The sequence below is a fragment of the Lelliottia jeotgali genome (genome assembly GCF_016771845.1).
In the GTDB taxonomy this organism is placed as follows: domain Bacteria; phylum Pseudomonadota; class Gammaproteobacteria; order Enterobacterales; family Enterobacteriaceae; genus Enterobacter; species Enterobacter jeotgali.
Genome location: NZ_JAENMQ010000002.1, coordinates 230,687 through 345,741, shown reverse-complemented (window position 1 = coordinate 345,741; position 115,055 = coordinate 230,687). Strand labels below are relative to the sequence as shown.

Sequence of the window (115,055 nt, the reverse complement as noted above, 5' to 3'; positions counted from 1 at the left end):
GCAGAATTAAGTAACGACTGTTATGTGGTTGGGCTATCACACCATCAAGCAAGCGACATAATCGAGTGTAACGGGTGGCATCCTGATCGGCTGAACGCATGACCGCCGCAGTCCAGCTTGACATGGACGTTTTCCAGCTAGAGACGGCAACCCCATATTTTCCAGCAGATTGACCGTCAGGAATTTGCAATACGCCTTGTTTATCGATACAAGGTGTTTTATTACCGAGGACAAAACCGCGAACAGCGAGAACAACAGCTCGCATTTCTTGCCGAGCTGAGGCTGAATAAGCCTCATTGTTTAGAATAAAGAGTTCAGGCAGGCTGAAAGGCCGGGTGGCAAATAAAAGTCCATGTGGAATGATTTTAAATTTGCACCATTCTGCTAAAACCTGATTACCTAAAACGACAATATCAGGCAGTAATTCTGATGCTTCCGCACAATGGCCTACTGTTTTCGGAGCGGGTATGCCCCGTTGAGCAATCATCTCTTTTGGTAGACCAATAAAGCGGAATGGCATGTGTGCTAAGTCTAAAGAGAATAATCTCGACTGCTGTTCTTGGTAGCCCTTTAATGAAAAATCACGACCCAAATATTCTATGTCTAGTCCACACCGGGTGTGCCAGTTTTTTAAATTGTCATTCCAGGTTTGCTTACCTACCTTGGAAATACGCGGAGGAAATGCTGCAACGATAGCTTCAAGCACACTGCTAAAAAGCTGAGCCCTCCATTTACCAATAATCTCTTCTTCAGAAGGGAGGTGATCATCAGGACATGCCTTGATCGCAAGGAGGCAATTTTCTCGTACTTCATTGCAAATATGCTCGAGCGCGAAGATAAGTTTGCGCAGTTCGACAAAGTCCTCACAGGCCGTGGCCAGTCGGATCACTCGGGGTAGGTAGACCGATAAATCAAAAAATTGTGGCAGAACCATTACATGATCAATAAATGCCCGGAAAAAAGCCTGGCGATGGCCTTTCCATGTGCCCGGTTGCAGGTCACGCTCATAGGCTTCAAAGTCGCGTAATTTGATGGCAAACCCCGCTCTACGCATAGTCAGTGCATCTGCTTTACGCAAATTATCAGCGACTTCGCCATTACTTTGAGTTGCTGCAAGCAAGTCAGTACCGACATTGCTGGAGGAGTGAGGTAACCGAGGCATAGCACGCCATTCGCTGGCTCGTTCATAAATCTGATGAGCAATAGCATCAACTAAGGTTTTGCCGGGGTCACCCGCCAAGATAAACACTTTATTCTTCGCATTTGCAAAACGAATCTGGCTGTCATGCAGATAGTTTGGTTGAAAACTGATCTGTTTGTTTTCCTCGCCCTTCACCCAGTCCAATTTGCCGGAAGAACGGGCGAACAACCATTGCCACAGCTCTGCCATGGAACGGAAATTTGCACCATTTTCCATGACCAGCATGATGTCATCTACATACCGTCCGTAATAGATAGGTGCGACTTGCTGCTCAATAACTCGATCCAGCTCGATCAGAGCTACGTTGGCGACAACAGCTGAAGCAGGAAGACCTACAGGTAATCCTTTCTTCAACGGGGTCTCAATTGCCCATGCTTTTAACGCATTAATAAATAATCGATTAAGCTTGCTTTGTTCTGCAGTGAGTTCCAACTCCAAAATATCTTTGACGAAGGTTGGATCAAGCATAAACCCGGGATTCAGCTCGTGATAGAAAGAACTAACATCAGCAGTGAGTGCCACGATTCTTTTGCTGTCACTTAGCGCGCTTCGCATGGCGTTAATGCCATTGTCACGCCAATCACGAAAAGGTCTGAGATAAGGTTGAAAAGAACCAATTGAAAGTGCATTGATGTCCTTTCCATCGAGAGTACGGCGCAGGCGGTTACCATAAGCACAAGTTGATAATTTGGCATCAAAAAGATGCCCGACTTTCAACATCCAAAGAGTCGAGAGAACATGAAAATCCAGGCTGCATTGAGCCATTACTCGAAACTCGGCTTTGATTTTTTTTTGTTCGCTTTTCTCTGCCATTGAGTTACAAGCATACGTCCACTTTTCCGCAGGTGAAGAAAATATGAGACCGTTAGCTTGCGGGTCGCGCTGCTGTTCCCAGCAAGTCATGTCAACAGATTTGGAGGCCAGAAACCAGTTACCGGTAAACTCATTCTCTTCCACCCATGATTCGTCGTCACCTTGTATTTTTCCCTGCAGAACCGTCAGATTCGCGTATAGGGACTCTTCGTATTCCGCAATTGCTTCTAGCGAAACATGGGACGAATAGTACAGATCGACTTTCGCTTTGCGATAGGCAAGGCCAAGGTCTTCAAGGCTAATAATCATGCCAATTCCTCTTTAAAAAATAACTACATTCTCGGCTTATGAATTGCTGTCAGCCGGACGTAAGCCACCGCTTAATTGGCGAGAATGCAGCTGTTCCAATAAAACGAATCATCCATTTTAGATGCCTTCAGAAATAATAGTTTCTAGTATATTTGGAAAGCGAAACTCCTTTGAAAATTACAATTCGGCGTTCCAGTTTCCGAAATATCGCTTAAGTTTTTCAATAGTGTGCCGCCATTTTGGAGTTGTTGGTTTGCAGACCGTGTTTTGATTGCCGAAGAATCCGACCTCGTTCACCGCCTCTTGTTCACTGCGGGTTTCCAGCCATTTCACGGGGACAAAATACTCGGACTTATCGGGGTCATCTGCGTTCCGGTGATAGAGAACGCTATACTTAAGCACATCCATCGCCCGCTTTTCGCCGTCGTCAGTATTGATGGTGAAGCTACTGGCAGGCTCAACGGCGCTCTGTACAATACCGACGCCAACGTAACCCGTTGCAGGTATTTTCACCCAGACGCGATTGCCAGGCTGAAGCTGTTTTAACGTCTGACTATACCAGCTCCCGCCCCCCGCGCTGATAAACCCGTAGCGGCGCGCCTCTTCCCAGACGCGGCTGTTTGAATCGCCAAACGAGACGTAAAACTCACCGTTCCAGGGTTCCTTCGCATTGGCACTTGTAGCAGTGGCCTGTGCGGCATTGGTTTGCGTTTCGCTCGGATCAATAAGCCAGGCACGGCTTAAGAACTGTTCATCACCATGCTGGAATACTTTAAAGAACAGAACGTTAATCGAGATGCCATTCTTACTCAGATAGTCTACGATGCGTTCGGTGGAGGGATCCAGCTCCGCTGCGACAATAATGATTTGATGTGATTTGTTGATGGCATCATCTTCCAGCTCGGCATTGAAGCGTTGTCTGAATGCGTCACCCAAGTTTCCACCACCGGAAAATCTATCGTAAATCTGCGACAGACGTTCGGCACTTAAATCATCCACCCAAGAGGCGTAATCCAGCGCCTGAGCAACCACTTCACGCGGCGTGCGGTCGCGTTTGAGTTCAATCAGGATCAGCGACGCATCCGGTGCAATCGCCAGCAGGTCGATACGCCCTTTATCGAGCGTATTTTCCTGATGGCCGATGATCATCCACTGATCGGAGAGGATAGTCGGGTCGTTTAAAATCATCTTCTCCAGCAGTTGCTCGCTGGCGAGTTTGCTGATGGTTAGTGGCTGTGGATTCTCCCCCACTCGCCAGATAGCATGATGAACCGGCAACGTCTGTTCCTTAGTTTAATGCTGCGTCGGTAAGTGCATCCGCCAGGTGGAGCTGGGTTTGTTGGGCGGATTGCAGGCGGGATTTTAAGGTGTCGCATAACAACATCAATTCTGCGATTCTACTATTAATTCGGCCCTGTTCACTTAACGGTGGCAAAGGAATTTGTAAACCAAATAATTTTTCAGATACAAGTTTACAAGTACCATGTGATGAACGATCGACAAGACCTAATATTTGATGAGACATGCCTTTCATTAAATATAATAAAAAATCCATATTAAACAGGCGACTTGAAATACTTTTCATATCTTGATTTATGGTCACTTCCCTTTGATTTATAGCCACAGGGAATGTATGGGCAAGAATCATGCCTCTTACAACAAACAAAATACTATTATTTGGTATAATACGCACTGAACTATTAGTAACTGCCAGTTCAGAAATATTTAGCTCAGCTGTTGAAATATAATCAATTTTCATATCCTTCGGAGATACCCATGGAATATCGCCTGACCAATACTTTTCATTATTTTTACTTGGTGTTCCCCCACCACTAATTGTACCGATATCACCTAAACGCACCCATTCCCATCCCTTTGGCAACTCAAAAGATTTTTCCTCATCGCTCACTGGCGGCAACGGCTTTTGTTTTTTAATTTTCCCTTCTTTCGCCAGTTGCTCTTTTTCCTGTTCAATGCGTTTAAGCAGTTCAGAAGCGGGTTCATCGTTTGGATCCTGCGGTACCAGCTTACCCATCACAGCCAATTGCAGAATAGTTTGCTTAAGCGTGTCGATACTCGCTTCGGTGGTAAATAGCGTGTCAAAATGCTGGCTGATTCGCGCCCAATTTTCGGTGAGTTCTTCGGCATTCTGGCTATCGGTCAGCGTTGCCAACAGTGTTTCCACCAGTTGCTGATGGGCATCCAGACTGATTAGCGATTGCTGTTCCAGTTGGTCGCAGAGGGACATAAGCTCTGCTGCTTTGTCGTTTATCCTTTCCTGTTCCTTTTGCGGAGGGAATGGAACTAAGAAAGAAGTTACAACTGAAGTATTTAATTCCGCTTGATTTGTTGTGCCAGATAATAATGTATTCGAGTGTTTTGGATCGAAGCGCTGCTGTATCCCATAAGTGGATATATAGTTACTAATAAACTGTCCGTTATCTCTAACTGTTCGAATTAACGTGATATGACTATCGACAACAAGTTTTTCTTTAACTACTGGAAGATAAATAACCCTACCAGCCGTACCACCAGCACCAGTTGAGTTCCAAAGGACATCCCCATCTATTAAAAATCGCTCTTCAGTGTATGAATGAATAGATTCATCCGTTATCCAACGAGATTGTTCTAATTTAAAACCACTCCATTGCACACATTTCTGAGATACAACTTTTACAGAACCATGTTCAGCATACTTTGGACCTTTTCCTCGTTGTATGTACGCACTGATATCACTTAACCGTGTCCATCCCCACCCCTCCGGCAACTCAAACGGCTTCTCATCCTCGCTGATCTCAGGCAAAGACTTCTGCTTTTTAATTTTACCCTGCTTTACAAGTTCTGCTTTCTCGGCAGCGATTCGCTTCAGCAACTCAGACGCCGGTTCATCGTTCGGATCCTGCGGCACCAGTTTACCGCGCACCGCCAGTTCCAGAATCAGCTCGCGCAGTTTCTTGATGCCGTAGAGGTCGATTTTGCCGTTACTGCCCCGCCCGGCGGTGGAGCGGGTTTGTAGGGTAGAGGACCAGATATCGATATGGTCGGTGATCAGCTTCTCAACGGTCATCAGTTGGCCCCCTTGTTACCCGCCAGCGCAGCACCGAGGATATCGCGCAACTGGTTACGCAGCTCGCTGATTTCCGCCTGCTGCGTCTGGTACTGCGCAAGCAGCTCATCCGGATCGTGGCTGATGGTTTCGCCCTGATACGGGTTCTTGATATCAAGGTTGAAGTTACGAGCGATGATGTCGTCGATGCTGACTTTCCACGCCTGATTATTCTCTTCGCGGCTGGCAAAACCATCAGCTTCACAGCCCCACCAGTCGATTTCCGTCTGGAACTCTTCAAACTTCATCGGCTTGGTTTTACTGTAGTTCTTAACGCCGTCCGGGTACGGATGCTCGTAGAACCATACATCTTTGGTTGGCTGACCTTTGGTGAAGAACAGGATATTGGTTTTGATGCCGGTGTACGGGTTAAACACGCCGTTCGGTAACCGCACGATGGTGTGCAGGTTGCACTCTTCGGTGAGCAGTTTTTTGATTTTGGTTTTTACGCCTTCACCAAACAGCGTGCCGTCTGGTAACACCACCGCCGCGCGGCCTTTGTCTGCCAGCACTTCGATAATCAGTTGCAGGAACAGATCGGCGGTTTCACGGGTCTGCATCTCTGCCGGGAAGTTTTTCTCAATGCCGTCTTCTTCTGTGCCGCCAAACGGTGGGTTGGTAACAATTACATCGATCTGCTCATCCCAGGAAGAGAGCGGTTTATTCAGCGTGTTGTCGTGACGGATTTGCACCGGCACTTCAATGCCGTGTAAAAGCATATTGGTCGTACACAGTAGGTGCGGAAGTTGCTTCTTCTCTACGCCATATATCTGCTGTTGTAGGGTTTTATGATCTTCAGTCGTTTTGACGTAATTGTCTTTCACATGGTCGAAGGCGCAAGCGAGGAAGCCGCCGGTGCCGCACGCCGGGTCCATAATCGACTCACCCAGCTTCGGGTCAATGCGGTTGACCATAAAACGTGTCACCGCACGCGGGGTATAGAACTCACCCGCATTACCGGCACTTTGCAGGTCGCGCAGGATCTGTTCGTAGATATCGCCAAACAGATGGCGTTCCTGGCTGCTGCTGAAGTCGATTTCATTGAGCTTGTTGATCACCTGGCGCAGCAGCGTACCGTTCTTCATGTAGTTGTAGGCATCACTGAACGCCTGTTTAACCACAAAACCGCGCGGGTTGGTGTCGATCGGCGCGGTCATGTTTTTTAGTTTTGGAAACAGATCGTCGTTGACGAATTCCAGCAGCGCATCGCCGGTGATGCCTTCGCTGTCGGCCGCCCAGGTGCGCCACAGGTAGCGTTCCGGGATCGGCAGGCGGTAGTCATCCTGCTCCAGTTCCAGCTCTTCTTCTTGGGTATCAAATATCTTCAGGAACAACAGCCATGAAAGCTGCCCCAAACGCTGAGCATCGCCGTCCACACCTGCGTCTTTGCGCATGATGTCCTGCAGGGATTTAATAACTGAGCTAATCGACATGTTTTCTTTCCATTCTTAAAAAAGGATGCCACCGGGGGCCGTCAGCTCCAGGTGGCAGAATAGGGGTTGGGTAATCAGGCAGTGCGTGGTGGCAACTGGTAGATTTCACTTTCCAGTTCGTTCACCGCATCTTCGTAAGCCTGTTTGCTACCAAAGCTGCTTTTGATAATTTCCAGCGGGCGACCGAGCGAATCGAACGGTTTCAGCTTCAACACCTGGATGTCCTCGATCTCCTGCACGCCTTCATCGGCGTACTTATCCAGCAGCGTATTCAATACGTTCTGCGCAGGCCCGGTGTATTTGGTGAAGTAGTTCCGTTTGCGCACATTGTCGGCGCGCTCTTTGCGCGTCAACGGTGGCTGGCCGTAAACTACGTGGCACAGTAGATCGAACGGGTCGAGATCTTTCCCCACCTCTTCGGCCAGCACATCCCAAAGCACACCGAGCTGCTCAAGCTCATTAATGATGAGCTGTTTGCGGTCCGCAGAGTGCCACTTACGGATGAAGTCATCAAGCGATGCGTAGTCTTTATCTTTGAGCAGCGTTTTGCGGGTGTAGTCCTGGAAGGATTCGGTCACCAGTTTGCCATCCGCGTCGTAATATTGTACGCGTTTCGCCAGAACTTTTACGCTGACGCCATTGACGTGGAACTTACGGATTTTGTTTTCGTCGTCTTCTTCAAAAACCCCACTGACGTTACCTGATGTTGGGTCATAGATGGCAGGTGTTTCAGCGACGCCATTTATCAAATCAGGTAATTCATGCTCTGGCGCTTCGTCTTCAAGCTGGTCGTCGAAATCAGATTCAGGATCGGTAATATCCTGCGGCGTGGTGCGGATCACTTTCTCTGGTACGCCATCGAAGCGTTCGTCCGCAAATAGCTCGGTCGCTTTTTTGAAGTCGAGAATGGTGAACCACAGCTTACCGTATTTTTCGTTTATACGCGTCCCGCGCCCGATGATCTGCTTAAATTTGGTCATCGACTGAATGTTCTGGTCCAGCACCACCAGTTTGCAGGTCTGCGCATCCACACCGGTACTCATCAATTCTGAGGTGGTGGCGATAACCGGGTAGGCTTTCTTCGGGTTGATGAAGTTATCCAGTTGCCCTTTGCCGATATCGTCATCGCCAGTGATTTTCATCACGTATTTTTCGTTCTTTGCCACCTGCTCCGGGTTCAGGTTTACCAGCGCCCGGCGCATACGATCGGCGTGATCGATGTCGTTACAGAAAACGATGGTTTTATCCATCGGGTTGGTGCGTTTCAGATAGTCAGTGATGGTTTGTGCCACCAGCCAGGTGCGCTCATCAATGACCATCGTGCGATCAAAATCTTTCTGGTTATAAATACGGTCTTCAATCAGTTCACCGTGTTTATCAACCTGTCCTTTGGTTGGCCGCCAGCCCTGTAAGTCAACATCGATATCCACCCGCACCACTTTGTACGGTGCGAGAAAACCATCTTCGATGCCTTCTTTGAGTGAGTAAGTGTAAACCGGTTCGCCAAAGTAGTTGGTGCTGGAGACTTCTTCGGTTTCTTTCGGCGTGGCTGTCAGACCAATTTGCGTGGCACTGCTGAAGTATTCGAGGATTTCGCGCCAGGCGCTGTCTTCTGACGCGCTGCCGCGATGGCATTCGTCGATAACAATCAGGTCGAAGAAATCAGGGGCAACCTGTTTAAACGCTTTTTGATGTTCTTCCGGACCGGTAATGGCTTGGTAGAGGGCCAGGTGGATTTCATAGGCCGGATCAATCGTTCTGTCAGCCACTTTAGCCATTGCGCTGCCAAAGGGCACGAAGTCATTAGTTTTGGTTTGATCAACAAGGATATTACGGTCAGCAAGGAACAGGATGCGTTTCTTACTTTTTGCTTTCCATAAGCGCCAGATTATCTGGAAAGCGGTATAGGTTTTCCCGGTTCCGGTTGCCATCACCAGCAATACTCGGTTTTGCCCGGCAGAAACGGCTTCAACGGTTTTATTTATCGCCTGAAGTTGGTAATAACGCGGGGATTTACCTAAGCCATCATCGTAATAATCCTGGCTTATGACGGGCATCTGTTCGGCGGTAAACCCTTTCCAGATACAGTATCTATTCCACAGGTGCTCAGGAGTTGGGAAATCTTCCAGCTTGATTTCAGATTCAAGCTGAAGAGCGTTGCTGGTTTTATCGTGAAAGACAAAGCCATCGCCGTTGGAGGCAAACACAAAAGGCACGTCGAGCAGGCGAGCGTAATTCAGACCCTGCTGCATACCCTTGCCTACCTCATGCTTATTGGCTTTAGCCTCTATGACTGCAAGCGGTAATCCCGGTTTGTGGTAAAGCACAATGTCCGCTGATTTCACTGTCAGGCGTGCAGCCAGCTTGCCGCGTACAACCACTTTACCATCGCGGAGTTTCACTTCCTGGCGAATCTGCGACATCACATCCCAGCCTGCGTCTTTAACCGCTGGCAAGATGTATTTGGTGATGATATCCGTTTCAGTCAGATGAGTTTTGTTTACGCCAGCCATAGCAGAACACTCCACGATATTGGGTTAGCTCTGATTTTACACAAAATAGTGCATCAGGTAATGACCTGAAACGACGTTTTGGGAGGCTATTGGTAAAATCATTGTTCGGCAGGAAAAACTCCGCGGTTTCAATTCATTTCTTGGATAGCATGATCTGATCCTATGATTAACATATTGTAATGTTGACAGTATCAGACCTGCTTCCAACCGTTGCTATGGTGAAAAGTTTGCAATGTCCTTTGTTAGCTCGAACTAGCCAGGCTTACGGTCCCTAAGAGAGGCCATGAGAGAACTGCGTGAGTTCATAATGTTCTGTAAGTGTATGGAAGAATTACTGATGTTGTCGTATTTTAGTCAACATGATGCAGATGGCTAATGGCTTTAAGTAGATATCATTGAAACAAGTAATTTAATGACATATGTAAGCTAAGGGGTTAGATGAAAAAGGTTTCGATTACTCAGGAAGAAATTAATCAAGGCGAGGGTAATTTTCACGATTACATGAGCTACGTGAGAGATCGCTTGTCCGCCAAGTTTGTTGAACCAAGTTATTCACTTTTTGCTGCAGCAGACCTTATTTCTGCAGATGGATACAAAATAGTTTTAGGGTCTAATCCGGATGATGCTGGGCTATCAGTGACAAATTGGTTGGCAAATTTTTATGGAGATAGGCAGCATATTTCCTATTGTTTTCCTCCTATTGCCTATCAAATCAATGGGGTTTTATATTGTGTCAGAATGCCTATTGAAAGAATAAAAGAAATTCCTTTACTGGAGGCGGTGGTCGGTCTGACTGAAGAAGCTGTAATGAGAATTACCAGTAGTAAGCTAGAAAAACTTCAGGCTGACTATAACGAATTTTATACGATGTTCTATGACATTAGCCGTTTTGATGTCACTACTATAATTCATTTAGAATCAGCTGCAGATCGGCTACTCGCAGGAGCTGCCCATTATGCGCTTTCTCGATGGGAAAGCCTTCACTTCATCGAACGTGCAATGAAAGAGGTTTTGGAACAGAAAGGTGTAAGATTGTCGGGTAGTGACGGTCATGACATTAGTGGCGCACTTCACCGTGAGTGGATCAAGGCTGGATTTCCTGCTCTCCCAATTGAATTACTTCAGAAGGTGATGTGCACTCCCGCTATTCGCTATCAGAGAACTCCGTATCCCTTTATTGCTTCTGTTACTGCTCACCATGCTTCGATTCGCTTGGCCGCGATTATAGCAAGGGAAATACCTCAAGAGCCTAAATTAAAAGATAAAATGATTATTAACAGCTCAGTCTTGTTTCGTGAGGGGGCATTGGCTATCGCTCGCTTATATAAATCTATGGATCCTACATCAGAAACATGGGAGCCCGTAAAACTAATATCTCCCTCTTGATTAAATCAACACAAATCATCATGTTCACTGGAGGATTAAGCTTAGGAACTGTGTTTTGTTTGCTGAGAGGATATCGATTTTGAAAAATGACTTCGGGAGATTCCTCCATAATTAGTGAAAATGAAACGATCACATACCGTTCCATTGTCGGGTCAAATTGAGCTTCTTAAGCCCATTACAGGACTGTATCAACTGATATTCAATGGGTTAAATGGTCGTAATAAGCTGCTCTCAAGGAGAGTGTGAGTCAGGTAATTTAATTGTTAGGATATAAAGGATGGCTGATGTGATACGGTTCTCGGCAAACGATGGGTGCAATTATGCGCGAACAGGGAGTTAACTCGGCTTAGATTTAGCTGGAGCTTGAGCATGTGGATAAGAACGCAATACGTGAGACATATAACCATACGCAGTATCTGGAGGGATGTAGGGAGATGGTTCTGTTGTATACGGGTTACATTACAGTGTTGATAAAAGTTAGTATAACTCCACATTATATCCCTCTGGATATAGGCATCTAGAGGGATAATAAAATTAATTTTGTTAATGAGCTATTTCTTTTCATTGGATGAAATTAATTCTAAATTCAGCTGCTTACAGTACAGATGGGAATTAACTTTTAAACCACCTTTGCCTGACCAACTGGCAAGATCTTGGCGGAGCTTGGATAGCCTTGTGCTAGTAATGTAACTTGTCCTAAAACGTTCAAGCTCATCACTAACTAATGTCTGATTTGAATAAAAATTCAGCGATGATGCCAAAAAATGGCATAGACGCTCACCTAGCATGAGTACTTCTTTACCATAGATAGTGCGCAATATTCTGATTAAAGCACTGTTTACATCTGGGGTATGTTCTAGTACCAAATCGAGGCGACCAGTATGTAGATCAGTAAGCCATGAGTCATTTGTAATGATCCTATCATTTTGAATATCGTAAAGAACTGAATCCCATGACATTAGGGTAGTATTCAGCAAGCTCTCCACATCTTTTTGAATGATAAAATGATTTTTAAAAGCCCAAGTCTCCTCAAGACTCCAGATATCAATGTCAACACTGAAGTCTCTAACCCTGAAGCCACCAAATTTATTTTCAGTTATCTGCTGCAAACCATAATCAGAAAGAGCTCTATGAAGATGTCTCTTGGAACCAGCAAAAACCAAGTCAATATCAGAACGAAACTGGTGAGCCGTAAAAAGGCCAATATCACGGATAAGCCCACCAAAAACATACAGATGTGCCTGCTGCGACAGCGCCTTGATTAGCGCCGTCTCGCTTTGCCTACCCCCCCGACCAGATTTGATGTAATACTTTATCCGGCGCTTAAGGAGATTCTCATCTCTGACGACATTCGTACTGGTGGAGTTTTGCGAGTTCATCATGTAATGCTATCAGATAACTGTCAGTCATGCCCGAAATCGCATCAGCGAGCAACTGAGCTTCTTTGTAATGGGCTGGTAAGTCGTTTATTTGTTCAAAAATACGCCGATAGTTTTCCGAAATGCGACCGTAAACGTAACGACCAAATGGTGTATCCCATTGGGTGCCACCTGTTGCACGACCTTTAATTCCGAGCCAAAGCATATCCATTAGGCCCTTGATATAGTTAGAGCCTTTTAGCTCAAGCTTAAGGACACTACTGTGCTTGTAGCCCCTGGAACTGTCAAATTTCTTCAATACCTTACACAAGTTTCTACCATTGCTTTCTGACACCAAGTCTTTGATTTGGCAATTGTCATTCAAAAATTTGTCGATATTATCTTTAAATGCGATAACAACCGCATCAACAAGCTCTGCGATGGCGTAGACACGAAACTTTTGCATGCTCATATCATTAAGCTCAGCAGGGGAAAGGTCTTGTTGCGCGTAGGTCGTATGATCTTCTTTGCAATTATCCACAACGCGTTTCGCAACAACATCCTCTTTACAAAGCTGATGACACTGAATGAAATCCATAAGGTCGTGAAATGAGGCAAGCCCTTTTTTCACAATATCTTCAGCATCAAGTACTGAGTAGGCGATGTCATCACAAGCTTCCATTAGGTAGGTAAATGGATGACGAACACCTTCGCACAAGCCAGTTTTTTCCCAGACATCATGCACAACATCTTTCTCTGAAAGGAAGAAACCGTGTTTACTCCATAGCTCGGAATTTGCATCCGACGATATGGGGTACTTGATCATTGATGCTAGGGTGGCATAGGTAAGATTTAGCCCATAATTATCATTTAAAATTTGAAGCTTAGTCACCAAACGAAAGGTCTGAGAATTCCCATCAAAACGGCGAAAATCGTCATAAATTTTTTCTTTATACTCTTTAGTCTCTTCAGGCAGGTTTTTTGTAAACCATTCACTCATAGCTTTCTCACCTTGATGCCCAAAAGGTGGATTGCCCATATCATGCACCAAACCAATTGTCGCTAGCAGTGCGGGTACATCGCGCTCTAGGCAGATGTCTTTGCAAACATCCTTGAATACCTCATCTTGAAGCTCAAAAGCCAGTCGCATGCCGATTCCTCTCGACAAATTAGACACTTCATGTGAATGAGTAAGGCGTGTTCTAACACTATCATTTTTATCCAAAGGAAAAACTTGTGTTTTATCTGCTAACCGACGAGTAGGTGCAGCGAAGAGGATACGGTCAAAATCACGTTCTATCTGCTGCCTACCTTTGGAAGTATCTTGGGATGAATCCTTATTTTCTTTTTTGGGTTTACGACGATTGCTGTTTAAGAGGTCATTCCAATGCATGAGAGTTCCTGATGAAGATGTGGTTCACTAAAGTTTCATACATATTAACAATGGAATATTGTAAAAATCATGATTAACTGCACAAAAAAACGAACATAAGCACATGATATTATTAGTTCTGCAATTATTTTTTAGTCTGAATGCCGTGAAATAAAAATCACAATCATTCCGAATTGTGAAACATTTTTTACCATTCTTTTTGACTACCAAAATCCAGCGTTTGAAGAACAATTAAAATTGACATCATCGTCAAAAATGACGATGATTACCTCATGAGATATCCAGGCGGAAAAGGCAAGTGCTACCAACGGCTCATCAACTTGATGCCCGAGCACCAAACGTACATTGAGACGCACTTAGGCGGAGGCGCAGTTATGCGCAACAAACTACCCGCTAAAAAAAGTATTGGTGTAGATCTAGATAGCAAAGTCATTGAACAGTGGCGTAAAACAGAGCCATGCATGTGTGAACTCATTAACGATGATGCACTGTCGTTTCTTAGCTCATTTCCATTTAAGGGAAATGAGTTAGTTTATGTTGATCCACCATACGTTCACAGCACCCGGAAACGCAGCCGAATCTATCGACATGAATACAGTGATGATAACCACCGACAACTGCTTGAAAAGATATTATCACTAACATGTAACGTTATGATTTCTGGATATGAAAACTCTCTTTACAACGAAATGTTAACAAGTTGGCGCTGCGTCAAATTTAACGCAAAAACCCACTCAGGTATTCGAGAAGAAAGCGTGTGGATGAACTATGCTCCACCAGCAAAGCTTCATGATTCACGTTATCTAGGTAACAACTACAGGGAAAGACAAACCGTTGCTCGTCGTCGTGCCCGCTTGTATGACCGGATCGAGCAGATGGAGCAAACAGAGCGTAGTGAATTAATTCAATGGCTGAATACCAAATATGGTCTGGAGACAGTATGACTCAGCGCGGAGCTGTAATTATAGGGCCAACTATAATCAACCTCGATTTTCCTGCAGCTGATCAAGCCATACTACCAGGAGTAATGTGGGGAAAGATTGAAGCATTTCCCTCCCCTGCATACTGGGCTTACCAAGTCTTTGCTCGCCGGTTGGAAGTTAATACAGTTAATTACAAACTGGGGCGGACCTTAAAAGAGGAAGTAGGAGCCTGCTTACTTGGTGGACATGGAATACCTGCAGCAATAGGCATTGCCGCATTTAACCTGTTAAAAGCATATGGAGCATTTGAAGCACCATCTCCTTCAGAAGAGCTTCTTTACGAATGGCTTTCTCAGCCGATTGATACAGGTAGTAAATCCGTGCGTTACCGTTTTGCAAAGCAGAAATCCCGTTATCTAGCCGCAGCCTTGAACAAATTAGATGTCGAAACACCACCACTTGAATCAGGCCGACTGCTCCGCGACTGGCTAACTACTATTCCGGGTATTGGCTATAAGACAGCATCATGGGTAGCACGAAATTGGCTTGGTGCAGATGATATTGCAATATTAGATATTCACATTCTGCGAGCTGGTCTATTGGCTGGTTTTTTCCCTCAAGACCTAACTGTAGAACGCGATTATCTGAAGCTTGAACAACTGTTCATCCAGTTTAGTGAATCAATGGGAGTGAAAGCCTCAGAGCTGGATGCTCTCATTTGGTACGAAATGCAGGCATCATCAACTACAGTTTTTGCTTTGCTTGAATCCTCGAGAGGTCAACCACTTACAAAACTTAAACCACGTTTAACGCGAGCCAAGAACCGCCAAACCGACACCAGCCAAACAGTCCTCCAGTTTTAAACTGGCGCACCATTCATTGCCTGTAATTCCTAGTGGACAAAAATTACATGCAAACGCTTCTGCTACAAGTGCCATCTGTCCTGTTAAAACACCTGCGTCACGCCATACAAGGCTGTCCGCATTTTCGTATTTAGCTGCGGTCATCCCTGGTTCCGCAATAAGCCTAATAACGATGCCAGATTGAATATCAAGTACTTGCAATAATTCATTGCGTACAACGTCCCTTGTCTGATTTGGCTGTGAAAGTAACGCCAGCGCGTGCTTGTCCGGTAAGTAGAGTTGCCACCCATCCATTTCTGGCAAGGAAAGAACAATATGTATAGGGTGAATTGCTCCAGCGGAAGGTGCTGGCCGTTGGGTTAGTGCGAAGCCTAAGCGAGAATGCCCTGCAACCATTTCTCTCGCAACTAACCAGAGCCATTCAGAAAGTAAATAATGATCCAATGATCCAAACTCACGTCGTGTTCTACGTGAATCTATCACTGAACGCATCGGCGGCAATAAATTACCTTCCAATGGAGGTGGTAGAAAAAAAACCTCCTCTATCGGCCATTCAATAGGTCGGTACGTGAGAGGTTGTATGCGCGGAAAAGGGTTACCTAAGTCTGTCCAGTTCATATCCCACTTCATCCAGAACCTGAAAATACTTATTGCACCCACGGCAATTACCGCATGGGATATTAGCTTTGTGACAACTATGCGCCCACGCAAGACCACCCGGAGTGACACCAGAAATTCTAACCAACTCAGTTGTGGAAAGTTCTATTGCTGGGGCTTCAACGATCATGTTGCCTTCCTGAAAAGACATCAACTCACTGATTTTATACACAAAAGCTAGAGTACCATCTAAATGAGAGCTATCAGACTTCACTGTCCCTATCCAGAGGTGCGTGACACCAAGCGTAATAGCTTTCATTGCAGCAAGTGAAATCAGCATTTGATTACGATAAGGCCACCAATCACTGGACGGTGCGTTAGAATCGGCCTCTGCACCCGCCATATCCCCAGACCCTAAAGAGCTACAATCTACTTTAATGACATGATGATCAATTTTCAGGGCGCTACAGGTCGCACTAGCTGCCTTTATTTCAGCCTCCGCAGCACGTTGACCATAATCTAAAGTAATGGCTATATCTGGTCGTTTCCACCATGCAATTGCGATAGAGTCCATGCCGCCAGAGAGCAATAGAGCTGTCTTCATTTCTGCACCACTGCCCAAAGTGTTTTATAGATTGCAGTAACATAATCCTTGCACAAGATGCATCCTGAGCCAGACATCATTTTTTTGTCTTCATCAGCTTCATTTTCCGCATAGAAGACAACGGGTATATTACATGCTCGAGCGTACCCGACCTCATAGATTGTTCCAGCATCTAAACCGTCACCAATAGCAAAAATGATATCAGCATTTTTTATCCCCTCAAGGTCTCTTTCCACAACATCTTCTGCTTTACCATGCCCAACGTCATGATAAGGAGAAAAGACTTTAAACCCTAGATCGCTCAAATTGCGGCGAGCTTGTTCAATCAACCACATCTGTGCCAAAGTAAAGAAAGGGCCTGCGAGATAGACCGAATATGTTTCACCACGTAGAAATTCAGGAGTGGGTAAAATTGCCTTGGGATTAAAATCAGCGAGCCCTTGAGTTGATGGAAATAAACTGTTCTCACAATAATACGCTGTTGCATGAGAAGCTGCATTAGCTGCATCATGAGCAGATTTTTTATTAATCATCCACTGGTATGCAAAATAAGCAACGAACGCATCTCCTGAACCTATTTTGAATACATTACTGGTCTCATAAGCTGGAACCGTGGATATTTTTCCATTATCACATACCAATGCTCCAGCAGGTCCTTGCTTAATTATAATTACTTGCGCATGGCCTTGTTCAAACAAATGGATAGCTTGCTCTTCAACAGATAATTTAGGTTGACCGCTCAACGTTGTGGCTTCATAGCGATTGAGAATAAGTGCCAGATTCTTCGCTGTTGAGCCGTTTTGCTTGAACAATTCAGGTTTCGACACATTTTGAGGGTCATAAACGGCGTATTCAGCATCAACTACAGCAGTCCCTTCCAGCATCCCATAACGTAGAACGTTAGTCGCTTGCAATCTAATGTCTGGCATCGATACGGGAGGAACATTATAAATTTTAGGTTCTGACAGGCCATGCTCGTAGTGAAACAAAATAGAACGAGCTAGAGGTTGGATGTCGACATTAAAGCCCTCAAAATAAGCTCTCTCACGAAGTACTTGAGCAACGCTGTTATCCGCGTAAGTGTGAAAATTTACTGGTACTTTGAGATGGGCAAGCGCTGATGCGGCTCGACCGGCAGATCCGAATATATCGTGGTAGCCAGGGTGCAAACAGACTTCATGGTAAGAGCCTCCAACTAATGTCAGAACTCCACTATCTGGTGTATTTATATTCATTGTGCATAAACCTTAACCATAACCTGCCCACCATTGATTGAGATTACCCGGGCAACATATGTAGTACCAAGCTCAATGCATTCACGCATGCGCTGAATTTGAGGGGAGGCAATACCACCTGCAACTTGGTTAGCGCCATATATGGCTTCAGTTAAAGATAATCCGTTTTGGTTGCGTTGCTGGATGACCAGTATGTCTCCAGCTTTTAGTAATGGCACAACAGCTGGATTTGGCGAGCTAAGCTGAGTAGTTATCGTTAATTTTTCACATGTAAGTTCAAAAGTGTCTTGACCAAACTGACCACCAAAGCTTCCACCACCTGAACCGGACATAATGGCCTCGAGATTATAGTTAGAGATACGTCGTTAAAATGTATTATGAAAAAAGATTCATTTGTACAAAAATTGACGATTTTCTGATCATCATCAAACATTGCTTTTGTACCTGGTATCGCCGCCATACCGGCCCATCGGGTGATATCTTCACTAGTTGGGAGTATGCCTACCATCTGTCTCTTGAGCATTTAACACATAAATCCAGTCGCAACATTTCGGACATACCTTGTCACCATGCCAGCTGGTATCACACCAGCAACATATCCATTGCCGTATAGTCGTGTTAGCAGGTAGAAGGCGCTTTTCTGGAGGCGGTATGGTTTGTGATGAGATTTGCTCCCGTACTATCTGGTGCTTGTTGAATCGACATTTTTTAAGTCGAGCGACATTGTTCATATGCTGCGGCAGGTGCACAAACGTTTTGGTTGCTGTCAGAGGGTCAAACTGAACACCGATCTGCAGTTTGCAGTAAATGCACAGCAATGAATCAAAATCAACCTGTTGAACAGAGTCTGGTGTAACCCATTCACCATCTACAGTGACGGCGTGAGTAGCTAAAACGAAGTAATTCATCATGAACTCCGGAACAAATAAAATAAAAGCCAGCATGGTTAGCTGGCTTCGTGGATAGATGGGGGAAGGAAGTATTAGCGTCTGGTACAGCGGGTTAGATTTCCCGGCTGCTTTTTGTTCTCTTCCTGTTTTTCAATGAACTTACTTCTCCGCGCCCAAAGGTCCTGACATTTCCAGGGAGAACCAGACGTGCGCAGGCATCGATTTTGGTGATGTAACTTAGCGCCTTAAGCAATCCCTTATCCTTACTGTTGTCCCCACGCTCCAGTTTGCCGAGGCAGCAGTTCGTATAACGATCTTTGTGCGCATTGCAGTTGTAGTAAGTGCCTTTGCCTTTGGTGATGGTGTTTTTCCAGAATTCCCCGAAAGCATGAGCAATCACGCCATCCTGTTGTGCTTTGTTGCCATTTAAGATAAACAGCATGTGGTAATGAAATTTACGTTGTGGGCCATATTCCAGTTTCCACACTGTCCCGAGCACATGACGGAACAATGGATTCTTTTGCATGTGACGAAACAGCTGCTGACGATGCCTACGGGCATCATCAGCAGTGATGGCAGCTTTATGCTCATTTGCCCATGATAAATCAACCCGCAACACCAGCAGTCGGGAATGACACTCCTGCAGGTGCCTGATGTAATTCATCACTCCCTTCAGGTTCTTCACTGCAACCCGATGGTACTTTCTGCATGTCTGTTTAAACCCCGCCTGACTGACTGCATGTCGGTAGTCCTGCACCAGTTTGTTCAGCATCTCTGCCGTGTTAACGGTATCTGCTCCCACTATTTTCCCGTTATGGTTACGGGCATATAAATCAGTGTTATTAAATAAACACTGGAATGTCGAAATGCGTGGATTAGCTATTCGTTCTTTCATTGCGTCTTCCGGCAACATATTGAGATAACGGATGGCATCAAGAATGATGACTGACTCCGCGCTCTCTTTATAGCCAGACCTGTTAAACAGAATAGTGAAGGGTAATTTACGTCCTCTGCTGATAGCTTTAAGGCAGCTATCCAGCTGTTCTAATTTGAATCTGAATTCATTATCATCAGAGATGATGATGTGGGGAGTGTTATTCTCAATATGATACTCAGCATGAGATAACAGGAATGATTCGGGTAAGTGCATAATGTACATCCTGAAGCCAGTCAGTAATGGCTGACTGGCAATCTATCAGTGTGGTTATTGGATGAGTGTCTATATCTGATATTCAGTATGAATAGTAATGTCAGAAATAGTGTCTGTGTGATAACAACGTCCAAGTGTATGACGCTATTAATGAGTGTGATATATCGTGTTGTATGGAATGATATTGATTGATGATTGAATGTGTTAATTAATGATTGGTAATGCATTAAATACAATAATAAATAAACCGACTTTGCAAATCACATTAAGGCCATGTGCCATAAGGCACGAGAGCATAAAATCATGGTGTGAAGTTAGTGACCTTTTCATCACTATCTCTGGAGTCTTTTATGCTCTTGACTCATTAACACGGGCTTCTAACCATTCTTTTATCTCACGTTCAATCCAGCGGGAACTGCGGCCAAATTTCACCGGTTTTGGGAACTTACCGTCCTGCGCCATTTTATAAAACCACTTATCGGACAAGCCGGTTAGTTCAGTAATAAACTGCATGCTGACAAATTTATCTTCGTGAATATTAATTGTGCTCATGACATGTCTCCAAAATGCATCAGGAGGACACCGGATGGCATCCTTTCATGTCATAGGTCTCATATGTACAGATTTACTTTTCCCTGACGTTATTTCTTAAGAAAAGGATTACCGGCCGAGGCGGGGATAACTATCAACCACACATCAAAAATCTGGCGCAGATACACTTTCACACAGTCAATTCATGGTGTTCTCAGAGGTGGTTTTTCACTAAAAAAGTGCCTAATTACAGGGGTTGCATTAGACTTCTACCCTACGATTTACACTATGATTATTGCTATGAATTATTCTATGAATTACTATACATGCATTGCAGTTTACATAATAAAAAGAGGTAATTTCTTTTGAGTGATAAGTTATGGATCGACATTAAAAGCTCGCGTGACATCAGGTTATTTCTGTGGCTAAACGGGGATGATGTCGCTATTTACAATTATCGTTTGAAAGATAGCAGCAAGAAATACAGTGCAGATCTGATTTATGGAGAAGATTATAGATTAGCAGCAGAGGCAATAAACGACGCGTTTCGTCTGTTTTATAAAGACCCAGATATACTTCGTGCATATGTATCTAATTTTAAAAAAGCCAAAGATGCAATGTTGCCTTTAAAAGAATTCAGCTGGTTTAAACGCTGCAATGATGCCTGTTACTTTACCTGGGTGTATATAAGGCTTCTCAGTAATAAAAATAAAGCACTTGGTAGTTTTGATATAAATGAATCGTGCACTGTTTATACCCGGACGTATTATCACCGGCTGATTAAAATTCAGTATCCTGTAAACCATAGTGAACGCCTTGAGTGCATAGAAGATTTTTTTGACAGGTCATCGATGGATCTTTCATCAAAACTATTGATAATGTCGAAGATAAGATACGAGTGGGACAGGCACTTTCCTTTAGTAAATAGCCTCCCTCTAAAGAAAACAGAGAAAGTAAAAATACAATGGGCGTGGGACTATATTTCTAAGGACAAAGTTAACGTTATCATTGGTTCAATAAAAAGAGCGCAAGCTAAGATAGCTAAAGGAACCCAACCTCATCAGGCAAATATACCTTCGGAGTATATTTTTAATGAGGCGTACAATACTGCTTTACAGGGGTACGTTCACAACCCTCATTTCGTCAGCCTTTTCAGGCCATCAACGACAACCGAGAAGCATCTTGCACTACGTTGTATTTACATTTACATGTATTGTTACGATAATAAGTTTTTATCCAGATTTAAGAAATCGTGGGAATCATCGGTCTACAGGAAGACAAAGAAGAAAGTCACGGTTCGCGAAAAATCAACGTCAGGACCAGAAGGGCGGGAATTCAGTAATGTAACTAATGCAGAGAAAGTCTTCGCAAAAATACCTTCAGAAGCTGAAAAGCATCATGATAAATTACTCTTACAAACATCCAATGAAAAGCTAAATGAAATTACACCTACTCCTGAAATTGATGCTGAAGAAAACAAAGAAGTTAAAGATGACTCGGTAAATAACTGGTATGGTATTCCTTTTTAGAGTTTTCTATTTATAAATAACAAAGGCCACGATGAAAGTGGCCAATAATAGTCAACATCATTCACTCCAGATTATTTCAAACCTATATCACCCGACTGAGAACTCCGGCATATCTTTGTCTGGATGAATATCTCATTGATCATCAATACCGATCGATACTAAATCAATTCATAGCTTTCATCTATCAATAAATTATAATTGATCGTTTTTATTATAGGTAATAACGATCAATTACGAAAAACCGATCTGTATTAACGATTATCCCATTCCCTCCCAAATGCATACGATCAGGCGGCCTTTTGTACAGCAGAAAGCCATTTTTAGCATATAAAACACACAGTAAGGGATCTCTATGTTGAAGATAACCTCCGCACTCTTTTTCATCACGACACTGTTCACCGCGACGGTGCATGCCATGGGCCAGGAGCAGCAATGGGGCAACTGGTTTGGCACTGTTAATGCGATGGAATTTGAACTGAATGCCGACAATAGCGCCGGAGAACGCGTGACGTTCACCTGCCGGGACAGTCATCTGATGTTGAGCTACAGCGGGTCTGATAGGAAATCATTGGATATACCAGATGAAGGACAAGATGCCATGGGGATTAACATCAACGCAATTCATTACCCACTAGGTAAGGCCGCTTTCATGGTGCTCAAAAACACAGACAGCCATGGGCAGATTGAAATCACCCGAATGAAGAAACCCTTATCTCACCCATTCAGTACCGCAGGGCTCAAAGATGCACTGGAGGACCTTAACTGGGAAGACTGCATCAGCCATTAATCACCCAACCCGGTAGCTCATGCTCCCACATTGTTAATCATCAGTAAGGATATCTTTATATGGCGACATTCATTTCACGCCTGATTTTGATTTGTACCCTTTCAATCCCGGCCTTCAGTTTTGCCATCACCATTCCCGGTAATATTCACCCAGAGCGATACACGTTCTTTCTGACAGATAACGGCGGTGAAATGCTTCGCGAAATGAACGATGCAGCGGTCAGCGTAAAACTCAACAACAAAGTTGGTTTTAGTGCTGAGGCACAAAGCAAGGCTGCTGCTGCGAACATATCTCCTTTGCTTTATGCAGCATCCCCGCTTGAACAGAACTTTATCCGCTACGACGGTAAACCGGTTAAGGCTCTGACTTGCCTCATCACAACCCAAACCATGCCGGGTCAGAATAAAAATTACACCTGGGAGGAAACTTACTGCCTTGATGAAACTGGTGCTGCCTACATCGGCACAAAAGGCTGGCCGTCACGCGCGATCGTCGAAAAGAGCTGTGAGGTGGGTGCCTCTGGTTGTCCTGTATATCTTGGCCTGAATAATGATCCACCAACCATGCGGAACGATGCTGCGCAATATATTCCTTACAGCAGTAAACGCGTAAGTGGGCAGAAAGAAAGTAACTCTCAGCCAAAAGCAGCGACTGGAGAAATCGTCGCAGAGCAGGATGGTTATGTGGTGAATTACGTCAAAGCCAGCAGTTGTGCTGACGACAAACTGATTGTCAAAAACACAAGCTCCGGGAAAACTGCCGCAATTGCAGGATTAAATGGTTGCTCTTTCGACCCGAAGAAAAATGCAGTAATTATCTTTCCTCTAAATGAATACGTCGGTGTTTACAGTGGCCCCACAAACGCTTCTGAGGAAATAGCCTCCGTCGATCTCCCCTGATTACTCACCTGGTCCGGTATGCGCTTCCTGCGGTACCGGACGTTTTATGGACAGACCTATGAAAAGCCACAAACTCCCGGACGATACAGCGCCAGATACAGCACTTCTGGATCTGACCTGGCCCGTTGTTTTCAGCGTCGCGGGGCTCACTCTACTAAAAAGTAACTCGGTCGTATGCCAGACAATGGGAGCCAGCCTGATGACCTTTAGTCTGATAAGACTCATAAAAAAACTCGCCACTCTTGCCTGAAAGCTGATTCTCGACAAAAGCTGAAGTGTTGCGTTATCAAAGGACTGGCTTCAATAGCAGAGGGCAGGATTAATGATGATGCCTTTGTTTTTTCAGTATGCGGCAAAGCGTATGAACACCTGCCTCCCGTCATAAGGCGAGTTGTGAAGTACGAATGGTGCATTCGATGCTTCCAGTACGGTAAACCTTTCATTCTGCGTCGATTACAACATCAGCAGATCGACGAGCTAATCCCGACGACATTACCTGACAGTGAACTGTCGCCACAGCAAGAGCAGCCACACGCTACTCCCTGAATACCCTCCATAGCCACTTCACGGAAGTGGCTTTTATGCCCATTTATAAAGGAATTAACTATGACTCGTTTAGCCAGTCGATTCGGGCGAATTAATCAGATACGTCGTGACCGCCCACTCACACACAGTGAGTTAATGGCCCATGTGCCCAGCGTGTTCGGGAGTGACAAGCATGAATCACGTTCAGAGCGTTATACCTATATCCCGACCATCAGTATTCTCGAAAGCCTGCAACGCGAAGGCTTCGAACCGTTCTTCGCCTGTCAGACTCGTGTGCGTGACCAGAGCAAGCGAGAACACACTAAACATATGCTACGCCTGCGGCGTGTCGGGCAACTGAACGGTCATCAGGTACCGGAAATCATCCTGCTTAATAGCCATGACGGGTCCTCCAGCTATCAGATGCTACCGGGGCTGTTCCGTGGTGTCTGTACCAACGGTCTGGTCTGCGGTCAGTCGTTTGGTGAAGTGCGAGTGCCACATAAAGGCAATGTGGTGGAGAAAGTGATTGAAGGGGCTTACGAAGTGCTGGGTGTGTTTGACCGGGTGGAAGAAAAGCGTGATGCGATGCAGTCTCTGGTTCTGCCACCATTGGCCCGTCATGCCCTGGCGAATGCGGCACTGGAGTATCGCTTCGGTGAGGAACATCAGCCGGTTACGGTCTCGCAGTTGCTGACCCCGCGTCGGCGGGAAGACTGTGACGATGACCTGTGGACGGTATATCAGCGGGTGCAGGAAAACCTGATAAAGGGTGGCCTTCAGGCGAGAACAGCCACCGGCAGGCTCACCCGTAGCCGGGCGGTCACTGGTATTGATGGAGACGTGAAACTCAATCGCGCCCTGTGGGTAATGGCGGAGAACATGCTTGGCCTGTTCAGCCAGTTTCAATGACAGGCAAAAAATACCCCGGTCGGACTTCGGGAGTGCGCCGGGGAGCTTGAGGCAAGATTCAGTACCGGTTCTTGAGGCCGGATAATCTGACTTTACGCCTCCCACCTTTTTTTAATCCATCTCCCGACCACGAGAAATCTCTCATATCCTGCAGTTTGTGAGCCCTGACAGACAACCAATCAGTAGCCTGGCTGCATCTGAAATAACCGAAAGGACTATCACCATGCATAACGACACCGCCTCAGTACAGAATACTCATCATATCCACGACCATGAAGAGCTCACCGGAGACAATTCACTTCATGCTATAGCCGTTCCTGATGAAGAGCGCCTCGACTTCTGGCCGCAACACTTCGGCACTATCCCACAATGGATAACTCTGGAACCGCGCATCTTTGGCTGGATGGACCGCCTGTGTGATGATTACTACGGGGGAATATGGCGTTACCACACGCTCAGCAACGGCGGTGCCTTTATGGTGCCGGAAGCGTATGACGACAGTGATGGTACGTGGACATTGTTTAACAGCATGAACGGTAACGGTGCCGAACTCAGCAGTGAAGCGGCTGGAATAGTGGCCTGCCTAATGGCATACAGTCACCATTCCATGCGAACTGAATGTGATGCGATGATTGAACATTATTATAGCTTACGGGACTACGGCCTGAATCATGCAGAGTGTAATGGCATCATGCACCTGATTGACTGAGGCCACCGCTCACTTTTCTGTTCACCTGAATCAGATACACCGCAACACATCACCAGTCAGACATCAAAGAGAAACCATCATGCAAACCTTAGTATCACACCCGATAAGGGCGGCTAAGTCCTGCCCGTCACCCGTTGAGATATGGCAGCTACTGCTGACTTATCTTCTGGACCAGCATTACGGTCTGACACTCAACGACACGCCATTCAATAACGAGACAACCATCCGCGAACACATTGATGCAGGAATATCACTCAGCGATGCGGTGAACTTCCTTGTCGAAAAATACGAGCTGGTACGCACTGACCGCTGTGGTTACACCATCATGGAGCAGTCACCGTTTATCACCAGCATCGACATTCTCCGCGCCCGCAAAGCCACCGGTCTGTTAAGGCGTGGTAGCTACAAGGTGGTGAGTGATATCACCCGTGGCTCACATAAGGCTGTGGGCCGACACTGATGAGCGAAAAAAATTCACTGGGCAGTGAGATAGGAAGTATCAATGAGAGTGTGATTGCTTGTACTATCACTAACGACTTTGAGCGAATCTTTACATACCAAACGCATTGAGTATACATGTGAGTATATAAGGCTGATTTGTTGTTTTAATTATTGTTTATTTTCAGTTGGTTATCTTTGTTTGGCGAGTCCGGCCTTCGCCCTCACCCCCTAAACACCTCCTTCCGATGCCACTCCACAAACCCTTCCCGCGGGTAATTCCCCTTCACCATCGGCAGCGCAATCTGCTTCCCGGCAAAATCCCAGAACAACCGTCCCACAATCCCGCTTCCATTCACCGCCTCAGACACCAGTACCTGCATATTCTCATCCAGCCCAATCGATCCCTTATCAAATGCCTTATGGTGAATCGCGCACAGCGCTAATCCGTTCGGGATTTCACACGGTCCGCCATGTTGTTTCCATTTGATATGTGCGGCTTCGAGGCCGACGGAGGCATTGTCATGGCGCATATTGAATCCGCAGATCGCGCATTCGTAGTTGTAGGCGCGGAGCACCTGCTGGCGGAAGAGGGGATCGCGAACCTTGCGAATCTGCTGGATATCAAAGCCCATCTCGTCGGCAATTTCTTCCTGGATGCTTTCGGGGAAGTGGGCTTCAAGGATCTGCTGCGCCAGAGAGCCGATAAGATTTTTGTTTTTCGTCAGGCGTGAATAGTGCTCTTCATCGAAACCGCCAGCGACGTTGTACTTGACCAGTTCCCCGGCGGGTGGCTGTTTGCTGCCGGTTGTCGAGCAATGTTCATCATTTTGCAGCTCCCAAAAGCCATCGCCTTTGAGACGCCAGAACGGCATGTCGGGGCGGTACTGCGCGCGTTGTGGTCCAAAACGTTCCAGAAGACTGTGGAGCTGTTCGCGCACTTCCGAACCATAGTCGAACATTCGAGCGTGGCCGCGCTGATAGTTTGCCAGCACATATAAGAGCAATAGCGGTTTATGCGGCGCACGTTCACCACCTTTGCGCCAGATATTAATGTCGGCAATTGCCTGTTCGAGGGTTTTACTGGAAGTCATCGCGTTATGAAATAAGCTAAATAATTGCGATGATGCTCGCAAAACCCCTCCCAATCAACCACCCACATCTCACAACCAACAAAAAAGGCGCCCATCGGCGCCTTCCCACTTAATTGATTTTTCAGCCTTTCGATCCCTTCGCCGATATCACCCCGACAAACTCCGCCACCTGCTTCTGCTTACGCGCTGAAAGCTTACTCACCTCGCGCACCAGCTTCTCCATCTCCGTCTCTTCCGGTTCTGGCTCTCGTGCGGTCAGGACCATGCAGCCTTTCATCACCTTCACGTCCACTTTGGTGCCGGTGCTGAATCCGGCTTCGTCCAGCCAGTAGCCCTTCATGATAAAGGCTGGCATACGGGCGTGATCGTGAAAACGGCTCGCATAACTCACGGTGAATGTGCGGTTATCGGCGGGGAACACTTCTGGTTCAATTGAATCTGCAATACAATCGACGTTAGTCATAGTTACTATTCTCTCTAAATAGTGATAGCAATTGTGATTAGCGGTGCGGACGTGTTGGCGCATGTCCGCATCGCGTTAAATACACCTGTAAATTTAATCAGTAATTAGAATAAAGTCCACATGAATATAAAACATAATAAGCGTGTTTTGGACTTTTTAGAATATATATACATGGTGAATGTTTGATTTTGTATATTGCTATTTAACTTATGCTTTTTCTCTTGATAACCGTTCGCAACGTGTTTTATAAATTATGGGGTAGCTCTCAGAATGCATTTGAGAACCGTTTTATGATTGTTTGATATTAAATAAAAAATGGACTTGCAATGGATACAGTTGAAGAACTAAATGGAACTTATTTTTATGCAGGGAGATCCAATCTAACGGCAAGTGAACTTTTTTTATGATTTTTTGTGAGACTACCGCTGATCATTTTGGTATTGAAGATGTTGGCGCGATAGTCGCTTTCTATACTGGATTTAATAATCAGAAAACCAGACAAAAACCAAAGGGAGCGAAAGAAGGTACGTCAAGAGCTTCTAAAGCAATGAGACGATTTTTTAAAACGGCTAAGTTTCCTTTAGGTATAAAATTACCTACATGGGTAGGTGGGTATACGCCCTGGACGGCAGAGCGCAGAATGGTAGCGAAAATAGGCACTTTTGTCGGTCGAACCATTCCTCTTGTCGGCTATGTGATCTTAGCAAGTGATGTCGTACAAATCACATATTGTTCCGTACGGGACTATAATCGGATCGCGAGAGGTAATGATAAATTATGGTGAATGACATTGAACAGCGCATTTATGCATTAGTCAGACGCTATAATGGTGTATGGCTTTTTAATAATGAAAAAAAACAGCAACTGTTAAATGCAGACACGGACCTTGATACTGATATGCATCTTGATGTTGGAGAGGTAGAAGATCTTATGGATGAGTTTTTTAGAGATTTTCAGGTGGATAAAGGTAATTTCAATATTAAAACATACTACCCAGATGAATCTTTCTCCTGGAATCCTTTTAAAAAATTTCCCCCAATACCCGTCCCAGATTTCACAATTGGAATGCTGATTGAATCAGCAAAAGCTGGCAAATGGTTATATGACTAATCTCACGCAAGGAGCATAAAATAGCTGTACCTGTTCACTTATTTTTAACCGATGACGGCGGTGCGGTAATTAGAGGTTCTTCCGATGTCAGGGACCGGGAGGGCAGTATAGAACTAAGAGGATTACATCATAATTTAAGTATTCCAACCGATTCATCAACGGGAAAGGTAACGGGAACTCGCCAACACTCACCCTTTCAGTTCACTAAAGAGCTCGATAGTGCTTCTCCGTATCTCTTCAAAGCAGCGGCAACCGGCCAGACGCTCAAATCGGCTGAATTCAGGTTCTACCACATCAACGATGCGGGCCAGGAGGTGGAGTACTACCGGATTACCCTGGAGGGTGTGAAAGTGATCTCTGTCAGCCCTATCATGCATGATACGCGAGGCTGTCCAGGTACGGGTCATATGGAAGATGTTGCGTTGAATTACGAGAAAATTACGCATCTGTATAAGGACGGTAATCTGTTAGCGCATGATGCATGGAATGAACGGCAGACAGCATGATGTGATTTGAGGGGGAAGATGCATTTACACCTCAATATCCCCCATCATTCCCTCTCGCTCGATCTCCTCACCCTCAACCGCCCCGCCAGCGTCACATGCGTCGCCGCATCTTCCTGATTGCACAGATACTCCACGGCTAACCGCCCCAGCTCGCTATAAGGCAGTTGAATACTGGTCAGCGCCGGAGTCAGCTGTTCGGAAATCTTCTGATCGTCGTAGCCCGCCAGCAGCATGTCCTGCGGGATCTGCACGTTGTTCACCGCCAGCGCCTGATAGCAGCCAATCGCCAGCCAGTCGCTGGCGCAGAAGATCGCGTCCGGGCGTTCCGGCAAAGCCAGCAGGGCCTCGGTCGCGGTGAAGGACTCGCTGAACTGCCAGTTGGTCGGGCGCACCAGGATCTCGTCGAACGACAGCCCGGCCTGTTCGAGCGCGGCCTGATAGCCCGCCTTACGCTGGCGGGTGGCTTCCATCCAGCTCTCGCCGGTGATGTGCGCGATGCGCGTGGCGCCCTGGACAATCAGATGGCGCGTCACCTGAAAGGCGTTGGCGAAGTCGTCGGGAATGAATGATGGCAGCAGCGGCGAGCCGGGGTCGCGCTGGTTGAGCAACACCAGCGGGAGCTGCGTGCAGTCCTGGAAATCGGTCATGTCCACCAGGGTGGTGACGGGGGAGGCGAGGATAATCCCCACGCAGTTGCGCTTCTCGAGCTGGCGGATGATGTTCAGGGCCAGCTCCACGTCGTCGCCGTAGTCGTAAACGGTCAGCAGCGTCTCGTTGCGCCAGGCCGCATCCCGCGCCTGGCTGATGGCGTCGATAAAGGGGTCGTAACTTTGCAGGGAGCTGACCAGCAGCGCCACCTCTTCCTGGTTGCGCGGCGCGTGGATGGCGGGCAGGCGATTGTAGCCGAGTTCGGCGGCCACGCCGATCACCCGCTGGCGCGTCTCGTCGCTGAGCTTGATGTTGCGGGACTGGTTGAGCACCAGCGATACCGTCGCCTGCGACACCCCCGCCGCACGCGCAATATCGTTCATCGTGATTTTGTTTTTCCGCTTCATCCGCTCGCTCCCCCTTGAGAAACAGCATCATACCTTAACCGTCTTCCAAAGCGCGGTCGATCACGTTTCTTATGCGCTCAAGCCTGAACTTTGTGATTGCTGTCGCTTTTCTGAACGCGCCAGTTTGCTCATTTATAGTTCAACTAATATTTATTAGCTAAATATTATCAGCAAGTGAGGCGACGATGAAACAGCAGTGGAGCAAAGAACAGGCGCAGGCGTGGTATCAGCAGAAAGGGTGGCTGTGCGGGTTTAACTATCTGCCGTCGACGGCGGTGAACTGGACAGATATCTGGCAGCAAGAGACCTTCGATCCCGAAACCATCGACCGCGAACTGGGCTGGGCGGCAGACGCGGGTTACAACACCCTGCGCATCAATCTGCCGTTTATCGTCTGGGAGCACGATCGCGACGGATTACTGGCGCGTATTGATCACTTTCTGACGCTGGCCGACCGCCACGGGTTCAGCACCATGCTGACGCTGATGGACGACTGCGGGTTCTCGGGCGACGAGCCGTATCTCGGCCCGCAAAAACCGCCGATCCCAGGTAAACACAACAGCCAGGCGGCGGCGAGCCCAGGGCGCGACAAAGTGTGCGATCGCGACTGCTGGCCGCAGATTGAGCGCTACATCCGCGACGTTATCCGCCAGTTCCGGGACGACAAGCGCGTCCTGGTGTGGGATCTCTATAACGAGCCGGGCAACCGCGGGATTTTTGCGACGGGCACAGTGGAAGTGCAGTACGACGAAAAACTGGAAAGCTACGCGCATGAGCTGATGAAACGGGCATTCGAGTGGGCGCGGGAAGAAGATCCAGTGCAGCCGCTGACGGTCTGCGCGTGGCGCGTGTCGCCAGATGTGGAAGTGGAAGGGGAGATGTTCTTCCAGCATCCGCTCGATCAAACCGCGCTGGAGCTGTCGGACGTGGTGAGCTACCACGCTTACCTCAACACCGGGCGCATGACCGCGATTATCCAGCAGTTACAGCAGCTTGGCCGCCCGATGTTCTGTACCGAATGGCTGGCACGCCACGTCGGGAGCACCATTGAAGAGCAACTCCCGCTGATGTACACCGCGAAGGTCGCGCCCTATCAGTGGGGCCTGGTGCGCGGAAAAACCCAGACCTGGCTGCCATGGCCGGTGATCATGACCGGCTCGACCGACTACTGCCGTCTGTGGTTCCACGACGTTTTCGAAGAGAACGGCATCCCGTTCTCGCGCAGCGAAATTGCCCTGATGCGCAAGCTGCGCAAAATCGCCCCGCAGCCGCAGGCATAACAATAACGATCCGGCGGTACGCCGCCGGACAGCAAGGTACGCACTATGGCAACGACAATGAAAATACCGTCTCGCGAGTTGTGGTCCTATTTTGGCTATGGTTTAGGTCAGTGTTTTAGTTTTGGTTTAGTGGGTTCGTTTATTAACTATTTTTACACCGACGTGCTGGGGATCTCGGCCCTGGCGGCGAGCTCGATCTTCCTGATTGCCCGCGTCTGGGATGCGGTTCACGATCCGCTGTTCGCCAGCATTATGGACACCATTAACAGCCGATTCGGCAAGTTCCGGCATTTTTTACTTATCGCTCCGCTGCTGATCACCGGCGTCACGCTGCTGTCGTTCTATAAAATCGAAGCGGACATGACCACCAAAATCCTCTACGCCGGGGTGACCTACATTCTTTGGGGGACGCTGTACGCGATCTCCGATATCCCGTTCTGGTCGATGTCGTCGGTGATGACCAACGACTCCGGTCAGCGCACCCGCGCGGTGACGGCGGCGATGCTCGGCGTTAACGCCGGGATCGCCTGCGCGAACATCTTCTTCCCGAAACTGGCGGCGTTTTTTGCCCAGTACAGCACCGACAAAGGCTATTTCATGGCGGCGCTGGTGATGATGCTCTTCGGCCTGCCGCTGATGTTAAACGGCTTTATGCAGATTAAAGAGCGCGTTCCGCCGAGCGCGGAGAAGGTGACGATGCGAGACACCTTCCACAATCTGCGTCAGAACAAACCCCTGTTCGTCATCCTGCTGTCGTTCTTTTTCTGCGTGTTCCACAACGTCGCCAACGGGATTTACATCTACTTCTTCATCTACAACCTCGGCGACGGCAGCCTGCAGATGGCGATTGGGATTATGGGGATCGTGGCGGCGGTGGTGTGCCTGATAGCACCAATGCTGACGCGCAGGATGCAGAAGCGAAAACTGTTTATGATCCTCTGCGGGCTGGATATCGCGGTGCGCGCGGTGATGTGGTTCGCGGGGTATCAGCACACGGCGCTGCTGTTCCTGCTGCTTGGCCTCAGCACCTTGTTCGTGATGATGAGCAATATCCTCACCTCGTCGATGATCGCCGACACCATCGAATACGCCGAGTACCACACCCATAAACGCTGCGCGGCGATCACTTTCTCCGGACAGACCTTCACCGGCAAGATGTCGGTGGCGGTAGGCGGGGGCTTGATCGGCGTGTTCCTGACGATGATCGGCTACGTGCCGCAGGCGCAAACCCAGAGCGACGGCGTGCTGACCGGGCTGTTCTTCGGCATCTGTCTGCTTCCGGCGATTGGCTCGCTGATCCGCCTTGGCTGCATGTCGCGCTTCACCTTTACCGAAGAGAAACATGCGGAGATTTGCCGTCTGCTGGCGGAGCGGCGTCATGCTTCCACGCAGGATGTGGAAGGCGACGAGCGGCTGGATCGTCCGGTCTCGGTAAATTAACTTTTGTGGACGCCTGCCCGGCAGGCGTCCACCAGTCCCTCAGAACACCGGCACGCCCAGCCCCTGTTTCACCTCTTTGAGCGTCGCCTGCGTAATTTCGTGCGCCCGTTCGCTGCCGTTTTTCAGCATCGTCATCAGCTGACTTTTGTCCTGAATGTAGGTCGCCCGCCGCTCGCGCATCGGCGCGATCAGCTCCTGCAGGCACACTTCCAGTTCGTTTTTACAGGTTCTGTCGCCCAGTCCGCCCTGCTGATAATGGGCTTTCATCGCCGCGACTTTCGCTTTATCGGCGTGGAACGCATCCAGATACGTAAACACCACGTTGCCCTCGACCTTCCCCGGATCGCTTACTTTCAGGTGATTCGGGTCGGTATACATGGCGCTCACGGCGCGGTGGATGGTCTCTTCGCTTGCCGACAGGTGCAGCGTGTTGCCGAGGGATTTCGACATCTTGGCGTTGCCGTCGACGCCCGGCAGTCGGCTGGTGTCGCTCAGCATCGCCTTGCAGTGGCGCAGCACCGGGGCGGGCAGCAGGCTATTCATCTTGTGGACGATTTCGTTGGTCTGCTCGATCATCGGCAGCTGGTCATCGCCGACGGGCACCACTTCCGCTTTAAAGGCGGTGATATCCGCCGCCTGGCTGATGGGGTACACGAGGAAACCGGCGGGCAGCGAGCGGGCAAAACCTTTCTGCGCGATTTCGTTTTTTACCGTCGGATTGCGCTCCACGCGCGCTACGGTGACGATGTTCATATACAGCATCGTCAGCTCGGCGAGCGCGGGCAGGGCGGATTGCAGGCAGATGGTCGTGAGATCGGGGTCGATGCCCGCGGCGAGGTAATCGGCCAGCACTTCGGGGATGTTATCGCGGATTTTTTGCGGATTGCTGCCGTTATCGGTCAGACCTTGCAGGTCAGCGACCAGTACAAACTGCTGATAATCTTGCTGGAGCGCGACGCGCTGGCGCAGCGATCCCACATAGTGGCCAAGATGCAGAGGGCCAGTCGGACGATCGCCAGTCAGGATAGTGGTTTTGGTGTTCATGTAAGACTCCTTAAGCTTTAAAAGCCGAAAGACGTCTTAGAAATGCAATAGCCGCCTTTCGGCGGCTATCTGAAAAGAGGGAAAACAATTCCGGGCCGCCTTTAAGAAGGCAGCCACCACTGGGTGTGATGGAAAGCGGGGAGGTGTTTTCTGTTCATCGAATTACCGTATCATGTTCTGAGCGAAACACAACAGGGGATCACATGCTGCAATCACTGAATCACCTCACGTTGGCCGTCAGCAACCTGCAAACCAGCGTGAATTTCTGGCGCGATCTACTGGGATTGTCGCTTCATGCGCAGTGGGACACGGGCGCATATCTTACCTGCGGCGATCTCTGGCTGTGTCTGTCGTTCGACGAAACCCGCGACTACGTTCCGCCTGATGTGAGCGACTATACCCACTACGCGTTCAGCGTCGCACCCGCCGATTTCGACACCTTCTCGCACAAGCTGGAGCAGGCGGGTGTCACCGTCTGGAAAAACAATAAAAGCGAAGGGGCGTCGTTCTATTTTCTCGACCCGGACGGACATAAGCTGGAGCTGCACGTGGGTGATATCGCCGCGCGACTGGCGGCGTGTCGGGAAAAACCCTATGCGGGGATGCGGTTTTATTCGCAGGATTAGTCGCTAATCATCTCGCGCTGCGTAATCTCCATCTGTGCGTAACCTGCCGCCAAAAACAGCGGTGTCAACCGCTCCGGCACCGAGACCGGGGTGCTGATGCCAGGATACTGCTCGCACAGGATCTGCAACATTCGCTGAGCCTCTCCCTTGCCGCGCGACGCCGGTTCCATAAACAGATAGCGCAGCTGCGGCGCCGGGCCGTGAGTGGTGATGGCCGCCCATGATCCCTGATCTGTGTTTAGCACCGTGCAAGGCAAGGATCGCAGCGCCAGCGGGTCCAGCTGCCAGGGAGTGGCCTGCGATGGTGCAGAATAAACGGCGCGGTTGAGAGCATCTGGCGAGGCAGTGTGCAGTTTCGCGCCCAGGGCGTTTTCCGGCGAGGAGCCTTTAAACCCGTGCAGCGCCTGCGAATCGCGAAAACCCAGCGATGTGTACAGCGCAATCCCGGCGTGGTTTTCGGCGATCACCTCCAGGTAAAAACGTGTCACCCCTTTGGTTTTCAGAGCTGCGAACAACGGCGCAAGCATCGCGCGCGCCAGCCCTTTCCCGCGAAGGTCGGGAATAATGGCAAACGCCGCCAGACGAGCAAGAGAATCGCGTCGGGCGATAATGGCGATGGCCACCGGCTCACCGTTCTGCAGCCAGACGCAGGAGTCCTCCACGCTCATCCCTTCGGAGCCGAAACGCAGGGCAAAAGCTTCTGGCGTGAGCGAGAAAGGAACGAAATAGTTCTGAAAGCAGCGCCCCAGAATGTCAGTAAGTTCCGTAAAGCTGAAGTGAAGGGCGCTGACTGCGGTCAGTTTCATGGTGGACTCAATGTAAGGGTTCCAGGCCACCAGTGTAGCGGATTACTCGCCCACCAGCTCAATCCGGTTTCCGTCTGGATCGGCGATCACCGCTTCGTAAAATCCATCTCCCGTCATGCGCGGTGCGCTGAGCAGCGTGCCGTTCTGCTGTGCTTGTTCCGCCATGCGATCCACATTGGCTTTGCTGCCAACGTTGAGAGCGATATGCGCCCAGCCAACAAATTCTGGATGCGCGGGCGCGTCGGCCAGTTCCGGTACCGTCATCAGCTCAATCGTTGGTCCATCGGTGAGCGTAATAAAATGCGACTCAAATCCAGGGCGATTTTTGCTGATGTATTTCTGGTTGCTGCGGCCTCCGAAAACCGTTTCCCAAAACTCAACCTGCGCTGGCAGGTTACGGGTCCAGAGTGCGACGTGTGCAATGTTCATAGTAAGCCTCGTTGTTTGCTGGGTGTTATTGAATGATATTCCTGAAACCGGGCGGGAAGTTCCTCCCGCGGTACTTTTTGCTGCGAGCGTTCCGCGTGAATGACGGGTTGAAACCAGAATCCATCATACGGGTGACTGGCAGCCAACGGGGTCGACGGCTTGTTGCGATTCATCATCACGCTCCTTCACAGCGTACAGATTGACAGGTTGAGCGTCATGCAACATTATGCGCATTGATGCTCGATTTGGATTTTAACAGGACTATTTATGCTCGATTATGCTGCTTTTCCGGAACAACGACAAGACCTGATCCGTAAGATCCTTCAGGAGAGCGGGAGAGTGGTTTGCACAGAATTAGCCACCCAGATGAAAGTCTCAGAGCACACAATTCGCCGTGATTTACATGAGCTTAGCAAAGAAGGGCTGTGCAAAAAGGTGTACGGTGGCGCGGTGCTCCAGCTGCCTGACGCAGGGAACTTCCTCAGTCGCGAGCCAAAAAACCACGCAAAAAAAGACATGATCGCGCAGAAAGCAGCAACCTTTATTAAACCGGGCGGCTGCATCTTTATTGATACGGGCACCACCAATCTGGCGCTGGCGAAGGCGCTACCTGCGGATTTGAAAGTGACCATTGTGACCAACTCCCCGGCGATCGCGGCGGAGCTGCTTCGCCACCCTCTGTGCGAAGTGATCATGACTGGCGGGCAGATCCAGCGCGCCTCCGGCGGTGCGGTCGGGGCGACGGCAGCCCGTCAGATCCAGGGGATTATCTTTGATCAAGCCTTTATCGGCGGCTGCGCGATGGACCCAGAGATGGGGCTGACCGGCTTTGATTTTGCAGACTGCGAGTTCAAGAAAACGGTGATCGCCCAGAGCAACCAGACGATCGTGGCGCTGACCACCGATAAGATCCCCGGCGTAGCGCGCTTCGTGGTCGCAAAAACCGGTGATATTGACCTGCTGGTGGTTGAAGCGAGCATGAACAAAGAGGTTCTTGATGCATTTGCCACTCAGGATGTTCGCATTGTGTGCGCCTGACGACTTTGCCTGGCAAAACAGGCTACACTCTGACTTTGAGCGCTAAAAGCCGAGGATAACAACAATGCACTTCACACAGAAAGATCGCGATAACACAGAAAAATCAGAAGGGAAAAACGGCGCGGGCGCACTGCAGCAGAAATTACTCGAGTCCCGCTCGATTATTATTTCCGGCGAAATCGACCAGGCGCTGGCGGAAAAAGTGATCACTCAATTGATCCTGCTGCAAAGCGTGAGCAACGATCCGATCAAGCTGTACATCAACAGCCAGGGCGGTCACGTGGAAGCGGGTGATACCATCCATGACTTTATCAAGTTCATCCGCCCGGACGTGCACGTGATCGGCACCGGTTGGGTGGCGAGCGCCGGGATCACGATTTTCCTGGCGGCGAAAAAAGAGCACCGTTACGCGCTGCCAAACACCCGCTTCATGATCCATCAGCCGCTGGGCGGCGTGCGTGGTCAGGCCACGGATATCGAGATCGAAGCGCGCGAGATCATCCGCATGCTGGATCGCGTGAACAAACTGATTGCTGATGCGACCGGTCAGCCGCTCGAAAAAGTGAAAAAAGACACCGACCGTAACTTCTGGATGTCTCCTGCCGAAGCGCTGGATTACGGCATTGTCGGCAAGATCATCACCCAGTATGACGAGCTGAAACTGGATTAAGTGTTCCTGTTAGCGCCCGATTTCGGGCGCTAACGTTCATGTAAGATAATCGCAATCCAGTTGGGTCTGATCATTTCCGGAAATTCCGGATACGGCTCCAGCCGCGTACAGGCTCCCGCCCAAATATACGTATCCTCTCCTACCCGATACCAGTGCGCATTACCTTCCACCGCATCACCCACTACCGCACCGTGAATGGTCACGCGGCTCCCGGCTGGCAACTCATGTGCGACGGGCGAGAATACTGACGGATTATCCTTGCGCGTGAACACTCCCATCGTAGTTTTAACGTTTCCAGTAACGGCGAGTTCGGTGAAATTGCTCATATCAGGCCTCATGACAGCGCGCTATTACGTTAACAATATAAGTCGCTAACGATCGGGCGATAACCATAAAGGCTGAAACTGTCACGGTGTGTCATGCGAACGGCTGAAGGGCGAGGGATTTGGCAGGCAATTGACCCACGACAAAGCAGCCGCCCGGCCCGTCTCTCATAATCGCACCTGTTTCCCTTCTCACTGGTGCTTTCCCATGGCGTATCAACTGAATCTCAACTGGCCAGAATTTCTCGAAAAATACTGGCAAAAACAACCCGTTGTGCTGAAAAATGCCTTCCCGAATTTTGTCGATCCGATCACGCCTGATGAGCTGGCGGGCCTGGCGATGGAGCCGGAAGTCGACAGCCGTCTGGTCAGCCATTTCAACGGTGAGTGGCAGGCGAGCAACGGTCCATTCGAACATTTTGACGGTCTGGGCGAAAACGGCTGGTCGCTGCTGGCGCAGGCAGTGAATCACTGGCACATGCCGTCCGCTGAGCTGGTGCGTCCGTTCCGTGTGCTGCCGGACTGGCGTCTGGACGATCTGATGATCTCCTATTCCGTTCCGGGTGGCGGCGTTGGCCCGCATATCGATCAGTACGATGTCTTTATTATTCAGGGCATGGGGAGCCGCCGCTGGCGCGTGGGCGATAAACTGCCGATGCGTCAGTTCTGTCCGCATCCGGCGCTGCTGCACGTCGATCCGTTTACGCCAATTATCGACGAAGATCTGGAACCGGGCGATATCCTCTATATTCCGCCAGGATTCCCGCACGATGGCTTTACCCATGAAACCGCGCTGAACTACTCCGTCGGTTTTCGTGGGCCAAACGGTCGTGACCTCATCAGCAGTTTTGCCGATTACGCGCTGGAAAACGATCTGGGCGGCGAGCACTACAGCGATCCGGATCTGACCTGTCGCGAACACCCTGGCCGCGTGGAGCAGTACGAGCTCGATCGCCTGCGCAGCATGATGATCGAGATGATCAGCCAGCCGGAAGATTTCAAAAAATGGTTCGGCAGCTTTGTCAGCACTCCGCGTCATGAACTGGATATCGCAGCAGCAGAACCGGCCTATGAACCGGAAGAAGTGCTGGATGCGCTGCTGGGCGGTGAAACGCTGTCTCGTCTGAGCGGCCTGCGCGTATTGAACGTGAGCGGCAGCTTCTTTATCAACAGCGAACAGCTGGAAACGGTGGATACGAAAGCCGCTGACGTGCTGTGCCGTTACACCGAATTTGGCCAGGACGAACTGGGCGACGCGTTGCAAAATCCGGCTTTTGTCGCGGAGCTGACGGATCTGATTAACCAGGGTTACTGGTTCTTCGAAGAGTAAATACCTTCCCCTCTGACGGTCTTTGTTTTCAGCAAAGGCCGTCATCTTAATGCCTACAATTATTTTTATTGCAGTTTTCGGCAGCGATGCCGTTAATAACTATTGATAACTCGCTTAAAACAAATTTCGTTATCAGGGCTAGAAATAACATTTAGACGGTAAGAGATTATGGGCAAATTTAGAGCAGATAAAGATCTTGAACTACTTCGCTATTCAGATAATGAGATGCTGGAAGTCCTCGTTAAATACCTCACCACAGATAAAGACGGCTCCACACGTTACACCGAATCATTAACCGGTGAAAAAGCATTCCAGGCTGTCGGCAAAGATTATAAACAGGCCTGGCAACTTATTGGGGCTGAACTTCAGCACTTTGGCGGCGACACCTTTGTCAATCTTTTCCGGGGTAATGGAGTGATGTACAAAGAGATATTGACCGATGTCTGTAAGAAGTTATCGGTAAAAACAGATTTCTCAGCCGAAGTGGTGGATATTGAACAGGCATTACTGGCGAAGTTGTTTAGCGATTCCTGGGAAAAGATGAGCGAAGAAGAGCGGAAAAAGATTCGCAGTGAGCTGAAGATTGACGGTAATCTCGCCAGCAGCGCAGCGCTCACTTCTATTATCACCGCCATTCGCATGGGCGGGTTTATGTCGTATCAGGTCGCAATGATTGTGGCGAATGCGGTTGCCAGAGCGGTTCTTGGCAGAGGACTGACCTTGGCGGCGAATGCGGGGCTTGCTCGTATGATCGGTGTCTTTGCTGGCCCAATAGGTATCGCGATTACTGCGTTGCTGACCATCCCTGCTATCAGCGGCCCAGCCTTTCGCGTAACGCTTCCCGCAGTGGTGCAAATAGCCGCGATGCGCCAGCAAATGCTGAACCAAAAAGAGGATTTCTTTTGAAAGAGACCTTGCTGACCATTGACTGGATCAATGTCTACAAAGAAGTGAAAAGCGCTATCGAAACAGGCCATGCTGTCATACGTGATGGCGTAGCTTACTGGCATTCAGCGTCAGGAAAATCAGGCATTGCTCAGCATTTGCCTCTGAAAGAAGTGGTGCTTGATACCGCGTCCATCGGCGAAGTAAAGCAGCTGATGCAAATGGCCCAGACAATGCAACTGGCCGCCGTGGGATTATCAACGGGCGTCATTGTGGGTGCAATGGTGATGCAGACAATGTACCTGGCACAGAAAATTGATAAGTTACAACAAAGCCTCGACGTCATTTCCGGCGATGTTCATGCCCAGAACGTTATTTTCTACATGGAAAAACTGTCACGCTATTTTGGGGTGGTTGAATCGGCTCGTGTCTTGCTGCTGGATAAGTCTCTGGTCGAAGAGACGCACGATGTTGCCGCGAATTTGATTGCCCAAATGAGCAGTGAAAGAAATGAAGTCCTGTCGTTTATTGATAATTTGCTTTCATACGCCGATAAGCTCAGTGACAGGCATTTAGAACAAGTGCTCGATTTTATTACCATCATGCTTGATACCATGCCTAAAGCTATTTATGTCGAAAGCCAGCTTTGCGATCGCTATGGTAAATTCCGGCTGGCTGAGCATCTGATGCGTCAAAATGCACGTCGTTATGCGTTGACACTTGAGCATTATCGTCAGTGGTGCAATGACAAAGTGAAAGAAAGCATCAGCGGGCGTTCCGACCCTCAGTCTCTTGCGTTCAACCGTAAGCAGGATGATTTACGACTGTTATTTAAATCTGAAGATAACGCTATGCTTTTACGTGAACTTCAATCATTTACTGCGGTTCCTCTGAAAGCCTGACTCTCTTATTCCACTGCTCGCCAGGTACGAGGGTATAGCCCTCTCACTGGTGGGCAGATCATGTATGAATAACGCCACTGCTTCGGCAATACTCTGATCTCTGTTTTCTTTCCCCCGCCGAATATTCCCTGACACTATTTGTCAGCCATCCGATCTAATTTATTTATGCCACCCAATATTGGTAGGTCGACTTAATACTTCATGAAATTTAATGGAGTTTTGCGCAGCGCTGCCGTTAACCACTATTACAAAAAAACTTAATCCAAATTTGTGACCGTCTGGGGCGAGGTAAAGCATGTCTTTGGGACGTATTCGACCGCAGTTTACGCAGGGGCTGGAGAAATCCGTTATCGAGGATAAAAAGGCTTTTGCGTCAGCAGTAACGCCGCGATTTACGCTGGAAAGTGATGTGGCGCTACCGGCGCAGGTTATTGCACAGCTTGATGAAGCAAAAGCCAAAATAGAGTATTTCCATAAGATCTATGTCGAGTGGGGGTTTTCATCAGTTGACCCTCTTGGCAACGGTATTGTGCTGAATTTTTTTGGACCACCAGGAACCGGTAAAACACTCACGGCTGAGGCGCTGGCGGGATCGTTGCAGCACACCATTATGACCGTGAGCATTGCCGATCTGGAAAGCAAGTTCATGGGCGAAACGGCGAAGAATATTGCGGCGCTCTTTCGTCAGGCGAGCGATGAAAAGGCGGTTTTGTTTTTCGACGAGGCGGATACGCTTCTCGGCAAGCGTCTTTCCTCCGTTACGCAGGGGATTGATAACGAAGTTAATGCCATGCGTTCCACGCTGCTCATTGAGCTGGAAAAGCATACCGGCATTGTTATTTTCGCCACCAACTTTGTCAAAAACTACGATAGTGCCTTCCTGAGTCGCATTACGCATCACATCGGTTTCACCTTACCCGGTGCCGACGAGCGTTACCGGATCTGGGCCAAACTGTTAGTGGAAGCCATCCCTCTTGCCGATGCGCGAGAGCTTATGCTGGAGCAAGCCACTTCACTTTCTGAAGGTCTATCTGGCCGCGATATTCGTAATGCGATGCGTTTGGCCTTACCAAAAGCCGTTCTGGAATCAGAACAAAAACTCACGCTGGGTCACCTTGAAAGCGCGCTGTCGCAAATTCGGGATGCCTACGGCGCGATTTCAGCCACGGTTGTAACCGTTCCTCCTCACATTGACACAGCTAAAAAAATGCTCGGTTTGAGCTAAGGGTTTAATTATGGGTATCTGGAGTCGTGTTTGCTCTTGTGTTTCCTCTGTCGCCTCGTTTGCCGTAAATGTGGTTTCGAGTGCCGTCAGTAAAGCCAAAGAAGTCGTCGGCAAAGCGATTGGTTTTATGGCGGAAAAAGCAGAAGGGTTTGTCGGGAAAGTGAGTCAGATGTGGGAACGCATCAAGCCGCATATTTCCACAGGACGTAAAATTCTGCAGGTACTGAGCGGCATGATTACCCTGCCGTGGATTAAAGCAGCACTGGTGGGGCTTGATCGTGCGCTGGCTTGGCTGGAAAAAGCGGATAAACACCCATTAGTCAAAAAACTCCAAAAGGCTTTTGAATGGGTCATTGCCTGGTGTAAAGACGCTCACCAGAAACAGCTTGATAAAGAGGCTCTGGAAGAGGCACGCCGTCATGCAAAGGCGATGCAGGAGGCGAGTGGAGAGCTTCACGGAACTGAAAAAGCGGCGGTTGAAGCCATCGCGTTGATTAATGAATACATGATCGCCAAAGCCGAAGTAGATATTGCCGTGAAGGGCGATACGCTGAAGGACTTTGAGTATTTCCTGCGTCTGCGTGCCGTGCAGAAGTTGCTCGCGTTCTATGAAACTCGTATGCAAGCCGTCCAGACGGTCAGCGATGTCGATGAAGATATGCATTTTATGGTGTATGCCGCCAACGCATTGATTCAGCAGAACGCTGAGTTTAGCGATGCAGACACAATGCGTCTGGATGAAATGACCCATCGCCTGTTCGGCAAACCGATTATTCCGTTCGTCTTTGAAGAGATGATTGTGGCCTGGGAAAAAAGCCGTCAGGTGCTCGAAGAGGAATGGGAAAAGAAAAACAGTACCCTCGCCAAAGAGCGTTTACTGCATAACCGCCTGGTTCGCGCTCAAAAATATGAAGAGCTGGAGCCCGCAGAGATCAGTGTTCTTAATGATCTTGCCATTACGCTGCCACGGGATACGGTCGCGCTGGAGCAGTTGGGTGATGATTTACTGGCTCGCCGTAATTACGTTAATGCGGCTGAAGGATTCCTGCAAATGCTGGAAAAAGATGAGCAGCAGCTGATTGCGGAAGGAAAAGAATATTTGCTTGAACAAGGATCAATGGTGGGAACATTACTGATCGATTGTTCGCAAAACGATCGCGCGTGGGCTTCGCTTTCTGCGGAAGAGCAAAGTCTGATCAACGATTTTGCCAATATTTTTGGTGCAGATTGCCAGAAACGTACTGAAACCGGTCTGCTGGTTGAGGTGATGGCATGAGCCTGTTAGTCGAGATCGGGCATTTTCTGATGCCGGGAATGGATGTACTGCAGCTGGGCTTTTTCGCCGTTATGCTGCTGGCTGTCGTCTATACCGGGTTAAACGTTAAGCGTAACGCGAATGAAACCTGCTGGCAGCAAGCCTGGGAGCGGAACGGATTACATACGACACAGCCGGGGATTTGCGCAGAAATCGGTTCCGCCGCTGAGCTCAGCCAGTCGGTGGCGACGAAAGCTGAAAAAATGGCCTCGGTGATGCCGGGTATGCTGCTGATCCTCGGTCTGTTGGGGACATTCCTGGGCCTGGGGCTGGCCCTTGATAAAGCCTCCGGCATTTTGCATAACTCAGGTAATAGCATCGGGGCGATGGACTCCTCCATGCGTGACCTGATGGACATGATGCAGGGCTTAGGCACCAAGTTTAAAACTTCTACCTGGGGGATTATCGCTTTCATTGCGCTGAAGCTCTGGGAGTCGAAAAATGGTTATGAAGAACGCCGCCTGAACTGGTGCATGTCGAAGCTTCAGCACACGCTACATGAAGAACATGCGTTAGAAATTAAAGAAAAGACTGAGCAGCGCCAGCAGGATGAAACTGGGCGAAATGTCGCCACCGATCGTCTGGTGGAAGCAATGGCCCAGCAAACGGCAGCCCTGCGTGAAGAGTTTATCCAGCAGGCTAAACGCAGTGAAGAATATGAAGCGCAGCGCCATCAACACCATCTCAATGCGCTGAAAGATATTGCCGATATCAACGTTCAATCCCGTAATTTGCTGGAAACCTACACCCGCAACAGCGAAGAAAACTTAGCTGCCTTGCAGCAGGCTGCGACCACGATGAGTGATGCCTCGCAAAAAGTATCAGGATCTGCGGCCAGCCTCGAAAGCGTGGTCTCGACGCTGGGAACCGATCTGGGTGTGGTGATGACGGAAATTAAACGTGAGCTGTCGCACGTGGTGAACGAAATGAACGCTGACTTTACCCGCAACGTCCAGCAGATGAGCGACAAACTGGCGGACTCAACCAGCCAGTTGAGCGCTACCATGAGCCAGATTGAAACCTCGCTGAATGATGCCATCACCCGTATGAATGACGCATTCAGCGGGAACATGACCAAAATGGCGGATCAACTTGAGTCTGCAACGTCGCAGATCAGCCTGTCGGTGAACAATATGTCCTCACAGATTGACTCCACCATGACGACGGTGAAGGAGAGAACTGAAGCCGCCGCCAAAATCCAGCGTCAGGCGATGGATGAGTTCTCTGAAACGAGTATGACGCTGAATGCAAAAGTCACCTCGATGACCACCTACATTGAACGCGTGACGAAAGAGATCGCCAGCGGGCTGGCGGCTGTCTCCGAAGGCAACCGTAAAATGGAGTTCTACATCAAGCGCTTCAATGACGCATTCGATGTGCTGGGAACTTTGCCGGAAACGGTGAATGGCATGACGACAGAGCTGTCCGCGCTTTGCAAACTGATGGATGCGCAGGTGTCAGCACAGCAAACGCCAGATGAGCGCAAAACGGTGATGAAAGCGATGATGGATATTCAACGCAATATGACCACGCTGGTGACTGACGCTCAGCACTACAGAAGGCTCCTTGAGTCTGAACGCGTTGAGGCCTGATTTTGTCTATGAAAGATAAACCAAACGAATGGGTGTCGATCTCGGACCTGATGGCAGGCGTGATGGCTGTGGTGATGCTGATGCTGGTATTGTCGGTTCTGCAGAACAAAGTGGCCGAGGTGAAGCGCGAGCAGGAAAAAAACAGCGGTCAGGCAGCAGCTCAGCAGAAGCTGAATTCATTGATGCACAGTATGCAACAAGAGATGGTTGAGCAGGGCGACGCCGCGCTGGTGGGATTTGATATGGCCAGCGGTAAAATTACGCTCCGGGATAAAATCTTTGCTCGCGGAAGCGCCTGTATCACCGATCAGGCGAAGGATGCACTTGCGCGTCTGGCCCCGCGTATTCAGGAGTTCGTTAGCGGTTCAACCAACACCCAAGTTTTTGTTGAAGGGCACACGGATAATTTGGGAGTCAATAATCCGGTTGTTGATTATGCGCGGTTTTGCACCGTGTACGACGACAACTACACGCTATCAGCGGCAAGGGCTCGTGAGGCCCGCAAGCTGCTGATTGCGAATCTCAATGACCGTCAATCTCATCGCGTGATTGTCGCGGGGTTTGGCGACTCTCAACCGTTGCGCGGGATCTCGCCTGGTGATGAGCGAAACCGCCGCGTGGAGGTACAATTTCTGACGCACGCTGCCGCACGGCAGGATCAGAATTCGGACTTGTAATCTTCCGCCAGCCCTCAGTGTCAATTTGAGGGCTGGCGTAGCCTTTGCGCCGCCGCAATGTTATGGTTCCTGCGCCACCCGCTCACATAAACGCCACCATGAACTCTGCCGCACAGCCTTATTCGTCAACCAAACGCCTGTTCTGCGTTGAGGATTTCATCGGCTTTGGCGAGCGCTACGGCATTGATTACCGCTTCCCGCATCTGGCCGATAACGCCAGCCGCAACAGTCCCGTTCTCCACGGCGATGTCGAAGAGATGACGCTCTCCTCCGGCATTTCGCTCACGCATTCCGACGTGCGCGTGCTTCAGCCCTACGAAACCACCTCTCGCCACAGTAGCCCGCTATATATGCTGGTGGTGCTGGAAGGGTGTGTCACGCTGACGCTCAATGGCCAGGAATATCAGGTGCTGCCGGGCATGGCGTTTAGTTCACAGCTGAGCGAACAGCAGGCGATGAGTGCCCGTCACGATGCGAACAGTACCCTGAAAACCCTCTCTTTTGGCGTTTACCCAAACAATGCCGATCGCGAGAGTTTACTGGAAACACTGCTCCAGGAATGGCAGCGCCTGCAAGCGCCCACGTTTATCTGGCAAGTGCCTGGATTTGTATTGATCGGCATTCAGCATGCTCAGCAGAAGGGCCTGAGTGCTGTGTCACGCAAGCTGCTGCTGGAAGGGCTGATGTATCAGTTGCTCGGCCACGGTCTGAATCAGTGCCAGCCCCAGACGACTCGCGGTGCGTTGCCGCAGTGTGGTGAACATGCGCGTCTGGAACATATCCGCCGTATGCTTGAACAGTCGCCGGAACAGGAATATACGCTGGCACAGCTGGCGACACAGGCGGCGATGAGTTCCGGCAGCCTGCGAACTAAATTCCGTCAGGCCTACGGAAAAACGGTGTTCGATTACCTGCGCGACTGCCGCCTTGAACTGGCGCGCTGCTATTTACTGGAAGGACATAGCGTGCAGCAGGCCGCGTGGATGTCCGGCTATCAGCACGCGACCAACTTTTCCACTGCGTTTCGCCGTCGCTACGGCATCTCTCCGAGCGACGTACGCCGACACGGCTAACCTACTTTTCCCCATCGCGCGAATATCTCGCATACGGTTTGTCATTGCGCATACGTAACCTGGCGTCACGGATAGCTGTTTGCATTCTCAAAAAGGTAATAATTCTTATTAACAATTAGAAATACCTTTGGAGAATTTCATGTTCGCTCAATCACGGCTGGCACTGCTGGTGGGATGCGTTACCGGCAGCGTTGCATTCCCTTTGCTGGCGCAGGATACGCCGAAAACCGAAACCGTTGTGGTCACCTCGCAAATGCAAAGTGGCGCGACCAAACTCGAAACGCCGGATATCGAAACCCCGCAGTCGGTGTCGATCGTGACCCGCGAGCAGTTTGAAGAGCAGGGTGCGACCAGCGTGCGTCAGGCCGTGAGTTATACGCCGGGCGTATACAGCAACCAGATCGGTGCATCGAACCGCTTTGATTACATTGTGATGCGTGGTTTCTCCGACGGTAGCCTGGATAACATCTACCTCGACGGCCTGAAGATGATGGGGGATACCAACTCCCACAGTTCGCTGGTGGTCGATCCGTGGTTCCTGGAAAATATTGAAGTCGTTCGTGGTCCGGCATCCGTGCTGTACGGGCGTTCATCTCCGGGCGGGATTGTGGCACTCACTTCGCGCAAACCGTCATTTGATGCGGGCGGTGAAATCAAACTCTTCGCCGGGAATAACGATCAGCGCGGGGCAATGTTCGATGTCACCGGCCCGCTGGACGACAACGACCGTGTAGCGGCGCGTCTGAGCGGGATGACCCGCTACGCCGATTCGCAGTTCGGCCCGCTGAAAGAAGAACGCTACGCGCTGATGCCGAGCCTGACCTGGCGCATCACCGACAACACGCGTCTCGATCTGATGGCCTATCTGCACCGCGATCCGGAAGGCGGTAGCCACTCTGGCCTGCCATACGAGGGAACCGTGGTTCCGCACGATGGCAAGAAAATTTCCAATACCTTCTTTGAAGGCGAGGACGATTACGACAAATATGACCGCCGCGAGAACATGGTCGGCTACAACATCGAGCACATGTTTGATAGCGGCTGGTCGGTGCGCCAGAAACTGCGCTACCTGCACACCAAAGTCGAGCTGAATCAGGTGTATGCCGCAGGCTGGCTGAACGAAACCGATCTGAATCGCGGTTATTCTGGTTCCGACGAGAAGATGAACGCTATCACCCTGGACAACCAGGTCGACGGCAGCTTCGATACTTGGGCGGTGAACCATCGCGTGCTGATTGGCCTGGATTATCAGGATCGCAGCAACAATACCACCGGCTACTATGGCGGCTTCCCGCCGATTAACGCTTTCCATCCGGTGTACGGCGCCAAGCCGGATTACATCACCATGTACAGCAAAGAGAAGCACAAGCTGCGCCAGACCGGCTATTACTTACAGGATCAGATGTCGATCGACCGCTGGCGTCTGACGCTGGGCGGGCGGTACGATCAAGTGAGCGTTTCCAATATCGACAAGCTCAACAACAGCCGTAGCGATCTGGACAAAAATAACTTCAGTAGCCGTGCGGCGTTACTGTATCTGTTCGACAACGGTATCGCGCCGTACATCAGCTACTCCACCGCGTTCACGCCGACCAGTTTTGCCGATGAAAATGGCCAGATTCTCGATCCAATGAAAGGCAAGCAGTGGGAAGCGGGCGTGAAGGTTGAGCCAGAAGGCATGAACAGCCAGTTCAGCGCGTCGGTGTTCCGTATTAACCAGAAAAACATCGCCACCAAAGAGGAGCCGACCGATCCGTACCGTTCCATCGGTGAGATCGAATCTGAAGGCGTCGAGCTGGAAGCGATCGGCCAGTTGACCGACAGCCTGCGCGTGCAGGCGGCGTATACCTATACCGATATTCGCTATAAGAAGAGCAGTCCGGAAGAAGAGGGCAAACGTGCGGTTTACGCCCCGCGTAATATGGCCAGCACCTGGCTGAGTTACGATGTTAAAACCGGTCCGCTGGACGGCCTGACGCTCGGTTCCGGCGTGCGTTACGTGAACGGCGTGACCAGCGATCGTCAGAACACGCGCACGCTGCCGTCTTACACGCTGGTGGATTTGGCGGTGGGATACGACCTTTCGAAACTGGGTGTGAAGGGGCTGAGCGCGCAGCTTAACGTCAATAACCTGACCGATGAAAGCTACGTAGCGGCCTGTAACTCGCTGTCATATTGCTACTTTGGTGCCGAGCGCAGCATTGTGGGCAGCGTTTCCTGGAAGTTCTGATGTAAGTCGGTGCGGCCTGGTGCCCTCACCCCGGCCCTCTCCCACAGGGAGAAGGAGCAAAAACCAAAAACGGCAACCTGTGGTCGCCGTTTTGCATTGACCTTGTAGGCCGGGTAAGGCGCAGCCGCCACCCGGCAAAACTACTCTTCCATCGCGATATAAATCGCCTCACCCATTTTCTTTAACGCCTCGCGATTTTTCTCGGTAGGCGGCAGGGCGACGTTAATCCGCAGGCAGTTGCGATACTTCCCGGAGGCCGAAAACAGCGATCCCGGCGCAGCCTGAATTTTCAGCGCACACAGCTGCTTACTGACGCACACCATGTCCACCTGTTCCGGTAACTCGACCCACAGCAAAAAACTTCCTTTTGGTCGCGTGACACAAATCTCACACGGAAAATATTGCCGCACCCAGCAAGTATAACGTTCCATATTGTGCTGATAAATCTGACGCATACGGCGCACGTGGCGGTGATAATGTCCGTCACGAATAAATGCCGCGACCGCCATCTGCGTGGCCGGGACGTTGAACCCGCCCGCCGCATATTTCATGTGCATCACCCGGTCGTAATAGCGGCCAGGGACAATCCAGCCCACGCGCAGTCCGGGCGCGACGGTTTTAGTAAACGAACTGCACAGCAGCACGCGACCGTCGATATCGAAAGAGTGAATGGTGCGCGGGCGCGGGTATTCTGCCGCCAGCTCGCCATAGATATCATCTTCGACGATCACAATATCGTGCCGCTGCGCCAGAGCCAGAACCTGCCGTTTGCGCGCTTCCGGCATGATAAACCCGAGCGGATTATTGCAGTTGGGCACCAGGATCACGGCTTTGATCGGCCACTGTTCCAGCGCCAGTTCCAGAGCCTCAATGCTGATCCCGGTTTCAGGATCGGTTGGGATCTCGATCGCTTTGATATCAAACCCGCGCAACATCTGCATGGTGCCGTGAAACGACGGCGACTCCACCGCCACAATATCCCCCGGTTTGCACACCGACAGCAAAGCCAGAGACAGTGCGCCGTGACAGCCGTTGGTGATCACAATCTCTTCTGCCGCGACGGTCGAACCGCCGTCGAGCATCAGGCGCGCGATTTGCTCGCGCAGCTCTTTGCGACCTTCCAGCACATCGTAGCTCAGCATCTCCGCCGGATTGTGCTGTGCAATGCGGCTCATTTCGCGCCACAGGGGTTTCAGGCTCGGCTGGGTCAGACACGGCGAACCGCCGCCAAAGGAGATCATCTCGCGATCGCCGCGTGCATCAAGCAGCATCATCACGTCATCCCACTGAGTCACGTCAACCGGGCGCTGTACCGGGCGCGTCATCGCCGGGACGGGCGGCAGGGCTTTCTTCTGGGAAACAAAATAGCCGGAGCGCGGCTGGGGGGTGATCAGCTGTAGATTTTCGAGGATCTGATAGGCCTGCTGAATGGTACTGATGCTGACGCCATGCTCCTGGCTCAGTGTGCGCACCGACGGCAAGCGCTCGCCGCTACGATACAGCCCTTGTTCAATGCGCTGCGCCAGCAGATTGGCCAGATGTTGGTAACGGGTCATGCTGTATCCTCGATTATCCCCATACAGATTCGGAAACCAGTACAGATAGCGGCGAAAATCGCCATGCAGATTCATTTTTAGCGGATCTGTATGTTAAAGAAAAGTTGTTTTTGAATCTGTATTGTAAAGTGCCTTTCCGACGATGATAGAGCCTCAAACAGAGTGAGGAGAAGATCATGGAATTCAACGAAAACCGCCCGTTCCGCCCTTTTATCGGCTTCGTTTTAGTCTGGCAGGCGTTTGTGAAATGGCGTCGTCGCGAGCAGACTCGGCGGCTTTTGCAGGGCATGAGCGATGAACAGCTGCGGGATGTCGGGTTAACGCGCAATGATGCAGGCAATATCTGAAGGGCAGGGCATTTATCTGCAAGGGGGCGCAGATAAATGCCTGAGGTTTACTCTGCGGTTGTTTTGCTGGTGTTTTCCGCAATGCGGCGCAGATATTCGTTATTTTTAAACGCCACCATGATCAGCTCGAACATCACGCGACAGCCGATCAGGCTGAAGATCATGCCGATAAAGCCGGTAAAAAGATGCTCGGTGAACATGGAGTACACGCCACCGATCAGAATAAGTAGCATGGCGATCCAGTAGAAAAAGACCAGCACGCGCGGCGTTAACAGATAATCAAATCCTAAAATTGACTTCATTTTCTTGTCCTTAGAAAAATGTCGGAACCCGACGAAATAAGCTCGCGGAGTATAACCAGAGTTATTCTGTCCCGTACACCTACGAAATTTATCGGGTCCGAATCGGGTTATTCCAGCAGGCGTAGCGTCTCGGCCAGCGGGCGTCGCAGCAGTTCCAGCGCCTCTTCGAAGCTGCGCACGTTGTTGTAGCCCATCACCAGCCCGTAGCGTTTGCCGGACCCGCGATACCACTCAGAAAGCGCATTGACCTGCAATTGCTGCGCCTGCCAGCAGCGGGCGATTTCGCGGTCGCAACTGCCTTTGGTCAGAAACGCGACAATGTGCATCCCGCCGTCGTTTTGCTCGGTGAAAAAGCGCTCGCCGTAGACTTCCTGAAGCGCGGCAATCATCCAGTCTCGGCGCTGCTGATACAGCGTGCGCATCTTCTTGAGATGGCGGAAAAAATGGCCTTCATTAAGAAAGGCGGTGAGGATTTTTTGCGTCAGCACCGGCTGGCCGCTGGCGACAATATCCGCGCAGTCGGTAAAGGCCTCGACGGTGCTGGCGGGCATCACCAGATAGCCCATGCGCAGGGACGGCATTACGGTTTTGCTGAAGGTGCCCATAAAAATCACCCGATCGTGACGATCGAGGCTTTTCAGCGACGGCAGCACTTTGCGGGTGTAGTGAAATTCGCCGTCATAGTCGTCCTCGATAATCCACGTGTCGTTTTGTGTTGCCCAGTCGAGCAACTGCTGTTTGCGCGGCAGCGACAGCGTCACTGCCAGCGGGCTTTGATGTGACGGGGTGACGATAGTAAAGCGGGCGTCGCGGTGATGGCGCAGAAGATAGTCCGTATCCATACCGGAACGATCCACGGGGACGGTGTGCAGGCGCGGCACGATCCGTTTCAACAGCTGCTGGCCCATAAAATAGCCCGGATCTTCAAAAACCACTTTGTCACTGCGACTCGCCAGCGTATCGAGGATCAAACGCAGGCTGCCGCTGTAGCCGCTGGTGATCAGCACCTGCTCCGCCGTGCAGGACAGCCCGCGCGAAATGTTCAGATAGCGGGCAATCGCCTGGCGCAGGGGAGCCCAACCCATCACCGGCGGGTTCAGCATCTCGTCCTGACGCATCGAGCGCGTCGCCTGGCCTGCTAATAGCAGCCACTTTTTATAGGGAAAACTGTCCAGCGCCGGAATACCCGCACGTAAAAAACCGGCGCGTTCACGTTGGGTGATCAGCGATTCTGGCAGTGTGCCGGTGGCTTGTTCTAAGGGCGCGGATTGTTTTACCGGGAGATTCAAATCAGGATTTACCCGCGTCCCGCGCGCGCCCTGACTGACCAGATAACCTTCACCGATCAGAATCGCATAGGCGGTTTCGACGGTTTTGCGCGCCACCTTCAGCTCTTCGGCCAGCACGCGAATGGCAGGCACTTTGTCGCCGGGCTTCAGCACGCCGCGCGTAATGTTGTCGCGATAGCGGGTGTAAATGTCGTGATAGCCCGATTTCATGTCCTACCTCGTTTCACAGGTTTTGTATCTTTTTACTATGTCATGATCGGCGTAGATTTGCCCCATCGCATTTGATATGCCGCATAAAAAAGAGGAAAGACAATGAGCACTCGCGTTAACCACCACAAAGCCACACCTGCACTGGCCAAAGCCCTGTCCGACCTGAGCATGGCTGTCGGTAAAACTTCCATTGAACCGGCCCTTAAGCACCTGATCGATATCCGCGTTTCCCAGCTGAATGGCTGTACCTTCTGTCTGGATATGCACTCGAAAGAGGCGAAAATTGCCGGGGAGCGCGAGCTGCGCCTGTATCACCTGACGGTCTGGCGCGAATCGCCGCTGTTCAGCGCCCGCGAAAAAGCGGCGCTGGCCTTCACCGAAGCCCTGACCCAAATCAGCGTGGAAGGGATTAGCGACGAGCTGTACCGCAGCGTGTCAGAGCACTTCTCCGACACCGAAATTTCCGAGCTGAACTTCGCCATCGTGGCAATCAACGCCTGGAACCGTCTGGGGATCACCTCACGCATGGAGCCTGGTGCGATGGACGTGGCTTATGGTTTGAATAAAGCTAACCTGGAATAATCCCGCGTTCGCGAACCAGTGCCACCAGCGCCCGCAACCCCGGCGGAACGTGCCGGTGGCCGGGATAATAGAGACGCAGCCCGGCAAAGGGCTGCGTCCAGTCATTAAGTACGCTCACCAGTTCACCCGATGCCAGCTCTTGCTGGATATAAAGTTCCGGTAAAAACCCTATCCCCAGACCCGCTTTGACCGCCCGTATTGAGGCAAACAGATCCGACGTCGCAAAGCGCGGCGGAACCGCCAGCTCGTAACGTTCGCCGCGTCGTTCCAGTTCCCAGCGATAAATCCCCCCGTACGCCATTCGCGTACCAATTCCCTGATGATGCAGCAGATCGTCTGGCGTTTGTGGGATGCCGTGGCGAGCCAAATAATCCGGCGTGGCGGTGACGAGCTGGCGGATATCGGCGGTAAGTGGGATGGCGATCATGTCTTGCGGGACGGACTCTTCCAGACGGATCCCCGCATCAAAACCCTCGGCGACAATGTCGATCAGACGCGCTTCGCTCGCCGTTTCCACGCGCATTTTCGGGTAGCGGATCATGTAGTCGATCAGCAGTTCATCGAGAAACAGTGGGCCGATATTGTTCGGTACATTCAGGCGCAGGGTTCCGGCAGGTTCGTTTGTATCGCTATGGATCTCTTCGCTGGCCTGGCGGATCTCCTGCAAAGCGGGGCCGATCCGCGCCACGTACCGCTGCCCGGCATCCGTCAGCGCGACGCTACGCGTAGTGCGGTTAAACAGACGCGTTTGCAGGCGGCTTTCCAGCCCGGCGATGGCGTTGCTCACCGCAGTCGCGGACATGCTCAGCTCCTGCGCCGCACCGCGAAAACTGCCGCGACGCACTACCGCCATCACCACTTCCAGCTCTGTGAGTCCTGAACGATGCATAGATTATCCTGAAAATCGAAATAACCTTTGCAGGATAGCGTGGATTATCGAAACGTTAAAGGCGTGCCAGACTGAGGTCATTCAGCCTGAGGAGGTGTTATGCGTCATATCGAACAGATTTTTATTAACGGCGAATTTGTCACGCCGCACGGCACAGAGCGTTTTGATCTCTACAATCCAGCCACCGCGCAGGTCTTCGGTCAGGTCCGTCTTGCGGATGAGCACGATGCCGAACGCGCGATTGCGGCGGCAAAAGCAGCGTTTCCGGGATGGGCCAAAACCACCCGTGAGGAGCGGATTGCCGCCCTGAAGCGGATGCATGCGGCGGTCACGGCGCGTCATGATGAATTACTGGAAGCCATAATCGAAGAGTACGGTGCGCCCGCGTCGCGCTCGGCGTGGATGGCGAGCTATCCGGCAGACGTGATTGCCCAGTCCATCGAAGCATTAGACGCTTTTGAATTGACGACCCAGGTCGGAGCCGCCACCGTGCAGATGACGCCGCTCGGCGTGGCGGGTCTGATAACACCGTGGAACAGCGATGCCGGGTTTATCTGCGGCAAACTGGCGGCGGCGCTGGCTGCCGGCTGTACGGCGGTGATCAAACCGAGCGAAATGAGCGCGTGGCAAACACAGATTATCACCGAAGCCCTGAACGAAGCCGGGCTGCCCGCAGGCGTGTTTAACATCGTCACCGGGCGCGGTGAAACGGTCGGGGAGACGATCAGTCGTCATCCGGACGTGGCAAAAATCTCGTTCACCGGTTCAACGAACACGGGCAAAGCGATCCTGCGTAATGCGGCGGAGAGTTTTAAGCGCGTCACGCTGGAGTTAGGCGGAAAATCGCCGACGATCGTTCTGGAAGACGCCGATTTAGCCGAGGCGGTTCCGCTGGTGATTCAGGCCGGGCTAATGAACAGCGGGCAGGCGTGCGTCGCCGGAACGCGTATTCTGGTGCCGCAATCGCGTAAAGCCGAATGCGAAACGGCGCTCGCCGAGGCGATGGCGGCGGTGAAATCGGGCGACCCGCGCGACCCGGCAACGGAAGTGGGGCCGATGGTCAGCGAAAAGCAGTGGCTTCGCGTGCAGGGCTATATCCGCAAAGGCACTCAAGAGGGCGCACGGCTGCTGGCGGGTGGCGAAGGCCGACCGGACGGAACACAGGCTGGCTGGTTTGTTCGCCCGACGCTGTTTACCGACGTGAATAACCAAATGACTATCGCCCGCGACGAGATTTTTGGCCCGGTTCTGTCGATCATCACCTATCGTGATGAGGACGAAGCGATCGCCATTGCCAACGACACGGATTACGGCCTGAGTGCGCTGGTCCTTGGCGGTGAGCGTGCGTCTGTCGTCGCGCAGCAAATCGAATCTGGCCGTGTGCTGGTGAACACCCTCGCCCACGAACCGAAAGCGCCATTCGGCGGATTCAAACACTCCGGCGTAGGCCGCGAAATGGGCGCGTGGGGGATCAGCGCGTTTATGGAGCCCAGGACGATTATTGGCTAACACCCTGCCCGGTGGCGCTGCGCTTACCGGGCCTACAAAACCCGAAAGGTAGGCCGGATAAGCATTGCGCCATCCGGCAATACCGATATTTCGCTCCTCACCGAAGCATCCCTCCTGATTCCCCTGCATGCTCTTCGCAATATCACAGCGGAGAGACACTTATGATCGCAGTCCTTTTTGAAGCACAGTCCGCACCGGCGCATCAGGCGCGCTATCTGGAACTGGCGGCGGAGCTAAAACCGCTGCTGGCGGATATCGACGGATTTATCGATATCGAGCGTTTTCAGAGCCTGACCACCGAAGGCAAAATTCTGTCACTTTCGTGGTGGCGGGATGAAGAGGCTATCCGCGCCTGGAAGCAGAACGTTTTCCACAAGGCGGCGCAAGCCGAGGGGCGGGAGTCGATTTTCGCGTATTATCGCATTCGCGTAGTCCAGCTGGTCAGAGAATATGGTTCGGGTGATAAGCCGGAGCAGGGCTCATGCTAAGCTGGTGGCAACGGTCAATCATACGTGGGCAGCCTGTGCAGAAGAAAAGTTTACCGACTGAGAATAGCGACGCGCTGGAGTGTGCCGTTGCGGCGATTGCGGCGGCGATGGCCGATCTGTCACGGGTTAAAATGCTCTCTGCTCTGATGGATGGTCGCGCCTGGACCGCAACAGAACTGAGCGCGGCGGCGGATGTGGCACCGTCCACGGCCAGCGGGCATCTGGCGCGGCTGGTGGAGGGTAAACTGATCGTCTGTCTGTCTCAGGGGCGTCATCGTTATTACCGGCTTGCCGGGCATGATGTCGCCGAGCTGGTGGAGCAGATCATGGGGCTTTCGTGGAGCCGCATCATGCCGCCGGAAACCACGGCACCGAAATCCATGCGCGAGGCGCGCACCTGCTACGACCATCTGGCGGGCACGATCGCGGTGCAGATTTACGATTTTATGCAGACGGAAAACTGGCTGGAGCCGGACGGTTCGGCGCTGACCGTTCACGGGCGCGCGCAGTTCCTGAAACTCGGTATTCCAGTGAATACTCACTCCCGGCGCAAAGCATGCTGCGCCTGTCTGGACTGGAGCGAGCGACGATTTCACCTGGGCGGTGAAGCGGGCGCTGCGCTGCTGATTTTTCTGGAAACCAAAGGGTGGATTCAGCGGGTGGCGGGGTATCGGGAGGTGGTAGTGACGTCTGCCGGGAAAAGCGCTATTCGTCAGCATTTCAGCCGCTAAACGCCCGGTGGCGCTGCGCTTACCGGGCCTACAGGGCGGTTTTTCTCCCTCTCCCTGCGGGAGAGGGTTGGGGTGAGGGCAACAGCGCGCACCGAAAACAAATTCGCAATTCCTGCTCTTTCTCCTCTCGTTTCTTGATACTTACCCTGATAACTATTATCTTGCTTGCGTGTGATGAGAGGATTTCCCGTGAGCGAAGAAGATCTGTTTTGCCGCAGGCCGATGGGGATGCGGATGGCAATGATCGTGCGTCAATGGCGCGCGGTGATTGATGATGCCATTCTCGACACCGGCCTGACCCAGTCGAGCTGGACGGTGATGATGCAGCTCAAATCGCTGGGCGATAACGTCTCGGTTAGCGAACTGGCGGAAGTGCAGGGAATCGAACTGCCGCCGCTGATGCGCACTCTGGCTCAGCTGGAAAAGCAGGGCTATCTGCTGCGCGCGGTATCGCCGTATGACAAGCGCATTCGCCTGCTCACGCTCACGCCTGAAGGCAACGCTGTCCTGGAAACACTCACCCGCGTGATTGAGAATTTTCAGGAACGCGTGTCGCACAATATCGCGCCGGAACATCTGGAGATTTTCAGCGCAACATTAAATCAAATCGCCTGCAATTTGCGGTCAATCCGCGAAGAAGACAACAAGACCCAAAAATAATGACTCCTGAACAAAAGTTTGCCCGCTGGGTAAGGGTGAGTATTGCCTCTTTCCTGCTGATGTTTGTCTATTTTATCGTCGCGGATATCTGGATCCCGCTGACGCCGGACTCCACAGTGATGCGCGTGGTGACGCCGGTCTCGGCGCGTGTCTCCGGTAATGTCTCGGCGGTGTACGTCCACAACAACAGCCAGGTAAAGAAGGGCGATGTGCTGTTTGAACTCGATGCGACGCCGTTTCGCAATAAAGTCGACGCCGCCCAGATTGCGCTGGAACAGGCCCGGCTCTCTAATCAGCAGCTGGACGCACAGATCGTTGCCGCACAGGCCAATTTGAAAACCGCGCAGCTGACGGCCCGTAACGATAAAGTCACCTTTGACCGTTATCAGCGCCTGAGCACCCTGCAAAACGTCTCGCAGGCGGATCTGGATAAAGTGCGCACCACCTGGCAGAGCAGCGAGCAGTCGGTGGCGAACCTGAACGCCAGCATCCATAACCTGCGCATTCAGCGCGGCGAGCGGGATGAACAGCATAACGTGACGCTGCAAAAATACCGCAACGCGCTGGAAGAGGCGGAGCTGAACCTGAGCTGGACGAAGGTCTACGCCCTCGCCGACGGCACCGTGAGCAACGTCCAGCTCAGCCCCGGTTTTTACGCCTCGTCCGGCTCTGCCGCGCTGGCGCTGGTGAATAACCAGACCGATATCGTCGCCGATTTCCGGGAGAAAAGCCTGCGTCATACCCATCAGGGCACCGACGCCGCGGTGGTGTTTGACGCCTTCCCGGGCCGCGTCTTCCGCGCCCATGTGACCAGCAGCGATGCGGGTATTTTGGCGGGGCAGGAAGCGGTTAACGGCGAGCTCTCTGCGCCTGAAACGTCAAACCGCTGGGTGCGCGACGCACAGCGCATGCGCATTCACATCGCGCTGGACGAAGATCTGCCGAAACATTTACCGACCGGTGCCCGCGCCACGGTGCAGCTGTATAACAGCGAAGGGCCGTTCGCGCGCTTCTTCTCCGGGCTGCAAATCCATCTCGTGAGCCTGCTGCATTATGTCTATTAATACGCTCGCGCGGGTGTTTACCCCGCACGGCAACATCGTCTACACGGCCAACGATTTTCGCCAGACCCTGCGCATCGTCTTTGCCGGGATGATTGCTCTGAGTATTTCAACGTTTTACAACACCAGCTACGGCGTGTTTTACGTGGTCTATCCGATCATGCTCCTGTCGCTGGTGCCGGTCTTTAACCGCCATGTGGCGAAACAGTTTGTGTTCAGTGCGTCGCTCAACTGCATCGAAATGGTGATTATCATCGGCTATCTCTCGCAATGGCCGCTGATCATGACGCTGGTGGTATTCGCCCTCTACGTGATGCGTTTTCGTTTTATGAGCCAGGGGCCGCTGTTCCTGTTTGGTTCGATGGGCGTGGTGTGCCAGAGCGTGATGCTCAACTTTATGAGCTACCCGACGACCAACTGGCACACGCTGCTGTTCTCGAACGTCGAGGCCAGCATCATGGCGGTCTGTTTAAGCGCGCTGATGAACTACCTGCTGCCGGACGTCGAACCGCGCAAGCCGCCGCCGCTGATCGAGAAAAACGCCGCCCGCGTGCGCCACGAATCCCTGCTCTCCGGCACCGTGGCAACGCTGATTTTTGTCGTCTTCCAGATAAGCGATCTCAGCGATTCGCTGTCGGCGCTGATGGCGGGCGTGCTGATCCTCTTCCCGATGCACTATCGCGGCGCGGTGATGAGTTCCCTGTGGCGCGTGGTCGGAGTGGTCCTCGGCTGCCTGTATATTCTGGTGATGCAGCTGGTACTCTACGATCACAGCAGCCACATGATTCTGATGATGCCGCTCATTGGTCTTGGGCTGGCGTTCGGTGCGCGTCTGCACGTGATGGAAAAGGTCGGTGCGGGCGTGGGTTTTGCCAGCATCACCACTATCGGCATCATGTTTGGCCAGAACATGCACCCCGACGGCGACCTGGTGTTCAGTGACCTGTATCGCATCGTTTCCGTGACGGTGGCGCTTGTTGCTACGCTGACGCTGGTGTTCCTGGTGCATCTGTTCCTGAACCTTTTTGAACCTACCCGCTACGTCATTCGCGAACCGTGACACACCCTTTTTCTGCGTTCTGTGCTATCACTGTCGGCCAGTCAATGGAGCGATAAAAGGAGCAGAGAGATGTGGGAGACGAGGGCGCTGGAGCTGAATAATCAGGCGTACTGGAACTGGGAGAAAGCCTGCGAGCTGGTGGATTACGCCGTCGCGCATGATTTTAATACTCTGATTGTCGGGCAGGTGGATCTGTTCGACATGCTGGTTTCGCCAAAGGGTTATACGCCGCATCAGTACAACGATCGTCTCTCCAGCCAGCAGCGCGCCCGCTGCGTCTATCTCAATCGCCTCGGTAAACTGTGCCAGCAAAAAGGGCTGCGTTTTTATCTCCAGGCCAAAGAATTCAACTTCCCGACGGACCTGCTGCTGGCGCATCCGCATCTGTTTGAACCGGGCCACGGCGTGCGCTTTGATGTCGATTTCTGGTGCGCGTATCTGAGCGAGAAAGTGTCGTTAATCTGCCAGCGCATTCCGGCGCTGAGCGGTCTGCTTATCGCGATTTCCAATACCGACGGCCTGCTGCCCATCTCGCGCCCGAACTGGGAGCTGCAGGCGGACGACAACGCCCGGATCCCTGAGCGCGACGAGCGCAGTTTTGCCCTCTACAGCCGCTGCTTTAACACCCTTTCCCGCGCGATGCAAAAAGAGAACAAACATCTGGTGCTGCGCGTGTTTCCGGCGGGCAATCACGATCTTGGTAACGTGCTGGAGGCGATCCGTCCGCTGCCCGAAAGCGTTAGCGTCTCCATCAAGCTAACGCCCGAGCGCTTCTGGCCATCGTTCCCTAACAACCCGGCGCTGCTGGCGGTGCGCGAGCGCGAAGTGTGGGCGGATATCGATCTGGTGGGCGAAGAGGTGGGCTGGGGCATTTTCCCGTTCCCGCGTATCGACGAGCTGCAGGGCCGCCTGCTGTGGTGCCGCAGCAATCCGGCGATCCGCGGCGCGGTGTGCAAAACCAGCTGGGAAGGGGTCGATAACCACTGGATTATGGGCACCCTGAGCGAGTGCAACCTGGTGGCGTGCAGCCGGATGCTGGCGAGCGATGGTGTGCATTATTCGCGCGACCAGTTGCTAACGCACTGGCTTGATGAAAGCTACGGCTGGCGGCCTGAACCGCCGGTGTTCGATGAATTTACCGCCCTGCTGGAGCAGGCCGGGCAGGTACTTTACAGCGCGATTTACGTCCGCGACCACGTGTTTCATCGCCACAGCCAGGTTCCGGAAGGCTACGGCCAGGCGGTGTGGAGCCTCTACGGACAGCTCAACCGCAACCACTGGCTGCCGGGTTCGGAGCGTGATATCTCCTTTAACGCCAGCGACGTGGAAACCTCCGCCGCCTGCCTGTCGCGCATCGCCAAAGAGAAAGACGACGCCCGCGACGCCTCTGTGAACTTGCGTGAACAGGCGCTGCGTTTTGCAGAAACCGCAGCGTTCCCGTATGCGCTGAAAAAACGCTGGCTGGAGGAGTGGCAAGGTTTTGCTCTTTACTGCCATCTGTTCCTGCATGCGCAAAAGGCCTTTTTCACCCTGCGCTTTGCCCGAGAGGTGGAAAACAGCTGGAGCATGCGCGAGATCTGCCAGATTAACATTCAGGAGCTGTATCGCAGCGCGTCCGAGATGGAAGACTATTGCACAAAACACGCCGATGCCTCGCCGGGATTGCACGTCCTGTTTGATGCCTCGCGCGTGCGGGCGCTGGCGGACAGTCTGGGGGATGAGCTGAAAGCGCTGAAAGGGTGACGCAGGTCACGCCTTTAGGCGCTGTCGGGGCGTGTTCCTGTGATCGTCATCACCTTCTGTTTCTCACTTTGGCGTAAGGCGTGATCGTCATCACGTCGCTCTTCTCCCTCTGGCCCGCTTTGTGAGGGGCCAGGCATATCGCGCAAATCCGCCCGATCCGTTCCTCGTTGAAATCCCTGCTCCCCCCGAAAATATTCGCCACGAATACAGAAGAAATGAGGGGCGATATGTCACGACCATTAACGCAGGGCGAGGCGCTGGTGCGTTTTCAGGTTTCAGCGGCCAAAGCAGAGCGTTTTGCGGAGTTCTACACCGGCGAAGGGGCCGACCCCGCGAGCCACGACTCTTTTTGCCGCCAGGTTTTTCGCCGCAGCCACGCTGAGCGAGCGGTCGATCCGGCGCAGGCGCTACCCTGCGAGGAAGTCGCGGTTGCTGATGAAAATGGCTGGTTCGATTTTTCCGCTTTCAGCCCGTTGCCGTTTCACGTTCAGCGCTGGCTGTCGGTTGATCTTATTGCGCCACGCGAGGGCGAATATGCGTTTCGTCTGGGCACCTGCGGCGGCGTACGGGTGTGGTCTTCCGGCAGACTAATGGCCTGCTTTACGCCGTTTACCCGCAACGTGATGCAGTTTCAGGACGTCAGGCTCAGCCTGTGTCAGGGGAAAAACCGCGTCCTGATCCACCTTGACGAGCTGTTTGAGCGCGACACGTTATGCGGCCTGAAAATGGTGTACCTCGACGAGACGCCACTGGGGACGGTTGCCTGCGAAGGGCTTCAACAGCAACGCATCCCCGTGCCGTCAGCGTCCGATCCCGAACATCTGCTGATGTTAATGGCGCAGAAGGAATATGGCCCGGAGGCGGATGCGCTGCTCGCGCATCTGCTCAAACGGGTGAGTGCGCGCGAAGAGGGGTCGGTCTATTGCCTGCTCGCGCTACTGCAACTCTGGCAGGACTATCGCAACACGGACTTCCCGCCACCGCTGTGGCGCAGGGTTAAATCGTCCATTCTGGGGTATCGCTACGGGCACGATGAACGCGGCTGCGACGTGATGGATTTCTCCAATCACGCCAGCGCCTTTCGTTGCGCTCAATCTCTTGCGGGACAACTGTTCCCCGACGAGCTGTTTATCGCCTCTTCACGCGTCGGACATCAACAAAAAGCGCTGGCGGAAGGGCGAATGAAAGGAGCCAAATCATGAACCAGGCAGAACGGATGGCAACGCTGAACCGCGTGGTGCAGGGTTTTTGCCGCTTAAAAAATCTCGATGAAGTGGGCGTGGAAGAGGGTTTTGCGATCCACTTCGAAGAGTGGGAATGGGAGATTGGCGTCGGGCTGTACGGCTTCTGGCGCTATGCCGCGCATCAGCAAGATGCGGTGCTGCAACAGTCGATCCTCGCATGGTACGAACAGCAGATCGCTAAAGGCCTGCCGGAGATGCAGATCAACACCACCGCGCCAATGATCGTGCTGGCGCTGGTGGCCGGGGAGCATCAGCGTGAAGATCTGTTGGCGACGGTGAACGACTGGGCTGATGCGCTGCTGCGCGATCTGCCGAAAACCGAAGAGGGCGGATTCCAGCACGTGGTGAAGGAGCAGCCCAACACCGGTCAGCTGTGGGACGATACACTGTTTATGACCTGCCTGTTCCTCGGCGTGGCGGGGATCGTGCTCAAGCGCCGCGATCTGATCGACGAAGCGAGTTATCAGTTTCTTCTGCACACGCGCTATCTCAGCGATCCGGTCAGCGGGCTGTGGTATCACGGCTGGACGTTCGTCGATAAACACCATTTTGCCGGGGCGTTTTGGGCACGCGGCAACGCGTGGATCACCGTCGCCATTCCGGAATTTATTGAGCTGATGGGAGAACATCTCGACACCGGCGTGCGCCGGTATTTGTCACAGGTGGTGGCGCGTCAGGTGAGAACGTTATGTGAATTGCAGGCCGACAACGGTATGTGGCATACGGTGCTCGACGATCCGCTCTCGCCGCAGGAGTCGTCCGCTACGGCGGGGATCGCTTACGGCATGCTGCGCGGCGTGCGGATGGGGATTCTCGATGATTCCGTAGTCAATCACGCCAAGCGGGCATTTGACGCGGTGATGGCACGGATAGACCGCAACGGGCTGGTGCTTGAAGCCTCGCGCGGCACCATGTTGGGTTGGGATATTCAGTATTACTGCGATATCGCGATGGCTCCGGTGCCTTATGCGCAGGCGCTGACGATGTTGTTGTTGCTGGAGGTCGAACAGGGGAGCTGGCAGGCGTAATCGCCCGGCGGCGCTGCGCTTGCACGGGCCTACGAAAACCGTAGGCCAGATGAGTTTTGTAGGCCGGGTAAGGCGCAGCAGCCACCCGGCATAAAGGCCGCACCAAACCCGTAGGCCGGGTAAGGCGCAGCCGCCACCCGGCAAAAAGACCGTACCAAACCCGTAGGCCGGGTAAGGCGCAGCCGCCACCCGGCAAAAAGACCGTACCAAACCCGTAGGCAGGGTAAGGCGCAGCCGCCACCGGCAAAAAGACCACACCAAACCCGTAGGCCGGGTAAGGCGTAGCCGCCACCCGGCAAAAAGACCACACCAAACCCGTAGGCCGGGTAAGGCGTAGCCGCCACCCGGCAAAAAGACCGCACCAACCCGGCAAAAAAGCGACTACGGCAGCAGCACAGGTATCTGCGACAGCAAAAACAAAATCAACCCAATCGTCCCGCCGACCAGCGTGCCGTTGACGCGGATAAACTGAAGGTCTTTGCCGATATTCAGCTCGATCTGGTGCGACATATCTTTCGCATCCCAGCCTTTCACCGTGTCACTAATGTGGCGCGTGAGGAACGCCGCGAAGTCTGGCGCGACGCGATGCGCTGCCTGCTCCAGATGCTCGTTCAATGAGGCGCGCAGACTGGCGTCGGCCACCAGCGTTTCACCAAACCACTGCCCGGCCCTGGCGATGCGCTGCTTCACCCGCGAGTCATCGCTCTGCATATCCGCTTTCAGCCACGCGCGCAGGTCGGCCCACATCTCACCGAGATAGCGGTTAAACGCCTCGTCGTTCTTCAGGTAGTGTTTGATGTTCTCGGCTTTCGCCGCCATTTCCGGATCGTTCTTCAGGTTGTCGATAAGTTTTAGCGTGGCGCGATCGAACGCCTGGCGGATCTGGTGTGTGCGGTCATGGCTGATATCGTCGAGGATCGCATTCACCGCATCAGACACCAGTTCAGCGCTTTGATCGCCCAGCCATTCGGTGGGCAACACCATCGCCTTGCGGGGATGCTCGGTCTTAAGCCAGTGGACGATCTGCGTGGCGATCAATTCCCGCGTGCTGTCGCGCTGAATCAGATCGATCAGGCGGCGAATCACCGCGTCGAGCAGCACCTGATGGCGATTATTTTTGGTCATACTCTCCAGCATCGCGGCGCTGGTTTCGGTGAAATCGACCTTATCAATGGCCTTATGCACCGCGCGTTTCAGTAAGCGCTGAATGCGTCCGTCGTCCGTCAGTTCCAGGAACCCACTCATCACCTGAATCAGATGCTGCCCGACGCGCTGAGCGTTATCCGGCTGGCTAAACCAGGTGCCGATCATCTGCGCCGGTTCGTAGCGGCGAATCAGCGCCACTAACGACTGGGTATCAAGAAATTTCTCCTGCACGAACAGGCCGAGATTATCGGCGATCCGGTCTTTGTTGCGCGGAATGATCGCCGTATGGCGCGAGATAAAGGGAATAGGCACCCGACGGAACAGGGCGACGACGGCGAACCAGTCCGCCAGCGCGCCGACCATCGCCGCCTCGGCAATGGCCTTCACACCGCGCACCCAGAAGGTTTGCGGCAGGAACAGAGTGGTCGCGAAAATTGCTGCGGCAATCAGCAGCAGCGACAGCGCCAGAAGCTTGGCGCGTTTGAGTTCAGCTAATTTTTCCATAGGGTTAAGGATAGAGCGGAACGCGGGAGGAGTGCAAAAAAGAGCGATCAGTCGCGCAGGGCGTGCAGAAAACGGGTGAACAGATCCGGGAGCGGTTCGTCGTACCACAGCGCGTAGAGATCGGCGGGGATGGTTTCGGCAAGTTTCAGGAACACCACGCCCGGCCAGTGAATTAACGCGCAGGATTCAGGCAACAGCGACACGCCATTGCCGGTACTGACCAGCGCCAGCGCGGTTTGTGGCTCGAACACCTGATGCGTGACCAGCGGAGAAATGCCCAGCGAAAGGCAATTGTCGTAAACCTGACGGGCAAAATCGCTGTGAGTAAAGGAGAGTGAGATAAAAGCACGTTCGGCCAGATCTTTGAGCGAAACGGTAGTACGCCGACAAAGCGGATCGCTCTCGTGCACCGCGACGCATACCGCTTCACGGGCAATCAGCAGGCAGCGAATTTTGGCTTCGACGTGCGGAATGACGTTGCGATTGATGGCGATATCGATAGTGCGGGCGCGCAGGGCTTCTGTTTGTTCTTGCTGGCCCAGCTCGTGCAGCGTCCAGTTGACGTCCGGGTTTGCCTCGCGGAAGGCCTTCATGCGCGTCAGCAGCGGGCCCCACATCGCGCTGCCGATCACGCCGATATTGATGTGTTGTTTTTCGCTACGGCCAATCTGGCGCACGTAGTTCAGGGATTGTTCGGTGGCGCTGAGCAGTCTGTCGACCTCCGCCTTCAGCACTTTTCCGGCGTGAGTCAGGGCCACTTTTCGACTCGAACGTTCAAATAACGCAACGCCGAGGATCTCCTCCAGCTCTTTAATTTGCATGCTGAGCGGCGGCTGAGAGATGTTCAGGAGTAGGGCGGCGCGACCAAAATGCAGTTCATCGGCGAGGACTTGAAAATAGCGCAGCATCCGGAAGCGAACGCGGCTGTTGGCCTGTGGATCGAGCATACCGGGCACCGAGAAAAAGGAGGGTGGCGATATCATGCAACCCTCCTTCAAGCCTGTCAAACCGCGACCGCCTCGCCCTGATGCAGGCGTTCTGCTTTGCTGCAGGCAATGCCGGCGAGCAGGGTGACCATCAGCAGCGCGTAGGCGCAGGTGGAAGCATTGACCGCGCCGTGTAGGCCGAAACGGCTGTTGACCAGTGAGGAGACGGTAGCGAACAGCAGCGTGCCGACGGTGCCGCAGGTGAGCAGGGCGGAGATCAGCGTCGGCGAACTGCGGCTGACCTGCAGCGTGCCGTAGCTCATCAGGCCGGAGAACAGACCGGAGTTAAAGAAGCCGAACGCGCCGCAGGCAATCAGGATAACGGTAGTATTGGCGCTGTTGCTGATAAGCGCGATAGACACCAGCCCGACGGCGGTACAAATCAGCAGGAAGGTGCGCAATTTCATCCATTTAACGGTGAACTGATTGAGGAACAAACCCGTCGCTTTCGCCACCCAGTAAACGGTAGTAAACAGCGCGGCTTGTTCTGGCAGCATATGGAAACGCCACAGCAGATAGCCCGGTGTCCACATAGTGAAGATCGGCTCCGCCAGCAGGAACAGGAATAGCGCGCCGCACAGCAGCCACACGGAACGGCCCCACGGCTCGTTGCTGGTGGACGCTTCCTGATGCTCAGGTTCCGCCGCTACGGTTGACGGGTAACGGCTGCGCAGTGTCAGGATCAGCATCAGCACGCCCAGTCCGCCCATGATGCCGTACATGGCAATCCAGCTCGCGCCCATTTTGAACAGCCACGCCAGCAGGAAGGAGAGCGTCGCGCCCGCCAGGCTGAAGAAGAAGTCGGTGAAAATCAGGCTCGACGAGCGGCTCTTTTCGTCCGGATTAATGCGCACCACCAGGTAGCTGCCGATGGTCATAAAAATCCCGCCGCAGGCGCCGATAATGGCGACCGCCACGCTGAACATGGTGAGCGTCGGGGTGGCGAACAGCAGGGCGCTGATGAGGATCGTCAGCGCGGCGGCAATCACCAGCGGCTTTTGCAGACCCCATTTTTTCATCAAAATGCCGCCGAGCATGATCGGCACGAACATCCCGATGTTCATCAGCGTAAACACCTGGCCGATAAAGCTCGGATCTTTATTGAACGCGGCGCACAGCGGGCCGAGAACAATCCCCAGCGTCGAGACCAGCGCACCGACAAAGTAATAGCTCAGATAGGAAATCGCATTCAGACTGCCGCGAGAGTAATTTTCTGACATCTGCATTTCTCCTGGCGGGCGCGTGGCCCGCCGCTGGACGGGAAGTTAGCGGCAGTTCTTCACGAACTGGCTGATCAGGCGCACGAAATCGTCGGTGACCATCGCCGCGCATTTCAGGGTTTGTTCGTGTGAGAGCTCCACATCGCTCAGGCCTTCCGCCATATTGGTGATGGCTGATACGGCGAGCACTTTCAGGCCGCAGTGGCGCGCGACGATCACTTCTGGCACCACCGACATGCCGACCACATCGCCGCCCATGTTCTGCATCATGCGGATTTCCGCAGCGGTTTCGAAGTTTGGCCCAGGGTAGGAAACGAACACGCCTTCGTGCAGCGTCAGGCCGAGATCGCCTGCCGTGTGGTGCAGTTTCTCGCGCAGATCTTTGTCGTAGGCATTTGCCAGGCTAAAGAAGCGCGGGCCAAAACGGTCGTCATTCGGCCCAACCAGCGGCGTGGACGGCATGGTGTTGATGTGATCGTTAAGCGCCACCAGGCTGCCTGCCGGGATGTTCGGATTAAGCGAGCCGGCGGCGTTGGTGCAGAACATAAATTCGCAGCCGAGCAGCTTAAAGGTGCGTACCGCGTGGGTCATAATGCCCATCCCGACACCCTCGTAGAAATGCCCGCGCCCCTTCATGCAGATGAGATCCACGCCGTGCAGTGAGCCCATCACCACTTCACCCGCATGACCAATCACGGTACTGACCGGGAATCCCGGCAGTTTTTCGTAAGAGATGACGGTTTTGTTTTCGAGTTTATCCGCCAGCACACCGAGGCCGGAGCCGAGAATAAATGCGATGCGCGGGGTAAAGCCGGGCTTGGCCTTACGCAGGATTTCAACGGCTTCGTACGGGGTGTCGTTAATGATGGAATGAGACATGAGAACTCCTGAATGCTTTTTGGGTATACAGGCATTCTGTGGAGGGAATGATTGCGAATCCAATTGGATAATTGGGTGTATTGATAGCTTTTAGTGAATTGATTAGATGTGGGTGTATGGATATTCAAGGAGTTAGGAATAATGCCTGGTGGTTTGTGTCTGGAATGACATGAGGGAAGTGTGATGGGGGTTGAGTTTTGCAGCCTCGGCGTATTGCCGGGCGGCACTGCGTTTGCCCGGCCTACAAAGTCTTATCATTGCACGGCCCGCAGCGCCACCGGGGGATGTGCGGTTTTTGCAAAGTATGTCCTAAGAAACTTCCGCATATACCCAACTTTACCCCCGTCCTCAGTCATCTTGACTACCCTTAATACCCTAAGCGGTAATTAAGGAGACCTATATGGCTTACCAGACAGTGAATCCTGCTAACAACAAACTCATCAAAGAGTACAAACCTCATACCGATGCGGACGTCGAGGCGGCGCTGAAGACGGCGGATGCGCTTTACCATTCCGAGTGGGCGAAAGGGGCTATCGAACAGCGTCTGCCGGTGCTGCACAAGCTGGCGGATCTGATCGACAGCCGCAGCGAAGAGCTGGCGAAAATCGCCAGTCAGGAGATGGGGAAACTCATCGAGCAAAGCCGCGGGGAGGTGAAGCTCTGCGCGCAGATCGCCCGCTATTACGCGGATAACGCGAAGCAATTTCTTGCGCCTGTGACGTACAAATCGGAACTCGGTGACGCCTGGGTGGAGCACCATCCGATTGGTGTGGTGATGGCCGTTGAACCGTGGAATTTCCCGTTCTATCAGCTGATGCGCGTCCTGGCGCCGAACCTGGCGGCGGGGAATCCAGTGGTGGCGAAGCACGCCAGCATCGTGCCGCACTGCGCGGAGGCGTTCGCCCATCTGGTACGAGAAGCCGGTGCGCCGGACGGGGCCTGGACCAATCTGTTTATCTCTTCGGATCAGGTCGCGAAGATCATTGCCGATCCGCGTGTGCAGGGTGCAGCCTTGACCGGGTCTGAAAAGGCCGGGAGCGTGGTGGCGGCGCAGGCGGCGAAGCACATTAAAAAATCGACTCTCGAACTGGGTGGTAACGACGTGTTTATCGTCCTCGACGATGCGGATCTTAAAAAGGCAGTGAAGATCGGTGTTAACGCCCGACTCAACAACGCCGGGCAGGTGTGTACCGCCGCGAAGCGATTTATCGTCCATGAGAAAGTCGCGGACCAGTTCCTGACCGCGTTTACCGAGGCGTTCCGCGAGGTGAAGATCGGCGATCCGTTGGATGAGAAAACCACGCTGGGGCCGCTGTCATCGAAGGATGCGCTTGAGACGCTAACCAAACAGGTGAACGAGGCGGTGAAAAACGGGGCGAAAGTGCATTTCGGCGGTAAGCCGGTTGAGCGCGAAGGTAACTTCTTCGAGCCGACGATCCTGACCCATATATCACGCGAAAATCCGGCCTATTTCGAAGAGTTCTTCGGGCCGGTGGCGCAGTTCTATGTGGTGAAAAGCGACGACGAAGCGGTGAGCCTGGCGAATGACTCGAACTACGGCCTCGGCGGGGCGGTATTCAGCCAGGATATTGATCGTGCGAAGAAAATGGCGTCACGTATCGAAACCGGGATGGTCTATATCAACTGGCTGACCGACACCGCGGCAGAACTGCCGTTCGGTGGCGTGAAGCGTTCCGGCTATGGTCGCGAGCTGTCGGATCTCGGCATTAAAGAGTTCGTTAACCAGAAGCTGGTGGTGGTTCGCCGGTAAGCGGTTTAACAGCAGTCAACAGGGTGGCTTTCGAGCCGCCCTTTTTTTTGCAATCGACAAGGTGTTGTGATTCGCTTGATGTCACATAACAGATATATTCGTATCATAAATTAGTTATCAGACTCACAGTTCGCAGTGAAACAAACTGGCTGTTCTGGATAAGATTTAGCCTCTTGCTAGTATCAAATCGAAAATCATACACCTGCAAGAGGATACAATGAAAAATACAAATCGTATGATCGTGAACTGTGTTGTGGCTTCCCTGACGCTGAGCTGGAGCATCGCTGCTCTGGCAAAAACCGCCCCGACAGAGGTCAAGATCGTTCGCGATAACTACGGCATGCCGCATATTTACGCCGACGATACGTACCGTCTTTTTTACGGCTACGGCTATGTGGTGGCGCAGGATCGCCTGTTCCAGATGGAGATGGCGCGGCGCAGCACCCAGGGCACGGTGTCCGAAGTGCTGGGAAAATCCTTCGTGAGTTTTGATAAAGATATCCGCCAGAACTATTGGCCGGAGTCGATTCATGCCCAAATCGCGGCGCTGCCCGCAGATGATAAAGCGATCCTGCAGGGCTACGCCGACGGGATGAATGCCTGGATCGATAAAGTGAACGCCGACCCCGGTAAGCGAATGCCCGCGCAGTTTGCCGAGTTTGGTTTTAAGCCCGGGCACTGGCAGCCCTTTGATGTGGCAATGGTTTTTGTTGGCACTATGGCGAACCGTTTTTCCGACAGCACCAGCGAAATCGACAACCTGGCGCTACTGACGGCGCTGAAAGATAAATACGGCGCGCAAAAAGGGATGGGGGTGTTTAACCAGCTGAAATGGCTGGTGAATCCGGCAGCACCGACGACAATCGCTGCGCAGGAGAGTCATTATCCGCTGACCTTTGATCTCAAAAACACGCAAACAGCCGCGCTGCTCCCGCGTTACGATCTCCCCGCACCGATGCTCGACCGCCCGGCCAAAGGCAATGACGGCGCGCTGCTGGCGCTCACTGCCGGGCAAAACCGCGAAGCGATCGCTGAACAGTTTGCCCGCAGCGGTGCCAACGGTCTGGCTGGGTACCCGACGACCAGTAACATGTGGGTGATTGGCAAGAAAAAGGCGCAGGACGCGAAAGCCATCATGGTCAACGGCCCGCAGTTTGGCTGGTATGCCCCGGCGTATACCTACGGCATCGGGCTGCACGGCGCGGGCTATGACGTCACCGGCAACACGCCATTCGCTTATCCGGGCCTGGTGTTTGGCCACAACGGTCATATCTCATGGGGCGCGACGGCGGGGTTCGGCGACGATGTGGATATCTTTGCAGAACAAATCTCGGATAAAAAACCAGGCGAATATCTGCATAACGGCCAGTGGGTCAAAATGCTCAGTCGCGAAGAGACGATTGCCGTGAAAGACGGCCAGCCGGAGACGTTTACCGTCTGGCGAACTGTGCACGGGAACGTGATCAAAACCGATCCGGCGACCCACACCGCCTACGCCAAAGCGCGTGCCTGGGATGGGAAGGAGGTCGCGTCTCTGCTGGCGTGGACGCATCAGATGAAAGCCAAAGACTGGCCGACGTGGACGGATCAGGCAGCAAAGCAGGCGCTGACAATCAACTGGTATTACGCGGATGTCGACGGCAACATCGGCTACGTTCACGGGGGTGCGTATCCGAAACGCCAGCCGGGGCACGATCCGCGTCTACCGGTGCCGGGCACGGGAAAATGGGACTGGCAGGGGCTGCTGTCGTTTGATCTGAATCCGAAAGTCTATAACCCGCAGTCGGGCTATATCGCCAACTGGAACAACTCGCCGCAGAAAGATTATCCGGCGTCGGATCTGTTCGCCTTCTTATGGGGCGGGGCGGATCGCGTCACGGAGATCACGCAGCTTATTGATAAACAGCCGACGCTGACCCACGAGCAGGCCTGGGAATTGATCCAAAAAACCAGCCGTCAGGATCTGAATTTGCGTCTGTTCCTGCCGACCCTGCAAAAAGCGACGGCGAGCTTGTCAGAGAACGATCCTCGGCAGCAACTGGTGAAAACACTGGCGAGCTGGGACGGCCAAAACGTGATGAGTGACGACGGGAAAACCTATCAGCAACCGGGTTCCGCCATTCTGAACGCCTGGCTGACCAGTATGTTGAAACGCACGGTGGTCGCTGCCGTTCCGGCACCGTTTAACACCTGGTACAGCGCCAGCGGGTATGAAACGACGCAGGACGGGCCGACCGGCTCGCTGAATATCAGCGTCGGGGCCAAGATTCTGTTCGAAGCGCTGGAGGGGGATAAATCGGCGATCCCGCAGGAAGTCGATCTGTTTGCCGGACAGTCGCCGCAGGCGGTGGTGCTGGATGCGTTGCAGGACGCCTGGCAGACGCTCTCGACGCGCTACGGCGCGGATATCAATGCCTGGAATACACCTGCGATGGCGCTGACGTTCCGCGCAAATAACTTCTTCGGTGTCCCGCAGGCGGCAGCCAAAGAGGTGCGGCATCAGGCCGAGTATCAGAACCGCGGTACGGAAAATGACATGATCGTCTTCTCGCCGACATCCGGTAAAAGCCCGGTGCTGGCCTGGGATGTGGTCGCACCCGGTCAAAGCGGGTTTGTGGCACCGGACGGAACGCCGGATAAGCACTATGACGATCAGCTGAAAATGTACGAAACCTTTGGTCGCAAGCCGCTGTGGTTAACGCCGCAGGAGGTGAGTGCGAATCAGGAATCGCAGGAGATTTTGCAGGTTCGGCGCTAAGTAGAGACGAAGTGCCGCCTGAGAAAATCGCCTGGCGGCACTTCGTTTGCACAGGTCTACAAAACCATTGATATGTCTGGATATTGTAGGCCGGGTAAGCGTAGCGCCACCCGGCAATAGATAACCTTAGAAGCTCACGCCGCCGCCCACGTAGGCACCGTCAATCAGAGTGTGGTTTGGACGACCGTCTTTGCCATCAACGCTCACGTGGCGGTAGCCCACTTTCAGCGTGACGGGTTTAATCGGAGTCCAGCTTACGCCGCCGTTGGCTTCAACGTAGTTTTTCACGCTGTTGTTCAGGCCGTTAGGTGCGACGTAACCTTCACCGAACACATTAATGCTGTCGGTCAGGGCAACGCTTACACCGCCGCCGACCGGGAATGCGACGCCGTTATCGCCTTTTTTCGGCCCGAGGTAGATAGCTTTCGCACCGGCATTCAGCATTGCTGGGCCAACTTCCAGGTTATAACCTGCGCCAACACCACCGGTCTGGGTGCCGTCGTCGGTATTTTTAAGCCAGTTGCTTTCGGCATAAACACCGGAGGTGGATTTACCCATTTCGATATTTAAATTGGTGAAGTTCTTACCCTGCTCAATAGAAGCGCCCATTGCCAGTGCGGAGCCAGAAGTCACGGTCAGAACAGAAAGCAGAATGAAGTTAATCTTTTTCATGGTGTATTTCCTCGTCATCAAATTAATCTGAGGACACCTTAACAAGCGATGTTTACGACTGCAAATGTGACGTAACTCGAAGTTTTACACTGGTTTTGTTATGAATCGATGATTTTGACGTTAAGGGGAAGTTGATTTGTCACGGCGTCAATGCGTATTTTTTTCGTGTTTAGACTTCGTTCAATTTCGTCGCTAAACAAAGGTTGAATATGGCGGAAATAATGATGAGAAATGAATTAATGAGGATTTTCATTATTTCAAATAAGTTCTGAAAATAACGAAACATTACATTTCTCGAATTGAAATTACTGAACCGCCCCGTATAAAAGGGCGGTTTTGGATCATTAGGCCTTGAGTGCGGCAAACGCTGCGCGGATTTCCTCTTCCGGAAGTTGTATTCCGATAAATACCATCGTGCTGTGCGGCGTTTCATCACCCCACGGTCGGTCCCAGTCGGCGCTGTACAGGCGCTGCACGCCCTGGAACAGCAGGCGGTTCGGTTTACCGTCGATCCACAGCATCCCTTTGTAGCGCAGCAGTTTGTCGGCAAACGACAGCAGCAGGTTTTCCATCACGCGGGAGACGTCGCTGATATCCACCGGATAATCCAGCTCCACCACGATGGAGGTGACGTCGTTTTGCTTATCGCCGATGAAGTGGAAGCGCGGCGTAGCGGTGATGTTCTCTTCGAGCATAAAGCCGTTGGTGTTGAACAGCTGCGCGAGATCGATATCGCCGTGAACCACCGTATATATAGGCGCGCGGGCGTTGATGCGCGTCAAGCGTTCACGCAGTTTTTCGCTCTCGCCCGCCACGTCGGTTTTGGTCAGCAGAATGCGATCCGCGTAGCCAATCTGCGACTGGGCGATGGTGAACTGGTTCATCTGTTCGTCGGCGTGGACCGCATCGACCAGGGCAATCACGCCGTCCAGCAGGTAGCGCTGGCAGAGAATGTCATGGGAGAAAAAGGTCTGAATAATCGGGCCGGGATCGGCCATGCCGGTGCATTCGATCACCAGACGGTCAAATTCGATGTCGCCGCGATCGCGGCTGTCGAGCAGATCCAGTAGGGCATCTTCCAGCTCGCTGGAGCGGGTACAACAGATGCAGCCGTTGGTCAGGGTTTTGATCTGGGTGGCGCGATCGCCAATCAACTGATCGTCGACGGAAACTTCACCGAATTCGTTTTCAATGACGGCGATTTTGAAACCGTGCTGTTCGTTGAGGATGTGGCGCAGCAGGGTGGTTTTGCCTGCACCGAGAAAGCCGGTTAACAGGGTGACTGCAATAGGGGTCATGTTCTCTCCTTTAGCAACAGCGTACGCCGTTTTTGCCATCGCCGCCGTAGCGCGCTTGCTGGCGCTCGCGGAAGAATTCTTTGTAGGTCATGTACGGTTTATCCGGATGGTTGGTCTGCATATGTTCAACGTAGTTGTCATAGTCCGGAATACCAATCAGCATTTTCGCCGCCTGACCGAGGTATTTTTTTGCTTCGCCTAAGTTACCAAACATTGTGCCATCCAGACAGAAAAAGCCCGGTGGCGCTACGCTTACCGGGCCTACAGGTTCTGTGTAGGGCGGGTTAGCGCAGCGCCACCCGCCAGGGTTTTAGTGATGTGAAGAGGTCTTCACGCCGCCTTCCGGGACCGGAACGTACGGGGTTTCTTTATCCGTACGGCCTTCGGCGTTACGCACATTCATCCAGGTTTTGATGCCGTAGAAGATGATGCTGTACACCACGACCAGGAACAGAATACTCAAACCGGCGTTGGTGTAGTTGTTCACCACGATATGGTTCATGTTGGCAATCTGCTGTGCGGTCAGGTCACCGCCGCCCGCGGCGATTTTCGCTTTGTACTGGTTAGCCATAAACAGGAAGCCTTCCAGCTGCGGGTTGGTGCTGAACAGTTTCAGGCCCAGCGCCCAGGTGGTGCACAGCAGCAGCCACAGCGCAGGAACTACCGTCACCCAGATGTACTTGGTGCGTTTCATTTTCACCAGCACCACGGTACCCAGAACCAGCGCCACGGCTGCCAGCATCTGGTTAGAGATACCGAACAGCGGCCACAGGCTCTTCACGCCGCCGAGTGGGTCAACGACGCCCTGATACAGCAGGTAGCCCCACAGACCGACACAACCTGCGGTGCCCAGCACGCCTGCCACCAGAGAGTCGGTTTTCTTCAGGAACGGCACGAAGTTACCGAGCAAATCTTGCAGCATGAAGCGGCCTGCACGGGTACCGGCGTCCAGCGCGGTGAGGATGAACAGCGCTTCGAACAGAATACCGAAGTGGTACCAGAAGCCCATGTCCGCCCACGGCAGCACTTTGTGGAACACGTGTGCGATACCGACCGCCAGGGTTGGTGCGCCACCCGCACGGTTCAGAATCGACGGCTCGCCGATGTCTTTCGCGGTCTGCATGATCTGCTCAGGCGAGATCACGAAGCCCCAGGAGCTGACGGTCGCCGCCGCATGAGCGCTGGCGTCTTTCAGCTGCGCCATGATCAGCGCCGCGTTGTCGCCACCCATCTCATGCAGGTTTGGCATGGTGATGCCAAGGCCCGCTGGCGGGGTGTTCATCGCGAAGTACAGACCCGGTTCGATGATGGACGCTGCCACCAGCGCCATGATCGCCACGAAGGATTCCATCAGCATTGCGCCGTAACCGATAAAGCGGGCGTCGGTTTCGTTCGCCATCAGCTTCGGCGTGGTGCCGGAAGCGATCAGGGCGTGGAAGCCAGAGACGGCGCCACAGGCGATGGTGATAAACAGGAACGGGAACAGCGCGCCTTTCCACAGTGGACCGGTACCGTCAATGTACTGGGTCACGGCTGGCATTTTCAGTTCCGGGTTGATGATCACGATACCGATCGCCAGACCGACGATCACACCGATTTTCAGGAACGTCGCCAGATAGTCACGCGGGGCCAGAATCAGCCATACCGGCAGCAGCGCGGAGATAAACGCATAGCCAATCAACGCGAAGGTAATGGTGGTGTCTTTGAAGGTCAGCGCCGGGCCCCAGTACGGGTCGTGGGCGATGATGCCGCCGAAGTAAATGGAAGCGACCAATAGCACGATACCAATCACCGATACTTCACCCACGCGGCCCGGACGGATAAAGCGCATGTAGATACCCATGAACAGCGCAATCGGTACGGTCGAGCAGACGGTGAACACACCCCACGGGCTTTCGGCCAGAGCTTTCACCACGATCAGCGCCAGCACCGCAAGGATGATTATCATGATCAGGAAGCAGCCGAACAGGGCAATAGTACCCGGCACGCGGCCCATCTCTTCTTTGATCATTTCACCCAGAGAGGCACCGTTACGGCGGGTCGAGATGAACAGAACCATGAAGTCCTGCACCGCACCCGCCAGCACCACGCCTGCGAGCAGCCACAGGGTACCAGGCAGATAACCCATCTGCGCGGCAAGCACCGGGCCGACCAGCGGACCAGCACCGGCAATCGCGGCAAAGTGGTGACCAAACAGTACGTAGCGGTTGGTGGGCACGTAGTTCAGGCCGTCATTGTTAATGACCGCCGGAGTGGAACGCGTCGGGTCGAGTTTCATGACCTTCTGCGCGATGTAAAGACTGTAGTAGCGGTACGCTACCAGATAGACGGAAACCGACGCGACCACGATCCACAGGGCGCTAACGTGTTCGCCCCGGCGTAATGCGACAACCGCCAGACAGAAAGCGCCGAGGATCCCGAGGAGCGCCCAGGGCACGTGCTTAAGTAGTTTTTTCGTATCCATAGTTAGACCTGGTTTTTTTAACTGGAAAAAGGGGCCTGAATTCGTTTTGAGGAGGTATTGATTAATGCTGAGGCGATCTTGCCAGATCGTCGCGCGTGTAAAGGACGGTAAATGAATGAGCGGTTGTTTGTGATGGTTAAGCGGTCAAAGAGTGGGGCGAGTGGTTCAGGCTCGCCGCCAGTGGCGTGGTTTATGTGATTGAGATCACATCGATTATTCGAGCACCTCTGCTGTTGCTGTTGCCATGTAGCCTTCAAGCGTTTCAAAGAGTTTGTCACGTAGCCACGCAGGCTCCAGCACCTGAATGTTCGGCAGCCAGTAGAAGATCAGCGGCAGAATTTGATTCTCATGCGACGCCTGGCAGCGGATCGTTACGCCGTCGTCGCTTTCCGTGACCAGTTCCTGCTCCGGCAGCAGGTCGCGGCGAGTGAAGTAATGAGAGATTATTTTATTGGTGAATATTTTCACTTCGAAAGTATCTTCACTGACCCACGGATCAAGATTCTTCTCAAGTAATTCTGCGGTATCGGCATCCGGCGCAAATGTCTCTTTTTGAATATCGAGCCAACTTATCTGGCTCAATGAAAAGGATTTGAGCCTGTCATTTTCCGTAGCTTGTAAATACCATATATTTTTTTTGTTAATTAATTTGTACGGCTTAACAAGCCGTGTTTTGCCTTTATAAACCAGCTGGCAAACGTGACGTTCTTTTATCGATTTTTCGATAGCCGACAGATGGCGACGAATATCATTTTGAACGGTGTGTTCGGCGTCATTGCTAAGAATCAGAATATGATTCTCTTCAACACGCGCCTCAAGGCTCTGCCAGAATGCGGTGCCTCTGTCCGGGAAATAATTGTCGGCATTCAGCAGGTTAGCTACCGCGTTATGCAGGCCCTGTCCGCTCGCATTTTGGGCCGCGTGAATCAGGCGATACTGGCCGTTCCCCGTATGCTGAACAATAGGTGAAAGGGCATTTAGGTCGCGATATACTGTGCGTTCGGTAATTTTAAATTTATTCATTAAGTCGCTGCGGTTAACCACACCGTTTAAATGCAGCTCCATCAGAATATCGACGAGTCGTTCAGCCGAGCGGCTGCGGGCTGGAGATGTCATATTATATTCCCGTTAATGGCGGTGAAAATCCCTGAATGATATGAATGCCACTGACAGAATATGTCAGTGCGACAGAGATAAAATTTATCTTATGGATATATAACGGCGCGATTTAGGATAAACATTAATAGTTTTTTTGTGAAATCGTCCGTAAATGTTCAAATCATCAACACGATTTTCGTAAAGTTTTCCCTATCCAGGCCGAAAATTCTGTTATCTGTCTGATGGAAAGAGAAAACATGTTAAATCGTATCAAGATTGTCACCAGCTTGTTGCTGGTTTTGGCTATTTTTGGCCTGTTACAGCTGACATCCGGTGGTCTTTTCTTTAATGCCCTGAAGCATGACAAAGAAAACTTCACCGTCCTGCAAACTATTCGCCAGCAACAATCCACGCTTAACGGCAGCTGGGTCGCATTGCTGCAAACCCGTAATACCCTTAACCGCGCGGGTATTCGCTACATGATGGATCAGAGCAACATCGGCAGCGGCGCGACCGTTGCGGATCTGATGCAGATTGCGTCCGCTTCCCTGAAGCAGGCGGAAAAAAACTGGGCTGACTACGAAGCACTGCCGCGTGATGCGCGCCAGAGTGACGCGGCCGCGATGGAAATTAAGCGTAACTACGATATCTATCACGGTGCGCTGGCCGAGCTGATCCAATTGCTGGGCGCAGGTAAGATCAACGACTTCTTCGATCAGCCGACCCAGAGCTATCAGGATGGTTTTGAGAAACAGTACGTGAACTACCTGCAGCAGAACGATCATCTGTATCAGACTGCCGTGGATGACAGCAACAGCTCTTACACTCAGGCGATCTGGGTGCTGATCAGCGTGTTGATCGCAGTGCTGGTGGTGATCGTCGGCGTTTGGCTGGGTATTAAACAGTCGCTGATTTCTCCTCTGAATCGTCTGATCGACAGCATTCGTCATATCGCCAGCGGCGATCTGGTGAAGCGGATCGACGTTGAAGGCACCAACGAAATGGGACAGCTGGCCGATACCCTGCGTCATATGCAGAGCGAGCTGGTCAATACCGTGGGTGACGTGCGTAACGGCGCGAATGCGATTTACAGCGGCGCGAGCGAAATCTCTGTTGGCAACAACGACCTTTCTTCCCGTACCGAGCAGCAGGCTGCATCGCTGGAAGAGACAGCTGCCAGCATGGAACAGCTGACCGCGACCGTGAAGCAGAACGCCGAAAACGCCCGTCAGGCGAGCAATCTGGCGCTGAGCGCGTCCGAGACCGCGCAGAAAGGCGGAAAAGTGGTGGATAACGTGGTGCAAACCATGCGTGACATCGCCGGCAGTTCGCAGAAGATCGCTGACATCATCAGCGTGATCGACGGTATTGCCTTCCAGACCAACATCCTGGCGCTGAATGCCGCTGTAGAAGCGGCGCGTGCGGGCGAGCAGGGCCGTGGTTTTGCGGTGGTGGCAGGTGAAGTCCGTAACCTGGCACAGCGTAGCGCTCAGGCAGCACGCGAAATTAAGAGCCTGATTGAAGACTCTGTTGGCCGCGTTGAGCTGGGTTCAACCCTGGTCGAAAGCGCCGGTGAAACGATGGGTGAAATCGTGAATGCGGTAACGCGCGTGACCGATATTATGGGCGAAATCGCGTCTGCGTCTGACGAGCAGAGCCGTGGTATCGACCAGGTCGGTCTGGCAGTCGCTGAGATGGATCGCGTGACGCAGCAGAACGCCTCGCTGGTGGAAGAGTCCGCTGCGGCAGCCGCCGCACTGGAAGAGCAGGCGAGCCGTCTGACGCAGGCCGTGGCCGTGTTCCGCATTCAGCAGGAGCAGCAGAAATCACGCGACAACGGTGGCCTGAAAACGCCGGTGATGGCGGTGAAGGGGCGTAAAGCCGCTGCCGCAACAACCGCGTCCAGTGAAAACTGGGAAACCTTCTGATGTAAAAAAAGCGCCCTGTTCAGGAAGGGCGCTTTGGATGTCTACTTAGTTGCCGGGTGGCGGCTTTGCCTTACCCGGCCTACGGTTTTGTAGGCCCGGTAAGCGCAGCGCCACCGGGCGTTTTTAGGCCGCACAGTCTTTTGTAGGCCCGGTAAGCGCAGTGCCACCGGGCATTTTAGGCCGTACGGTCGTCGGCCAACAAGTTTATGCGCCGGTGTGCACCACCTTCATTTCAACCATCCCAATCCCCAGTTTTCGCGGTGAATGCCCAAGGATATTGCCTTCGTTCGTCGATTGCGGGTCCGGCGGAACAATCACCACCGTATTGCTGCGCGACGGGTTCTCGAAATGCAGCGTCGTTGTGGTGACATCGTTGCCGAGGGTGATGGTCTGCTCTTTGTCGCCGATGCGCACCGGGATCGGTTTGTTGGCGTTCGGGCCGAAGGCTTTGGCGGTGATCACCAGATCGAATTTCTCCGGCAGTGGCTGGGCGTATTCGATTTTCACTTCGTTGCCGAGCTGTGCGTTGGACCAACGCCCCCAGGATTCTGGACGTGAAATACCGCTAAACTGCTTCACCTCTTCCGGCGCGCCCGCCACATTGAACACGAAACTGTCCGCCTTGTAGCGAATATCGTTATCCACCACTTTGAGCATATCCACGTTGCGCTGATAGCGGTCGGTATTGATCACCGTGTCCTTGAACGCGGTTTTGCTTTTCCACTGATCTTTATCGACGCGCTGCACGCTTTGCTCGCCGCCAAGCTGACCCTGTGAGACGCACCAGTCCGTCGAGAGCGACAGCGGCTGCGACCACAGCTGGCCCATCTTGTAGCAGCGATCGATCCAGACGAAGTTGTCGCGTGGGGCAAAGTCGGCCAGCTGGAAGCGCAACGGCGCGGAGTATTCACTCTCTGGCAATGGTTCGACGCGGTTATCCGAGACGCGCAGGAGCAACGGCAGGCGGAAATGGCTGCCCGAGAAGGTAATCATGTTTTTCTGCTGGTCGATGCTGAAATCCTTCATCTCTTTCGGGAAATTCCACAGTCGGATCACGTCCGGTTTCCACGCCAGAATCTTCTCTTTCATGTTGAGGAACACTTCGGAGAGTGACTGACCGGAGAGCGTGCTGCGTCCCAGCCCGATGAAGTTATCCCCGCCCAGAATATCCAGCACCGTCGCGCCGTTATCCATCGTGTTACGTTTGGTGGCGATGACCTCCTGCTGAAGCTGGTCGCCGCGCATTACAAAGAACAGGTTGCTGCGATCCTGTTTGTTCAGCTCGTCCCAGGCGGTGTTTTTCATTGCCAGATGGTCGGAAGAGACGACAATCACCGTGTTTTTGAAATACGGCGAGGCTTTGATTTTATTGATAAATGCGGCGATATGTTCCTGGCTACAGGTCACGGCGCTGAACGACTGGTTGGTTTTGCCGTTGATCTCGTACTTTTTGCGCTCGCAGGTGCGCGAGATAAAGCCGTCCGGGTGGTGCGTATCGACGGTGAGGGCAAACAGCGAGAAACGCTTGCCAGATTTGGACAGCTCCTCGAATTTCTTCCAGGTTTCATCCAGCACCGTGTCGTCGTAGAAGCCCCAGTCGTTGCGATACGACGGGTCGGCGACGGTGGTTTTTAGCTCTTCTGCGCCGTAGAGATGATCGAAGCCGTGGGATTTCAGGAACACGTCTTTTCCGGCAAAACGCAGGTTAGCGCCCTGCATAAAGTAGTTTTCGTAGCCGGAGTTTTTCAGGATGTCGCCGAGGCAGATATTCTGCGGGAAGAAGCTCGACATCGACGCCGAAGCGTTGCCTTCGAACGGCGCAAACAGCGGAATGCCGCACTGGGAGGCGACCATCCCAGCGATGGTGTAATCGGTGCCCGGCAGCTGTGACGTGTGGCTGAAATCCAGACCTTCGTCTTTCAGCGGGCCGAGATCCGGCGTCAGATTCGGGAAGGCATCGTTATCGAAATAGGTGCGCTCCAGACTTTCGCCGTAGATATAAACCAGGTTCAGTTTCGGGTTAGCGATGGTTTTCGACGGTTCTTTGTAATATGCCGTGAAATCCGGATCGCCGTCGCGGGACTGGGATTTCACCAGCTCGGTGATCTGATGGAACGCCGGGCTGGCATCTACCGAACCGAGCGCCAGCGCCAGGGCCAGCAGGCTGTAGCCCATATGATGCGGAAGATGACGACGACGGCGCAGCACCCAGCCGAGAGTGCCAAACACCGCGAACAGCGCCAGTACTAGACCGGTACCTGGAAGTATGTACTTACTAACACCAGCACCCGTCAGGCTGTTGGTGAGCGTATAAAGCACGGCGTCATTGATGCCGTCACCGGTAAAGTAATCACTGGCGTACAGGGTAATGTTCAACACAATAAAAATGCCCAACACCAGCAAGGTGGCAATAAACCACCAGGTGTTGCGGCCCGCCTTCCAGGCATAAATGCCAATGGAAGCCAGGAACAGGGCAAGGGAAATAAACTCTGACAACAGCTTATCCTCAATAGCGCCAGTTACTTAGCTGGCAAACTGATTATTTTTTGGTTAATACAATTTAATGGCGAAGTCACATAGCTGCAATTCTAGTGTCACTAAAATGTGCTGTTGTTAGGATTTGGTTTAGAAAGTAGAAATTTTGATCGCCGTCGCATCGCGTTATACGGGTGCTGAGACGTAAGAAGATGAGCAAAAAACGAGTCTGACGCCGCGTTGCTAAGTTAACGCAACAAACGCGGCGTGTTGTGGCAGAAAATGGGATGAATCAGGAGAGGAAATTAACGCCTTGTTTCAACACCAGATCGCAGGCTTTGGTTTTCACCTGCTTCGCCAGCGCGGAGTCGCCCAGGGTGCTCAGGTTCAGCTGCTGGCCATCTTTGGCATTCAGCAGGCCCTGAATTCCGTCCATGTAGTTGGTGTCTTGTTTTTGCTCCTGGGTATCCAGGCCCAGCTTATCGAGGACCTGATTTTTGATGTTCTGCGTATCCGTCACCGACGCCAGTTTTTGTTTGGCGCAGTAGCCCAGAATACCGGCTGCGTTGTTCATGGTGCCAGCGCTCAGGCTCTGATTGCTGCCGCCCAGCAGGCTGGTCAGGGACGATGCGGACAGGCCGCCGTTCTGGGAACTGCCGCTGCTTTTGCTCAGCTCGTTCGCCGCGCTGGACAAAGAGTCCTGCCATGATGCTGCGTGAGCAGCGCCGGTAAGCAGAACGACGCTGAATGCGGTGCTGAGAAGAATGTGCTTTTTCATAAAATGAACTCAAAAGTGGCCCGTTTCGGGCTGGAAGTGGCTTCAGTATATACCCGCGCAAGGCGCGCCATTCCTGGAAATATCCTAATACTCTTTGCCCGTAACGCGATCGCGATAGCTATCCCAGGTGAAATTCACCCACAAACTATTGCCGAGGCGCATACGATCCATTACGCGCTCACCCAGCAGCTTGGTCATCTCTTCCGCTTTATGGTTGGTCAGCATACCGGTCGGGCGTTTCGACGAGGAACGACGGTCAACAATCTGGTTGATGATCACTTTCTCGTAGCGGGATTCGGTCTGCACGCCGATTTCGTCAATCACCAGCAAATCGACATTACTCAAATCGTTCAGCAGCTGTTCTTCGGTGGTTTCGCGATTGCTGAAGGTGTCTTTCATCGCTGACATGATGTCTGCAACGGTGATGATCAGAACCGATTTTCCGCGCAGCAGCAGCTCATTGCAGATAGCCGCTGCCAGATGGTTTTTGCCGGTGCCCGGTTTGCCGCTGAAGATAAAGCTGGCAATGCTGCCGTCGAACTCTTCGACGTACTGGCGCGCTTTGCCCAAAGCCATCATCTGACCGTCGTTTTCCACGCGATAATTATCGAAGGAACAGTTCTGGTGAAGCGGACGAATGCCCGAGCGGTTAAAGGTGCGCTGCATTTTCATGGCCCGGTTTTCACGCGTCAGGGCTTCGGAGCGCATTTTTCCCTGCTCTTTTTGCCAGGCCAGCAGCTCTTCGCCCGAGGTGAAGGCGGGCTTCACGTTGGCAGGCATCATTTTTTGCAGACGTTTCATCAGGTCGCCGACGTTTTTCATATCATCCTCTGAATCCTGGTGGGATCTGATTATCGGGTTCGGAAATGGTGTTGATATCCCGCTTTGGCTGGCCGCCGTTGCTGGCGCGGTTGATCTGCATGCTGCGGGCGAGTTTCTGTTGCCACTGCACGTGATGGAACACTTTGCCTTCGGCCTGCCAGTAAGCGATAAACGCCGCCAGCTCTTCCGGCGTGGCGGGCTGCGTTAGGGCAATGCCCCACAGCGCGGCCTGACGCTGGAAATCCGCGTCCGGCTGCCAGCCAGCGTACATGGCAAATTTGCCCATCGGGACGGCAATCGGTGCGCTGGTCGGTTCTTCAAAGAATTGCGTATCTAAGGTGACGTCACTGGCCGGGCGCGACAGACGCGCTTCAATATCCAGAAGCTGGGCCAGGCGTTCAGGCGTGATCGCGTAAAACGCTGGCGCGTTGTCGGCAAACACGGCAAGGGTGCCGCCATCGGCTTTGGCTAAGACGCCACGAGGATCGCGCACGAAGGCATCGATACCGGCGACGCTGGTGGTCAGGAGTCTGGATGACATAACAACTTTCTCTACTGGGATACGACGTCGTGATATGGGGTCATAGTAGCACAGAGAGAAGGGGGGACGGAGGGGGATTTCCCCGGTGGCGCTGCGCTGGCCGGGGCTACCTGAGTAGGCCGGATAAGCGCAGCGCCATCAGGCAATTATCAGGCGATGATATTCAGCGTCACGTCAATATTGCCGCGCGTTGCATTAGAGTACGGGCAAACGATATGGGCAGCGTCGACCAGTTTTTTAGCTTCCGCTTGATCCATGCCTGGCACGTGGATGTTGAGTTTGGCTTCGATACCAAAACCGGTCGGTAATGGACCGATACCCACTTCTCCTTCGATAAAGGCATCTTTTGGCAGGGCGATTTTGTCACGGGCAGAGACGAATTTCATCGCACCCAGGAAGCAGGCAGAGTAACCCGCTGCGAACAACTGCTCTGGGTTGGTGACTTCACCGCCCATACCGCCCATCTCTTTTGGTACGCCCAGTTTGACGTCCAGGACGCCATCGGAAGAGGTCGCACGGCCGTCACGGCCTCCGGTAGCTTTGGCTTTTGCGGTATAAACAACTTTTTCTAAAGACATGGCAGGTTCCTCATCTTACGGTTATGTGCGCTATTAAATAGCGTGCGATATAAATGGGTAAATAAAGACTTAATAACTATAGCCTCAGGAGCGATGGAGTTGCTGGCGCAGTTGTTCAAGCTGCTGCTTGAGCGCGAGCATCGAATCCGCATCGCACTGCGCGGCACAGCCAACGGCCTCAGGGATACTTTTTGCCTGCTGCTGAAGCGCACGACCTTCGTTACTCAGCGTCACGGCGACCTGACGTTCGTCCTGGCGCGAGCGCTGACGGACAAGTAGACCGGCGCTTTCCATGCGTTTCAGCAGTGGGGTGAGCGTGGCGGAATCCAGGAACAGACGCTCGCCAATCTCCGACACCGTGATGTCATCCTGCTCCCACAGAATCAGCATTACCAGATACTGTGGATAGGTCAGGTTAAGCGGCGCCAGCAGTTGCCGGTACAGCTTATTCAGCGCCAGGTTTGCCGAGTAGAGGGCAAAACAGAGCTGGTTATCCAGCATCAGCGCAGCGGTGGTGTCGTTTGTTTTTGCGTTCATGAAATGAATATAAGTAGTACGCGATTTAATTGCAAGCGATTTTATGGGCAGGTATAGCGAAGGGCTACCTGCACCGCCATTTTGCGATAGTGCTGGCGCTGGGCCTGCTCATCAGCACCGTCTTCAAACAGCAGGGTGAAGGTGTAGCTGTTAGCGACATAATGGAAGCTAAAGCTACTGATCAGGCGGTGCAGATCGCGCGCATCAACGGTCTGGTTAAACAGCTGTTTCTCTTTACCGCGCTGGAGGATCGCTTCCAGCAGTTCGAGCGCACTGCGGTTGACCTGACGCAGGTAGCTGGATTGCTGCATAAAGCGGCCGCGCTGCATGTTCTCCATGCAGATGATGCGAATGTAATCCGGGTGATCGGCGTGGTAATCGAAAGTCGCTTCCACCAGATGAACCAGCGCTTCAACGGGCGGAAGCCCTGCCAGGCTAAGCTGCTTTTCGCTGGCGCGGATCTGGGTGTAGACGTACTCCAGCGCCTGAAGATAGAGGTTCTCTTTGTTTTTATAGTGATAGACCACCATGCGTTTGGTGGTGCCTGCCTTTTCGGCAATCTGCTCCATACGCGCGCCGTTCAGACCGTATTCAGCAAACAGGGTAATCGCGCTCTGAAAAATTTTGTCCTTCAGGCTGGAATCATCATGGTGGTCGGGGAATTCACTGCCGGGGTTAGCCACTTCCATTCCTTATCTCGCCAAACAGAATGCAGGGATTATCGCCACGGCAGCGGGATAACACAAATTCAAACGCGCGGGCGCTTTCTGTAGAGCCATAAACCGGGGATCGACAGGCCGATAGAGAGTGCGCCAACGATGGACGATGCTTTGAGGAAATTACTCAGAAGCAGGATCATTTGCGGCTCGCTGTAGCCGAAGTGGCTGATTTTCACCGCTGAGATCATCGCCGTATAGGCTGATATTCCTGGGAACATCGGAATGACGGCCGCCACGGTAAAGACTTTCGGATGAGCCAGATACCAGCGTGACCACTGAATGCCAATACAACCGACCAGCATCGACGCCATAAACGTTGACCATTCGATGTTAAATCCAGCGGTCATCATCACCATCCGCGAACCATGACCGATAGCCCCCAGCAACGCACACCAGCGCAGGGCGCGCTGCGGGACGTTAAAGACCATCGCAAAGCCCACGGCGGGAATGGCAGCGAGCGCCATGTCTTGCGCCAGAGCCAGTAAAAACTCGATTATGCCCATCCGCGCAGCCCCCAAAGTGTCATCGCCATCACCACACCGATACAGGTCGCGAGGGTTAATAAACTGGCAATCGCCCAGCGTGCGAGGCCAGTGTTAATGTGCCCTTTGAACATATCGGCAACGGCGTTAATCAGCGGGAAACCCGGAACCAGAAGCAGCACGCTTGCCGCCATAGCAACGGTTGGTGTATTGACAAAAACGGGCAGGCGCAGCAGTAAGCCGGAGACGGTGGTGGCCACAAACGCGGTGATGCAGAAATTAATCTGTGGGTGCATATGGCGCTGAGTTAAGACCTGGCGCACATACATGGCGATCGCGCTGGCAAAAAATGTTACCACCGCCCCATCCCAACCGCCGTTATTCAGTTTGCAAAAACAGGCGCAGGAGAGCCCAACCATGAGTACGACCAGCCAGCGGGGATAGCGCAGCGGCTTGATTTGATTAAAGCGTTTTTCAACGCCGGGCAAGTCCAGAAGCTTATGTTCGGCCATGATGACGATGTGCTGAACTTCTGTCACCATGTGCATATTGATGCCGCGATCCTGGTTCTTACGGGTTGACGTAAGGCATTGACCGTCTTTAATGGTGGTGAGAACGATAGCGTTCGACGAAATCGAACTTTCAACGCTATCCATGCCTAGCGCCAGGCCGAGGCGTGTGGACAACTCTTCAACTAAAGCGCTCTCAGCGCCGTGCTGCAATAAAAAAAGACCGCACTGGATACATAGCCTAGTTGTAGCGCGTTGTGACGACTGATCTGCCTGCATTTGTTGCCCTGAAAATGAGAACTGCCAGATTGTCTGGAATGTATACTTTTAGCACAAAGCACAGCACGTCTGGCTCTGGGTCAGATCAACAATTGTGCAATCAGTTGCCAGAGGCTATGAGCAGCACGCGTTCTTTTTATATATTTCATGAATATTATTCTATTAAATATATAAATTATTAATTTAGTTTTCGGTGTTTACTATTTTATCAGCGGGCTATTATATTGCCTGCGTTTTTGTACTATATTACATTCCAGGTTTAACGCGTTATAGATTATAATTGTTCATGTAAATATAACCTGTACTAATAATATTAGTGCCCGGATAAAGCTCATGTCAGAGCCACGCTTCAAATTTATTAATTAATCGAAGAAAGGATTCGGAGAACCTATGTCAGCAGCGAAAGGAAAGTTTGGCATTGTTATTAGTAAAGTTCCGGTGATGCGAATCGGCTTGGGTGAGGTGATGACCATTCATTTTCCTGAGTATGAAATTCTACATTGCCGTTCTCAGGGGGAGCTGGCATTAACTCAATTGAACCGGGCGTCGGTGGTGATTGCCGACCTTTCGGGTGAGTACGTGAACCCCCGTGAGGCGCTTGGACAGTATTATCTGCTCCTGAGCCAATACCGGCATATTCACTGGATATTTTTAGTCTCACGAGCCCTTTATCCTCTTGCCGTCGAACTCCTTGTCCGCCCAGAAAGTACGCTACTTGCGGATATGGAGCCGATCGAAGGTGTCGTCAACGCTATCCGTGCCGGCAGTGAATATTCAGAAAGGATTAGCCAGACGTTGTTATCTCCTGAACCACGAAGCGGTGACACCGAGCCTAAAGTGGCGGTGATGCTAACGCTTTCCGAACGCAAAGTGCTCCGTCTGCTGGGCAAAGGTTGGGGAATTAATCAAATAGCGATGTTGCTTAAGAAAAGCAATAAAACCGTCAGCGCACAAAAGAATAGTGCGATGCGCCGGTTATCTCTGCACGGTAATGCTGAAATGTACGCATGGATCAACAGCACACAGGGAATGAGAGAGCTGAACTTAATTTCAGCCTATGGAGAACAAAAAGAATGGAAACAAATGCCACAGGAAGACATATTGCTGTCGTAGACCAATGTACAATGAGTGCCGCAGGGCTTGAACATCTATTTACTGCTGCGCCATTCAGCCAATATCATCTTCATCTGTTTAAAGACTTCAGTAGTTTTACCGCGGTGCTATCACATATTCCTTTTTTCTCTGTGATCTATTCGCTTTCAGATCTACGAGAGGAACGAAGAAACTGTCTCTGCTACCTGCGTGAGCTGGCCTATATGCATACGCATATACAGCGCATTATCCTCGCAGCGGATGTTGCTGAAGCCAGGCTGATTGGTCAACTTTCGCCTTCACGACTGCACGGTGTGATCAGCAAATCTGCAAAGCTTGCCGATCTGCAAACACAGCTCATCGCCCTGTTGAGTGAAACTGACCAAATTAACAGTAACCCAGCGAGTCACTCCCAAGGCAACAATCACAGAATGTTGAGCCCTTCGGAGCGGACAGTACTCCGGTTTCTTTCGGCGGGCCTCTCTATCCCCGAAATAGCGGGACAGCTTGAGCGCAATATCAAGACCGTCCGTGCTCACAAATATAATGCGATGGTCAAACTTGGCGTGAATTCTGATGTGGGCCTTCTACATGCTGCGGACATTTTGGGGCACCTTCCCGCCCGCGAGCCGTTGCTGGCTGCGCCGTTTACCCCTGATTTGCCTGTGGGCCACAAAACCTGGCGCAACCATTAGATGCAGACATCAATCCATTTAGCCGACGTGAGCTCTGCCATTCTTTCTGGCGCGATACGCACGGCGCTATGGATTGAGCCCGCTGCGGGCAGCACTTCCTGATACTGTTTCAGCGAAATGTCGCAGTATACGGCCAACGGATTTTCCAGGCCGAAAGGGCAGACGCCACCGACCGGATGCCCGGTGAGTGTCACCACTTCATCACTGCATAGCATTCGTGCTTTCGCACCAAAAACGTTCTTCAGTTTTTTGTTATCCAGTCGTGCATCACCTTTTGCGACGACCAGAATCACCTCGTTTTTTACCTTTAGCGATAAGGTTTTTGCTATCTGTCCCGGCTCAACGTGATGGGCCTCGGCGGCCAGCGCAACCGTTGCGGTGCTTTGGCTTAGCTCGATGACATCAATGTCCGGGGCATTGTCAGCAAAAAATTGTCGTACAGACTGCAAACTCATTGTTATCTCCTGACAAATATCCTGCGTAATCTGTCATAAGAAATTATGCTCTGTAAATATCTCTTCGGTAACAATTATCCAGTGCACCTGATTTCTGGATCGCCTTCACATTCACGGAAACCGGTTACAGTAACCGGTTGCAGAGTGTGAAGGAGAGATTAATACTGACGATGTAACTTCCCCTGTATCCAATAATTAGAGTCGATTATGAAACCATTCCGTTCGAGCTGTACCGCTGGTGAACGAACCAGCAAGGTGGTGACAATGATGTATGGAACACCATGTGGCGCGTTTGCGTCCAAACTGAACGTCTGACAGGAGAGCCATTATGTCTGCCAACCATGCTGCGTTTAATCTCATTTTTCGGTTTGTTGAAAACTATGTCAGTCCCGTCGCCGGGCGTATCTCTTCCCAGCGTCATGTAATGGCAATTCGTGACGGGTTTATCTCCGCGATGCCATTTATGATTGTCGGTTCATTCTTGCTTGTGTTCGCTTACCCACCGTTCTCGCCGGACACCACCTGGGGCTTTGCCCGCGCGTGGCTGGACATGGCGAAGCAGTTCGAAGGACAAATCCTGACGCCGTTCGATATGACTATGGGCATCATGTCGATCTACATTTGTGCGGCAATCGCCTACAACCTGGGCAAACACTACGTTAAGTCGCATCAGCTTGACCCGTTCATGTGTGCGATGCTGTCGCTGATGGCATTTTTACTGGTTGCTGCGCCAAAAACCAAAGGGGCGATGCCGGTTGATAGCCTGGGCGGGACGGGGATCTTTACCGCGATTCTGGTGGCAGTTTACTGCGTGGAAATGATGCGTTTCCTGAAGGCGCACAACATTGGTATTCGTCTCCCGGACCAGGTTCCACCGATGATCAAAAACTCGTTTGATCTGCTGATTCCGGTGCTGGTAGTGGTGCTGACGCTCTATCCGCTGAGCCTGTTTATCCAGTCTCAGTTCGACATGCTCATCCCGCAAGCGATCATGTCTATCTTCAAACCGCTGGTGTCTGCGGCGGATTCCCTGCCTGCGATTCTGCTGGCGGTGCTGATTGGTCATTTGCTGTGGTTTGCAGGTATCCACGGTGCAGCGATTGTTTCCGGGATGCTGCAAATGTTCTGGCTGACCAACCTGGGGATGAACCAGACTGCGCTGGCGCAGGGCGCGCCATTGCCACATATCTTTATGGAAGCGTTCTGGACCTTCTTTATCGTTATCGGTGGCTCCGGTGCCACGATGGGGCTGGTTATTTGTTATCTGCGTAGCCGTTCCGCGCACCTGCGTTCCATTGGCCGTCTGAGCGTCGTGCCGAGCTTCTTCAACATAAACGAACCGGTTATTTTCGGTACGCCGATCGTGATGAACCCGGTGTTCTTTATTCCGTTCCTGCTGGCTCCAATGGTCAACGCGGTACTGGCATGGGCAGCGATGAAGCTGGATCTGATTGGGCGTGTGATTTCAGTGGTGCCGTGGACCGCCCCTGCACCGGTAGGCGCGGCGTGGGCGCTAGGTTGGGACTTCCGTGCGGCAGTGCTGGTGATTCTGCTGGCGCTGGTCTCGGCAATCATCTACTACCCGTTCTTCAAAGTGTATGAGAAGCAACTTCTGGAGCAGGAAGCCGAAGAAGCACAGCGCACTGACGAAGATAGTCAGCAGGTGGCTTAAACAAAATGCAAAACGGCAACGCAAGTTGCCGTTTTTAGTATTTGCGCCCTCTCCCTGTGGGAGAGGAGACTCAAATCATTTCAACGTACAATCGCCGCACTGTTGAACATCTGGCAAGCGATAGCGCTGACAGCAGGTACGACGCACCAGCAGCCCGTCGCGTGGGACCACGGTGCGGAAAAGCGGGTTGTCCTGACCATCCGCAAGCTGTTTAGCAAAGAAGCAGGACTGACGCAGTGCCTCGACGGTCTCGTCACCCAGCACTGGTTTCATTTCTGTCAGATACCAGTGAATGAGATACCCGGTATTGCTCCAGATAAGCTTCCCATTGATATCACCCGTCTCCTCAAGCGCCTTCACCACAGGAATAAGCGCCTGCTTCACCAGCGTTTCCATGCGCTCGGTCGCTGAGAGCAGCGTAGCATTCCTGTCTTCATGCACGTCAATCCAGAAACAGGCCGCACGACCAGTCTCATGGAACTCGACGTAAAAGTGCTCCGGAGAAAGATCCAGCGCCATATTCTGAGTGAGCAGGGCAATCATCAGCGGTGGCACCATCAGCCCGAAATACCACTGCGCCCACAGGGACAGTAGCGGTTTGTTTTCCCGCGCGAGGTTTGGCTGATTACGGTAGATATGATCAGAGTAGGCGGCGAACAGGGACTGCATCTCTGCCGGACGACACCACTGCTCCAGCGTCATGGCCTGATGAGGATGTGCTTCATCCAGCTTGGTGAAATCTAGCAGGTAAGCGCGATGCTCGGCGATGGTTTCCCGAATGGAGTCCGCAAGCGTTGTACTCCCGGCGGAGAGAGGAACTCGCCAGAGGATAGGATCAACGATTTGTGCGGAACGTGTAGCCATAAAGGATTAGGATAAGAATCTAAATGATAATGATTGCCAATCCTAGCCATAGAGTAAACCGATCGCAAGCCTTTTGTCGGGAAAGCGAGAGCTGGGGCTTATCCGGCGTGTAGCTCAGGGCTTAAAAGGATATTGTTGCGACCCATATGCTTGGCTTCGTACAGGGCTTTATCGGCTTTTTCGAGGGCGCTTTCGATATCTTCTGACTCGAAAATGGCAATGCCGATACTGATGGTGACATTTGTCGCCACGCTCTCGTTAAACATATGTGGGATCTTCAGGTCGTAGACTTTCTGGCGGATGCGTTCCGCCGTCTGACGTGCCTGATCGATGGTGACGCTGGTCAGCAGTACCATGAACTCTTCGCCGCCAAAGCGGGCAACGATATCCCGGGAACGTACCGCATCGCGGATCGCGGCGGATACCCGAATCAACGCCTGATCGCCCATCATGTGGCCGTAGTGATCGTTATAGGCTTTGAAATGGTCGATATCCAGCAGCAGAACGAAATGCTCCCCGTGCTCCAGCGTCGGGATATTCTCCAGCCGATTTTGCAGGCCACGGCGATTATACAAGCCAGTAAGAGGGTCCATCATGCTCAGGTCATTGAGCGTTTCTCGCTCCTCAAGCAGGCGGTAGAGCAAATCTTGCGCGAAGCGATCGTTACGTTTTTGAATCACGTGATGAATAGCGATTCCAATCATCGGCAGTGCGAGGGAGTAGACAATCCGCAGCCAATGCTCGTAAGGACTAAACCAGAGGCAAACGATAAACGTTGGCAATGAATGGATGGTAAACGCCTTGATATCACTGGCAAATGCCAGCGAGCCGATGAACAACACGCTTAACAGCGCCAGCAACAGGAAGGTGATGGGGTCTTGTGTCACCAACGTGTATTTATAGGCGATATGCCAGGCCCATAATGCCCCAAAGATAAATGAAATCAGCGGAATATGGATCTGGCGGGTTTTATGCTTCCAGTGCCAGATAAGCAGCGACAGGCTGAGCGTGAAAATGAGCGCGACGGGAAGAGTGAGCGTATGCACGGTGTACAGGGGATTCAACACACTGAAAAGCGCTGACACGGTGTTCAGAAACAAAAATAAACGTAAAGATAACTGATATTTCTTGTGACGTAATGAACGCCAGGATTGTGCTGTCATGTCGGTATGTTTTTATTAATACTTAATTAAATCAAACTAATGGCGGCCGGTGCGAATGAAAAACTATGAAATTATCAGGGACTAAAGTATCAGGAATTAGTAATGTGTAGTTAACAGGTGTGCAATTTATCACCTTACTCATTTCCTGTCATTACGCGAAAGGTAAAGGTGACGAGATTGTCGCGGCTGATGCTGACAAATGAGAAAACCTATCATATGATATTGGTTATCATTATCGCATTGAGAGAGGAAACCATGTTGAGCAAGGCGCTGGGAAGTGGATGGGGTGTACTGCTGCCGGGCATTGTCATCGCCGGGCTAACGTTTGCCGATCTCTCATTAGACGTCTGGAAAGCGATCATTGTGTCGGGCTTACTGGTCACCTCAGGCATGATCTGGCACAAACAATTACGCCATTTTGTCCTGCTGCCGTCATGCGTAGCGCTGATCGGTGGAATGCTGGTGATAATGATGAGTTTGAAATAGGGAATAAAGCAGAGATAAATCAGGGAGGAGATAAGATAAGTGGTGCGAAGAGGGGGACTTGAACCCCCACGTCCGTAAGAACACTAACACCTGAAGCTAGCGCGTCTACCAATTCCGCCACCTTCGCACTGTTATCTTATTCTTTTTGATATTGCCTCGTTGGTGCGAGGGGGGGGACTTGAACCCCCACGTCCGTTAAGACACTAACACCTGAAGCTAGCGCGTCTACCAATTCCGCCACCGTCGCCCGGTGAGAACAATATCAAACATGGTTTGTGGTGCGAGGGGGGGGACTTGAACCCCCACGTCCGTAAAGACACTAACACCTGAAGCTAGCGCGTCTACCAATTCCGCCACCGTCGCATACCATAATACTTAAAAAGTATTGCAACCACGGAGGCGCATTCTAGATGTTTTCAGCTTTTCGTCAACAGATAATTAGCCGGGGCGTTTTAATTGCTGCAAAAATGGGCACTTGAATCGCCCGGAGCGCAAAACGCTGCCGGGCGCAAGGGAATTACTTCTTCGCCTGACGGGTCATCACCGTGCGGTACACTTTGAAACGCCCGGTCTGGGCCAGCACTTCGTGGAAGCCAAAAATCTCATCCAGCAGTTTTGGATAAGGAAGGAAGGCGTTCGCCACGATACGCAGTTCGCCACCGCTGTTAAGATGACGCACCGCGCCACGGATCAACGTTTGTGCTGCTTCGAGGCTGGTTTCCATACCGTCATGGAATGGCGGGTTGGAGATAATCATATCGAAACGGCCCGTCACTTCGGAGAACACGTTGCTGGCAAAGACTTCGCCTTCGATTTCATTTGCCGCAAGCGTAGCGCGACTCGCTTCAACAGCCGGAGCGCTTACGTCGCACAGTGTCAGACGTACTTTTGGTGAATGGCTGGCGAGCACGGCAGACAGCACGCCCGCGCCACAACCGACATCCAGCACTTTGCCTTTCGTATGTGGAGTGAAGGTGGACAGCAGGAGTTGGCTACCCACGTCCAGTCCGTCTCGGCTAAAGACGCCCGGCAACGTTTTGATAGTTAACCCTTCGAGCTGATATTCGCCCCAGGCTTTCTCTGCATCAAATTCTGGCTGTTTTTCCAGACGGCCGTGGTACAAACCGCAGCGACGGGCGCTGTCGATTTTATTCAGCGTTGCGTATTCCGCCAGCATCTGCTCGGCGCTGCGCACGCCGCTGCGGTTTTCACCGACGACAAACACATCGCAGCCAACAGGCATCATGGAGAGCAGATTCATCAGCTGGAACTGTGCTTCCGGCTTGTTCTTCGGCCAGTAGTACACCAGCGTATCGCAGCCTGCGACGTCACTTTGTTCAGCCACCAGACTAAAGCGCACGCGGTCTTCCATCTGACGGCTCAATACCTGCCAGTGGTGGAACTGCTGGGTATGCGCGCGGCTTTCGGCGCATTCGAAACGGGCAGGCAGATCGTCCTGCATATCTCCGGCAAACAGAATACGGCTTTGTTCGAAATCATCACTGTGACGCAGCAAGACTTCACTTGCCGGGGTAAATGCAGACATGAATTGTTCCTCAATAAACTCAGCCGGGGATTATAGTAGTTTGTTGGCGGATATACGACGAATTTGCTATATTTGCGCGCCTGAGAGACAGGAGTTTTCCCTATGACATCCCGACGTGACTGGCAGTTACAGCAGCTGGGCATCACCCAGTGGGCTCTGCGTCGCCCGACGGCGTTGCAGGGTGAAATCGCTATTTCCATTCCGGCACACGTTCGTCTGGTGATGGTGGCCGAAGAGCTGCCTGCGCTCACTGAAACGCTGATTGGCGATGTGCTGCGCGCGCTAAAACTGAGCGCGGATCAAGTGTTACAGCTGACGCCCGATCGCGTGGCGATGCTGCCACCGGAGAGCCGCTGTAATAGCTGGCGACTGGGTGTCGCGGATGAGACCCCGCTTGAAGGCGGTCAACTTCGCACGGCCACACTGGAAGAATTGAAAGCAAACCCAAAGGCGCGAAGCGCGCTATGGCAACAAATCTGCGAATATGAACACGATTTCTTCCCTCACGACGACTGATCTTGCATCAGCGTTCGCGATCGAAACCCGCGCCCACGCTTTTCCGTGGAGCGAAAAAACATTTGCCAGCAATCAGGGTGAGCGCTACCTAAATTTCCGCCTGGATGTTGATGGCGAAATGGCCGCGTTTGCCATTACTCAGGTCGTGCTGGACGAGGCGACGCTGTTTAACATCGCCGTCGATCCTGCATATCAGCGTCGGGGATTAGGCAGAGAACTGCTGGAGTTTTTGATTCGCGAACTGGAGACGCGTGACGTCTTCACGCTGTGGCTGGAGGTTCGCGCCTCCAACTCTGCTGCCATCGCACTTTATGAGAGCTTAGGCTTTAACGAAGCGACGATTCGCCGTAACTATTACCCGACTGCCGAGGGCCGCGAAGACGCCATCATCATGGCGCTACCGCTTGGATAACGAATAAGGTTGTAACGATGAAATGGGACTGGATTTTCTTTGATGCCGACGAAACGCTGTTTACGTTCGATTCGTTTGGCGGCCTACAGCGGATGTTTTTGGACTACAGCGTCACCTTTACCGCCGAAGATTTTCAGGACTATCAGGCGGTAAATAAACCGCTTTGGGTGGACTACCAGAACGGTGCCATCTCGGCGTTACAGCTTCAGCATCAGCGTTTTCAGGGCTGGTCGGAGCGTCTTAACGTGACGCCCGGTGCACTGAACGAGGCTTTCCTCAACGCGATGGCGGAGATTTGTGCACCGCTGCCGGGGGCGATATCACTGCTCGATTCGCTCAAAGGCAACGTGAAGTTGGGGATCATCACCAACGGCTTTACCGCCCTGCAGCAAATCCGCCTTGAACGCACGGGCCTGCGCGACCATTTCGACGCGCTGGTGATTTCCGAACAAGTTGGCGTGCCAAAGCCCGATCCGCGTATTTTTGACTATGCGCTGGAAAAAGCCGGTCATCCCGCTCGCGAGCGCGTGCTGATGGTCGGCGACACCGCAGAGTCGGATATTCTGGGCGGAATGAAGTCCGGGCTGGCGACCTGCTGGCTGAACGCGCACGGTCGCGCAATGCCGGAAGGCATCGAACCGACCTGGACCGTATCATCATTGAACGAACTGGAGCAGCTCCTGTGTAAACAATGATTGCCTGCCCCCCATTGATGGGTAAAATAGCCGCAATTTCGTATTCCATGATGCGTGGCCTGCTGCCGCGCTTATATAAGAAGATTTGATTATGACGTTGTCTCCTTATCTGCAAGAGGTGGCGAAGCGCCGTACTTTTGCCATTATTTCTCACCCGGATGCCGGTAAAACGACCATCACCGAAAAGGTGTTGTTATTCGGACAGGCAATTCAGACCGCCGGTACGGTAAAAGGCCGTGGCTCTAGCCAGCACGCGAAATCCGACTGGATGGAGATGGAAAAGCAGCGTGGTATTTCGATTACCACTTCCGTAATGCAGTTCCCGTATCACGACTGCCTGGTGAACCTGCTTGACACCCCGGGTCACGAAGACTTCTCCGAAGATACCTACCGTACGCTGACGGCTGTTGACTGCTGTCTGATGGTGATCGACGCCGCGAAAGGTGTAGAAGATCGTACCCGTAAGCTGATGGAAGTGACCCGTCTGCGCGATACGCCGATCCTGACCTTCATGAACAAACTCGACCGTGACATCCGTGACCCAATGGAAGTGATGGACGAAGTGGAGCGCGAGCTGAAAATTGCCTGTGCCCCAATCACCTGGCCGATCGGCTGCGGTAAGCTGTTCAAGGGCGTCTACCACCTCTATAAAGATGAAGTGTACCTGTACCAGACCGGTAAAGGTCACACCATCCAGGAAGTGCGCATCGTTAAAGGTCTGGACAACCCGGATCTGGATGTGGCCGTTGGCGAAGAGCTGGCCAACCAGCTGCGCGATGAGCTGGAGCTGGTTAAAGGCGCGTCTCACGAATTTGACCATGAGCTGTTCCTGGCCGGGGAAATCACGCCAGTGTTCTTCGGTACTGCACTGGGTAACTTCGGTGTGGACCACATGCTCGACGGTCTGATTGAGTGGGCACCGCAGCCAATGCCGCGCAAAACTGACTCCCGTCTGGTGGAAGCCGCCGAAGAGAAGTTCACCGGTTTCGTGTTTAAGATTCAGGCCAACATGGACCCGAAACACCGCGACCGCGTGGCCTTCCTGCGTGTGGTTTCCGGTAAGTACGAGAAAGGCATGAAGCTGCGCCAGGTGCGTATCGGTAAAGACGTGGTTATTTCCGACGCGCTGACCTTCATGGCGGGCGACCGTTCGCACGTTGAAGAGGCTTATCCGGGCGACATCATCGGTCTGCACAACCACGGCACCATCCAGATCGGTGACACCTTTACCCAGGGTGAAATGATGAAGTTCACCGGTATCCCGAACTTCGCGCCGGAACTGTTCCGTCGTATCCGCCTGAAAGATCCGCTCAAGCAGAAACAGCTGCTGAAAGGTCTGGTCCAGCTCTCCGAAGAGGGCGCGGTGCAGGTCTTCCGCCCAATCGCCAACAACGATTTGATCGTTGGCGCGGTCGGTGTGCTGCAGTTTGACGTGGTGGTTGCGCGTCTGAAGAGCGAATACAACGTTGAAGCGATTTACGAATCCGTCAACGTGGCAACCGCGCGCTGGGTCGAGTGTTCTGACGTGAAGAAATTCGAAGAATTCAAACGTAAGAACGAAATCCAGCTGGCGCTGGATGGCGGTGATAACCTGACCTATATCGCCCCAACAATGGTAAACCTGAACCTGACGCAGGAACGTTATCCTGACGTGCAGTTCCGTAAAACCCGCGAGCACTAATCCCCTCTCAGAGCACGGCGCCCGCCGTGCTCTTCTTAAACTTCAGCCTTATTAATCCCTTGCGGAATGTTCTTAATTCAACGCGTTTTTGGCGTTATTGCTCGTTTTTTGCCCGATTCTGAAAGCGGCTTTGTCAATGTGATCTATATTTAACTCAGTGTTTAACACCGGGCGCGGATGATAGTTCTGTTCAATGCGTGTTCATGAGTCTCTCATCCCGACCCTGTGTTTATTCGCAAAATTAAAAACTAGTATGAAGGGATGTTCGACGCTCAACTGATGGGCAAACTACAGGAATAAATCGATGAATATGACAAGCCTGAAGATTTCTAAAACTCTGTTAGCCGTCACGCTTAGTGGCCTTCTGGTCAGTGGTTCCGCACTTGCTGAAAACAGCGTGCAATCCACCGCGGATAGCGCAGGGCAAAAAATCGATAGCTCTATGAATAAAGTCGGTAATTTCATGGATGACAGCTCTATCACAGCAAAAGTGAAAGCGGCTCTGGTGGACGATGAAAACATCAAGAGCACCGACATTTCCGTGAAAACGGATAAAAAAGTAGTCACTCTGAGCGGCTTTGTTGAAAGCCAGGCGCAGGCTGAGCAGGCCGTCACCGTAGCGAAAGGCGTTGAAGGCGTTACTTCCGTCAGCGACAAACTGCATGTGCGTGATGGCAAAGACCAGTCTGTAAAAGGTTATGCGGGTGACACAGCAACCACCAGTGAAATCAAAGCTAAACTATTAGCAGATGACATTGTGCCGTCACGTAAAGTGAAGGTCGAAACCACTGATGGTGTGGTTCAGCTCTCCGGTACGGTGGATTCCTCAGCGCAGGTTGAACGTGCTGAAACTATCGCTAAAGCCGTAGATGGCGTGAAAAGCGTCAAAAACGATCTGAAAGCGAAATAAGAACGACTTTTGGACACAACGCTTGTGAGCACCTGAGCGCTCACGTATAGCGGCTGATATTAACTATGGTAAAGGAGAGTTCTATGTTTCGTTGGGGCATTATATTTCTGGTTATCGCGTTAATTGCCGCCGCTCTGGGCTTTGGTGGTCTGGCGGGTACAGCGGCCGGCGCGGCGAAAATTGTCTTCGTCGTCGGTATTATCCTGTTCCTGGTCAGCCTGTTTACTGGACGCCGTCGTCCCTAGCAAAGCGTAATTAGCCTGTCGTTAATCGACAATCTTCTCAAAGCCCGTCCCTGTGACGGGCTTTTCATGTTTGAGTCATAGGGCCAGTTTGCGCTACTGTGTAATGACATAAAAACGAAAAACAGGTGCAGCAGTGGGCCAGAGAATTCCCGTTACGCTCGGCAATATTGCGCCGTTGGCGTTAAAACCCTTTCGCGTCGGACGACTCGCACTGGTATGCGAAGGCGGTGGGCAAAGAGGCATCTTCACAGCCGGGGTACTGGATGAGTTCATGCGCGCGCAATTTAACCCCTTTGACCTGTTTTTCGGCACCTCCGCCGGAGCGCAAAACCTCTCGGCCTATGTCTGCAACCAGCCTGGCTATGCGCGCAAAGTCATCATGCGCTACACCACTTCACGCGATTTCTTCAATCCTCTGCGCTTTGTGCGCGGCGGGAATCTTATCGATCTCGACTGGCTGCTTGATTCCACCGCCAGCCAGATGCCGCTGGCGATGGACACCGCGTCCCGCCTGTTCGATAGCGGAAAAGAGTTCTGGATGTGCGCCAGCCGGGGCGACGACTACTCGCCGGGCTACTTCTCGCCGCAAAAAGAGAACTGGCTGGATATCCTTCGCGCCTCCAGCGCGATCCCTGGTTTCTACCGAACCGCCGCGGCCCTTGATGGAATCAACTATCTGGATGGCGGGATCAGCGATGCGGTACCCGTTCAGGAAGCCGCGCGGCGCGGGGCGCAAACTATTGTGGTGATCCGCACCGTGCCGTCGCAGATGTATTACACCCCACAGTGGTTTAAGCGGATGGAAAAATGGCTGGGAGACAGCAGCCTGCAACCGCTGGTGAATATCGCCAATTTGCATGAAACCAGCTACAGCGCAATGCAGCGCTTTATCGAAAAGCCGCCGGGCAAGCTGAAAATCTTTGAAATTTATCCGCCAAAACCCCTCAACAGCATGGCGCTGGGCAGTCGTATACCTGCCCTACGGGATGATTACAAAACAGGGCGTCTGTGCGCGCGCTATTTCCTCGCAACGGTAGGCAAACTGCTGGCCGAACGTCCGCCTATTCATCGACATAAACGCATTATCCTGCCACCTGCGATTGTGGCGAACGATGCCCTGACAATGCCGCTGGTGAATGTCCCGCAGGCTAACGATACGACCTTTGACAATGAGGATCTGGCGTGACTTTCCGCTTTGTCGACACCCATTGCCACTTTGATTTTCCGCCCTTTACCGGCAATGAAGCGCAAAGCATTGTTCAGGCGGCAAGCGCGGGTGTACAGGCGATTGTTGTGCCCGCCATCGAAGCGGCAAATTTTAGTCGGGTACTCGATCTGGCCAGAACGCACACCGCGCTCTACGCCGCGCTGGGCCTGCATCCAATTGTTATAGAAAAGCATCAGGATGCGCATCTGGAACAGCTGGAAGCGTGTATTCTCAGCGCCGAAGAAAAACTGGTGGCGATAGGCGAGATCGGCCTCGATCTCTATCGCGACGATCCACACTTTGATCGCCAGCAGGCGCTTCTGGACGCGCAGCTAAAGCTCGCAAAACGCCACGATTTGCCGGTGATCCTCCATTCCCGACGCACCCACGATAAACTGGCGATGCACCTTAAACGCCACGATCTACCGCGAACCGGTGTGGTGCACGGTTTTTCCGGTAGCCTGCAGCAGGCGCAGCGTTTCATTGAGCTAGGCTACAAAATCGGCGTTGGCGGGACGATCACCTATCCACGCGCCAGTAAAACCCGCGACGTGATGGCGCAATTACCCCTTTCATCCCTGCTGCTGGAAACCGACGCACCGGACATGCCGCTGAACGGTTTTCAGGGCCAGCCTAATCGACCGGAGCAGGCGGCGCGTGTGTTTACGACTTTATGTGAATTGCGCGAGGAACCTGCAGAGGCGATTGCCGATGCGCTGCTGCGCAACACCGGCGATCTGTTTGGCATCACTCTATAAATAGAGCGCCGGGCGGATCACGGTGATCCGGCGTTTTTCCAGCGCAACGGCCAGCGGTTCAACATCGTCCGCCGTGGCGCTGCGCCAGCGGGCCGCTTCACCATAAACGCCGTGAGCGTGAAAGGCGTTGATCCGCACCGGTACGTCGCCCAGAGCGTGAATAAAGGCGCTCAATGGCCCCAGATGTTCGAAGTAATCACAATGATCGGGGATCACCAGCAGGCGCAGTTCCGTCAGGCGTTTATGCTGGGCCAGCCAGCGAATGCTGTGTTTGATCTGCGGGTTTTCGCGTCCGGTCAGGAAACGATGATGTTCGTTATTCCACGCTTTCAGATCCAGCATCGCGCCATCAAACACCGGCAGCAGTTTTTGCCAGCCGGTTTCACTCAGTAAACCGTTGCTGTCCACCAGACAGGTCAAATGCTTCAGTGATTCGTCGGCTTTGACGGCGTGAAACAGCGCCACTAAAAACGGCAGTTGGGTAGTGGCTTCGCCGCCGCTGACGGTGATCCCTTCGATAAACGGCGCGACTTTGCGGATCTGAGCGAGTATCTCCTCCACGCTAAAACGGTGGGCCATCGGCGTGGACTGCTGCGAACAGACGTGCAGGCAGGTATCGCACTTCTGGCAGTCGCTTTCCTGCCACCAGACCCGCCCGGCCTGAAGGGTCAGGGCATCGTGCGGGCAATGCACCACACAGTCGCCGCAGTCATTGCAGCGACCGATGGTCCACGGATTGTGGCAGGTTTTGCAGCGCAGATTGCACCCCTGCAGGAACAGCGCCAGGCGACTGCCCGGTCCGTCCACGCAGGAGAAAGGGATAACCTGACTAACTAAAGCGCATCTGCTGTTCATGGCTCATCACGCGCGGCTGACGTTCAAGAATACGGGTATTGCGGGCTGCCTCTTCGCCAAGCCAGGTGGTGTTTGTGCGAGACCCTTCTGCGCGGTATTTCTCCAGATCCGATAAGCGCACCATATACCCGGTGACGCGCACCAGATCGTTCCCGGCCACGTTAGCAGTGAACTCACGCATTCCAGCTTTAAAGGCGCCGAGACAAAGCTGAACCACCGCCTGCGGGTTACGTTTGATGGTTTCGTCCAGGGTCAGAATATCGCTGATACCGGAATGATAATGTTTGTGATGCGGTGCGACGGCCAGCAGATGGCTAATCGGGTCCGGCTCGTCGCCGTACGGCAGACGCGCTCCCGGCGTGGTGCCGGAATCAGAGCTGATACCGGACTGCGCATGCAGCATCGCGCGCTGTTTCCAGCCGTGTTTCACCGGCGTGTTTTCGACAAATTCCGCGAGCTGTTCACTGATGCGATACCCCAGCGCATTGGCCTGCTCATCTTTGCCGTAACGCCCGTCCAGCCCGGCTTTCTCACACAAGATATTCACTGCTTCTGCCAGGCCGTACATACCAAACATCGGCACAAAACGATCCGCATCAATCAGCCCCTCTTTCACCAGGAAGCTATTCTCAAAGAAGCCGGATTCCTGATAAAGGAAATCACAGCGGGCATCAATGATGGCGATCTGCTGCTGACAGTAGTGCGGTAGCGTGCGGGTAAAGAAATCTTCCACTGATTCGCTATTCTGCGCGATAGCCTTGAGATTGAGGCGAACCAGGGTACTGCCACCGCCCGCCAGCGGCAGAGAGTTGTAACAACTCACCACACCATAACCGCCTTTTGTGAAAATTTTATCATTCACCGGACCGTTAGAAATATGCGGTTTACTGCACTCACAAATATTTTTGGCGATGCTTAACAGCAAATCGTCCGGCGTGATTTCTGGATCGTAGATAAAGGTCAGGTTCGGTGCAACCTGCTTCAGTTCTGCGTCGGCGCGTAAAATGGCGCGCGCGACAGGGGTATCGGCAGGGCCGATATTGGCGTGCATAAAGGCGTCAGGCAGGGTGCGGTCGAGATAACGCCAGAAACGTTTTATTCGGCTATCTATTTCGTCTTGTGTTAGAATTCTAACATATGGTTGCAGCAGTGCGTCGAGATGGCCGAGAAACACCGGCATCGATGTAACGGATGGAACATGGTGGTAGAGGATAGTGAGTAACGACAGGGCGTCATCGAGATCTTTCGCCCCTTCCAGCTCTAACCACTCTGAGCCGTTCGCCAGGAATTTGGCATAGTCCGGCAGAACGTAGCGCGGTTTGTAGGGCGCATGGCCTTCAAACATGTCGCAGATAAAACCCTCGTCCAGCGCGGCGCGCGCCGTGTCTGAAAGCGTGGGGTAGGGCAGATTGTTTTCCGCTTCCAGCGCCAGAAAATGGCGTTTCTGCTCAGGCGTCAGTACTGGGCTTGTCACAATTTGCTGGCAACGTTGTTGCATCGCATCGAGGCCGGAGGTGGACATGTTCGCTTCCTTTTATTCTGCGGATGATGGGCAGATTGTAGGAACTCATCGCGCAAAGGCCTTTGATCCGACGCGGGTGATTGCTGTTTTAGCCAGCAGTATGAAGATTAAAGTTTGAAGTTGATCTCATTACAGTAATGCAAATTTGTATGCAGTTTTCATTAACTGTGATGAATGTCGAAGTGTGAATGCGGGTGAATGTTAGAATACTCACAGACCCGCACGGTGAAAATTTATACGGCAAAGCCGTTGGAGAATGTTATGACTGATTTAACCGCAAGCAGCCTGCGCGCGTTGAAACTGATGGACCTGACCACCCTGAACGATGACGACACCAATGAAAAAGTGATCGCATTGTGCCATCAGGCGAAAACGCCGGTAGGCAATACCGCTGCTATCTGTATCTATCCGCGTTTCATCCCGATTGCCCGTAAAACGCTGAACGCCCAGGGTACCCCTGACGTGCGTATCGCCACGGTCACCAACTTCCCACACGGTAACGACGACATCGATATCGCGCTGGCCGAAACCCGCGCGGCGATTGCCTACGGTGCAGACGAAGTGGACGTGGTCTTCCCGTACCGCGCACTGATCGCCGGTAACGAGCAGGTTGGTTTTGACCTGGTGAAAGCCTGTAAAGACGCGTGTGCGGCGGCTAACGTGCTGCTGAAAGTGATCATCGAAACCGGCGAGCTGAAAGAAGAAGCGCTGATTCGTAAAGCGTCTGAAATCTCTATCAAAGCCGGTGCGGATTTCATCAAAACCTCTACCGGTAAAGTGCCGGTCAATGCGACGCCAGAAAGCGCGCGCATCATGATGGAAGTGATCCGCGACATGGGCGTCTCTAAAACCGTTGGTTTTAAACCTGCAGGTGGCGTACGTACCGCAGAAGATGCGCAGCAATTCCTGGCTATCGCTGACGATCTGTTTGGTGCTGACTGGGCGGATTCCCGCCACTACCGCTTCGGCGCATCCAGCCTGCTGGCAAGCCTGCTGAAAGCGCTGGGTCACGGCGACGGCAAGAGCGCAAGTAGCTACTAAGCCTTATATTGCCGGATGTGTAGTGACGTAGGCCGGATAAGGCGCAGCCGCCATCCGGCATGAATACGACTGCCGGGTGGCGCGTTGCTTACCCGGCCTACAACGGCCTTCTACTCTTTTCCCCTGGGGGTTACCGTGTTTCTCGCACAAGAAATTATTCGTAAAAAACGTGATGGTCATGCATTAAGCGACGAAGAGATCCGCTTCTTTATCAACGGTATTCGTGATAACACCATCTCTGAAGGGCAGATTGCCGCCCTGGCGATGACCATTTTCTTCCACGATATGGCGATGCCGGAACGCGTCTCGCTGACCATGGCGATGCGAGATTCAGGGACCGTCCTGGATTGGAAAAGCCTTAACCTCAACGGCCCGATTGTGGATAAACACTCCACCGGCGGTGTGGGCGATGTCACCTCACTGATGCTCGGCCCAATGGTCGCAGCCTGCGGCGGTTACATCCCAATGATCTCTGGTCGCGGTTTGGGCCACACGGGCGGTACGCTCGACAAACTGGAAGCCATTCCGGGCTTCGATATCTTCCCGGATGACCAGCGCTTCCGCGAAATTATTAAAGACGTTGGTGTGGCGATTATCGGCCAGACCAGCTCTCTTGCTCCGGCGGATAAACGTTTTTACGCCACCCGCGACATCACCGCGACCGTCGATTCCATTCCGCTTATCACCGCTTCGATCCTCGCTAAAAAGCTTGCCGAAGGTCTGGATGCGCTGGTGATGGACGTGAAAGTAGGTAGCGGTGCGTTTATGCCGACCTTTGAACTCTCTGCGGCACTGGCCGAAGCGATCGTTGGCGTCTCCAACGGCGCAGGCGTGCGCACCACCGCGCTGCTCACCGACATGAATCAGGTGCTGGCGTCCAGCGCCGGTAACGCGGTCGAAGTCCGCGAAGCCGTGCAGTTCCTGACCGGCGAATACCGCAATCCGCGTCTGCTCGACGTCACCACGGCCCTGTGCGTGGAGATGTTGATTTCCGGTAAGCTTGCCAAAGACGACGCTGAAGCACGTGCGAAATTGCAGGCAGTGCTGGATAACGGCAAAGCGGCTGAGATCTTCGGTCGTATGGTTGCGGCGCAAAAAGGCCCGACCGATTTCGTCGAAAACTATGCGAAATATCTGCCGACCGCGACGCTCAGCAAAGCGGTGTACGCCGATGCGGAAGGGTTTGTTTCCGCGATGGACACTCGCGCGCTGGGCATGGCCGTGGTCTCGATGGGCGGCGGACGCCGTCAGGCATCGGACACCATTGATTACAGCGTCGGCTTTACCGATATGGCGCGTCTCGGTGACAGCGTCGACGGACAGCGTCCGCTGGCGGTGATCCACGCCAAAGATGAAGCCAGCTGGCAGGAAGCGGCGAAAGCGGTCAAAGCGGCCATTAAACTTGACGACACAGCTCCCGAAACCACACCAACCGTCTATCGTCGTATCACCGAATAGCGGTATACTGATCTGATCGGTTTTTTATGAATTTTTGAAGCACATAAGTACGGAGAACATATGAAACGTGCATTTATTATGGTGCTGGACTCATTCGGCATCGGCGCTACAGAAGATGCAGACCGCTTTGGTGATGTCGGTTCCGACACTATGGGCCATATCGCAGAAGCCTGTGCCAAAGGCGAAGCGAACATTGGCCGTCAGGGCCCACTGAACCTGCCAAACCTGACCCGTCTGGGCCTGGTGAAAGCGCATGAAGGTTCGACAGGTAAAGTCGCTGCCGGTATGGACGGCAACGCAGAAGTGATCGGCGCATACGCCTGGGCGCACGAGCTCTCTTCCGGTAAAGACACCCCGTCGGGTCACTGGGAAATCGCCGGTGTGCCGGTTCTGTTCGACTGGGGCTACTTCTCCGAACACGAAAACAGCTTCCCGCAGAAGCTGCTGGATAAGCTGGTTGAGCGCGGCAATCTGCCGGGTTACCTCGGTAACTGTCACTCTTCCGGTACCGTGATTCTGGACCAGCTCGGCGAAGAGCACATGAAAACCGGCAAACCGATTTTCTATACCTCCGCTGACTCCGTGTTCCAGATTGCCTGCCACGAAGAGACGTTCGGTCTGGACCGTCTTTACGAGCTGTGCGAAATCGCGCGTGAAGAGCTGACTGAAGGCGGCTACAACATTGGCCGCGTCATCGCTCGTCCGTTTATCGGCGACAAACCGGGCAACTTCCAGCGTACCGGCAACCGTCACGATCTGGCCGTTGAACCGCCAGCGCCGACCGTGCTGCAGAAACTGGTTGATGAGAAAGCGGGCGAAGTGGTTTCCGTCGGTAAAATCGCGGATATCTACGCTAACTGCGGCATCACCAAAAAAGTGAAAGCCACCGGTCTGGACGCGCTGTTTGACGCGACCATCAAAGAGATGAAAGAAGCGGGTGACAAGACCATTGTCTTCACTAACTTCGTGGACTTCGACTCCTCCTGGGGCCATCGTCGCGACGTCGCCGGTTATGCTGCCGGTCTGGAACTGTTCGACCGCCGTCTGCCGGAGCTGCTGGAGCTGGTTGGGGAAGATGACATCATCATCCTGACCGCTGACCACGGCTGCGACCCAACCTGGACCGGTACCGACCACACCCGTGAGCACATTCCTGTGCTGGTGTACGGCCCGAAAGTGAAACCAGGATCGCTCGGCCACCGCGAAACCTTCGCGGATATCGGCCAGACCATTGCGAGCTACTTCGGTACCTCTCCAATGGACTACGGCAAAAACATGCTTTAAACCTGTTGCCCGGCGGCATTGCGCTTGCCGGGTCTACTGAATCGTAGGCCGGGTAAGCGAAGCGCCACCCGGCAAAAAAACTTATAAGGGAACTGAAGATGGCTACCCCACACATTAATGCAGAAATGGGCGATTTCGCGGACGTTGTTTTGATGCCGGGCGACCCGCTGCGCGCGAAGCACATTGCTGAAACCTTCCTCGAAGACGTGCGTGAAGTGAACAACGTGCGCGGCATGCTGGGCTTCACCGGTACCTATAAAGGCCGCAAAATCTCCGTAATGGGTCACGGTATGGGTATCCCGTCCTGCTCCATCTACACCAAAGAGCTGATCACCGATTTCGGCGTGAAGAAAATCATCCGCGTGGGCTCTTGCGGTGCCGTGCGTATGGACGTGAAACTGCGTGACGTAGTCATCGGCATGGGTGCTTGCACCGATTCCAAAGTGAACCGTATGCGTTTCAAAGATCACGACTTCGCAGCGATTGCTGACTTCGGCATGGTGCGTAACGCGGTTGATGCAGCGAAAGCGCTGGGCGTTGACGCGCGCGTCGGTAACATCTTCTCTGCTGACCTGTTCTACTCTCCGGACGGCGGCGAAATGTTCGACGTGATGGAAAAGTACGGCATCCTGGGCGTGGAAATGGAAGCGGCAGGTATCTACGGCGTCGCGGCTGAGTTCGGTGCGAAAGCGCTGACCATCTGCACCGTGTCTGACCACATCCGTACTCACGAGCAGACCACTGCCGCTGAGCGTCAGACCACCTTCAACGACATGATCAAAATCGCGCTGGAATCTGTTCTGCTGGGCGATAAAGAGTAATTCCTCCCCCTCACCCTAACCCTCTCCCTCAGGGAGAGGGAACTGGCTAGTGCGGTTTTCTCCCTCTCCCTGTGGGAGAGGGCGGGGGTGAGGGCACCAGACCGCACTCATATCACCGCACCGCTTTCGCCACCCACGCCGACAATTCCCGCAACTCTTTCTCCTGCTCCGGGAAATCCGCTACCAGTGCGTCACACGCCTGCTGCAAACACTCCGCGCGATACAAACACCCTTGCAAGCGGGCCGCCAGTGCTTCCAGCGGGGCCGGATTCAGGCTGTCGGTAAACACCTGTGCGCGCGTGATAACGCCGCGCTCGACGTCGAAGTGAAGCTCCACGCCGCCCCAGGTAAAGCGCTCATCCAGCAGATGGGAGAATGCCGGTGCCTGACCAAAGTTCCACTCCCAACTGCTCTGGCGCGCAAAGGTCTCGGCAAAATTTGGCAGGTCCGGGGTTTTATCGGGGGAAATAACTTCCGCCTCGACGCGCTCGCCATAATGGTCGAAGAACGCCTCGCGGATCGCCGCGCAAATCTGCTCGTGAGTCACGCCGGGCAGCAGTTCAACCAAATTCGCCACACGGCCGCGTACCGAGGTAATCCCTTTGGCCTGAAGCTTTTTCTTATCAGGATTAAGGTAGTTCGCCAGACGGCTTAAATCGGCGTTGAGCAACAAGGTGCCGTGGTGGAAACCGCGATCTTTGGTTTCGCGATAGGCCGAGCCGGAGACTTTACGGTCGCCTTCGGGGGTTTTGACCACCAGATCGTTACGCCCGGACGCTTCCGCCGTCACGCCGAGGGAGTTCAACGCGTTGAGCACAATCGCGGTGGAGATGGTTTTATCGTACTCCGGTTTCCCGGCCATAAAGGTAAAGCAGGTATTACCGAGGTCGTGGAACACCGCGCCGCCACCGCTGCTGCGACGGGCCAGACGCACGTTGTCCTCTTCCATGCGCCGCGTGTTGCACTCTTTCCACGGGTTCTGCGCGCGGCCAATGACCACCGTATCGGCGTTACGCCAGAGGAACAGGACGCGCTGCGTGGCGGGCATCTGGCGGAAGATGCACTCTTCCACCGCGAGGTTGAACCAGGGATCGTAAGAGTCAGAGATAAGCAGGCGGAGCGTCGTCATGGCAGATTTCCTTTTCCGAATCGGACGCCCATTTTACCACTATTCTTTCTTCTCGCTCTCTTCCTCTTCCGGCACCGATTTGCTGGCCGTCAGCAGGAATGGCGACTGCTGCCAGCGCGTGCGTTTGCCCTGCAACAGGGTACGCGTTAACACCACGCCAATCGCCAGCGAAAGGAGTAACATCAGGCGCAGAATGTTGGTGGTGTTATCCACCTGTTTGGCTTCGGTCGGCAGGGTATGGGTGTCGAGCGTGAGGCGCAAATAACCGAGCGGGCCATTTTTGCCCTGAATCGGCTCGACGATTTGCTGATTGAAATAGCCGCCGGCTTTTTTGCCGTCCAGCGCCAGTCGGTCGCGGACGTCGACGTGCTCACCGGCGCGGGCAATTAAATCGCCCTGTTCATCGTACACGCCCGCATCCAGAATGCGGCTGTTTTCAGTAATCTGGCGCAGTATCTGCGCGATACGTTTATCGTCTGGCGTCTCGGTGCGCATCGCGGGCGCAACGCTCAGCGTGACCTGACGCGCAAGCGTGCGTGCCAGCTCTTCGAGCTGTGGATTACGTTGCCGTTGATGATTCTGGCTAAACCAGGACGCCCCTTGCATCAGCGCCACCAGAAGCGCGAGGCAGGACAGGACAATCACTGCACGATGAAGCCGGAATTTCAGTTTTGCGCGAGCCATATTCCACCTGCTGAAAATTTACGGCTTAATGTTGCCAGAAGTGATGGTTACAGGGTAGCCTCATGCGTTATTTTCCCCCTGGAACCTTCCGGCGCGAACCAATTTACAGGAGCTTCAATGCCGAACATTACCTGGTGCGACCTGACCGATGACGTCTCTTTATGGCCAGGATTGCCGCTCTCATTAAGTGGCGACGAGGTTATGCCTCTGGACTACCATGCAGGGCGTAGCGGTTGGCTGCTGTATGGCCGTGGCCTGGATAAGCAACGCCTGACCCAATACCAAACCAAGCTTGGTGCGGCGATGGTCATCGTGGCGGCCTGGTGCGTGGACGATTATCAGGTGCTGCGTCTGGCCGGTTCACTGACGCCGCGCGCCACTCGTCTGGCGCATGACGCCGGGCTGGATGTGGCGCCGCTGGGGAAAATCCCACATCTGAAAACCCCTGGGCTGCTGGTGATGGACATGGATTCGACCGCCATCCAGATCGAGTGCATCGATGAACTCGCTAAACTGGCCGGCAGCGGTGAGATGGTGGCGGAAGTAACCGAACGCGCGATGCGCGGTGAACTCGATTTTGCCGCCAGCCTGAAGCAGCGCGTCGCCACCCTGAAAGGGGCCGATGCCAATATTCTGCGCCAGGTGCGCGACACGCTGCCGCTGATGCCGGGGCTCACCCAACTGGTGCTGAAGCTCGAAACCCTCGGCTGGAAAGTGGCGATTGCCTCCGGCGGGTTCACCTTCTTCGCAGACTACCTGCGCGACAAACTGCATCTGACGACCGTAGTGGCGAACGAGCTGGAGATCCGCGACGGCAAGCTGACCGGGGAAGTGATCGGCGATATCGTGGATGCGCAGTACAAAGCCAACACGCTCACGCGTCTGGCGGAAAAATATGAAATCCCGGTGACGCAGACCGTTGCCATCGGCGATGGCGCGAACGATCTGCCGATGATCAAAGTGGCAGGTCTGGGCATCGCCTATCATGCCAAGCCAAAAGTGAACGAAAAGACAGAAGTCACCATCCGTCATGCTGATCTGATGGGCGTGTTCTGCATCCTGTCCGGCAGTGTGAATCAGAAATAATTAGAGGTAAACCGTGGCGAAAGCTCCAAAACGCGCATTTGTCTGTAATGAATGTGGTGCGGATTATCCGCGCTGGCAGGGGCAGTGCAGCGCCTGTCATGCCTGGAACACCATCACCGAAGTGCGCGTGGCCGCTTCGCCAACCGTGGCCCGCAATGAGCGTCTGACGGGCTATGCAGGCAACGCGGGCGTCTCGAAAGTGCAAAAACTATCTGAGATCAGCCTCGATGAAGTCCCGCGCTTCTCCACCGGATTTAAAGAGTTCGACCGCGTATTAGGTGGCGGAGTGGTGCCGGGCAGTGCGATCCTGATCGGCGGTAATCCAGGGGCGGGTAAATCGACGCTGCTGCTGCAAACTCTGTGTAAGCTCTCTGAGCAGATGAAAACCCTGTATGTCACCGGTGAAGAATCCCTGCAACAGGTGGCAATGCGCGCACACCGTCTCGGCCTGCCGACCGGTAATCTCAACATGCTGTCGGAAACCAGCATTGAACAGATTTGCATGATTGCCGATGAAGAGCAGCCGAAGCTGATGGTCATCGACTCCATCCAGGTTATGCACATGGCGGACATTCAGTCCTCGCCGGGTAGCGTGGCGCAGGTGCGCGAAACCGCGGCTTATCTGACGCGCTTCGCCAAAACGCGCGGCGTGGCGATCGTGATGGTTGGTCACGTCACCAAAGACGGCTCGCTGGCCGGTCCGAAAGTGCTGGAGCACTGCATCGACTGCTCGGTGATGCTCGACGGCGACGCTGATTCCCGCTTCCGCACCCTGCGCAGCCACAAAAACCGTTTTGGTGCCGTTAATGAGTTGGGCGTTTTCGCCATGACCGAACAGGGGCTGCGTGAAGTCAGTAACCCGTCGGCGATTTTCCTCAGCCGTGGCGAAGAAGAGACGCCGGGCAGTTCGGTAATGGTGCTCTGGGAAGGGACTCGCCCGCTGCTGGTCGAGATTCAGGCGCTGGTGGATCAATCGATGATGGGCAACCCGCGTCGCGTCGCGGTCGGTCTTGAGCAAAACCGTTTAGCGATTCTGCTGGCGGTACTGCACCGCCACGGCGGCCTGCAAATGGCGGATCAGGACGTGTTCGTCAACGTGGTTGGCGGCGTGAAAGTGACCGAAACCAGCGCCGATCTGGCGCTGCTCCTGGCGATGGTTTCTAGCCTGCGCAACCGCCCATTGCCACAGGATCTGGTGGTCTTTGGCGAAGTCGGGCTGGCGGGGGAAATTCGCCCGGTCCCGAGCGGTCAGGAGCGTATTTCCGAAGCGGCAAAACACGGTTTCCGCCGTGCGATTGTCCCGATTGCCAACGTGCCGAAAAAAGTGCCGGAAGGGATGAAGATTTTCCCGGTGAAGAAACTGTCTGATGCGTTAAGCGTCTTTGACGACTTATAATATTTAAGTTCGTATCTTATTGGCGGGGGCGTCTTGCTGACCCGCCTCACTTAGCAGGAGGCTCTTGTGTCAACATTTGACTATCTTAAAACCGCAATCCGCCAGAAGGGCTGCACCTTGCAGCAGGTGGCGGAAGCCAGCGGGATGACCAAGGGCTATTTAAGCCAGCTTCTGAATGCCAAAATCAAAAGCCCGAGCGCGCAAAAGCTGGAAGCGTTGCACCGCTTTCTGGGCCTCGAATTTCCGCGCATGCAAAAGAACATCGGCGTGGTGTTCGGCAAGTTCTATCCGCTGCACACCGGGCATATCTATCTGATTCAGCGCGCCTGTAGCCAGGTCGATGAGCTGCATATCATCATGGGTTACGACGACACGCGTGACCGTGCGCTGTTCGAAGACAGCGCCATGTCCCAGCAGCCGACCGTTTCGGACCGTTTGCGCTGGCTGCTCCAGACCTTCAAATATCAAAAAAATATTCGTATTCATGCCTTTAATGAAGAGGGCATGGAGCCGTACCCGCACGGCTGGGATGTGTGGAGTAACGGCATCAAAGCCTTTATGGAAGAGAAGGGGATCGCCCCGAACTGGATCTACACCTCTGAAGAGTCCGATGCGCCGCAGTTCCGCGAGCATCTTGGAACCGAAACGGTGCTGATCGACCCGAAACGTACCTTCATGAACATCAGCGGCGGGCAGATCCGCGAAAACCCGTTCCGCTACTGGGATTACATCCCGACTGAAGTAAAACCGTTCTTTGTGCGCACCGTGGCGATTCTGGGCGGTGAATCAAGCGGTAAATCCACGCTGGTCAACAAGCTGGCAAACATCTTCAACACCAGCAGTGCGTGGGAATACGGACGCGATTATGTCTTCTCGCATCTGGGCGGCGATGAGATGGCGCTTCAGTATTCCGACTACGACAAAATCGCGCTCGGCCACGCTCAGTACATTGATTTCGCGGTGAAATACGCCAACAAGGTCGCGTTTGTCGATACGGATTTTGTCACCACCCAGGCGTTCTG

General features: G+C 52.9%; 110 protein-coding genes, 3 tRNA genes and 1 pseudogene (2 of these 114 running past the window's edge). 60 read left to right on the top strand and 54 right to left on the bottom strand.

Annotation, left to right across the window (positions count from 1 at the left end):
- The 5 genes from JBO43_RS08045 to hsdR all read right to left on the bottom strand — a co-directional run.
- A protein-coding gene (locus tag JBO43_RS08045; protein WP_202674084.1) for a reverse transcriptase domain-containing protein crosses the window boundary here: on the bottom strand, positions 1-2,323 show its 5' portion. The gene continues 695 nt to the left of window position 1, outside the view; only the first 2,323 of its 3,018 coding nucleotides appear in the window; the start codon lies at positions 2,321-2,323; its stop codon lies off the left edge, out of view.
- 177 nt (positions 2,324-2,500) lie between these two features.
- Entirely contained in the window at positions 2,501-3,601 is a 1,101-nt protein-coding gene (locus JBO43_RS08040; protein ID WP_202674083.1) for a DUF8606 domain-containing protein, read from the bottom strand.
- 10 nt (positions 3,602-3,611) lie between these two features.
- Positions 3,612-5,390: a restriction endonuclease subunit S gene (locus JBO43_RS08035; RefSeq protein ID WP_202674082.1), complete on the bottom strand. Its 1,779-nt coding sequence runs from the start codon at positions 5,388-5,390 to the stop codon at positions 3,612-3,614.
- A complete protein-coding gene (locus JBO43_RS08030; RefSeq protein ID WP_202674081.1) occupies positions 5,390-6,862 on the bottom strand; it encodes an N-6 DNA methylase in 1,473 nt (490 codons plus the stop codon). The genes JBO43_RS08035 and JBO43_RS08030 overlap by 1 nt, the downstream gene beginning before the upstream one ends.
- A 74-nt stretch (positions 6,863-6,936) precedes the next feature.
- Positions 6,937-9,375, bottom strand: coding sequence for an EcoAI/FtnUII family type I restriction enzme subunit R (gene hsdR, locus JBO43_RS08025; protein ID WP_202674080.1), 2,439 nt, complete (start codon positions 9,373-9,375; stop codon positions 6,937-6,939).
- A gap of 438 nt (positions 9,376-9,813) precedes the next feature.
- On the opposite strand from hsdR, the gene JBO43_RS08020 reads away from it, so the two are divergent.
- The gene (locus JBO43_RS08020) at positions 9,814-10,761 is read left to right on the top strand and encodes a hypothetical protein (RefSeq protein ID WP_202674079.1); all 948 of its coding nucleotides are present in this window, start codon (positions 9,814-9,816) and stop codon (positions 10,759-10,761) included.
- A gap of 551 nt (positions 10,762-11,312) precedes the next feature.
- Here JBO43_RS08020 and JBO43_RS08015 read toward each other — a convergent pair.
- Positions 11,313-12,143, bottom strand: a complete 831-nt coding sequence (locus JBO43_RS08015; protein WP_202674078.1) for a hypothetical protein — start codon at positions 12,141-12,143, stop codon at positions 11,313-11,315.
- Complete coding sequence (locus JBO43_RS08010) at positions 12,097-13,512, bottom strand: deoxyguanosinetriphosphate triphosphohydrolase family protein (RefSeq protein WP_202674077.1); 1,416 nt, start codon at positions 13,510-13,512, stop codon at positions 12,097-12,099. The genes JBO43_RS08015 and JBO43_RS08010 overlap by 47 nt, the downstream gene beginning before the upstream one ends.
- A 374-nt stretch (positions 13,513-13,886) precedes the next feature.
- Here JBO43_RS08010 and JBO43_RS08005 point away from each other — a divergent pair, with 374 nt between their 5' ends.
- A complete protein-coding gene (locus JBO43_RS08005; protein ID WP_077257130.1) occupies positions 13,887-14,456 on the top strand; it encodes a DNA adenine methylase in 570 nt (189 codons plus the stop codon).
- Positions 14,453-15,298, top strand: a complete 846-nt coding sequence (locus tag JBO43_RS08000; RefSeq protein WP_202674076.1) for an 8-oxoguanine DNA glycosylase — start codon at positions 14,453-14,455, stop codon at positions 15,296-15,298. The genes JBO43_RS08005 and JBO43_RS08000 overlap by 4 nt, the downstream gene beginning before the upstream one ends.
- Here the strand turns inward: JBO43_RS08000 and JBO43_RS07995 are convergent.
- The 7 genes from JBO43_RS07995 to JBO43_RS07965 all read right to left on the bottom strand — a co-directional run bounded on the left by JBO43_RS07995 (position 15,242) and on the right by JBO43_RS07965 (position 20,326).
- Positions 15,242-15,916 (bottom strand): nitroreductase family protein, encoded by a 675-nt coding sequence (locus JBO43_RS07995; protein ID WP_202674075.1) that lies wholly within the window; start codon positions 15,914-15,916, stop codon positions 15,242-15,244. The genes JBO43_RS08000 and JBO43_RS07995 overlap by 57 nt on opposite strands.
- Positions 15,894-16,499 (bottom strand): 7-cyano-7-deazaguanine synthase, encoded by a 606-nt coding sequence (locus JBO43_RS07990; RefSeq protein WP_134935653.1) that lies wholly within the window; start codon positions 16,497-16,499, stop codon positions 15,894-15,896. The genes JBO43_RS07995 and JBO43_RS07990 overlap by 23 nt, the downstream gene beginning before the upstream one ends.
- Positions 16,496-17,734, bottom strand: a complete 1,239-nt coding sequence (locus tag JBO43_RS07985) for a PfkB family carbohydrate kinase (RefSeq protein ID WP_202674074.1) — start codon at positions 17,732-17,734, stop codon at positions 16,496-16,498. Before JBO43_RS07985 ends, JBO43_RS07990 begins: the two co-directional genes overlap by 4 nt.
- The gene (locus JBO43_RS07980) at positions 17,731-18,066 is read right to left on the bottom strand and encodes a hypothetical protein (protein ID WP_071844415.1); all 336 of its coding nucleotides are present in this window, start codon (positions 18,064-18,066) and stop codon (positions 17,731-17,733) included. The genes JBO43_RS07985 and JBO43_RS07980 overlap by 4 nt, the downstream gene beginning before the upstream one ends.
- A 153-nt stretch (positions 18,067-18,219) precedes the next feature.
- Positions 18,220-18,465, bottom strand: a complete 246-nt coding sequence (locus JBO43_RS23275) for a zinc ribbon domain-containing protein (protein WP_456237256.1) — start codon at positions 18,463-18,465, stop codon at positions 18,220-18,222.
- 271 nt (positions 18,466-18,736) lie between these two features.
- Positions 18,737-19,774, bottom strand: a complete 1,038-nt coding sequence (locus JBO43_RS07970; protein ID WP_202674072.1) for a YagK/YfjJ domain-containing protein — start codon at positions 19,772-19,774, stop codon at positions 18,737-18,739.
- A 348-nt stretch (positions 19,775-20,122) separates the two neighbouring features.
- Complete coding sequence (locus tag JBO43_RS07965) at positions 20,123-20,326, bottom strand: helix-turn-helix transcriptional regulator (protein WP_023315141.1); 204 nt, start codon at positions 20,324-20,326, stop codon at positions 20,123-20,125.
- Between the two features lie 344 nt (positions 20,327-20,670).
- On the opposite strand from JBO43_RS07965, the gene JBO43_RS07960 reads away from it, so the two are divergent.
- The 7 genes from JBO43_RS07960 (at position 20,671) to JBO43_RS07930 (ending at position 26,126) form a co-directional block, all read left to right on the top strand.
- Entirely contained in the window at positions 20,671-21,834 is a 1,164-nt protein-coding gene (locus JBO43_RS07960) for a hypothetical protein (RefSeq protein WP_202674071.1), read from the top strand.
- Between the two features lie 352 nt (positions 21,835-22,186).
- Positions 22,187-22,621, top strand: coding sequence for a hypothetical protein (locus JBO43_RS07955; protein ID WP_202674070.1), 435 nt, complete (start codon positions 22,187-22,189; stop codon positions 22,619-22,621).
- A gap of 59 nt (positions 22,622-22,680) precedes the next feature.
- On the top strand, positions 22,681-23,520 hold the full coding sequence (locus tag JBO43_RS07950; protein ID WP_202674069.1) for a hypothetical protein: 840 nt from the start codon (positions 22,681-22,683) through the stop codon (positions 23,518-23,520).
- A gap of 393 nt (positions 23,521-23,913) precedes the next feature.
- Positions 23,914-24,066: a hypothetical protein gene (locus tag JBO43_RS07945; RefSeq protein ID WP_202674068.1), complete on the top strand. Its 153-nt coding sequence runs from the start codon at positions 23,914-23,916 to the stop codon at positions 24,064-24,066.
- Between the two features lie 60 nt (positions 24,067-24,126).
- Complete coding sequence (locus JBO43_RS07940) at positions 24,127-24,957, top strand: DUF932 domain-containing protein (RefSeq protein ID WP_202674067.1); 831 nt, start codon at positions 24,127-24,129, stop codon at positions 24,955-24,957.
- A 223-nt stretch (positions 24,958-25,180) separates the two neighbouring features.
- Positions 25,181-25,666 carry an antirestriction protein gene (locus JBO43_RS07935; RefSeq protein ID WP_202674066.1) on the top strand — a complete coding sequence of 162 codons (486 nt, stop codon included), beginning with the start codon at positions 25,181-25,183 and terminating at the stop codon, positions 25,664-25,666.
- Between the two features lie 79 nt (positions 25,667-25,745).
- Positions 25,746-26,126 carry a TA system toxin CbtA family protein gene (locus JBO43_RS07930; RefSeq protein WP_202674065.1) on the top strand — a complete coding sequence of 127 codons (381 nt, stop codon included), beginning with the start codon at positions 25,746-25,748 and terminating at the stop codon, positions 26,124-26,126.
- A gap of 202 nt (positions 26,127-26,328) precedes the next feature.
- Here the strand turns inward: JBO43_RS07930 and JBO43_RS07925 are convergent, their stop codons facing one another.
- The gene (locus JBO43_RS07925; protein WP_202674064.1) at positions 26,329-27,198 is read right to left on the bottom strand and encodes a phosphorothioated DNA-binding restriction endonuclease; all 870 of its coding nucleotides are present in this window, start codon (positions 27,196-27,198) and stop codon (positions 26,329-26,331) included.
- 121 nt (positions 27,199-27,319) lie between these two features.
- A complete protein-coding gene (gene symE / locus JBO43_RS07920; RefSeq protein ID WP_202674063.1) occupies positions 27,320-27,661 on the bottom strand; it encodes an endoribonuclease SymE in 342 nt (113 codons plus the stop codon).
- Positions 27,662-27,987: 326 nt separating this feature from the next.
- On the opposite strand from symE, the pseudogene JBO43_RS07915 reads away from it, so the two are divergent.
- The 3 genes and pseudogenes from JBO43_RS07915 (at position 27,988) to JBO43_RS07905 (ending at position 29,277) form a co-directional block, all read left to right on the top strand.
- Positions 27,988-28,445: pseudogene (locus tag JBO43_RS07915) on the top strand (STM2901 family protein).
- Positions 28,439-28,771, top strand: a complete 333-nt coding sequence (locus JBO43_RS07910) for a DUF1493 family protein (protein WP_095280602.1) — start codon at positions 28,439-28,441, stop codon at positions 28,769-28,771. Before JBO43_RS07915 ends, JBO43_RS07910 begins: the two are co-directional and overlap by 7 nt.
- Before the next feature lie 20 nt (positions 28,772-28,791).
- Positions 28,792-29,277, top strand: coding sequence for an Hcp family type VI secretion system effector (locus JBO43_RS07905; RefSeq protein WP_202674129.1), 486 nt, complete (start codon positions 28,792-28,794; stop codon positions 29,275-29,277).
- A gap of 44 nt (positions 29,278-29,321) precedes the next feature.
- Here the strand turns inward: JBO43_RS07905 and JBO43_RS07900 are convergent, their stop codons facing one another.
- Positions 29,322-30,332, bottom strand: coding sequence for a LacI family DNA-binding transcriptional regulator (locus tag JBO43_RS07900; RefSeq protein WP_202674062.1), 1,011 nt, complete (start codon positions 30,330-30,332; stop codon positions 29,322-29,324).
- A 185-nt stretch (positions 30,333-30,517) separates the two neighbouring features.
- Between JBO43_RS07900 and JBO43_RS07895 the strand changes: the two genes are divergently transcribed.
- On the top strand, positions 30,518-31,612 hold the full coding sequence (locus tag JBO43_RS07895) for a cellulase family glycosylhydrolase (protein ID WP_202674061.1): 1,095 nt from the start codon (positions 30,518-30,520) through the stop codon (positions 31,610-31,612).
- A 45-nt stretch (positions 31,613-31,657) separates the two neighbouring features.
- A complete protein-coding gene (locus tag JBO43_RS07890) occupies positions 31,658-33,052 on the top strand; it encodes an MFS transporter (protein WP_202674060.1) in 1,395 nt (464 codons plus the stop codon).
- A gap of 39 nt (positions 33,053-33,091) precedes the next feature.
- Here the strand turns inward: JBO43_RS07890 and trpS are convergent, their stop codons facing one another.
- The gene (trpS, locus tag JBO43_RS07885; RefSeq protein WP_202674059.1) at positions 33,092-34,096 is read right to left on the bottom strand and encodes a tryptophan--tRNA ligase; all 1,005 of its coding nucleotides are present in this window, start codon (positions 34,094-34,096) and stop codon (positions 33,092-33,094) included.
- A gap of 203 nt (positions 34,097-34,299) precedes the next feature.
- Here trpS and JBO43_RS07880 point away from each other — a divergent pair, with 203 nt between their 5' ends.
- Positions 34,300-34,722 (top strand): FosA family fosfomycin resistance glutathione transferase, encoded by a 423-nt coding sequence (locus JBO43_RS07880; protein ID WP_095280608.1) that lies wholly within the window; start codon positions 34,300-34,302, stop codon positions 34,720-34,722.
- Here the strand turns inward: JBO43_RS07880 and JBO43_RS07875 are convergent.
- A complete protein-coding gene (locus JBO43_RS07875; protein WP_202674058.1) occupies positions 34,719-35,528 on the bottom strand; it encodes a GNAT family N-acetyltransferase in 810 nt (269 codons plus the stop codon). The two genes, JBO43_RS07880 and JBO43_RS07875, sit on opposite strands and share 4 nt — an antisense overlap.
- A 42-nt stretch (positions 35,529-35,570) precedes the next feature.
- Positions 35,571-35,957 carry a VOC family protein gene (locus JBO43_RS07870; protein ID WP_202674057.1) on the bottom strand — a complete coding sequence of 129 codons (387 nt, stop codon included), beginning with the start codon at positions 35,955-35,957 and terminating at the stop codon, positions 35,571-35,573.
- Positions 35,958-36,224: 267 nt separating this feature from the next.
- On the opposite strand from JBO43_RS07870, the gene JBO43_RS07865 reads away from it, so the two are divergent.
- Both JBO43_RS07865 and JBO43_RS07860 read left to right on the top strand, forming a co-directional pair.
- Complete coding sequence (locus tag JBO43_RS07865) at positions 36,225-36,995, top strand: DeoR/GlpR family DNA-binding transcription regulator (RefSeq protein ID WP_095280611.1); 771 nt, start codon at positions 36,225-36,227, stop codon at positions 36,993-36,995.
- A gap of 64 nt (positions 36,996-37,059) precedes the next feature.
- A complete protein-coding gene (locus JBO43_RS07860; RefSeq protein WP_095280612.1) occupies positions 37,060-37,665 on the top strand; it encodes an ATP-dependent Clp protease proteolytic subunit in 606 nt (201 codons plus the stop codon).
- 29 nt (positions 37,666-37,694) lie between these two features.
- Here the strand turns inward: JBO43_RS07860 and JBO43_RS07855 are convergent, their stop codons facing one another.
- Entirely contained in the window at positions 37,695-37,991 is a 297-nt protein-coding gene (locus JBO43_RS07855; protein WP_095280613.1) for a hypothetical protein, read from the bottom strand.
- A 205-nt stretch (positions 37,992-38,196) separates the two neighbouring features.
- Here JBO43_RS07855 and JBO43_RS07850 point away from each other — a divergent pair, with 205 nt between their 5' ends.
- The 9 genes from JBO43_RS07850 to foxA all read left to right on the top strand — a co-directional run bounded on the left by JBO43_RS07850 (position 38,197) and on the right by foxA (position 49,217).
- On the top strand, positions 38,197-39,318 hold the full coding sequence (locus JBO43_RS07850; RefSeq protein ID WP_202674056.1) for a ribosomal protein uL16 3-hydroxylase: 1,122 nt from the start codon (positions 38,197-38,199) through the stop codon (positions 39,316-39,318).
- A gap of 168 nt (positions 39,319-39,486) precedes the next feature.
- On the top strand, positions 39,487-40,224 hold the full coding sequence (locus JBO43_RS07845; RefSeq protein WP_103948245.1) for a YaaW family protein: 738 nt from the start codon (positions 39,487-39,489) through the stop codon (positions 40,222-40,224).
- Positions 40,221-41,105 carry a hypothetical protein gene (locus JBO43_RS07840; RefSeq protein ID WP_103948246.1) on the top strand — a complete coding sequence of 295 codons (885 nt, stop codon included), beginning with the start codon at positions 40,221-40,223 and terminating at the stop codon, positions 41,103-41,105. Before JBO43_RS07845 ends, JBO43_RS07840 begins: the two co-directional genes overlap by 4 nt.
- Positions 41,106-41,400: 295 nt before the next feature.
- Positions 41,401-42,330 carry an ATP-binding protein gene (locus JBO43_RS07835; protein WP_202674055.1) on the top strand — a complete coding sequence of 310 codons (930 nt, stop codon included), beginning with the start codon at positions 41,401-41,403 and terminating at the stop codon, positions 42,328-42,330.
- Positions 42,331-42,340: 10 nt separating this feature from the next.
- Positions 42,341-43,606 (top strand): hypothetical protein, encoded by a 1,266-nt coding sequence (locus tag JBO43_RS07830; RefSeq protein WP_103948248.1) that lies wholly within the window; start codon positions 42,341-42,343, stop codon positions 43,604-43,606.
- Positions 43,603-45,237, top strand: coding sequence for a hypothetical protein (locus tag JBO43_RS07825; protein WP_202674054.1), 1,635 nt, complete (start codon positions 43,603-43,605; stop codon positions 45,235-45,237). Before JBO43_RS07830 ends, JBO43_RS07825 begins: the two co-directional genes overlap by 4 nt.
- Positions 45,238-45,245: 8 nt before the next feature.
- Positions 45,246-45,914: an OmpA/MotB family protein gene (locus JBO43_RS07820; protein ID WP_103948250.1), complete on the top strand. Its 669-nt coding sequence runs from the start codon at positions 45,246-45,248 to the stop codon at positions 45,912-45,914.
- Positions 45,915-46,012: 98 nt separating this feature from the next.
- Positions 46,013-46,987, top strand: coding sequence for a helix-turn-helix transcriptional regulator (locus tag JBO43_RS07815; RefSeq protein ID WP_202674053.1), 975 nt, complete (start codon positions 46,013-46,015; stop codon positions 46,985-46,987).
- A 121-nt stretch (positions 46,988-47,108) separates the two neighbouring features.
- On the top strand, positions 47,109-49,217 hold the full coding sequence (gene foxA, locus JBO43_RS07810) for a ferrioxamine B receptor FoxA (RefSeq protein ID WP_202674128.1): 2,109 nt from the start codon (positions 47,109-47,111) through the stop codon (positions 49,215-49,217).
- Between the two features lie 140 nt (positions 49,218-49,357).
- On the opposite strand, the gene JBO43_RS07805 is transcribed toward foxA, so the two are convergent.
- Positions 49,358-50,773: an aminotransferase-like domain-containing protein gene (locus tag JBO43_RS07805; RefSeq protein WP_103948253.1), complete on the bottom strand. Its 1,416-nt coding sequence runs from the start codon at positions 50,771-50,773 to the stop codon at positions 49,358-49,360.
- 176 nt (positions 50,774-50,949) lie between these two features.
- On the opposite strand from JBO43_RS07805, the gene JBO43_RS07800 reads away from it, so the two are divergent.
- Complete coding sequence (locus JBO43_RS07800) at positions 50,950-51,120, top strand: DUF1127 domain-containing protein (protein ID WP_202674052.1); 171 nt, start codon at positions 50,950-50,952, stop codon at positions 51,118-51,120.
- A gap of 47 nt (positions 51,121-51,167) precedes the next feature.
- Here JBO43_RS07800 and JBO43_RS07795 read toward each other — a convergent pair whose 3' ends face one another.
- On the bottom strand, positions 51,168-51,422 hold the full coding sequence (locus JBO43_RS07795; protein WP_095280623.1) for a DUF4282 domain-containing protein: 255 nt from the start codon (positions 51,420-51,422) through the stop codon (positions 51,168-51,170).
- Between the two features lie 107 nt (positions 51,423-51,529).
- Positions 51,530-52,921: a MocR-like pyridoxine biosynthesis transcription factor PdxR gene (gene pdxR / locus JBO43_RS07790; protein WP_202674051.1), complete on the bottom strand. Its 1,392-nt coding sequence runs from the start codon at positions 52,919-52,921 to the stop codon at positions 51,530-51,532.
- 102 nt (positions 52,922-53,023) lie between these two features.
- Between pdxR and JBO43_RS07785 the strand changes: the two genes are divergently transcribed.
- Positions 53,024-53,503 (top strand): carboxymuconolactone decarboxylase family protein, encoded by a 480-nt coding sequence (locus JBO43_RS07785; RefSeq protein WP_095280625.1) that lies wholly within the window; start codon positions 53,024-53,026, stop codon positions 53,501-53,503.
- On the opposite strand, the gene JBO43_RS07780 is transcribed toward JBO43_RS07785, so the two are convergent.
- A complete protein-coding gene (locus JBO43_RS07780; protein ID WP_202674050.1) occupies positions 53,490-54,392 on the bottom strand; it encodes a LysR family transcriptional regulator in 903 nt (300 codons plus the stop codon). The genes JBO43_RS07785 and JBO43_RS07780 overlap by 14 nt on opposite strands.
- A 99-nt stretch (positions 54,393-54,491) precedes the next feature.
- Between JBO43_RS07780 and JBO43_RS07775 the strand changes: the two genes are divergently transcribed.
- The 9 genes from JBO43_RS07775 to bglB all read left to right on the top strand — a co-directional run bounded on the left by JBO43_RS07775 (position 54,492) and on the right by bglB (position 63,916).
- Positions 54,492-55,901 carry an aldehyde dehydrogenase family protein gene (locus tag JBO43_RS07775; RefSeq protein ID WP_202674049.1) on the top strand — a complete coding sequence of 470 codons (1,410 nt, stop codon included), beginning with the start codon at positions 54,492-54,494 and terminating at the stop codon, positions 55,899-55,901.
- A gap of 161 nt (positions 55,902-56,062) precedes the next feature.
- Positions 56,063-56,389, top strand: coding sequence for an antibiotic biosynthesis monooxygenase family protein (locus JBO43_RS07770; protein WP_202674048.1), 327 nt, complete (start codon positions 56,063-56,065; stop codon positions 56,387-56,389).
- A gap of 35 nt (positions 56,390-56,424) precedes the next feature.
- Positions 56,425-57,120: an ArsR/SmtB family transcription factor gene (locus tag JBO43_RS07765; protein WP_331251888.1), complete on the top strand. Its 696-nt coding sequence runs from the start codon at positions 56,425-56,427 to the stop codon at positions 57,118-57,120.
- 189 nt (positions 57,121-57,309) lie between these two features.
- Positions 57,310-57,780: a MarR family winged helix-turn-helix transcriptional regulator gene (locus tag JBO43_RS07760; RefSeq protein WP_095280629.1), complete on the top strand. Its 471-nt coding sequence runs from the start codon at positions 57,310-57,312 to the stop codon at positions 57,778-57,780.
- Positions 57,777-58,844, top strand: a complete 1,068-nt coding sequence (locus JBO43_RS07755) for an HlyD family secretion protein (protein ID WP_202674127.1) — start codon at positions 57,777-57,779, stop codon at positions 58,842-58,844. The genes JBO43_RS07760 and JBO43_RS07755 overlap by 4 nt, the downstream gene beginning before the upstream one ends.
- Complete coding sequence (locus JBO43_RS07750) at positions 58,834-59,901, top strand: DUF2955 domain-containing protein (RefSeq protein ID WP_095280631.1); 1,068 nt, start codon at positions 58,834-58,836, stop codon at positions 59,899-59,901. The genes JBO43_RS07755 and JBO43_RS07750 overlap by 11 nt, the downstream gene beginning before the upstream one ends.
- Positions 59,902-59,970: 69 nt before the next feature.
- Positions 59,971-61,644 carry a hypothetical protein gene (locus tag JBO43_RS07745; RefSeq protein ID WP_202674046.1) on the top strand — a complete coding sequence of 558 codons (1,674 nt, stop codon included), beginning with the start codon at positions 59,971-59,973 and terminating at the stop codon, positions 61,642-61,644.
- A 227-nt stretch (positions 61,645-61,871) separates the two neighbouring features.
- Positions 61,872-62,846: a hypothetical protein gene (locus tag JBO43_RS07740; RefSeq protein ID WP_202674045.1), complete on the top strand. Its 975-nt coding sequence runs from the start codon at positions 61,872-61,874 to the stop codon at positions 62,844-62,846.
- Positions 62,843-63,916: a beta-galactosidase BglB gene (gene bglB, locus JBO43_RS07735; protein WP_202674044.1), complete on the top strand. Its 1,074-nt coding sequence runs from the start codon at positions 62,843-62,845 to the stop codon at positions 63,914-63,916. The genes JBO43_RS07740 and bglB overlap by 4 nt, the downstream gene beginning before the upstream one ends.
- Positions 63,917-64,297: 381 nt before the next feature.
- On the opposite strand, the gene JBO43_RS07730 is transcribed toward bglB, so the two are convergent.
- The 4 genes from JBO43_RS07730 to xapA are packed head-to-tail and all read right to left on the bottom strand — an operon-like array spanning position 64,298 to position 68,651.
- On the bottom strand, positions 64,298-65,566 hold the full coding sequence (locus tag JBO43_RS07730) for a DUF445 domain-containing protein (protein ID WP_103947170.1): 1,269 nt from the start codon (positions 65,564-65,566) through the stop codon (positions 64,298-64,300).
- A gap of 47 nt (positions 65,567-65,613) precedes the next feature.
- Complete coding sequence (locus tag JBO43_RS07725; protein ID WP_237729979.1) at positions 65,614-66,549, bottom strand: LysR family transcriptional regulator; 936 nt, start codon at positions 66,547-66,549, stop codon at positions 65,614-65,616.
- Positions 66,550-66,569: 20 nt separating this feature from the next.
- Positions 66,570-67,772, bottom strand: coding sequence for an MFS transporter TsgA (gene tsgA, locus JBO43_RS07720; RefSeq protein ID WP_202674043.1), 1,203 nt, complete (start codon positions 67,770-67,772; stop codon positions 66,570-66,572).
- A gap of 45 nt (positions 67,773-67,817) precedes the next feature.
- Positions 67,818-68,651, bottom strand: a complete 834-nt coding sequence (gene xapA / locus JBO43_RS07715) for a xanthosine phosphorylase (RefSeq protein ID WP_202674042.1) — start codon at positions 68,649-68,651, stop codon at positions 67,818-67,820.
- Between the two features lie 400 nt (positions 68,652-69,051).
- Between xapA and JBO43_RS07710 the strand changes: the two genes are divergently transcribed.
- Positions 69,052-70,422: an NAD-dependent succinate-semialdehyde dehydrogenase gene (locus JBO43_RS07710; protein WP_202674041.1), complete on the top strand. Its 1,371-nt coding sequence runs from the start codon at positions 69,052-69,054 to the stop codon at positions 70,420-70,422.
- 217 nt (positions 70,423-70,639) lie between these two features.
- Positions 70,640-73,180 carry a penicillin G acylase gene (locus tag JBO43_RS07705; RefSeq protein WP_202674040.1) on the top strand — a complete coding sequence of 847 codons (2,541 nt, stop codon included), beginning with the start codon at positions 70,640-70,642 and terminating at the stop codon, positions 73,178-73,180.
- Positions 73,181-73,306: 126 nt separating this feature from the next.
- Here JBO43_RS07705 and JBO43_RS07700 read toward each other — a convergent pair whose 3' ends face one another.
- The 5 genes from JBO43_RS07700 to JBO43_RS07680 all read right to left on the bottom strand — a co-directional run bounded on the left by JBO43_RS07700 (position 73,307) and on the right by JBO43_RS07680 (position 78,730).
- A complete protein-coding gene (locus JBO43_RS07700; RefSeq protein WP_095280640.1) occupies positions 73,307-73,852 on the bottom strand; it encodes a YfaZ family outer membrane protein in 546 nt (181 codons plus the stop codon).
- Between the two features lie 344 nt (positions 73,853-74,196).
- Positions 74,197-75,150, bottom strand: a complete 954-nt coding sequence (yjiA, locus tag JBO43_RS07695; RefSeq protein ID WP_202674039.1) for a GTPase — start codon at positions 75,148-75,150, stop codon at positions 74,197-74,199.
- A 10-nt stretch (positions 75,151-75,160) separates the two neighbouring features.
- Positions 75,161-75,364 (bottom strand): YbdD/YjiX family protein, encoded by a 204-nt coding sequence (locus JBO43_RS07690; RefSeq protein ID WP_095280642.1) that lies wholly within the window; start codon positions 75,362-75,364, stop codon positions 75,161-75,163.
- A gap of 96 nt (positions 75,365-75,460) precedes the next feature.
- The gene (locus JBO43_RS07685) at positions 75,461-77,614 is read right to left on the bottom strand and encodes a carbon starvation CstA family protein (protein ID WP_095280643.1); all 2,154 of its coding nucleotides are present in this window, start codon (positions 77,612-77,614) and stop codon (positions 75,461-75,463) included.
- Positions 77,615-77,827: 213 nt separating this feature from the next.
- Positions 77,828-78,730 (bottom strand): helix-turn-helix transcriptional regulator, encoded by a 903-nt coding sequence (locus JBO43_RS07680; protein ID WP_202674038.1) that lies wholly within the window; start codon positions 78,728-78,730, stop codon positions 77,828-77,830.
- A 239-nt stretch (positions 78,731-78,969) separates the two neighbouring features.
- Between JBO43_RS07680 and tsr the strand changes: the two genes are divergently transcribed.
- The gene (tsr, locus tag JBO43_RS07675; protein ID WP_103947159.1) at positions 78,970-80,640 is read left to right on the top strand and encodes a methyl-accepting chemotaxis protein; all 1,671 of its coding nucleotides are present in this window, start codon (positions 78,970-78,972) and stop codon (positions 80,638-80,640) included.
- Between the two features lie 204 nt (positions 80,641-80,844).
- Here the strand turns inward: tsr and opgB are convergent, their stop codons facing one another.
- The 9 genes from opgB to JBO43_RS07630 form a co-directional block, all read right to left on the bottom strand.
- Positions 80,845-83,136 (bottom strand): phosphatidylglycerol--membrane-oligosaccharide glycerophosphotransferase, encoded by a 2,292-nt coding sequence (gene opgB / locus JBO43_RS07670; RefSeq protein ID WP_202674037.1) that lies wholly within the window; start codon positions 83,134-83,136, stop codon positions 80,845-80,847.
- Between the two features lie 271 nt (positions 83,137-83,407).
- Entirely contained in the window at positions 83,408-83,893 is a 486-nt protein-coding gene (locus JBO43_RS07665) for a YjjA family protein (RefSeq protein ID WP_095280647.1), read from the bottom strand.
- An 84-nt stretch (positions 83,894-83,977) separates the two neighbouring features.
- Positions 83,978-84,715 (bottom strand): replicative helicase loader DnaC, encoded by a 738-nt coding sequence (gene dnaC / locus JBO43_RS07660; RefSeq protein ID WP_095280648.1) that lies wholly within the window; start codon positions 84,713-84,715, stop codon positions 83,978-83,980.
- 1 nt (position 84,716) lies between these two features.
- Complete coding sequence (gene dnaT / locus JBO43_RS07655; protein ID WP_103949858.1) at positions 84,717-85,256, bottom strand: primosomal protein DnaT; 540 nt, start codon at positions 85,254-85,256, stop codon at positions 84,717-84,719.
- A 149-nt stretch (positions 85,257-85,405) separates the two neighbouring features.
- A complete protein-coding gene (locus JBO43_RS07650) occupies positions 85,406-85,834 on the bottom strand; it encodes an organic hydroperoxide resistance protein (protein WP_095280650.1) in 429 nt (142 codons plus the stop codon).
- Positions 85,835-85,918: 84 nt separating this feature from the next.
- Positions 85,919-86,371 (bottom strand): MarR family winged helix-turn-helix transcriptional regulator, encoded by a 453-nt coding sequence (locus JBO43_RS07645; RefSeq protein ID WP_202674036.1) that lies wholly within the window; start codon positions 86,369-86,371, stop codon positions 85,919-85,921.
- Between the two features lie 41 nt (positions 86,372-86,412).
- Positions 86,413-87,054, bottom strand: a complete 642-nt coding sequence (locus JBO43_RS07640; protein WP_202674035.1) for a TetR/AcrR family transcriptional regulator — start codon at positions 87,052-87,054, stop codon at positions 86,413-86,415.
- Between the two features lie 65 nt (positions 87,055-87,119).
- Positions 87,120-87,593, bottom strand: a complete 474-nt coding sequence (locus JBO43_RS07635; protein ID WP_095280653.1) for a threonine/serine exporter — start codon at positions 87,591-87,593, stop codon at positions 87,120-87,122.
- Complete coding sequence (locus JBO43_RS07630; RefSeq protein ID WP_095280654.1) at positions 87,584-88,360, bottom strand: threonine/serine exporter family protein; 777 nt, start codon at positions 88,358-88,360, stop codon at positions 87,584-87,586. Before JBO43_RS07630 ends, JBO43_RS07635 begins: the two co-directional genes overlap by 10 nt.
- 390 nt (positions 88,361-88,750) lie before the next feature.
- Between JBO43_RS07630 and JBO43_RS07625 the strand changes: the two genes are divergently transcribed.
- Together JBO43_RS07625 and bglJ are read left to right on the top strand one after the other, a co-directional pair.
- On the top strand, positions 88,751-89,473 hold the full coding sequence (locus JBO43_RS07625) for a helix-turn-helix transcriptional regulator (protein ID WP_095280655.1): 723 nt from the start codon (positions 88,751-88,753) through the stop codon (positions 89,471-89,473).
- Between the two features lie 11 nt (positions 89,474-89,484).
- Positions 89,485-90,147: a DNA-binding transcriptional activator BglJ gene (bglJ, locus tag JBO43_RS07620; RefSeq protein WP_095280656.1), complete on the top strand. Its 663-nt coding sequence runs from the start codon at positions 89,485-89,487 to the stop codon at positions 90,145-90,147.
- Here bglJ and JBO43_RS07615 read toward each other — a convergent pair.
- On the bottom strand, positions 90,144-90,602 hold the full coding sequence (locus JBO43_RS07615; protein ID WP_103947153.1) for a YbaK/EbsC family protein: 459 nt from the start codon (positions 90,600-90,602) through the stop codon (positions 90,144-90,146). The genes bglJ and JBO43_RS07615 overlap by 4 nt on opposite strands.
- A 328-nt stretch (positions 90,603-90,930) precedes the next feature.
- Here JBO43_RS07615 and JBO43_RS07610 point away from each other — a divergent pair, with 328 nt between their 5' ends.
- Positions 90,931-92,274: a PTS sugar transporter subunit IIC gene (locus JBO43_RS07610; protein ID WP_095280658.1), complete on the top strand. Its 1,344-nt coding sequence runs from the start codon at positions 90,931-90,933 to the stop codon at positions 92,272-92,274.
- Between the two features lie 75 nt (positions 92,275-92,349).
- Here the strand turns inward: JBO43_RS07610 and fhuF are convergent, their stop codons facing one another.
- Together fhuF and JBO43_RS07600 are read right to left on the bottom strand one after the other, a co-directional pair.
- A complete protein-coding gene (fhuF, locus tag JBO43_RS07605) occupies positions 92,350-93,138 on the bottom strand; it encodes a siderophore-iron reductase FhuF (RefSeq protein WP_103947152.1) in 789 nt (262 codons plus the stop codon).
- A 98-nt stretch (positions 93,139-93,236) separates the two neighbouring features.
- Complete coding sequence (locus JBO43_RS07600) at positions 93,237-94,301, bottom strand: GGDEF domain-containing protein (RefSeq protein ID WP_202674034.1); 1,065 nt, start codon at positions 94,299-94,301, stop codon at positions 93,237-93,239.
- A gap of 216 nt (positions 94,302-94,517) precedes the next feature.
- Between JBO43_RS07600 and JBO43_RS07595 the strand changes: the two genes are divergently transcribed.
- Positions 94,518-94,787 (top strand): DUF1435 domain-containing protein, encoded by a 270-nt coding sequence (locus JBO43_RS07595; protein WP_202674033.1) that lies wholly within the window; start codon positions 94,518-94,520, stop codon positions 94,785-94,787.
- Between the two features lie 40 nt (positions 94,788-94,827).
- Here JBO43_RS07595 and JBO43_RS07590 read toward each other — a convergent pair.
- The 4 genes from JBO43_RS07590 to rsmC all read right to left on the bottom strand — a co-directional run bounded on the left by JBO43_RS07590 (position 94,828) and on the right by rsmC (position 96,333).
- Positions 94,828-94,914 (bottom strand) — tRNA-Leu (locus JBO43_RS07590).
- Positions 94,915-94,947: 33 nt separating this feature from the next.
- Positions 94,948-95,034, bottom strand: a tRNA-Leu gene (locus JBO43_RS07585).
- A 29-nt stretch (positions 95,035-95,063) separates the two neighbouring features.
- Positions 95,064-95,150, bottom strand: a tRNA-Leu gene (locus JBO43_RS07580).
- A 154-nt stretch (positions 95,151-95,304) separates the two neighbouring features.
- Positions 95,305-96,333: a 16S rRNA (guanine(1207)-N(2))-methyltransferase RsmC gene (rsmC, locus tag JBO43_RS07575; protein WP_095280661.1), complete on the bottom strand. Its 1,029-nt coding sequence runs from the start codon at positions 96,331-96,333 to the stop codon at positions 95,305-95,307.
- A 102-nt stretch (positions 96,334-96,435) separates the two neighbouring features.
- Between rsmC and JBO43_RS07570 the strand changes: the two genes are divergently transcribed.
- The 8 genes from JBO43_RS07570 (at position 96,436) to JBO43_RS07535 (ending at position 102,757) form a co-directional block, all read left to right on the top strand.
- Positions 96,436-96,849 carry a DNA polymerase III subunit psi gene (locus JBO43_RS07570; protein WP_103947150.1) on the top strand — a complete coding sequence of 138 codons (414 nt, stop codon included), beginning with the start codon at positions 96,436-96,438 and terminating at the stop codon, positions 96,847-96,849.
- Entirely contained in the window at positions 96,818-97,261 is a 444-nt protein-coding gene (gene rimI / locus JBO43_RS07565; RefSeq protein ID WP_095280663.1) for a ribosomal protein S18-alanine N-acetyltransferase, read from the top strand. Before JBO43_RS07570 ends, rimI begins: the two co-directional genes overlap by 32 nt.
- A 17-nt stretch (positions 97,262-97,278) precedes the next feature.
- Entirely contained in the window at positions 97,279-97,956 is a 678-nt protein-coding gene (gene yjjG / locus JBO43_RS07560; RefSeq protein WP_202674032.1) for a pyrimidine 5'-nucleotidase, read from the top strand.
- 91 nt (positions 97,957-98,047) lie between these two features.
- Complete coding sequence (gene prfC, locus JBO43_RS07555; protein ID WP_095280665.1) at positions 98,048-99,637, top strand: peptide chain release factor 3; 1,590 nt, start codon at positions 98,048-98,050, stop codon at positions 99,635-99,637.
- A 304-nt stretch (positions 99,638-99,941) separates the two neighbouring features.
- The gene (gene osmY / locus JBO43_RS07550; protein ID WP_095280666.1) at positions 99,942-100,547 is read left to right on the top strand and encodes a molecular chaperone OsmY; all 606 of its coding nucleotides are present in this window, start codon (positions 99,942-99,944) and stop codon (positions 100,545-100,547) included.
- An 83-nt stretch (positions 100,548-100,630) separates the two neighbouring features.
- Positions 100,631-100,792, top strand: coding sequence for a DUF1328 domain-containing protein (locus JBO43_RS07545; RefSeq protein WP_002887716.1), 162 nt, complete (start codon positions 100,631-100,633; stop codon positions 100,790-100,792).
- 133 nt (positions 100,793-100,925) lie between these two features.
- On the top strand, positions 100,926-101,978 hold the full coding sequence (locus JBO43_RS07540) for a patatin-like phospholipase family protein (RefSeq protein ID WP_095280668.1): 1,053 nt from the start codon (positions 100,926-100,928) through the stop codon (positions 101,976-101,978).
- Complete coding sequence (locus tag JBO43_RS07535) at positions 101,975-102,757, top strand: TatD family hydrolase (RefSeq protein WP_202674031.1); 783 nt, start codon at positions 101,975-101,977, stop codon at positions 102,755-102,757. Before JBO43_RS07540 ends, JBO43_RS07535 begins: the two co-directional genes overlap by 4 nt.
- On the opposite strand, the gene JBO43_RS07530 is transcribed toward JBO43_RS07535, so the two are convergent.
- Positions 102,752-103,612, bottom strand: coding sequence for a YjjW family glycine radical enzyme activase (locus JBO43_RS07530; protein WP_095280670.1), 861 nt, complete (start codon positions 103,610-103,612; stop codon positions 102,752-102,754). The genes JBO43_RS07535 and JBO43_RS07530 overlap by 6 nt on opposite strands.
- Positions 103,587-105,134: a YjjI family glycine radical enzyme gene (locus JBO43_RS07525; RefSeq protein ID WP_202674030.1), complete on the bottom strand. Its 1,548-nt coding sequence runs from the start codon at positions 105,132-105,134 to the stop codon at positions 103,587-103,589. Before JBO43_RS07525 ends, JBO43_RS07530 begins: the two co-directional genes overlap by 26 nt.
- A 261-nt stretch (positions 105,135-105,395) precedes the next feature.
- On the opposite strand from JBO43_RS07525, the gene deoC reads away from it, so the two are divergent.
- The 4 genes from deoC (at position 105,396) to deoD (ending at position 109,738) form a co-directional block, all read left to right on the top strand.
- Positions 105,396-106,175: a deoxyribose-phosphate aldolase gene (gene deoC / locus JBO43_RS07520; protein ID WP_103947176.1), complete on the top strand. Its 780-nt coding sequence runs from the start codon at positions 105,396-105,398 to the stop codon at positions 106,173-106,175.
- A 135-nt stretch (positions 106,176-106,310) separates the two neighbouring features.
- Positions 106,311-107,633 carry a thymidine phosphorylase gene (deoA, locus tag JBO43_RS07515; protein ID WP_095280673.1) on the top strand — a complete coding sequence of 441 codons (1,323 nt, stop codon included), beginning with the start codon at positions 106,311-106,313 and terminating at the stop codon, positions 107,631-107,633.
- A gap of 60 nt (positions 107,634-107,693) precedes the next feature.
- On the top strand, positions 107,694-108,917 hold the full coding sequence (gene deoB, locus JBO43_RS07510; RefSeq protein ID WP_202674029.1) for a phosphopentomutase: 1,224 nt from the start codon (positions 107,694-107,696) through the stop codon (positions 108,915-108,917).
- Between the two features lie 98 nt (positions 108,918-109,015).
- Positions 109,016-109,738, top strand: a complete 723-nt coding sequence (gene deoD, locus JBO43_RS07505) for a purine-nucleoside phosphorylase (protein ID WP_095280675.1) — start codon at positions 109,016-109,018, stop codon at positions 109,736-109,738.
- 112 nt (positions 109,739-109,850) lie between these two features.
- On the opposite strand, the gene lplA is transcribed toward deoD, so the two are convergent.
- Both lplA and JBO43_RS07495 read right to left on the bottom strand, forming a co-directional pair.
- Positions 109,851-110,867 (bottom strand): lipoate--protein ligase, encoded by a 1,017-nt coding sequence (gene lplA, locus JBO43_RS07500; protein ID WP_157738385.1) that lies wholly within the window; start codon positions 110,865-110,867, stop codon positions 109,851-109,853.
- A 39-nt stretch (positions 110,868-110,906) separates the two neighbouring features.
- Positions 110,907-111,551: a YtjB family periplasmic protein gene (locus tag JBO43_RS07495; protein ID WP_103947144.1), complete on the bottom strand. Its 645-nt coding sequence runs from the start codon at positions 111,549-111,551 to the stop codon at positions 110,907-110,909.
- A gap of 117 nt (positions 111,552-111,668) precedes the next feature.
- On the opposite strand from JBO43_RS07495, the gene serB reads away from it, so the two are divergent.
- The 3 genes from serB to nadR form a co-directional block, all read left to right on the top strand.
- Complete coding sequence (serB, locus tag JBO43_RS07490; RefSeq protein WP_103949173.1) at positions 111,669-112,637, top strand: phosphoserine phosphatase; 969 nt, start codon at positions 111,669-111,671, stop codon at positions 112,635-112,637.
- 13 nt (positions 112,638-112,650) lie between these two features.
- Positions 112,651-114,033 (top strand): DNA repair protein RadA, encoded by a 1,383-nt coding sequence (radA, locus tag JBO43_RS07485; RefSeq protein ID WP_095280677.1) that lies wholly within the window; start codon positions 112,651-112,653, stop codon positions 114,031-114,033.
- A gap of 66 nt (positions 114,034-114,099) precedes the next feature.
- On the top strand, positions 114,100-115,055 hold the 5' portion of the coding sequence (gene nadR, locus JBO43_RS07480) for a multifunctional transcriptional regulator/nicotinamide-nucleotide adenylyltransferase/ribosylnicotinamide kinase NadR (RefSeq protein ID WP_095280678.1). 277 nt of this gene lie beyond the right edge of the window; only the first 956 of its 1,233 coding nucleotides appear in the window; the start codon lies at positions 114,100-114,102; the stop codon falls past the right edge of the window.

What these genes read in the sequence shown, in the direction of transcription:
- JBO43_RS07630 (WP_095280654.1), bottom strand. Translation starts at nt 88,360, where the DNA reads ATGCAGGCAGATCAGTCGTCACAACGCGCTACAACTAGGCTATGTATC.
- JBO43_RS07530 (WP_095280670.1), bottom strand. Translation starts at nt 103,612, where the DNA reads ATGAACAGCAGATGCGCTTTAGTTAGTCAGGTTATCCCTTTCTCCTGC.
- JBO43_RS07890 (WP_202674060.1), top strand. Translation starts at nt 31,658, where the DNA reads ATGGCAACGACAATGAAAATACCGTCTCGCGAGTTGTGGTCCTATTTT.
- JBO43_RS07545 (WP_002887716.1), top strand. Translation starts at nt 100,631, where the DNA reads ATGTTTCGTTGGGGCATTATATTTCTGGTTATCGCGTTAATTGCCGCC.
- JBO43_RS07625 (WP_095280655.1), top strand. Translation starts at nt 88,751, where the DNA reads ATGTCAGCAGCGAAAGGAAAGTTTGGCATTGTTATTAGTAAAGTTCCG.
- JBO43_RS07495 (WP_103947144.1), bottom strand. Translation starts at nt 111,551, where the DNA reads ATGGCTCGCGCAAAACTGAAATTCCGGCTTCATCGTGCAGTGATTGTC.
- JBO43_RS07900 (WP_202674062.1), bottom strand. Translation starts at nt 30,332, where the DNA reads ATGAAGCGGAAAAACAAAATCACGATGAACGATATTGCGCGTGCGGCG.
- JBO43_RS07615 (WP_103947153.1), bottom strand. Translation starts at nt 90,602, where the DNA reads ATGAGTTTGCAGTCTGTACGACAATTTTTTGCTGACAATGCCCCGGAC.
- JBO43_RS07780 (WP_202674050.1), bottom strand. Translation starts at nt 54,392, where the DNA reads ATGCATCGTTCAGGACTCACAGAGCTGGAAGTGGTGATGGCGGTAGTG.
- JBO43_RS07995 (WP_202674075.1), bottom strand. Translation starts at nt 15,916, where the DNA reads ATGAACTGGACAGACTTAGGTAACCCTTTTCCGCGCATACAACCTCTC.
- JBO43_RS07865 (WP_095280611.1), top strand. Translation starts at nt 36,225, where the DNA reads ATGCTCGATTATGCTGCTTTTCCGGAACAACGACAAGACCTGATCCGT.
- JBO43_RS07645 (WP_202674036.1), bottom strand. Translation starts at nt 86,371, where the DNA reads ATGAACGCAAAAACAAACGACACCACCGCTGCGCTGATGCTGGATAAC.
- bglJ (WP_095280656.1), top strand. Translation starts at nt 89,485, where the DNA reads ATGAGTGCCGCAGGGCTTGAACATCTATTTACTGCTGCGCCATTCAGC.
- JBO43_RS07700 (WP_095280640.1), bottom strand. Translation starts at nt 73,852, where the DNA reads ATGAAAAAGATTAACTTCATTCTGCTTTCTGTTCTGACCGTGACTTCT.
- JBO43_RS07690 (WP_095280642.1), bottom strand. Translation starts at nt 75,364, where the DNA reads ATGTTTGGTAACTTAGGCGAAGCAAAAAAATACCTCGGTCAGGCGGCG.
- JBO43_RS07685 (WP_095280643.1), bottom strand. Translation starts at nt 77,614, where the DNA reads ATGGATACGAAAAAACTACTTAAGCACGTGCCCTGGGCGCTCCTCGGG.
- prfC (WP_095280665.1), top strand. Translation starts at nt 98,048, where the DNA reads ATGACGTTGTCTCCTTATCTGCAAGAGGTGGCGAAGCGCCGTACTTTT.
- JBO43_RS07965 (WP_023315141.1), bottom strand. Translation starts at nt 20,326, where the DNA reads ATGAGCACAATTAATATTCACGAAGATAAATTTGTCAGCATGCAGTTT.
- JBO43_RS07940 (WP_202674067.1), top strand. Translation starts at nt 24,127, where the DNA reads ATGACTCGTTTAGCCAGTCGATTCGGGCGAATTAATCAGATACGTCGT.
- fhuF (WP_103947152.1), bottom strand. Translation starts at nt 93,138, where the DNA reads ATGGCTACACGTTCCGCACAAATCGTTGATCCTATCCTCTGGCGAGTT.
- JBO43_RS07680 (WP_202674038.1), bottom strand. Translation starts at nt 78,730, where the DNA reads ATGACATCTCCAGCCCGCAGCCGCTCGGCTGAACGACTCGTCGATATT.
- JBO43_RS07850 (WP_202674056.1), top strand. Translation starts at nt 38,197, where the DNA reads ATGGCGTATCAACTGAATCTCAACTGGCCAGAATTTCTCGAAAAATAC.
- JBO43_RS07665 (WP_095280647.1), bottom strand. Translation starts at nt 83,893, where the DNA reads ATGAAAAAGCACATTCTTCTCAGCACCGCATTCAGCGTCGTTCTGCTT.
- JBO43_RS08010 (WP_202674077.1), bottom strand. Translation starts at nt 13,512, where the DNA reads ATGCATTGGAATGACCTCTTAAACAGCAATCGTCGTAAACCCAAAAAA.
- JBO43_RS07875 (WP_202674058.1), bottom strand. Translation starts at nt 35,528, where the DNA reads ATGAAACTGACCGCAGTCAGCGCCCTTCACTTCAGCTTTACGGAACTT.
- JBO43_RS07750 (WP_095280631.1), top strand. Translation starts at nt 58,834, where the DNA reads ATGTCTATTAATACGCTCGCGCGGGTGTTTACCCCGCACGGCAACATC.
- JBO43_RS07725 (WP_237729979.1), bottom strand. Translation starts at nt 66,549, where the DNA reads ATGATATCGCCACCCTCCTTTTTCTCGGTGCCCGGTATGCTCGATCCA.
- trpS (WP_202674059.1), bottom strand. Translation starts at nt 34,096, where the DNA reads ATGAACACCAAAACCACTATCCTGACTGGCGATCGTCCGACTGGCCCT.
- JBO43_RS07930 (WP_202674065.1), top strand. Translation starts at nt 25,746, where the DNA reads ATGCAAACCTTAGTATCACACCCGATAAGGGCGGCTAAGTCCTGCCCG.
- JBO43_RS07525 (WP_202674030.1), bottom strand. Translation starts at nt 105,134, where the DNA reads ATGTCCACCTCCGGCCTCGATGCGATGCAACAACGTTGCCAGCAAATT.
- dnaT (WP_103949858.1), bottom strand. Translation starts at nt 85,256, where the DNA reads ATGTCATCCAGACTCCTGACCACCAGCGTCGCCGGTATCGATGCCTTC.
- pdxR (WP_202674051.1), bottom strand. Translation starts at nt 52,921, where the DNA reads ATGAAATCGGGCTATCACGACATTTACACCCGCTATCGCGACAACATT.
- JBO43_RS07740 (WP_202674045.1), top strand. Translation starts at nt 61,872, where the DNA reads ATGTCACGACCATTAACGCAGGGCGAGGCGCTGGTGCGTTTTCAGGTT.
- JBO43_RS07785 (WP_095280625.1), top strand. Translation starts at nt 53,024, where the DNA reads ATGAGCACTCGCGTTAACCACCACAAAGCCACACCTGCACTGGCCAAA.
- JBO43_RS07600 (WP_202674034.1), bottom strand. Translation starts at nt 94,301, where the DNA reads ATGACAGCACAATCCTGGCGTTCATTACGTCACAAGAAATATCAGTTA.
- rsmC (WP_095280661.1), bottom strand. Translation starts at nt 96,333, where the DNA reads ATGTCTGCATTTACCCCGGCAAGTGAAGTCTTGCTGCGTCACAGTGAT.
- JBO43_RS07910 (WP_095280602.1), top strand. Translation starts at nt 28,439, where the DNA reads ATGGTGAATGACATTGAACAGCGCATTTATGCATTAGTCAGACGCTAT.
- JBO43_RS08030 (WP_202674081.1), bottom strand. Translation starts at nt 6,862, where the DNA reads ATGTCGATTAGCTCAGTTATTAAATCCCTGCAGGACATCATGCGCAAA.
- deoD (WP_095280675.1), top strand. Translation starts at nt 109,016, where the DNA reads ATGGCTACCCCACACATTAATGCAGAAATGGGCGATTTCGCGGACGTT.
- serB (WP_103949173.1), top strand. Translation starts at nt 111,669, where the DNA reads ATGCCGAACATTACCTGGTGCGACCTGACCGATGACGTCTCTTTATGG.
- JBO43_RS07935 (WP_202674066.1), top strand. Translation starts at nt 25,181, where the DNA reads ATGCATAACGACACCGCCTCAGTACAGAATACTCATCATATCCACGAC.
- JBO43_RS07925 (WP_202674064.1), bottom strand. Translation starts at nt 27,198, where the DNA reads ATGACTTCCAGTAAAACCCTCGAACAGGCAATTGCCGACATTAATATC.
- JBO43_RS07955 (WP_202674070.1), top strand. Translation starts at nt 22,187, where the DNA reads ATGTTGAAGATAACCTCCGCACTCTTTTTCATCACGACACTGTTCACC.
- JBO43_RS07570 (WP_103947150.1), top strand. Translation starts at nt 96,436, where the DNA reads ATGACATCCCGACGTGACTGGCAGTTACAGCAGCTGGGCATCACCCAG.
- JBO43_RS07845 (WP_103948245.1), top strand. Translation starts at nt 39,487, where the DNA reads ATGGGCAAATTTAGAGCAGATAAAGATCTTGAACTACTTCGCTATTCA.
- yjiA (WP_202674039.1), bottom strand. Translation starts at nt 75,150, where the DNA reads ATGACCCCTATTGCAGTCACCCTGTTAACCGGCTTTCTCGGTGCAGGC.
- JBO43_RS07860 (WP_095280612.1), top strand. Translation starts at nt 37,060, where the DNA reads ATGCACTTCACACAGAAAGATCGCGATAACACAGAAAAATCAGAAGGG.
- bglB (WP_202674044.1), top strand. Translation starts at nt 62,843, where the DNA reads ATGAACCAGGCAGAACGGATGGCAACGCTGAACCGCGTGGTGCAGGGT.
- JBO43_RS07795 (WP_095280623.1), bottom strand. Translation starts at nt 51,422, where the DNA reads ATGAAGTCAATTTTAGGATTTGATTATCTGTTAACGCCGCGCGTGCTG.
- dnaC (WP_095280648.1), bottom strand. Translation starts at nt 84,715, where the DNA reads ATGAAAAACGTCGGCGACCTGATGAAACGTCTGCAAAAAATGATGCCT.
- JBO43_RS07770 (WP_202674048.1), top strand. Translation starts at nt 56,063, where the DNA reads ATGATCGCAGTCCTTTTTGAAGCACAGTCCGCACCGGCGCATCAGGCG.
- JBO43_RS07820 (WP_103948250.1), top strand. Translation starts at nt 45,246, where the DNA reads ATGAAAGATAAACCAAACGAATGGGTGTCGATCTCGGACCTGATGGCA.
- JBO43_RS23275 (WP_456237256.1), bottom strand. Translation starts at nt 18,465, where the DNA reads ATGAACAATGTCGCTCGACTTAAAAAATGTCGATTCAACAAGCACCAG.
- JBO43_RS07775 (WP_202674049.1), top strand. Translation starts at nt 54,492, where the DNA reads ATGCGTCATATCGAACAGATTTTTATTAACGGCGAATTTGTCACGCCG.
- JBO43_RS07805 (WP_103948253.1), bottom strand. Translation starts at nt 50,773, where the DNA reads ATGACCCGTTACCAACATCTGGCCAATCTGCTGGCGCAGCGCATTGAA.
- JBO43_RS07970 (WP_202674072.1), bottom strand. Translation starts at nt 19,774, where the DNA reads ATGCACTTACCCGAATCATTCCTGTTATCTCATGCTGAGTATCATATT.
- tsr (WP_103947159.1), top strand. Translation starts at nt 78,970, where the DNA reads ATGTTAAATCGTATCAAGATTGTCACCAGCTTGTTGCTGGTTTTGGCT.
- JBO43_RS07880 (WP_095280608.1), top strand. Translation starts at nt 34,300, where the DNA reads ATGCTGCAATCACTGAATCACCTCACGTTGGCCGTCAGCAACCTGCAA.
- xapA (WP_202674042.1), bottom strand. Translation starts at nt 68,651, where the DNA reads ATGTCTCATTCCATCATTAACGACACCCCGTACGAAGCCGTTGAAATC.
- JBO43_RS07800 (WP_202674052.1), top strand. Translation starts at nt 50,950, where the DNA reads ATGGAATTCAACGAAAACCGCCCGTTCCGCCCTTTTATCGGCTTCGTT.
- JBO43_RS08035 (WP_202674082.1), bottom strand. Translation starts at nt 5,390, where the DNA reads ATGACCGTTGAGAAGCTGATCACCGACCATATCGATATCTGGTCCTCT.
- JBO43_RS07985 (WP_202674074.1), bottom strand. Translation starts at nt 17,734, where the DNA reads ATGAATATAAATACACCAGATAGTGGAGTTCTGACATTAGTTGGAGGC.
- lplA (WP_157738385.1), bottom strand. Translation starts at nt 110,867, where the DNA reads ATGACGACGCTCCGCCTGCTTATCTCTGACTCTTACGATCCCTGGTTC.
- JBO43_RS08000 (WP_202674076.1), top strand. Translation starts at nt 14,453, where the DNA reads ATGACTCAGCGCGGAGCTGTAATTATAGGGCCAACTATAATCAACCTC.
- JBO43_RS07710 (WP_202674041.1), top strand. Translation starts at nt 69,052, where the DNA reads ATGGCTTACCAGACAGTGAATCCTGCTAACAACAAACTCATCAAAGAG.
- JBO43_RS07870 (WP_202674057.1), bottom strand. Translation starts at nt 35,957, where the DNA reads ATGAACATTGCACACGTCGCACTCTGGACCCGTAACCTGCCAGCGCAG.
- yjjG (WP_202674032.1), top strand. Translation starts at nt 97,279, where the DNA reads ATGAAATGGGACTGGATTTTCTTTGATGCCGACGAAACGCTGTTTACG.
- JBO43_RS08005 (WP_077257130.1), top strand. Translation starts at nt 13,887, where the DNA reads ATGCGCAACAAACTACCCGCTAAAAAAAGTATTGGTGTAGATCTAGAT.
- JBO43_RS07980 (WP_071844415.1), bottom strand. Translation starts at nt 18,066, where the DNA reads ATGTCCGGTTCAGGTGGTGGAAGCTTTGGTGGTCAGTTTGGTCAAGAC.
- deoB (WP_202674029.1), top strand. Translation starts at nt 107,694, where the DNA reads ATGAAACGTGCATTTATTATGGTGCTGGACTCATTCGGCATCGGCGCT.
- rimI (WP_095280663.1), top strand. Translation starts at nt 96,818, where the DNA reads ATGAACACGATTTCTTCCCTCACGACGACTGATCTTGCATCAGCGTTC.
- JBO43_RS07815 (WP_202674053.1), top strand. Translation starts at nt 46,013, where the DNA reads ATGAACTCTGCCGCACAGCCTTATTCGTCAACCAAACGCCTGTTCTGC.
- JBO43_RS07835 (WP_202674055.1), top strand. Translation starts at nt 41,401, where the DNA reads ATGTCTTTGGGACGTATTCGACCGCAGTTTACGCAGGGGCTGGAGAAA.
- JBO43_RS07950 (WP_202674069.1), top strand. Translation starts at nt 22,681, where the DNA reads ATGGCGACATTCATTTCACGCCTGATTTTGATTTGTACCCTTTCAATC.
- JBO43_RS07730 (WP_103947170.1), bottom strand. Translation starts at nt 65,566, where the DNA reads ATGGAAAAATTAGCTGAACTCAAACGCGCCAAGCTTCTGGCGCTGTCG.
- JBO43_RS08015 (WP_202674078.1), bottom strand. Translation starts at nt 12,143, where the DNA reads ATGATGAACTCGCAAAACTCCACCAGTACGAATGTCGTCAGAGATGAG.
- JBO43_RS07705 (WP_202674040.1), top strand. Translation starts at nt 70,640, where the DNA reads ATGAAAAATACAAATCGTATGATCGTGAACTGTGTTGTGGCTTCCCTG.
- JBO43_RS07595 (WP_202674033.1), top strand. Translation starts at nt 94,518, where the DNA reads ATGATATTGGTTATCATTATCGCATTGAGAGAGGAAACCATGTTGAGC.
- JBO43_RS07650 (WP_095280650.1), bottom strand. Translation starts at nt 85,834, where the DNA reads ATGTCTTTAGAAAAAGTTGTTTATACCGCAAAAGCCAAAGCTACCGGA.
- JBO43_RS07635 (WP_095280653.1), bottom strand. Translation starts at nt 87,593, where the DNA reads ATGGGCATAATCGAGTTTTTACTGGCTCTGGCGCAAGACATGGCGCTC.
- JBO43_RS07745 (WP_202674046.1), top strand. Translation starts at nt 59,971, where the DNA reads ATGTGGGAGACGAGGGCGCTGGAGCTGAATAATCAGGCGTACTGGAAC.
- hsdR (WP_202674080.1), bottom strand. Translation starts at nt 9,375, where the DNA reads ATGGCTGGCGTAAACAAAACTCATCTGACTGAAACGGATATCATCACC.
- JBO43_RS07895 (WP_202674061.1), top strand. Translation starts at nt 30,518, where the DNA reads ATGAAACAGCAGTGGAGCAAAGAACAGGCGCAGGCGTGGTATCAGCAG.
- osmY (WP_095280666.1), top strand. Translation starts at nt 99,942, where the DNA reads ATGAATATGACAAGCCTGAAGATTTCTAAAACTCTGTTAGCCGTCACG.
- JBO43_RS07855 (WP_095280613.1), bottom strand. Translation starts at nt 37,991, where the DNA reads ATGAGCAATTTCACCGAACTCGCCGTTACTGGAAACGTTAAAACTACG.
- JBO43_RS07990 (WP_134935653.1), bottom strand. Translation starts at nt 16,499, where the DNA reads ATGAAGACAGCTCTATTGCTCTCTGGCGGCATGGACTCTATCGCAATT.
- JBO43_RS08020 (WP_202674079.1), top strand. Translation starts at nt 9,814, where the DNA reads ATGAAAAAGGTTTCGATTACTCAGGAAGAAATTAATCAAGGCGAGGGT.
- JBO43_RS07830 (WP_103948248.1), top strand. Translation starts at nt 42,341, where the DNA reads ATGGGTATCTGGAGTCGTGTTTGCTCTTGTGTTTCCTCTGTCGCCTCG.
- JBO43_RS07610 (WP_095280658.1), top strand. Translation starts at nt 90,931, where the DNA reads ATGTCTGCCAACCATGCTGCGTTTAATCTCATTTTTCGGTTTGTTGAA.
- tsgA (WP_202674043.1), bottom strand. Translation starts at nt 67,772, where the DNA reads ATGTCAGAAAATTACTCTCGCGGCAGTCTGAATGCGATTTCCTATCTG.
- symE (WP_202674063.1), bottom strand. Translation starts at nt 27,661, where the DNA reads ATGACTAACGTCGATTGTATTGCAGATTCAATTGAACCAGAAGTGTTC.
- deoC (WP_103947176.1), top strand. Translation starts at nt 105,396, where the DNA reads ATGACTGATTTAACCGCAAGCAGCCTGCGCGCGTTGAAACTGATGGAC.
- JBO43_RS07825 (WP_202674054.1), top strand. Translation starts at nt 43,603, where the DNA reads ATGAGCCTGTTAGTCGAGATCGGGCATTTTCTGATGCCGGGAATGGAT.